98 protein-coding genes, 8 tRNA genes, 2 rRNA genes, 1 pseudogene and 1 riboswitch are annotated in these 96141 nt (G+C 32.4%); of the genes and pseudogenes, 93 read left to right on the top strand and 16 right to left on the bottom strand.

The window, feature by feature from the left end; translation table 11 throughout:
• Positions 1-143 precede the first annotated feature (143 nt).
• The 11 genes from rrf to glmM all read left to right on the top strand — a co-directional run bounded on the left by rrf (position 144) and on the right by glmM (position 5197).
• A 5S ribosomal RNA gene (gene rrf / locus FYJ81_RS11620) occupies positions 144-258 on the top strand.
• Between the two features lie 13 nt (positions 259-271).
• A tRNA-Asn gene (locus FYJ81_RS11615) sits at positions 272-346 on the top strand.
• Positions 347-349: 3 nt separating this feature from the next.
• Positions 350-421 (top strand) — tRNA-Glu (locus tag FYJ81_RS11610).
• A 13-nt stretch (positions 422-434) separates the two neighbouring features.
• Positions 435-510, top strand: a tRNA-Val gene (locus FYJ81_RS11605).
• Positions 511-528: 18 nt separating this feature from the next.
• Positions 529-612, top strand: a tRNA-Tyr gene (locus FYJ81_RS11600).
• Positions 613-616: 4 nt separating this feature from the next.
• A tRNA-Gln gene (locus FYJ81_RS11595) sits at positions 617-691 on the top strand.
• 3 nt (positions 692-694) lie between these two features.
• Positions 695-767 (top strand) — tRNA-Lys (locus tag FYJ81_RS11590).
• Between the two features lie 255 nt (positions 768-1022).
• On the top strand, positions 1023-1928 hold the full coding sequence (rocF, locus tag FYJ81_RS11585; protein WP_107385264.1) for an arginase: 906 nt from the start codon (positions 1023-1025) through the stop codon (positions 1926-1928).
• A gap of 148 nt (positions 1929-2076) precedes the next feature.
• The gene (gene cdaA / locus FYJ81_RS11580; protein WP_019467737.1) at positions 2077-2883 is read left to right on the top strand and encodes a diadenylate cyclase CdaA; all 807 of its coding nucleotides are present in this window, start codon (positions 2077-2079) and stop codon (positions 2881-2883) included.
• Position 2884: 1 nt separating this feature from the next.
• Positions 2885-3817 carry a CdaR family protein gene (locus tag FYJ81_RS11575; protein WP_107385262.1) on the top strand — a complete coding sequence of 311 codons (933 nt, stop codon included), beginning with the start codon at positions 2885-2887 and terminating at the stop codon, positions 3815-3817.
• A 24-nt stretch (positions 3818-3841) separates the two neighbouring features.
• On the top strand, positions 3842-5197 hold the full coding sequence (gene glmM / locus FYJ81_RS11570) for a phosphoglucosamine mutase (RefSeq protein ID WP_107523443.1): 1356 nt from the start codon (positions 3842-3844) through the stop codon (positions 5195-5197).
• Positions 5198-5535: 338 nt separating this feature from the next.
• Here glmM and FYJ81_RS11565 read toward each other — a convergent pair whose 3' ends face one another.
• Genes FYJ81_RS11565 through FYJ81_RS11550 form a run of 4 tightly spaced genes read right to left on the bottom strand, consistent with a single transcriptional unit; the run spans position 5536 to position 10682 of the window.
• The gene (locus FYJ81_RS11565; protein WP_154409671.1) at positions 5536-6639 is read right to left on the bottom strand and encodes a mannitol-1-phosphate 5-dehydrogenase; all 1104 of its coding nucleotides are present in this window, start codon (positions 6637-6639) and stop codon (positions 5536-5538) included.
• The gene (locus FYJ81_RS11560; protein WP_107384901.1) at positions 6639-7073 is read right to left on the bottom strand and encodes a PTS sugar transporter subunit IIA; all 435 of its coding nucleotides are present in this window, start codon (positions 7071-7073) and stop codon (positions 6639-6641) included. The genes FYJ81_RS11565 and FYJ81_RS11560 overlap by 1 nt, the downstream gene beginning before the upstream one ends.
• Before the next feature lie 5 nt (positions 7074-7078).
• Positions 7079-9109 carry a BglG family transcription antiterminator gene (locus FYJ81_RS11555; RefSeq protein WP_154409670.1) on the bottom strand — a complete coding sequence of 677 codons (2031 nt, stop codon included), beginning with the start codon at positions 9107-9109 and terminating at the stop codon, positions 7079-7081.
• Positions 9110-9146: 37 nt separating this feature from the next.
• On the bottom strand, positions 9147-10682 hold the full coding sequence (locus FYJ81_RS11550) for a PTS mannitol transporter subunit IICB (RefSeq protein ID WP_107384899.1): 1536 nt from the start codon (positions 10680-10682) through the stop codon (positions 9147-9149).
• 643 nt (positions 10683-11325) lie between these two features.
• On the opposite strand from FYJ81_RS11550, the gene glmS reads away from it, so the two are divergent.
• The 5 genes from glmS (at position 11326) to FYJ81_RS11525 (ending at position 16469) form a co-directional block, all read left to right on the top strand.
• The gene (gene glmS, locus FYJ81_RS11545) at positions 11326-13131 is read left to right on the top strand and encodes a glutamine--fructose-6-phosphate transaminase (isomerizing) (RefSeq protein WP_107384898.1); all 1806 of its coding nucleotides are present in this window, start codon (positions 11326-11328) and stop codon (positions 13129-13131) included.
• 143 nt (positions 13132-13274) lie between these two features.
• The gene (locus FYJ81_RS11540; RefSeq protein ID WP_107384897.1) at positions 13275-14258 is read left to right on the top strand and encodes a BtrH N-terminal domain-containing protein; all 984 of its coding nucleotides are present in this window, start codon (positions 13275-13277) and stop codon (positions 14256-14258) included.
• Between the two features lie 118 nt (positions 14259-14376).
• Positions 14377-14736 (top strand): DUF2200 domain-containing protein, encoded by a 360-nt coding sequence (locus FYJ81_RS11535; RefSeq protein WP_107384896.1) that lies wholly within the window; start codon positions 14377-14379, stop codon positions 14734-14736.
• Positions 14737-14765: 29 nt separating this feature from the next.
• A complete protein-coding gene (locus FYJ81_RS11530; RefSeq protein ID WP_107384895.1) occupies positions 14766-15566 on the top strand; it encodes an ABC transporter ATP-binding protein in 801 nt (266 codons plus the stop codon).
• Between the two features lie 51 nt (positions 15567-15617).
• The gene (locus tag FYJ81_RS11525) at positions 15618-16469 is read left to right on the top strand and encodes a Cof-type HAD-IIB family hydrolase (RefSeq protein WP_154409669.1); all 852 of its coding nucleotides are present in this window, start codon (positions 15618-15620) and stop codon (positions 16467-16469) included.
• 231 nt (positions 16470-16700) lie between these two features.
• Here the strand turns inward: FYJ81_RS11525 and FYJ81_RS11520 are convergent, their stop codons facing one another.
• Positions 16701-17855, bottom strand: a complete 1155-nt coding sequence (locus FYJ81_RS11520; RefSeq protein ID WP_154409668.1) for a hypothetical protein — start codon at positions 17853-17855, stop codon at positions 16701-16703.
• 131 nt (positions 17856-17986) lie between these two features.
• On the opposite strand from FYJ81_RS11520, the gene FYJ81_RS11515 reads away from it, so the two are divergent.
• On the top strand, positions 17987-18718 hold the full coding sequence (locus FYJ81_RS11515; RefSeq protein ID WP_107384892.1) for a metallophosphoesterase family protein: 732 nt from the start codon (positions 17987-17989) through the stop codon (positions 18716-18718).
• 126 nt (positions 18719-18844) lie between these two features.
• Here the strand turns inward: FYJ81_RS11515 and czrB are convergent, their stop codons facing one another.
• Positions 18845-19798 carry a CDF family zinc efflux transporter CzrB gene (gene czrB / locus FYJ81_RS11510; protein ID WP_107384891.1) on the bottom strand — a complete coding sequence of 318 codons (954 nt, stop codon included), beginning with the start codon at positions 19796-19798 and terminating at the stop codon, positions 18845-18847.
• Between the two features lie 18 nt (positions 19799-19816).
• Positions 19817-20116, bottom strand: coding sequence for an ArsR/SmtB family transcription factor (locus FYJ81_RS11505; protein ID WP_107384890.1), 300 nt, complete (start codon positions 20114-20116; stop codon positions 19817-19819).
• A gap of 149 nt (positions 20117-20265) precedes the next feature.
• Between FYJ81_RS11505 and FYJ81_RS11500 the strand changes: the two genes are divergently transcribed.
• The 9 genes from FYJ81_RS11500 to FYJ81_RS11460 all read left to right on the top strand — a co-directional run bounded on the left by FYJ81_RS11500 (position 20266) and on the right by FYJ81_RS11460 (position 28337).
• Positions 20266-20925, top strand: a complete 660-nt coding sequence (locus FYJ81_RS11500) for an NAD(P)-binding oxidoreductase (protein ID WP_107384889.1) — start codon at positions 20266-20268, stop codon at positions 20923-20925.
• Between the two features lie 131 nt (positions 20926-21056).
• The gene (locus FYJ81_RS11495; RefSeq protein WP_107384888.1) at positions 21057-21755 is read left to right on the top strand and encodes a FadR/GntR family transcriptional regulator; all 699 of its coding nucleotides are present in this window, start codon (positions 21057-21059) and stop codon (positions 21753-21755) included.
• Positions 21756-22310: 555 nt separating this feature from the next.
• Entirely contained in the window at positions 22311-23249 is a 939-nt protein-coding gene (locus FYJ81_RS11490; protein WP_154409667.1) for a type I phosphomannose isomerase catalytic subunit, read from the top strand.
• Positions 23250-23272: 23 nt separating this feature from the next.
• Positions 23273-23503, top strand: coding sequence for a hypothetical protein (locus FYJ81_RS11485; protein WP_019467689.1), 231 nt, complete (start codon positions 23273-23275; stop codon positions 23501-23503).
• A gap of 194 nt (positions 23504-23697) precedes the next feature.
• Entirely contained in the window at positions 23698-24678 is a 981-nt protein-coding gene (locus FYJ81_RS11480) for a YeiH family protein (RefSeq protein WP_107385905.1), read from the top strand.
• 72 nt (positions 24679-24750) lie between these two features.
• Entirely contained in the window at positions 24751-26121 is a 1371-nt protein-coding gene (locus FYJ81_RS11475; RefSeq protein ID WP_107385353.1) for an EVE domain-containing protein, read from the top strand.
• A 316-nt stretch (positions 26122-26437) separates the two neighbouring features.
• A complete protein-coding gene (locus tag FYJ81_RS11470; RefSeq protein WP_107384771.1) occupies positions 26438-26821 on the top strand; it encodes a thiol-disulfide oxidoreductase DCC family protein in 384 nt (127 codons plus the stop codon).
• A gap of 23 nt (positions 26822-26844) precedes the next feature.
• Positions 26845-27708, top strand: a complete 864-nt coding sequence (gene rbsK / locus FYJ81_RS11465; protein WP_154409666.1) for a ribokinase — start codon at positions 26845-26847, stop codon at positions 27706-27708.
• A 179-nt stretch (positions 27709-27887) separates the two neighbouring features.
• Positions 27888-28337, top strand: coding sequence for a Dps family protein (locus FYJ81_RS11460; RefSeq protein ID WP_107384769.1), 450 nt, complete (start codon positions 27888-27890; stop codon positions 28335-28337).
• Between the two features lie 166 nt (positions 28338-28503).
• Here the strand turns inward: FYJ81_RS11460 and deoD are convergent, their stop codons facing one another.
• On the bottom strand, positions 28504-29214 hold the full coding sequence (deoD, locus tag FYJ81_RS11455; protein ID WP_019468267.1) for a purine-nucleoside phosphorylase: 711 nt from the start codon (positions 29212-29214) through the stop codon (positions 28504-28506).
• A gap of 179 nt (positions 29215-29393) precedes the next feature.
• Between deoD and deoC the strand changes: the two genes are divergently transcribed.
• From deoC to FYJ81_RS11435, 4 genes are all read left to right on the top strand, one after another.
• The gene (gene deoC / locus FYJ81_RS11450; protein WP_154409665.1) at positions 29394-30056 is read left to right on the top strand and encodes a deoxyribose-phosphate aldolase; all 663 of its coding nucleotides are present in this window, start codon (positions 29394-29396) and stop codon (positions 30054-30056) included.
• A 68-nt stretch (positions 30057-30124) separates the two neighbouring features.
• Entirely contained in the window at positions 30125-31426 is a 1302-nt protein-coding gene (locus FYJ81_RS11445; protein WP_107384768.1) for a pyrimidine-nucleoside phosphorylase, read from the top strand.
• 11 nt (positions 31427-31437) lie between these two features.
• Positions 31438-32625: a phosphopentomutase gene (deoB, locus tag FYJ81_RS11440; protein ID WP_107384767.1), complete on the top strand. Its 1188-nt coding sequence runs from the start codon at positions 31438-31440 to the stop codon at positions 32623-32625.
• Positions 32626-32660: 35 nt separating this feature from the next.
• On the top strand, positions 32661-32975 hold the full coding sequence (locus FYJ81_RS11435) for a DoxX family protein (protein WP_154409672.1): 315 nt from the start codon (positions 32661-32663) through the stop codon (positions 32973-32975).
• A 418-nt stretch (positions 32976-33393) separates the two neighbouring features.
• Here FYJ81_RS11435 and FYJ81_RS11430 read toward each other — a convergent pair whose 3' ends face one another.
• Positions 33394-33864, bottom strand: coding sequence for an S-ribosylhomocysteine lyase (locus FYJ81_RS11430; protein ID WP_107384765.1), 471 nt, complete (start codon positions 33862-33864; stop codon positions 33394-33396).
• Positions 33865-34118: 254 nt separating this feature from the next.
• Here FYJ81_RS11430 and FYJ81_RS11425 point away from each other — a divergent pair, with 254 nt between their 5' ends.
• From FYJ81_RS11425 to FYJ81_RS11415, 3 genes are all read left to right on the top strand, one after another.
• The gene (locus tag FYJ81_RS11425; protein ID WP_154409664.1) at positions 34119-35303 is read left to right on the top strand and encodes a M20 family metallopeptidase; all 1185 of its coding nucleotides are present in this window, start codon (positions 34119-34121) and stop codon (positions 35301-35303) included.
• A complete protein-coding gene (gene ldmS / locus FYJ81_RS11420) occupies positions 35300-36493 on the top strand; it encodes an L-aspartate--L-methionine ligase LdmS (protein ID WP_107384763.1) in 1194 nt (397 codons plus the stop codon). Before FYJ81_RS11425 ends, ldmS begins: the two co-directional genes overlap by 4 nt.
• A 167-nt stretch (positions 36494-36660) precedes the next feature.
• Complete coding sequence (locus tag FYJ81_RS11415) at positions 36661-37326, top strand: DUF2750 domain-containing protein (RefSeq protein WP_154409663.1); 666 nt, start codon at positions 36661-36663, stop codon at positions 37324-37326.
• A gap of 136 nt (positions 37327-37462) precedes the next feature.
• On the opposite strand, the gene coaW is transcribed toward FYJ81_RS11415, so the two are convergent.
• A complete protein-coding gene (gene coaW, locus FYJ81_RS11410; RefSeq protein ID WP_019468276.1) occupies positions 37463-38263 on the bottom strand; it encodes a type II pantothenate kinase in 801 nt (266 codons plus the stop codon).
• Between the two features lie 92 nt (positions 38264-38355).
• Here coaW and FYJ81_RS11405 point away from each other — a divergent pair, with 92 nt between their 5' ends.
• From FYJ81_RS11405 to FYJ81_RS11390, 4 genes are all read left to right on the top strand, one after another.
• Positions 38356-38721, top strand: a complete 366-nt coding sequence (locus FYJ81_RS11405; protein ID WP_181187764.1) for a VOC family protein — start codon at positions 38356-38358, stop codon at positions 38719-38721.
• A gap of 86 nt (positions 38722-38807) precedes the next feature.
• Entirely contained in the window at positions 38808-39668 is an 861-nt protein-coding gene (locus FYJ81_RS11400) for a GNAT family N-acetyltransferase (protein ID WP_107384760.1), read from the top strand.
• 115 nt (positions 39669-39783) lie between these two features.
• The gene (gene rpoE / locus FYJ81_RS11395) at positions 39784-40326 is read left to right on the top strand and encodes a DNA-directed RNA polymerase subunit delta (RefSeq protein ID WP_107384759.1); all 543 of its coding nucleotides are present in this window, start codon (positions 39784-39786) and stop codon (positions 40324-40326) included.
• A 325-nt stretch (positions 40327-40651) separates the two neighbouring features.
• Positions 40652-42262, top strand: coding sequence for a CTP synthase (locus tag FYJ81_RS11390; RefSeq protein ID WP_107384758.1), 1611 nt, complete (start codon positions 40652-40654; stop codon positions 42260-42262).
• An 82-nt stretch (positions 42263-42344) separates the two neighbouring features.
• On the opposite strand, the gene FYJ81_RS11385 is transcribed toward FYJ81_RS11390, so the two are convergent.
• Positions 42345-42866, bottom strand: coding sequence for a DUF2529 family protein (locus FYJ81_RS11385; protein ID WP_107384757.1), 522 nt, complete (start codon positions 42864-42866; stop codon positions 42345-42347).
• Positions 42867-43086: 220 nt separating this feature from the next.
• Between FYJ81_RS11385 and fdaB the strand changes: the two genes are divergently transcribed.
• From fdaB to fabZ, 27 genes are all read left to right on the top strand, one after another.
• Complete coding sequence (fdaB, locus tag FYJ81_RS11380; protein WP_107384756.1) at positions 43087-43947, top strand: class IIb fructose-bisphosphate aldolase FdaB; 861 nt, start codon at positions 43087-43089, stop codon at positions 43945-43947.
• Between the two features lie 362 nt (positions 43948-44309).
• The gene (locus tag FYJ81_RS11375) at positions 44310-45569 is read left to right on the top strand and encodes a UDP-N-acetylglucosamine 1-carboxyvinyltransferase (RefSeq protein WP_107385295.1); all 1260 of its coding nucleotides are present in this window, start codon (positions 44310-44312) and stop codon (positions 45567-45569) included.
• A gap of 87 nt (positions 45570-45656) precedes the next feature.
• Positions 45657-45977, top strand: a complete 321-nt coding sequence (locus tag FYJ81_RS11370) for a winged helix-turn-helix transcriptional regulator (RefSeq protein ID WP_107385296.1) — start codon at positions 45657-45659, stop codon at positions 45975-45977.
• Between the two features lie 403 nt (positions 45978-46380).
• Complete coding sequence (locus FYJ81_RS11365; RefSeq protein WP_107385297.1) at positions 46381-47811, top strand: aldehyde dehydrogenase family protein; 1431 nt, start codon at positions 46381-46383, stop codon at positions 47809-47811.
• A gap of 841 nt (positions 47812-48652) precedes the next feature.
• Positions 48653-49969, top strand: coding sequence for a transcription termination factor Rho (gene rho, locus FYJ81_RS11360; protein ID WP_107384850.1), 1317 nt, complete (start codon positions 48653-48655; stop codon positions 49967-49969).
• 133 nt (positions 49970-50102) lie between these two features.
• Positions 50103-50360: a type B 50S ribosomal protein L31 gene (locus FYJ81_RS11355; protein WP_019468287.1), complete on the top strand. Its 258-nt coding sequence runs from the start codon at positions 50103-50105 to the stop codon at positions 50358-50360.
• 202 nt (positions 50361-50562) lie between these two features.
• On the top strand, positions 50563-51162 hold the full coding sequence (locus FYJ81_RS11350; RefSeq protein WP_107384849.1) for a thymidine kinase: 600 nt from the start codon (positions 50563-50565) through the stop codon (positions 51160-51162).
• A complete protein-coding gene (gene prfA, locus FYJ81_RS11345; protein WP_019468289.1) occupies positions 51162-52238 on the top strand; it encodes a peptide chain release factor 1 in 1077 nt (358 codons plus the stop codon). The genes FYJ81_RS11350 and prfA overlap by 1 nt, the downstream gene beginning before the upstream one ends.
• Complete coding sequence (gene prmC / locus FYJ81_RS11340) at positions 52222-53061, top strand: peptide chain release factor N(5)-glutamine methyltransferase (RefSeq protein ID WP_107384848.1); 840 nt, start codon at positions 52222-52224, stop codon at positions 53059-53061. Before prfA ends, prmC begins: the two co-directional genes overlap by 17 nt.
• A 95-nt stretch (positions 53062-53156) precedes the next feature.
• On the top strand, positions 53157-54200 hold the full coding sequence (locus FYJ81_RS11335; RefSeq protein ID WP_107384847.1) for an L-threonylcarbamoyladenylate synthase: 1044 nt from the start codon (positions 53157-53159) through the stop codon (positions 54198-54200).
• Complete coding sequence (locus tag FYJ81_RS11330) at positions 54197-54619, top strand: low molecular weight protein arginine phosphatase (RefSeq protein ID WP_107384846.1); 423 nt, start codon at positions 54197-54199, stop codon at positions 54617-54619. The genes FYJ81_RS11335 and FYJ81_RS11330 overlap by 4 nt, the downstream gene beginning before the upstream one ends.
• 143 nt (positions 54620-54762) lie before the next feature.
• On the top strand, positions 54763-55287 hold the full coding sequence (locus FYJ81_RS11325; protein WP_107386305.1) for a TIGR01440 family protein: 525 nt from the start codon (positions 54763-54765) through the stop codon (positions 55285-55287).
• 21 nt (positions 55288-55308) lie between these two features.
• Entirely contained in the window at positions 55309-56547 is a 1239-nt protein-coding gene (glyA, locus tag FYJ81_RS11320) for a serine hydroxymethyltransferase (RefSeq protein ID WP_107386306.1), read from the top strand.
• Positions 56548-56563: 16 nt separating this feature from the next.
• Positions 56564-57193 (top strand): uracil phosphoribosyltransferase, encoded by a 630-nt coding sequence (upp, locus tag FYJ81_RS11315; protein WP_019468295.1) that lies wholly within the window; start codon positions 56564-56566, stop codon positions 57191-57193.
• A gap of 22 nt (positions 57194-57215) precedes the next feature.
• Positions 57216-58346: a non-hydrolyzing UDP-N-acetylglucosamine 2-epimerase gene (wecB, locus tag FYJ81_RS11310; protein ID WP_107384842.1), complete on the top strand. Its 1131-nt coding sequence runs from the start codon at positions 57216-57218 to the stop codon at positions 58344-58346.
• Between the two features lie 154 nt (positions 58347-58500).
• Positions 58501-58851: an ATP synthase subunit I gene (locus FYJ81_RS11305; RefSeq protein ID WP_107384852.1), complete on the top strand. Its 351-nt coding sequence runs from the start codon at positions 58501-58503 to the stop codon at positions 58849-58851.
• 27 nt (positions 58852-58878) lie between these two features.
• On the top strand, positions 58879-59601 hold the full coding sequence (gene atpB, locus FYJ81_RS11300; protein ID WP_154409662.1) for a F0F1 ATP synthase subunit A: 723 nt from the start codon (positions 58879-58881) through the stop codon (positions 59599-59601).
• 38 nt (positions 59602-59639) lie between these two features.
• Positions 59640-59846 (top strand): F0F1 ATP synthase subunit C, encoded by a 207-nt coding sequence (atpE, locus tag FYJ81_RS11295; protein WP_002482721.1) that lies wholly within the window; start codon positions 59640-59642, stop codon positions 59844-59846.
• A gap of 97 nt (positions 59847-59943) precedes the next feature.
• Positions 59944-60471 carry a F0F1 ATP synthase subunit B gene (locus FYJ81_RS11290; RefSeq protein ID WP_107384851.1) on the top strand — a complete coding sequence of 176 codons (528 nt, stop codon included), beginning with the start codon at positions 59944-59946 and terminating at the stop codon, positions 60469-60471.
• Positions 60471-61010 (top strand): F0F1 ATP synthase subunit delta, encoded by a 540-nt coding sequence (locus FYJ81_RS11285; protein WP_154409660.1) that lies wholly within the window; start codon positions 60471-60473, stop codon positions 61008-61010. The genes FYJ81_RS11290 and FYJ81_RS11285 overlap by 1 nt, the downstream gene beginning before the upstream one ends.
• 20 nt (positions 61011-61030) lie before the next feature.
• Positions 61031-62545 (top strand): F0F1 ATP synthase subunit alpha, encoded by a 1515-nt coding sequence (gene atpA / locus FYJ81_RS11280; RefSeq protein WP_107384839.1) that lies wholly within the window; start codon positions 61031-61033, stop codon positions 62543-62545.
• 30 nt (positions 62546-62575) lie between these two features.
• Entirely contained in the window at positions 62576-63442 is an 867-nt protein-coding gene (gene atpG, locus FYJ81_RS11275; RefSeq protein WP_154409659.1) for an ATP synthase F1 subunit gamma, read from the top strand.
• A gap of 21 nt (positions 63443-63463) precedes the next feature.
• Positions 63464-64876 carry a F0F1 ATP synthase subunit beta gene (gene atpD / locus FYJ81_RS11270; protein WP_107384837.1) on the top strand — a complete coding sequence of 471 codons (1413 nt, stop codon included), beginning with the start codon at positions 63464-63466 and terminating at the stop codon, positions 64874-64876.
• An 18-nt stretch (positions 64877-64894) separates the two neighbouring features.
• Entirely contained in the window at positions 64895-65299 is a 405-nt protein-coding gene (locus FYJ81_RS11265; RefSeq protein WP_019468303.1) for a F0F1 ATP synthase subunit epsilon, read from the top strand.
• A 415-nt stretch (positions 65300-65714) separates the two neighbouring features.
• Complete coding sequence (locus tag FYJ81_RS11260; protein ID WP_019468304.1) at positions 65715-65948, top strand: DUF1146 family protein; 234 nt, start codon at positions 65715-65717, stop codon at positions 65946-65948.
• 101 nt (positions 65949-66049) lie between these two features.
• Entirely contained in the window at positions 66050-67315 is a 1266-nt protein-coding gene (gene murA, locus FYJ81_RS11255) for a UDP-N-acetylglucosamine 1-carboxyvinyltransferase (RefSeq protein WP_107385330.1), read from the top strand.
• 58 nt (positions 67316-67373) lie between these two features.
• Positions 67374-67811 carry a 3-hydroxyacyl-ACP dehydratase FabZ gene (gene fabZ, locus FYJ81_RS11250; protein ID WP_046207765.1) on the top strand — a complete coding sequence of 146 codons (438 nt, stop codon included), beginning with the start codon at positions 67374-67376 and terminating at the stop codon, positions 67809-67811.
• A 51-nt stretch (positions 67812-67862) separates the two neighbouring features.
• On the opposite strand, the gene FYJ81_RS11245 is transcribed toward fabZ, so the two are convergent.
• Complete coding sequence (locus FYJ81_RS11245) at positions 67863-68303, bottom strand: YwpF-like family protein (RefSeq protein WP_019468307.1); 441 nt, start codon at positions 68301-68303, stop codon at positions 67863-67865.
• 189 nt (positions 68304-68492) lie between these two features.
• Here FYJ81_RS11245 and FYJ81_RS11240 point away from each other — a divergent pair, with 189 nt between their 5' ends.
• From FYJ81_RS11240 to yidC, 7 genes are all read left to right on the top strand, one after another.
• On the top strand, positions 68493-68912 hold the full coding sequence (locus FYJ81_RS11240) for a single-stranded DNA-binding protein (RefSeq protein ID WP_107386673.1): 420 nt from the start codon (positions 68493-68495) through the stop codon (positions 68910-68912).
• Positions 68913-69356: 444 nt separating this feature from the next.
• On the top strand, positions 69357-70058 hold the full coding sequence (locus FYJ81_RS11235; RefSeq protein WP_107385184.1) for a transglycosylase family protein: 702 nt from the start codon (positions 69357-69359) through the stop codon (positions 70056-70058).
• A gap of 291 nt (positions 70059-70349) precedes the next feature.
• Positions 70350-70447, top strand: a riboswitch (TPP riboswitch).
• A gap of 80 nt (positions 70448-70527) precedes the next feature.
• Positions 70528-71217 carry a thiaminase II gene (gene tenA / locus FYJ81_RS11230; protein WP_107385185.1) on the top strand — a complete coding sequence of 230 codons (690 nt, stop codon included), beginning with the start codon at positions 70528-70530 and terminating at the stop codon, positions 71215-71217.
• Entirely contained in the window at positions 71210-72031 is an 822-nt protein-coding gene (gene thiD, locus FYJ81_RS11225; RefSeq protein WP_154409658.1) for a bifunctional hydroxymethylpyrimidine kinase/phosphomethylpyrimidine kinase, read from the top strand. Before tenA ends, thiD begins: the two co-directional genes overlap by 8 nt.
• A complete protein-coding gene (thiM, locus tag FYJ81_RS11220) occupies positions 72024-72803 on the top strand; it encodes a hydroxyethylthiazole kinase (protein WP_192943025.1) in 780 nt (259 codons plus the stop codon). Before thiD ends, thiM begins: the two co-directional genes overlap by 8 nt.
• 2 nt (positions 72804-72805) lie before the next feature.
• A complete protein-coding gene (thiE, locus tag FYJ81_RS11215) occupies positions 72806-73444 on the top strand; it encodes a thiamine phosphate synthase (protein ID WP_154409657.1) in 639 nt (212 codons plus the stop codon).
• 85 nt (positions 73445-73529) lie between these two features.
• Entirely contained in the window at positions 73530-74399 is an 870-nt protein-coding gene (yidC, locus tag FYJ81_RS11210) for a membrane protein insertase YidC (protein WP_107385189.1), read from the top strand.
• Between the two features lie 151 nt (positions 74400-74550).
• Here the strand turns inward: yidC and FYJ81_RS13195 are convergent.
• The 3 genes and pseudogenes from FYJ81_RS13195 to cls form a co-directional block, all read right to left on the bottom strand.
• Positions 74551-74752, bottom strand: a pseudogene (locus tag FYJ81_RS13195) (IS5/IS1182 family transposase); the annotation flags it as partial.
• Positions 74753-75029: 277 nt separating this feature from the next.
• On the bottom strand, positions 75030-75674 hold the full coding sequence (locus FYJ81_RS11200) for an HD domain-containing protein (protein ID WP_107385191.1): 645 nt from the start codon (positions 75672-75674) through the stop codon (positions 75030-75032).
• 273 nt (positions 75675-75947) lie between these two features.
• On the bottom strand, positions 75948-77432 hold the full coding sequence (gene cls / locus FYJ81_RS11195; protein ID WP_107384550.1) for a cardiolipin synthase: 1485 nt from the start codon (positions 77430-77432) through the stop codon (positions 75948-75950).
• A gap of 141 nt (positions 77433-77573) precedes the next feature.
• Between cls and csoR the strand changes: the two genes are divergently transcribed.
• The 3 genes from csoR to FYJ81_RS11180 all read left to right on the top strand — a co-directional run bounded on the left by csoR (position 77574) and on the right by FYJ81_RS11180 (position 78486).
• Entirely contained in the window at positions 77574-77867 is a 294-nt protein-coding gene (gene csoR / locus FYJ81_RS11190; RefSeq protein ID WP_107384549.1) for a copper-sensing transcriptional repressor CsoR, read from the top strand.
• Positions 77868-77881: 14 nt separating this feature from the next.
• A complete protein-coding gene (gene csoZ, locus FYJ81_RS11185; protein WP_107384548.1) occupies positions 77882-78088 on the top strand; it encodes a putative copper chaperone CsoZ in 207 nt (68 codons plus the stop codon).
• Between the two features lie 257 nt (positions 78089-78345).
• Positions 78346-78486, top strand: a complete 141-nt coding sequence (locus FYJ81_RS11180; RefSeq protein WP_002482742.1) for an Lmo0850 family protein — start codon at positions 78346-78348, stop codon at positions 78484-78486.
• A gap of 436 nt (positions 78487-78922) precedes the next feature.
• On the opposite strand, the gene FYJ81_RS11175 is transcribed toward FYJ81_RS11180, so the two are convergent.
• Positions 78923-80110 (bottom strand): FtsW/RodA/SpoVE family cell cycle protein, encoded by a 1188-nt coding sequence (locus FYJ81_RS11175; protein ID WP_107384547.1) that lies wholly within the window; start codon positions 80108-80110, stop codon positions 78923-78925.
• Between the two features lie 259 nt (positions 80111-80369).
• Between FYJ81_RS11175 and FYJ81_RS11170 the strand changes: the two genes are divergently transcribed.
• The 19 genes from FYJ81_RS11170 to FYJ81_RS11080 form a co-directional block, all read left to right on the top strand.
• Positions 80370-81440 (top strand): D-alanine--D-alanine ligase, encoded by a 1071-nt coding sequence (locus FYJ81_RS11170; RefSeq protein ID WP_107384546.1) that lies wholly within the window; start codon positions 80370-80372, stop codon positions 81438-81440.
• A gap of 12 nt (positions 81441-81452) precedes the next feature.
• The gene (locus tag FYJ81_RS11165) at positions 81453-82808 is read left to right on the top strand and encodes a UDP-N-acetylmuramoyl-tripeptide--D-alanyl-D-alanine ligase (protein ID WP_154409656.1); all 1356 of its coding nucleotides are present in this window, start codon (positions 81453-81455) and stop codon (positions 82806-82808) included.
• A 398-nt stretch (positions 82809-83206) separates the two neighbouring features.
• Positions 83207-84724, top strand: coding sequence for a degradosome RNA helicase CshA (cshA, locus tag FYJ81_RS11160; protein WP_107384544.1), 1518 nt, complete (start codon positions 83207-83209; stop codon positions 84722-84724).
• A gap of 224 nt (positions 84725-84948) precedes the next feature.
• On the top strand, positions 84949-85428 hold the full coding sequence (locus tag FYJ81_RS11155; RefSeq protein ID WP_107384543.1) for a PH domain-containing protein: 480 nt from the start codon (positions 84949-84951) through the stop codon (positions 85426-85428).
• Positions 85421-86926, top strand: a complete 1506-nt coding sequence (locus tag FYJ81_RS11150; protein ID WP_107384542.1) for a PH domain-containing protein — start codon at positions 85421-85423, stop codon at positions 86924-86926. The genes FYJ81_RS11155 and FYJ81_RS11150 overlap by 8 nt, the downstream gene beginning before the upstream one ends.
• Positions 86919-87410, top strand: coding sequence for a PH domain-containing protein (locus FYJ81_RS11145; protein WP_107384541.1), 492 nt, complete (start codon positions 86919-86921; stop codon positions 87408-87410). The genes FYJ81_RS11150 and FYJ81_RS11145 overlap by 8 nt, the downstream gene beginning before the upstream one ends.
• 35 nt (positions 87411-87445) lie before the next feature.
• A complete protein-coding gene (acpS, locus tag FYJ81_RS11140; RefSeq protein ID WP_107384540.1) occupies positions 87446-87796 on the top strand; it encodes a holo-ACP synthase in 351 nt (116 codons plus the stop codon).
• Positions 87797-87901: 105 nt separating this feature from the next.
• Positions 87902-89050 carry an alanine racemase gene (gene alr / locus FYJ81_RS11135; RefSeq protein WP_107386317.1) on the top strand — a complete coding sequence of 383 codons (1149 nt, stop codon included), beginning with the start codon at positions 87902-87904 and terminating at the stop codon, positions 89048-89050.
• An 87-nt stretch (positions 89051-89137) separates the two neighbouring features.
• Positions 89138-89308 (top strand): type II toxin-antitoxin system antitoxin MazE, encoded by a 171-nt coding sequence (mazE, locus tag FYJ81_RS11130; protein WP_019468009.1) that lies wholly within the window; start codon positions 89138-89140, stop codon positions 89306-89308.
• Positions 89305-89667 (top strand): type II toxin-antitoxin system PemK/MazF family toxin, encoded by a 363-nt coding sequence (locus tag FYJ81_RS11125; protein ID WP_019468010.1) that lies wholly within the window; start codon positions 89305-89307, stop codon positions 89665-89667. The genes mazE and FYJ81_RS11125 overlap by 4 nt, the downstream gene beginning before the upstream one ends.
• A 343-nt stretch (positions 89668-90010) precedes the next feature.
• Positions 90011-91012 carry a PP2C family protein-serine/threonine phosphatase gene (locus tag FYJ81_RS11120; RefSeq protein WP_326752399.1) on the top strand — a complete coding sequence of 334 codons (1002 nt, stop codon included), beginning with the start codon at positions 90011-90013 and terminating at the stop codon, positions 91010-91012.
• 68 nt (positions 91013-91080) lie between these two features.
• A complete protein-coding gene (locus FYJ81_RS11115) occupies positions 91081-91407 on the top strand; it encodes an anti-sigma factor antagonist (protein ID WP_019468012.1) in 327 nt (108 codons plus the stop codon).
• Between the two features lies 1 nt (position 91408).
• Positions 91409-91891: an anti-sigma B factor RsbW gene (rsbW, locus tag FYJ81_RS11110; protein WP_019468013.1), complete on the top strand. Its 483-nt coding sequence runs from the start codon at positions 91409-91411 to the stop codon at positions 91889-91891.
• A complete protein-coding gene (sigB, locus tag FYJ81_RS11105) occupies positions 91866-92636 on the top strand; it encodes an RNA polymerase sigma factor SigB (protein ID WP_107384537.1) in 771 nt (256 codons plus the stop codon). The genes rsbW and sigB overlap by 26 nt, the downstream gene beginning before the upstream one ends.
• Before the next feature lie 144 nt (positions 92637-92780).
• On the top strand, positions 92781-94931 hold the full coding sequence (locus FYJ81_RS11100) for a Tex family protein (protein ID WP_107386318.1): 2151 nt from the start codon (positions 92781-92783) through the stop codon (positions 94929-94931).
• A complete protein-coding gene (locus tag FYJ81_RS11095) occupies positions 94924-95376 on the top strand; it encodes a SprT family protein (protein WP_107386319.1) in 453 nt (150 codons plus the stop codon). The genes FYJ81_RS11100 and FYJ81_RS11095 overlap by 8 nt, the downstream gene beginning before the upstream one ends.
• 349 nt (positions 95377-95725) lie before the next feature.
• Positions 95726-95808, top strand: a tRNA-Leu gene (locus tag FYJ81_RS11090).
• 33 nt (positions 95809-95841) lie between these two features.
• Positions 95842-95915: transfer RNA gene (locus tag FYJ81_RS11085), tRNA-Gly, on the top strand.
• Between the two features lie 142 nt (positions 95916-96057).
• A 16S ribosomal RNA gene (locus tag FYJ81_RS11080) occupies positions 96058-96141 on the top strand; the annotation flags it as partial.

Below are 96141 nucleotides of genomic sequence, written 5' to 3'. Positions count from 1 at the left end.
GGTTCGAGGTGGAAGCATAGCGATATGTGGAGCTGACGAATACTAATCGATCGAAGACTTAATCAAATTTAAAAGTTTTGTTGGTTGAACTAAATTTTACTTACTATCTAGTTTTGAATGTATAATAATTATACATGATATTGTCTGGTGACTATAGCAAGGAGGTCACACCTGTTCCCATGCCGAACACAGAAGTTAAGCTCCTTAGCGCCGATGGTAGTCGGACTTACGTTCCGCAAGAGTAGGACGTTGCCAGGCAATATTTCATTATTCCACAGTAGCTCAGTGGTAGAGCTATCGGCTGTTAACCGATCGGTCGTAGGTTCGAGTCCTACCTGTGGAGCCATATGGCCCCGTGGTCAAGCGGTTAAGACACCGCCCTTTCACGGCGGTAACACGGGTTCGAGTCCCGTCGGGGTCATTTTATACATATTGGAGGATTAGCTCAGCTGGGAGAGCATCTGCCTTACAAGCAGGGGGTCGGCGGTTCGAACCCGTCATCCTCCACCATTGCTAATTTAATAATGCGGAGGGGTAGCGAAGTGGCTAAACGCGGCGGACTGTAAATCCGCTCCTTCGGGTTCGGCAGTTCGAATCTGCCCCCCTCCACCATTAATGGGCTATAGCCAAGCGGTAAGGCAACGGACTTTGACTCCGTCACGCGCTGGTTCGAATCCAGCTAGCCCAGCCATTAGAGCCATTAGCTCAGTTGGTAGAGCATCTGACTTTTAATCAGAGGGTCAGAGGTTCGAATCCTCTATGGCTCACTTTTTAAGCATTCCTTTGGGAATGCTTTTTTGTTTTTTTATAAATGAAAAATTTTTTGATATTTAGTATATACATTTTTTTGTTTAAAACTATAAAATTACATTGCTATATTTAGTTATTTTGAATTAAAAATCGTTTTTTTGTTTCTTTATGTAATTTGCTTAAAATCTTACAATTGAGGGCGCTTGTATTAACTTGAAAGTCATATCACTTTAGATTATCCTAATATCAAACGCAAACAAAGGGGTTTTTTTATGGATAAATTAGTAGAGATTATTGGTGCACCTTCGACTTATGGCCAAAAAAAATTAGGGGTAGATTTTGGTCCAGATGCAATTCGATATGCAGGTATTGTAGAACGAATACAAAATATTGGAATTGATGTTAAAGATTCAGGTAACATTAATGTTCCTGCAATGCGTTTAGAGAAGTTTAACTCAGTTCAAAAAGGCTTACGTAATTTAGATGAAATAGTAGAAGTATCTAATCAACTCAGTGAAACAGTAGGGCAAAGTGTTGATAATGGCAATTTTCCACTTATTTTAGGTGGAGACCATTCCATAGCAATAGGCTCTATTTCGGGTATCAGTAAACACTATGAGAATTTAGGTGTCATTTGGTATGATGCTCACGGTGATTTAAATATACCTGAGGAATCACCTTCTGGTAATATACATGGAATGCCACTACGGGTATTAGCCGGAGAAGGTGATTCACGTTTAGTGAATATCTCTAATTTTGCACCTAAAGTTAAACCAGAAAATATCGTGCTTATAGGCATGAGAGATTTAGATAAGGGAGAACGTCAATACATTAAAGAAAATAATATTAAAACATATACAATGGCAGATATTGATAAACTAGGCATTAAACAAGTGATGGAACAAACTTTAGATTATTTGAAATCTAAAACAGATGGCATTCATTTATCATTAGATGTAGATGCTTTAGATCCAGCTGAAACACCAGGAACTGGTACACGAGTGCTGGGAGGCTTAACATATAGGGAAAGTCATTTTGCACTTGAATTATTACATAAGTCAAATTTAATCACTTCAATGGATTTAGTAGAAGTCAATCCATTGATAGATATGAATAATCACACAGCAGAACAGGCAGTTTCTTTAGTAGGTAGTTTCTTTGGTGAAACATTATTATAAAAAACAAGGAATAATATGGCATTATTTCCATATTATTCCTTTTTATATTCCTTTTAATTTTATGATAAAAATTTAATACTTAATATGACAGTTAGTGTTATGATTGGTATAATATATATCATGGGAACAGATAACCGGAGGAGATGTTATGGATTTATCCAACTTTTTTGATGATTGGAGTACAGTCAAAATAATTGCTAGTGTACTCGATTTGCTCATTGTATGGTATGTACTTTATCTTCTCATTACAGTATTTAAAGGTACAAAAGCGATTCAATTACTGAAAGGTATTGTTGTAATTGTAATCGGCCAACAAGTGAGTAAAATGTTAAATTTAACAGCGACATCTCGTTTGTTTGATTTAGTAATACAATGGGGTGTTTTAGCTTTAATTGTTATATTTCAACCGGAGATTAGACGCGCTTTAGAACAACTGGGTAGAGGAAGTCTATTTAAACGCTATTCCACAAGTTTGAATAGTGATGAGGACAAACTTATTTCGTCTGTTTCTAAGGCAGTACAGTATATGGCTAAACGTCGTATTGGTGCATTAATCGTATTTGAAAAAGAAACAGGATTACAAGATTATATTGAAACAGGTATAGCAATGAATTCTGAAATTTCTCAAGAATTATTGACTAATGTGTTTATACCTAATACACCTTTACATGATGGTGCTATGATCATTCAAGCGAACAAAATTGCAAGTGCTGCCAGTTATTTGCCACTATCAGACAGTGCTAAAATAGCTAAAAGTTTAGGAACAAGACATAGAGCAGCTGTAGGTATTTCAGAAGTTTCAGATGCATTTACAGTAGTAGTATCTGAAGAAACTGGATCTATTTCAGTCACATTTGATGGAAAATTGAGAAAAGATATATCAAATGAAGCATTTGAAGAATTATTGGCTGAACATTGGTTTGGCACACACTTTCAAGAGAAAGGTGTGAATTAATATGTTAGAAAGTAAATGGGGCTTAAGATTAATAGCATTAGTTTTAGCACTAGTATTTTTCTTATCTGTCAATAACATGTTTGGTAATATCTTTAATGCTGACCAATTAGGACAAAAATCTACGGAAACACTTCAAGATGTACCAGTGCAAGTTAATTATGATAGTAAATCGTTATATGCTAGCGATGTGCCGAGTAAGGTAGATATTGAAATATCTGGCCCACAATCTCAAGTATTAAAAGCTGAAAACGGTGAAAATATTAAGGCAGTACTTGATCTGAGTGGTGAGAAAGCTGGAAAGCATACCACACAATTCAAAGTCAATGGTTTAAATAAAAACATTGATTATACAGTTAAGCCAAAAGAAACAACAGTTAATCTTGAAGAAAAAGTTACTAAAAAACTTAAGGTAGAACCTGACGTGAGTGATAACGATTTAAATGCTAATTATAAAGTTAGTGATCAAAGTGTATCACCTGAAACAGTTAAAGTGACTGGTGGTAGCAAACAAATTGATAAAATTGCATATTTAAAAGCTACGTTTAAGGATAAAGATAAAATTAGCAAAGATACTACGGATATTGCACGTATCACTGCTTTTGACAGAAACCTTAATAAAATTAAAGTATTAATTGAACCGAATGAAGTTAATTTGAGTGTAAAAGTAGAAGATTATAGCAAGAAAGTAAAAGTTAAAACTAAAGCAATAGGTGCTTTACCTAAAGGTAAAGAAATAGATGATATAAAATTAGATGAAAAAGAAGTGGAAATTTTCGGTAATAGAAACGACATTCAAGATATTGACGAAATTACTGCAGAAATCGATTTAGATGGTGTTACAGAATCAACTGAAAAAAATGTAGAATTTAAATTACCAGATGACGTTTCAAAAATTAATCCAAAAGAAACAACAGCAAAAATTAATATTAAATAGTTTTTTATAAAGGAGATATAAATCATGGCAAAATATTTTGGTACAGACGGCGTAAGGGGCGTTGCAAATAAAGAATTAACGCCAGAACTTGCGTTTAAATTAGGGCGTTTTGGGGGTTACGTGTTAGCCCATAATGAAGGTGAAAAGCACCCTAAAGTACTCGTTGGTAGAGATACTCGTGTTTCTGGTGAAATGCTTGAATCTGCATTAATTGCTGGATTGATTTCAATCGGTGCAGAAGTGATGCGTTTAGGTGTTATATCAACACCTGGCGTAGCGTATTTAACTAAAGAGATGGAAGCTGAACTAGGTGTTATGATTTCTGCATCTCACAATCCTGTTCCAGATAATGGTATTAAATTTTTTGGCTCTGATGGTTTCAAACTTTCTGACGATCAAGAAAGAGAAATTGAACAATTATTAGATCAAGAAAACCCAGAATTACCACGTCCAGTAGGGGATGACATCGTGCATTATTCTGATTATTTTGAAGGTGCACAGAAGTACATAAGTTATTTAAAATCTACTATTGATGTTAACTTAGATGGCATGAAAATCGCTTTAGATGGCGCCCATGGTTCTACTTCATCACTAGCACCGTTTTTATTTGGAGATTTAGAGGCCGATACAGTTACAGTTGGTTGTAATCCTAATGGTTATAATATTAATGATAATGTAGGATCAACACATCCAGAAACGCTGTCTGAAAAAGTAGTTGAGGAAGAATGCGACTTTGGTTTAGCTTTTGATGGCGATGGCGATAGATTAATTGCCGTTGATGAAAATGGGGACATCGTAGACGGAGATCAAATTATGTTCATCATTGGTCAAGCAATGAGCAAGAATCAAGAATTAAATAATAATATGATAGTCTCAACAGTCATGAGTAATCTAGGGTTCTACAAAGCCTTAGAAGATGAAGGCATTCAATCTAATAAAACAAAAGTTGGAGATCGTTACGTAGTTGAAGAAATGCGTAGAGGTAATTATAATTTAGGCGGAGAACAATCTGGTCATATCGTGTTAATGGATTATAACACTACTGGTGATGGTTTATTAACAGGCGTGCATTTAGCAAGCATTATTAAAATGACTGGTAAAAGCTTAAGTCAACTTGCAAAACAAATGAAAAAATATCCTCAATCTTTAGTCAATGTACGTGTGACTGATAAATATCGCGTGGAAGAAAATGTAGATGTTCAGGAAGTCATGACTAGAGTAGAAGTTGATATGAACGGAGAAGGACGTATTTTAGTTAGACCTTCAGGAACAGAACCTTTAGTAAGAGTTATGGTTGAAGCAGCAACTGATGAAGCAGCGCAACGATATGCTCAAACAATTGCTGATGTAGTTAAAGACAAAATGGGTCTAAATGAATAAGCTTTTTATTTATTATAAACTGTCAATACAAGTACTAATGGTAGCGTTAGTACATGTATTGACAGTTTTTTTATTAGTAAAGTATCAAAAACATAGGATAGTTCATAAAATTATATTTTAAATTTATATAAAATAAGTTGTATGCTTAGTAGAATACTATATAAAAAAACTACAAGATTGAGTTACAATCATAACTTATCTCTAACAAGCACAGTCTAAGCTATAAAAAATTAACCATAAAAAAGGCTAATCCGTATTTAAACGGATCAGCCTTTGACTTAGAAATATTGTATTGTTCAATACTGTAACTAAATATATTATCTTTTAATCATTTAATACTATAAGACGTTGTATTCTTTGCTAATTTCAGATGCTAATTGATCATCAATTTTAGCGTAATCTTTTAAGAATGTTTCAACACCATATTCATTAATATAATTGTTTTTTTCTACTGTTTCTTGATCATTCATGTCATCATATTTTAACAGTAATGCAGCTGCCTTAATTAACGCCTGATGTTTCAAATTATTTTGATAAAGATAATTTAATGGTTTAATAATTCTGTCTTGCGGTCCGATTTTACGGATCGTACCTCGACCTACACGAGTCACTTCATCTGAAAGGTGCGGATTTTTAAAGCGTTCAATAATTTTATCAACATATTGTGCTTGTTCAGTTGTTGAAAAATCAAATTGGTTGGTAATGTACTGACTTGTTTCTTTCAAGACTTCTTCTAGATCATGTTTGATCATTTTATCATTAATTGCATCTAAGATCGTCGGTTGATTATTATATCTACCAGCATAAGCTAAGTATGCATGGCCAGTGTTTACCGTCAATAATTTTCTTTCAATATATGGTGTCAAATTTGATACGTATTTAATATGGTTTAATTCTGGACCATACCATGCATCTTTTTCTACAACCCATTCATAGAAAGGTTCCACGATAACATCTAGAATATTTTCGTTTGTTTGCAGAGGGACAATTCTATCAACTGCTGAGTTAACAAAATGAATATGTTCATCTAATGGTCCAGTGATATCTAGAATTGCCTCTTTCAATGTATTCGTGGCCATAATGGCATTTTCACAAGCAACAATATTTACTGGTGTTTCTTTTTCTTTTAAATAAGGCGCAAACGTTTTAGCAATAATCGGTAAAATATTGACACCGATTGCAGTAGTAATTAAATCTGCTTCTAATACGGCTTCTTTTAATTTAGCAGAAGGTTGCCCTGAATTGATTGCGTCTACATTGTGTACGCGAGTTGTTGTGTTTGCTTCGTCTGCTAATATGACGTCATATTCTTGTTTAGAATCTAAAGCATCAATAATTTCAGCATTGACATCTGCAAATGTAACTTTAATATCATTATCAGCTAAAATATAACCAATAAAACCACGACCAATGTTACCTGCACCAAAATGTAATGCTTTCATTATGCGTCAGCCTCCTCAAATACTTGCTTAATTTCTTCAGCTGATGAAGCATTGATAATGCGTTCAACATTTTCTTCTTCACTAAATGTGATGGCAATTTTTGATAATAAATCTAGATGCTCACCATCTTTACCTGCGATACCAACAACAACTTTAACTTCTTCTCCATCCCAATCAACACCTTCAGGAATTTGAATTAAAGTTAAGCCTGATTTTAAAACACTTGTTTTAGCTTCATCTGTACCGTGGGGAATAGCTAATCCATTTCCCATAAATGTTGTTACAACTTGCTCGCGATCTTTCATAGCTTGAATATAGTCTTCTGTAACTGCACCACTTGATACAAGTGCTTGTCCTGCTTTTTCAATTGCTTCGTTTTGATCTTTCACTGTTTGATTAATAAAAATATTGTCATTGCTAAATAATTCACTCATATCATTCACTCCATGTTTAATTGATTTTGTAATGCTTTCAGATAACTTTGTTTAAGTAAATCTGTTAATTGTTCCGGTTGTTTCATAAATTGGTCGATATCATCGAGATACTCACCAATTTTTCCAGATAATTCACTAATAAATTGTGCCATGATATCATCTGGAGGTATGAACATATTTAATAAATATGTTACAGAAACTTTGTCATTTTGATTACTATTAAGCATAAGTGGCTTTTCTAAAATAGTGACTAAGATAAATGGCTTCTTAATTAAATCACTTTTTAAGTGTGGCATAGCAATGGGATAAGGGTCTAAAACAAAACCTTGTTCATCCATGCGTTGCTTAATAAGTTCAGCGAATGACTGCTTATCTTCAATAATTTGATGTTTAAATAATTGTTCAGTTAAATACGTAATCCAATCTTGAGTATGTGCATAATCAAGATAAATTGAATCAATGACTTCTAGTCCTTTACGGATATATTCTAATTGATATTCAGGATTTGCAAAAGTTGTACCAGTGCCATCAAATATTTGTGTTTGTGGTTTGTCTTGTTGCATGTTTAGAAAAGCAGCTACATGATTGATATCTGCATCTGGTAACAATGGATTAACTGTGAGGTAAGGTAAGCTTATATCTAAATTAACCGTTGAAATAATTGCATCATATTGTTGAATATCAATGGAATTAAGATCACCCACAGACGCTTGTGCTGTTTGTTGAATTTCACTAAATGTTTGTTGTAACCGAGTAGCGAGTAAACGGCTTGTACCTATGCCGCTACTACAAACGACAAGTACATTATAAAAAGGTGTCGCTTGTTTTTGAATTGCACCGCCGAAATGTAATACGATAAACGCAATTTCACTTTCTGGAAATTTAAAATTCGGCCACGTTTTTATTAACCCCTGATGCACACTTTCAAATAGCCGTGGATATTTATGTTTAATCATTTCAGTTAAAGGATTATAGGTTTCAATATTAGCATTTAATCGATTGATTGCTGGTATAATATGCAGCTTTAACCCCTCACTGAGTGTTCTCCAGTCTTTAAATGTTTGCTGGGAAACCTCTGAAACCATATGAATAAGTTTTTCGATGCGTTGATCATCTTTGTTATTCTTAAATACTTCAGTAGTTTCTTTGCGTTTGGTTCCGCGTAAATGAATCGTGATGAAGGTTACTTCCGCTTGGTTGAACTGAACACCGTAGATGTGCTCTAAATGTAATGCTAAAGCTGAAGCCACTTGGTGTTCAAAGGTGTCTTTGACACTGTTATAAATATCGTCATTTAAAGCTACATATTCGCCTTTAAGCATTCGATCAATGCTGAGTACAATGTGTACTGTTAAGGTTAAATAGCTTGATTCTGTAAGAGAATAGGGCAGTTGTCCCAAATGATCCATAAGAATTCTCTCAACTTGGAAAATTTTATCTAAATCAACCATTGGTAACTGGGATTGATTAATGGATTGATACACAAAGTGATTTTCTATTACAGAGTAAACGCTCGTACTATTTAAATTATTTACCATTAATTGGCTTAATAATTCTCTTTTTTTTGATTCAGCACCATAAAGGTGGATACCTTCACCACGTTTTTTTTGAAGTGTTAATTGATACTGGTCTAGTTCATCATCTAATTCATCTAGTAATTTAGCTAGTGTTTGAGTAGAAACACCAATTTCATGTGCTAAACTGTATTGTTTGATTGGTTCTTTAGCTTGGATAAGTGCATATAAAATAATTACTTTTTGTTCTTCTTGAGACAAATCAATCGTGACTTGTTGAATTAATTCATTTTTTAATGAATGGACCGCAGATGAATTACCAGATAACTGTAATCCTTTTTTCGTAACGCGTTCCAATTCAATGTTAAAACTTGCTAAAAAGGGTTCAATAGATTTCAATTCTCTATGAATAGTACGAGAGGATACAGCTAAATGTTGAGCAATGTCGTAAATAGTGACATATTGACCGTGATACTTAATTAACATTTCGATAATTTCTTTTTCACGTGTACTCAAAAACATAGCCATACCCTCCAATTTATATCTTTTTAGTGAGTGATTAGTTTTCTTCTTTTTTAAGGTTTTCTAGTAATTCATCATATCTAGGGGAATTTAAGAAATTCTCTACTGAAATATGAATTGCATTTGGAACTTGTTTGATTGCTCTGTCTGTTAATTTTTTCTGAGTAATGACAAGTTGAGCATCGCTAGGTAATTGGTTAATCGCTGTATTTGTTACTTCAACGTCTTGTATGCTAGCTTTTTTGAATTTGTTACGTAACATACTTGCGCCCATAGCACTTGATCCCATGCCTGCATCACAAGCGAAGATAACGTGACTTACTTTACTGTAGTCATGTGCATCTACATTCTCAGTATCATAGTTATCTAGTAAATCATCTTCTGTTTGACTATCGCTATTTTTGTCAGTTGCATCAGTAGCAGTTGTTGAAGTGTTATCATCACTATTCCCTGTTAACTTAGAAGATACACTTGATTTTTTACCTTTTGATGCTTCCATTTTCTCTGTTGCAGCTTCTAAATCTTCTTCTGTTTCTTTTGTGAATTTTAAAATAATTGATGAAACAATAAATGATACGATTGCTGCTAATAATACGCCTATAATCATGTGTAAGAACTCACCTTTAGGTGCGTTTAACATATATACGATAAATGAACCAGGTGAAGCTGGACTCTTGAATCCAAAGTCTAATAATGAATAAGTAGCAACACCAGTCATACCACCTAGTATTACTGCGACGAACAATAACGGTCTCATTAATACATAAGGGAAGTAAATTTCATGTATACCACCTAAGAAGTGGATAATCCCAGCACCATATGAAGTAGCTTTAGCTGTGCCTTTACCAAAAATCATATAAGCAACTAATACACCTAAACCTGGACCAGGGTTTGATTCAATTGTGTATAAAATAGATTGTCCCGCAGATGCAGCTTGATCTGCACCCAGTGGTGTAAATACACCGTGGTTAATAGCGTTGTTTAAAAATACGATTTTAGCAGGTTCTACAATAATACTTACCAATGGAAGTAGATGCGCATGTACCAATGCTTCAACAGCAACGGATAAAATATGCATGATAAATTCCATAATTGGTGCTAATATTTTAAAACCTATGATTGTCATTATAAAACCTAAAATACCAGCGGAGAAATTATTGAATAACATTTCGAAACCTTGTGGGGTTCTTGGTTGAATGAATTCATCAGTTTTTTTCATTAACCAACCAACAAGTGGTCCCATAATCATTGCGCCTAGTAACATCGGTGTTTCTGGTAATGCTACAATCACACCCATTGTTGCTACAGCAGCAATAATACCGCCACGCATCTCGTGAATTAAACGACCACCACTATAAGCAATCAATAATGGTATTAAATAAGTAATCATTGGTCCAGCCAATTCACCTAAATCTTTATTTGGCCACCAACCGCCGTCTATAAATATTGCCGCGATAAAGCCCCAAGCAATGAATGCACCAATATTAGGCATAATCATGCTACTTAAAAACGAACCAAAAGCTTGAACTTTACGACCAATCCCTTTATTATCTTGAGCATCTGTTTGTGACATAATTTGCACCTCTTTTTCTCTGTATTTAACTATTATTGTAGGTGTGTTTACATAAATAAACAACAAATAGTAATCTCAAATTTGTCACAGTGTTTTTGACAAGTTTATGACTATTAATATATGGAAAGTTTTGAATATTAAATAATAAAACAATTTTACAATTATTTTAAGGATGAAGTTAATAAAAAATTTGCATTTGGTTGCAAAAGCATTGTACAATTAGTGGTATTGAAGGAAAGGAGGACAGTTTGACATAAATATATCAATTAAAGCGCCTGTGCAAGTGAAAAGGTTAAATATTTAGCATTTAAGATTTAAAACAGAAATCTTAATAGATATGAAATCGAAGCTTGTAGACGAGGAGGATAGTTATCGAACCATCGGCGGATGCTATCCCGGATGTGGCTCATTCGTAAACTTATTAAGGAAAACATTAGGGCAACCTGGTGCACAAAGTTAATAAGATAGCCAAATTAAATAAAAATTAAGATTAAAGGTGAATGGGATTTCTGTGCCTTTTTTTAAAATTTCTTACGATAAAATGAATGTTAAGAAATTTATTTAAATTGGCCTCATATATTGAACAGGTTCCTGTACGCCGAACGTTCAATACCCTTCACCATTATATTGGAGGAGTATGTATATGTGTGGAATAGTTGGATATATCGGGCATGATAATGCCAAAGAATTATTATTAAAAGGATTAGAAAAATTAGAATATAGAGGATACGATTCTGCTGGTGTTGCTGTTGTTAACGATGATGGCACAAATGTATTTAAATCAAAAGGACGTATTGCGGAGCTAAGAAAAGTTGCAGATAGTAAAGATATAGATGGAAACGTAGGTATTGGTCACACGCGTTGGGCAACACATGGTGTGCCAAATTATGAAAATTCACATCCACACCAATCCGCAACTGAACGTTTTACTTTAGTTCATAATGGTGTAATCGAAAATTATGAAGAGTTAAAAAATGAATATTTATCAGATGTAAAATTTTTATCTGAAACGGATACAGAAGTTATTGTTCAATTAGTTGAATATTTCTCAAATACTGGACTTTCTACAGAAGCAGCATTTACAAAAGTGGTATCGTTATTAGAAGGTTCTTACGCATTAGGCCTTATTGATAGTCATGATCGTGACACTATGTATGTTGCAAAAAACAAATCACCGTTATTGATTGGTGTAGGTGATGATTTTAATGTTATCGCTTCAGATGCGCTTGCAATGTTACAAGTTACAAACCAATACAAAGAAATTCATGATCATGAAATTGTCATTGTTAAACGTGACGAAGTAATTATTAAAGACCAAGAAGGTAAAGTACAAGATAGAGAAGCTTATACTGCACAAATTGATGCTGCTGATGCTGAAAAAGGTGTTTATGATCATTACATGTTGAAAGAAATTCATGAACAACCTGCAGTAATGCGTCGTATTATTCAAGAATATCAAGATGCTGATGGCAATTTAAAAATGGATGCAGATATTATAAAAGATGTAGCCGATGCAGACAGAATTTATATCATTGCGGCAGGTACAAGTTATCATGCAGGTTTAGTTGGTAAAGAATATTTGGAAAAATGGGCAGGCGTTCCTACAGAAGTGCATGTTGCTTCAGAATTTGTATATAATATGCCATTGCTTTCAGAAAAACCATTATTTATTTATATTTCACAATCAGGTGAAACAGCGGATAGTCGTGCTGTATTAGTAGAAACTAAAAAACTAGGGCATAAATCATTAACAATTACAAACGTGCCTGGTTCTACATTATCACGTGAAGCGGATCATACTTTATTATTACATGCTGGTCCTGAAATAGCGGTTGCATCTACAAAAGCATATACAGCACAAATTGCAGTACTTTCAATTTTGTCACAAATTGTAGCGAAAGAACACGGTAAAGAAGCCGATGTTGAGTTACTACGCGAACTTGCAAAAGTGACTACTGCTATTGAAACAATTGTGGATGATGCAGATGTAATGAAACAAATTGCTACAGATTTCTTAGAAACAACAAGAAACGCATTCTTTATTGGTCGTACAATTGACTATAATGTTAGTTTAGAGGGCGCATTGAAGCTTAAAGAAATTTCTTACATTCAAGCAGAAGGTTTTGCAGGTGGCGAACTTAAACACGGTACAATCGCACTTATTGAAGAGGGTACGCCAGTGATTGCTTTAGCAACACAAGAAAATGTAAACCTTTCAATTCGTGGTAATGTGAAAGAAGTGGCAGCACGTGGTGCAAACCCTTGTATAATTTCTATGGATGGATTAAATAAAGATGGTGACACATATGTTATCCCTCATGTCCATGAGTTATTAACACCGTTAGTTGCTGTTGTAGCAATGCAGTTAATTTCATATTATGCTGCACTACACAGAGATTTAGATGTGGATAAACCACGTAACTTAGCTAAATCTGTAACAGTAGAATAAATTAATATATAAGATTGAGCTGAGACATTTTGATGTCTCAGCTTTTATTTGTGGAAATTTTATAGTTTAATGAAGTTATGTTGAACAATTGAGATGATGCATCCAATGAGAATGAAATGATACTTAGAAGGAGAATACAATATATGGATAGTGAACCTAATTATTTAAATGGCGCCCATTGTGAAACTACAGCGACTGGCACATTATTAAAACATATTGGTATAGAGTTATCCGAACCGATGTTATTTGGTATCGGAGAAGGACTTGGATATATTTATTGGGATATGAAAAATATGGATTTCCCATTTCTTGGCGGTCGTATTAAACCAGATTATTTAACAAATAATATCGTAAAAAATTTGAATTTAGAAATTTTCTTAGAAGAAACTACATCCATAAAAAAGGCTTGGCAAAACATCAAAAAGACACTTGATGCTGGTCACCCAGTTGGTTTGAAATTAGACAGTTATTATTTAGATTATTTTTCGGATAAAGTGCATTTTGCAGGGCACTATGTAGCTATGTATGATTATGATGATGCTTATGCCTATTTGATTGATACAAAACAGCAAGGCAACATTGTTAAAACAAAATTAGAACACTTAGCGCAAGCAAGAAATGCTAAAGGGCCTATGTCATCTAAAAACCTCTCTTATACAATAAAACAAAATCATCCCTTACCTGATATGAAAACAATCATATTAAATGCTATACATAATAATGCTCAAGATTATTTAAATCCTCCTATTAAAAATATAGGATATAAAGGGATAAAGAAAACAAGCGACAAAATACAAACATGGTTTGAAAGAAGTTCGAACATTCAATATGATTTATTACTGACTGCTAATTTAATGGAAAATGGTGGGACTGGAGGGGCATTGTTTAGAAAAATGTATCTTTTCTTTCTTGAAGAAGCTCAATTATTAATCAAAGATAGTGCTTTAGAACAATCATATCACTTATTCTCTGAAATAGTTATTATGTGGGAAGAGGTGATAAAGTTAATTAAATGTGCGGGAGAAACTCAAGATAGAGCATATTTAAAGCAAGCTTCTGACATATTAGTTGATTTATCAGTCAAAGAATACGACGCGATGAAACGATTGCTCGAAGTTAAAAAATGATAACGTTTATGATATTTTTTAACGTATAGTAAAAGTGAAATATTTTCAAAAATATAAAAAATTTAATATGCTATGTACAAGCTTACAATTTATAAATAAAGAAAGGTCTTATAAAATAATGGCAAAACCTAAAATTTATACCATGGCTTTTGGAGATGTTTATCCTCATTTAGTGAAAAAAGTCGAAAAAAAAGGTAGAACAAAAAATGAGGTAGATACTGTCATTAAATGGATGACTGACTATAGTCAGTCGCAAATAGATAAAATGATTGAAGATGGCACAGACTATGAAGCATTTATTCAACAAGCACCAAGGTTAAATCCACATAGAACTAAAGTGACTGGTGTTATATGTGGTATTCGTGTTGAAAATATGGAAGACTCAGTAATGAAAGAAATTAGATATTTAGACAAAATGGTTGATGAATTGGCTAAAGGGAAGACATTGGAAAAGATATTTAGACAAAATCAAAAATAAATGACAATTTTAAAAAGGGGGATATATATATGCTAATTGATTTGAACAATATAGCAAGAAGAAAAGATGGAAAAGAAATTGTTCAAGGAGTGAGTTGGCAAATCAATGAGGGAGAAAAATGGATGCTTTATGGTTTAAATGGCGCAGGTAAGACTACACTATTAAATATTTTAAATGCATATGAGCCAAACACATCTGGTGAAATGACTTTATTTGGTATGGAGCCTGGTAAAAAAGGGTATTCTGCTGAAAATGTACGCCAACAAATTGGATTTGTATCTAGTAGTTTAATGGATCGATTTCAGGATGGTGAAATTGTTATAGATGTTGTAATTAGTGGGATATTTAAGTCAATCGGTCTGTTTCAAGATGTACAACAACAATACATAGATTTGGCTAAACAATATTTAAAACAAATGGGAATCGCTCAATTTGAAAATCAATATTATGGTTATCTTTCTACTGGAGAACGTCAAAAAGTGTTGATAGCAAGAGCGTTGATGGGGAACCCTAAACTTTTAATTTTAGATGAACCAGCTTCAGGTTTAGATTTTATTGCAAGAGAAGATTTATTAAGTGCGCTGACACAATTGTATAAGCAAAATCCTAAATTAGCAGTGATTTATGTAACGCATTTTGTAGAAGAAATTACACAAGATATTGATTATGGGTTTTTATTGAAAAATGGGCAACCTTTTAAACAAGGTCAAATATCTGAAATTCTTAATAGTACAACATTGAGCGATTTCTTTAAAAGAAATGTCAACATAGCATGTAACAATGGGCGATACACATTGTTTTTAAAAGATGGAGACATTGCAGAAACATAGATAAAGTGCCATAATTTAATATGATAACATATGATGGAGGATTTTAATTACATGAAAAATGTTAAAGCAATATTTTTAGATATGGATGGTACAATTTTACATAAAGATAATCGTGTAGATAAAGAAACGACAGAGATTATTCAAACATTAAGAAATCATGGTTATAAAGTATTTTTAGCTACTGGTAGAGCACATGATGAGATTCATTACCTTGTACCAGAAAATTTTAAAGTGGATGGTATTATTAGTTCTAACGGTACTAATGGTGTCGTTCACAATGAAACTATTTTTAAACATAGTTTAACATTTGATACGGTAAATGAAATTGTGAAAAGAGCAAAAGCACAAGCAATTTATTATGAAGTTTTTCCTTTTGACGGTAATCGAATTATTCTTAATGAAGGTCAAGCGTGGGCAGAAGCAATGTTTAAACAATCAACACCACCTGAAAACGTAGGATACAGTGAATGGACATCCAGAAGAGAATCTATCGTTGAAAAAGTAAGTTGGAAAACAAGTATCCCTGACACGTCATTTTCAAAAATTTATTTATTTTCGCCAGATTATGATAAGATTACTCAATTTCGAAACCAGTTAATCGATGACCAAACGACACTTCAAATCAGTGTATCTAATTCATCGCGCTTTAACGCAGAAACAATGGCTTTTGGCATTGATAAGGGAACTGGAATTAAAGAAATGATAGACTACTTTGGCATTAAACAAGAAGAAACGTTAGTCATTGGTGACAGTGATAACGACAGAGCGATGTTTGCGTTTGGCAATTATACTGTGGCGATGAAGAATGCTCGACCAGAAATTCAAGCTTTAGCAGATGATGTCACTTCATTCACAAATGAAGAAAATGGTGCTGCATTATACTTGAAAAAGCATTTATTATAATCTGTATGCATAGATGAATTGATTAAAAAGACACTTCTCTCGGTTAATAATGGTTATTAAATGAGATGAAGTGTCTTTTTTGATACTGAAAATTTACTAATTACATTCTGTAACGATAAGAAAATCGTTTGAGTATAAGCATAAAAAATTAAGTAGTATCATAATTACAATTTAAAAAGGACTAATCCACTTATTGCGGATTAGTCCTTTTGCAATTTATATTCCAATATATTATTTATCTTTATTATTCATTTGATCTTTGATGTCTGTAGTTTTTTCTTTTGTGTTATCTGTAAACTGATCGGTATTTTGATTAACTTTATCAGTAGATTTCTCAGTTGTGTGGTTAACTTCATCAGTAGCTTTCTCAGTTGTGTGATTAACTTCATCAGTAGCTTTCTCAGTTGTGTGATTAACACTATTAGTTACTTTAGATGTTTGATCAGATTGCTTAGAAGCTTTTGATTTTTTGACTTCTGATTTATCAATGTTCTCGCCATTTTTATTGTAGTATTGAATAATTGCTAATAAGTTTGTGTAATAAACAATCAATCTAATTATTATAACAATTACTGACACAATATAGATAATAGTCATAGCTAATGTTTGTGAAATACCACCGGTACTAATTGAAACTAACTGACTCACCGGATTTGCTAAGATTATAACAGGTAAATTTAATAGTAATATACCTAGATAAAATTTAAACCAAGTTTTATTTCCGTTTTTAATAGCTTTAAAGCCACGTTTTACAGAAGACCAAGCACCTCTATTAGGTTCTTTAACAAAGGCTAGTGTAAAGTTGATGATTAGGATTGTAAAGAACCAATAGACAAATGACAATATAAATACTTGTAAAGTAGCTGCAATAATTTGGAATGTTAATGACAATCCAAGTGCATGATCAGAACTGCTTAACGGTCCTTGTAATGCAGTGAATAATTGTACAATTCCTAATTGCAATAGCTTACTTATTAAAAGATTAAGTAATAATATAATAATAATACTTAATAATGTGATTAAAGATAATTTTAATGATTTAGCATATTTACCCTTTTTAAATATTGAAAATAAATCTTTGAATTTAACCTTGTCTTTATTAATTGCATTGTCTATAGTGTATATAGTTCCAGCAATAAGTTGATATCCTGCAAATATAAAAACCACTAATGGAATTAATATTGCTAGTATCAATGTAATTAATGCACTTCCAATAGGTTGTTGCATTGCCATTGACATTAAAAATTTATATATTGCTGGTTGAACTGGTATAAAAGTTAGTACAGTCAAAGCAAACAATATGATAAAACTTACAATTGTGAATAGTAAAATTTTAGCATTTTGCGGTTTTGCATTTTGTAATGCTAGTTTATGAAATTTAAACAAATTTTAAGCACTCCTTTTTAGTGATAAGCATATGCTATCAAAAAATTAGAGATTTTAAAATTAATAGGTAACAAAATGGCTATAAAATGTTAAAATGACCAAATGAGAAAATGTTGAAAGGAGATATCATCATGAAATTTGCAATTCTTACTGATGTACATGGCAATTTTGATGCGTTAGATACAGTATTGGATGATATTGATAGAAGAAAAGATATAAATAAAATATATAACTTAGGCGATAATATTGGTGTAGGCCATGAAACAAATAAAGTTCTTGATGAAATATTCGAAAGAGATGATATGGAAATTATTGCAGGTAATCATGATGAAGCGGTGATGTCAATTGTTAACGATACGCCTTATCCTGAAGACTTAAAAGATAAATTTTATGAACACCACCAATGGATTGAAAGTCACTTAGACGAAGATTATTACGATAAATTAAATGCTTTACCTCGTGTTATTGAAAAAACAATGAATCATAAAAAAGTCATGTTCATCCATTACGAAATTCCAAACGATAAATTGAATACGCCGATTGATGGCCAGCCATTTAGTCCTATTGTTGAACCTACTGAAGAAAATATAAAATCACTTTTTGAAGATAAAGAGGCTGATTTAATTATTTTCGGTCATAATCATACAGTTCATTTGTTTGATGATAAATCTAAGGTTTATTTTAATCCTGGTTCTGTTGGATTAAATAACGGCGCATACGCGGTATATGGTATTGTTACTATCGAAGAAAATGAATTTTCATTTGAACGAGTTAAAGTTCCTTATGATAATGAAGAATTTATAAGAGGTTTTAAAGAAAAACAAGTGCCAGCTAAAGAACTGATATTTGATAAGTTTTTATAATGTGTAAAATGTTTCGGATTTGTTATATATTTTAATAGTGATTAAAATCATAAAAGTGACTAGATTGAATGATACTGCTTGTTTCAAGCTTTAAAATCTAGTCACTTTTTACTTTTTTAACTCACGTTATTTTTCTGTATAAATTGCTGAACATAAGGTATTGCTGTCATGATTATGATATTCTGTTTCAAATTGTATCGTCATATGTTGAATATTTAAATGTGTTAAGCGATGTTCAAGTTGGTTTAAAAGTTGTTCGCCTTCTTCGATTGTCATGTCATTAGGTACTACTGCATGGCAACTTAAAGCATTTATTTCATTAGAAATAGTCCATATATGACAATCGTGTACATTTTTTATTTGCACTTCACTTGTAATAGCGTTAATGATTTCATCCATATCGACATCACTTGGTGTACCTTCCATCAAAATATTAATAGATGATTTCGTTATGCCCCAACTACTTTTAATAATAAGTAGGGAGACGATAATGCTTGCAATTGGGTCTGCAATAGTCCAATTAAATGACCAAATAAGAATAGCTGCTACAATTGCTCCGACAGAACCTAATAAGTCTCCAATTACATGGAGAAAAGCGCCACGCATGTTTATATTATGATCTGTATCTCCACCTTTAAACATAAAAGAAGCAACAACGATATTAACAATGAGGCCAATTACACTGATGATAAACATTTCTGTAGATTTTACCGCTATTGGATTAAAGAAACGATCGATTGCTTCTATGATGATAAAAATGCCGATAACAAATAATGTCACACCATTAAATAATGCTGCTAATATTTCGAAGCGTTTGTAGCCAAAAGTCTTAGATTGAGTAGCATGTTTTTCAGAATAAATAAAAGCTAATAATGCTACACCTAATGAAACAGAATCGCTAAACATGTGTAAACCATCTGATAATAATGCTAAGCTATGTGCTAAAAAACCTCCGATGATTTCAACTATCATAAATATACCAATAATTAAAAAGCTAATAAGTAAGATTTTTTTATTATTGGTGTGTACATGACCATGTGTATGGTTGTGTGTGTGATTGTGTTCGTGATGTTGTGACATATAAGTTCACACCTTTCATTATAGTTTATGATTTGCATGATGAATTGCTTGTTTCAATAAATCAGTCACATGTGTATCATCAATTGAATATATCATTGATTGGCCTTCGCGGTTAGATTTGATTAGGTGGGCTTGTTTTAATATGCGTAACTGATGCGACACATTAGATTGCCCCATATTTAAAGTATGCGCAATATGACCTACACTGCTAGAATTTTGTGATAATAAATGCATGATGCGTATACGATTCCTCTCACTTAACGCTTTGAAAATATCAGTTACATGCTCTAAAGTTTCGGTATTTATTGGCGTATTCATAAATTTAACCCTCCTATCATATGAAGATATTAATATATATTCATATATTAATGTTATTGTGCCAATATGTCAATTGAAAATGCATATTTGTTTTAAATTCTTATAAAAGTGGTAGACTTTTAATATGAACTCGATAAGGAGGTACCAATATGAGTATTTTAGTTATTGGCGCAAATGGTGGCGTTGGTCATCACTTAATAGAACAGTTAAAAGAAAAAGAGGTAGATTTTACCGCTGGAGTTAGAAAAGAATCACAAGTTGAACAACTGAAAGAACAGAATATCAAAGCAACTTTAATTGATGTTGAGTCAGATGATGTTCAAACTTTAACTGAAAAATTTAAAGGCTTTGACCGTGTAGTATTTTCCGTTGGTTCAGGAGGTAGTACAGGTGCCGATAAAACAATTATTGTAGACTTAGATGGTGCTGTTAAAGCTATTAAAGCAAGTGAGGTAAATAATGCGAAACAATTTGTGATGGTGTCAACATATGATTCTAGAAGAGAAGCATTTGACGCAAGTGGAGATTTGAAACCATATACAATTGCCAAACATTATGCTGATGAATACTTAAAACAAGCATCAGTACCTTATACGATTGTACATCCAGGTGCTTTATTAAATGATGATGGTACAAACAAAATTGAAGTAGGTGCCTTTTTTGAAGGCAGAGGTTCAATTCCACGAGAAGATGTTGCTTCAGTCCTCAATGAAGTTGTCACAAGTGACGACTATTTAAATACTGAATTCCAAATTATTAGTGGAGATGTAGAAATATCACAAGCTTTAGATAGCTTTAAAAATAAATAATCGATAGTTACAAATGTGGGCCAATTTACAAATTAATGTAATTTGGTCCATTTTTAATTGAAATATCTATTATTTTAATAAATTTTATGATGAAAATTTGATACAATAATAGATATCGTTTGGAGGTAACTATGAAGATTTCAAACACTAAAATTTATGAACAAGTTGCAGATACTTTATTGGAAAGCATCAAATCTGGAAATTATCAAGTTGGAGATAAAATACCATCTATACAAAAACTCAGTAAAGAATATGGTGTGAGTGTGGCTTCGGTAAGAGAAGCTTTAAATGCATTAAGAACGATAGGTGTATTGGAAATAAAACAAGGTTATGGAACATTTGTAAAGCAAATTGAACCGACTTTTTTTGAATTAGGAGATAAATTTAATTCGTTAGTTCAGATAAAAGAATTATTAGAGTTACGAGAGATTGTTGAAAGTGCAACCGTCAAAATGGCTGCATGTCACCGTACAGAAGAGAACTTAGTTGATTTGGAAAAGGCTTTGAATCGAATGGGGGAAGCAATAACAGATGGTACATCAGGAGAAAGAGCTGATTTAGAATTTCATCTATTAATCGCAAAAGCTGGTAACAATTCTTTGTTAGTTGAATTACTTAATAATATATCTGAACTTATGCAAGATTCTATGAAAGAAACAAGAAAAATATTTATTTATAGTAAACAAAAAACAATGAATAAATTATTAGAGGAACATGTAGTCATTTATAATGCAATTGCTAACAAAGATGATGTAGAAGCTGTTAAAGCCATGGAGACACATTTATTAGAAGTTAAAGAAACAATTTTAGCTAACTTCAAAGAAAAATAGATTTTAGAACGTAAGATACTTATAATCTTCAAATTTAGTTTAATGCTTTCCAAGTTCTTAAAGTATATGCACATATAATTAAATTTCAAGGAATAAAAAGCCCAAACTACAATAGTTTGGGCTTTTTTGCAAATTTTATATTTTGAACAGTGATCATCTGGTCAAAATAATCATAATTTATTACCTTATATGTAAAAGAATATGAGTCCTTTGAAGACTCTAGTGTCATTATAATGTTAAAAATGTTGCGAAGGCAAGTCTTTATTTTAAAAAATTTATGACAATTGAATAATTTTATTGTCAAATTTAGTTGAATGGAATGGGGTAGCATTAATTTAACTATACGTCTATTAAACGTATTGATATAATAATTAATGATTTGAATATGACCAAACGTTGAAGTGACAGTTTATAAAGCATTAAGATATGTGATACAATTTCAATAGTTCTGTAAAATTAATTTTAAAATGTAATATAAATAGTATAATTTTATCTTTTTCTAAATTGTATATATCAGATTAAACAATATAAAAACTAAGTTTGGAGGTGTGGTGAATGCCATTATTTTTAAAACCAGTATTACATGAGAAAATTTGGGGTGGCACAAAGTTGAAATCACTCGGTTATGATTTGCCCGCTGAAAATATTGGAGAAGCATGGGGGATTTCAGCACACCCAAATGGAAGATGTGAAGTGTTGAATGGACCATACAAAGGACAAACATTAGATATGGTATGGAAAAATCATCGGGAATTGTTTGGTGATTTTCCGAGTCAAGAGTTTCCGTTAATGACAAAAATTGTAAATGCTAAGGAATCATTATCGATTCATGTGCATCCTGATGACGCCTACGCTTATGAAAACGAAAACGGACAATATGGTAAGTCAGAATGTTGGTATATTATAGATGCTGAAGAGGGCGCAGAAATCATATATGGTGTGAACGTAGATTGTAAAGATACTGCAGTTGATCAAATCGATGAAACAGACTATGAAAATTTATTTAATAAAGTTAAAGTCAAACCAGGTGAATTTTATTTTATACCAGCAGGCACGATTCATTCTATAGGGGCTGGTGTACTTGTGTATGAAACAATGCAATCTTCTGATGTCACATATAGAGTTTATGATTTTGATAGAGAAGAGGCAGCACATGATCGCAGAGGATTGAATCAAGCAAAAGCGAAAGAAGTCATCGAAGTTACTCAAGAAAATATTAATATAGCAACAGACAACGAAATTGTTGAAAATCATAAACGTATCCAACTTGTTTCAAATGATTTTTTTACAATGGTTAAGTGGGAAATATCTGGTACATTAAATTATATGAAACCTAGAGAATTTGTTTTAGTTTCCGTATTAAAAGGTTCTGGACAAGTCATTGTTGATGGTGACATTTATGATGTAACACAAGGTCAAAATTTCATACTAACTTCAGACGATTTAGATACAATTTTTGAAGGGAATTATGAATTAATTATAAGTTATTTATAGATAAAAAAACGGAGTGTTTCAAAATGTATAAGTATTTATATGTATCATTAATTTGCGGTTTATTAGCTGGTGCGGGAATATTTTTAAAAATACCTATTTTTCCTTCATTTTTCTTACCAGTTATCATTGGTGCAATTGGTATCATTGCTGCATTAATTACGATACCTAACAAAGAAATAAATGGATTATTAAAACTTGGTGGTGTACTCATTAATTTAATGCCAATTTTGGGTGCATTGACGATGGTTCAATAGTCAATAAATTTAGTATCTTTACTTTTGAAGTAAAAGGTACTTTTTTTATATGTAAAAAATCATTTGCGTCATTAACTAAATCAAATTTATTTTTAACGGAATGGATATTAGTGATTATAATTAAAAGATTATAAAATATTCTTTAGCGATAAATTATTTATGGTAAAATAGAATTTAAATTGGAGGTGGGCTAAATGTCGAAATCTCGAGGTATACTGATGACATTTATTATTGCACTTATTGCAACGATTATGGGAAGTAAATTTCCAATAATAGGAAGTGCAATATTTGCAATTGTTATAGGTATTCTTTTAAATAATTTTATTGAAATCCCAAAAAAATATCGTGCCGGTATCCAATTTAGTAGTAAAAAAATATTGCATTATAGTATTATTGTTCTTGGTTTTACATTGAGTTTTCAATCTATTGGTTCAATTGGTTGGAAATCTTTACCAATTATAATCATAACTTTATTAGCAGCATTTATAATCGTGTTTATATTGATGAAAATATTTAAAATTAATGAAAATCTTAGTATTTTGATTGGTGTCGGTACTTCTATCTGTGGTGGCTCTGCAATTGCTGCTACAAGCCCAGTCATCAAAGCTAAAGAAAATGAAGTAGCTTTCGCAATTTCAACTATATTTTTATTCAATTTAATAGCAGTTTTTATATTCCCACCACTTGGTCATTTAATGAACATGGGCCAAACTGCTTTTGGCTATTTTGGGGGTACGGCAATTAACGATACATCTAGTGTTATTGCTGCCACATCTAATTACGGAAGTAAGGCTTTAGAAACTGGTGCTATCGTAAAACTGACACGTACATTAATGATTATTCCAGTAGTATTATTTTTTACATATAGAACGATACTTAAAGAAAAATCAAAACAAACAGGCACATCGGTTAAACAAATATTTCCATGGTTTATTGTTTGGTTTGTTGTAGCTTCACTGATTAGTACAATTTTTAATTTTTCACCTACAGTTATTCATATATTCCAACAAATATCATTATTCTTAATAACGATGGCAATGGCAGGTATAGGATTAAATGTAGATTTCAAACAGTTTAAACAGGCTGGTGCAAAGCCGATTTTATTAGGTTTAGTGACTTGGATAGTAGTAATAATAACAAGTTTAATATCAATGAAATTGATTAATTTATTATAATCATTGTTTGAGAACTGATTTTTAAATATAATGAGAAAATAGAATTTTTTATATGAGATAAGGAGTATCTAAATGGCAGAGGAAACAAGTTATTTTTGGTTGAATTGCGGATATAATCGCTGGAATCATAACGAACCATTAGTGGGTCAAACAACATTATTTGAATCAGGTGCACAATTTAATCCGTCACAAGGTTTCCGATCTTTTAAACAAGCTAAAGTAGGAGATAAAGTTGTATTTTATCAAGTACAGATGGATACTGGTTTACTAGGATTTGGTGAAATCACTAGTGTACAAACAGGTGCACAAAATAAAATTCGCGTGCATTTTCAGTTATTAGAACAATTGAAACCATTAACTGCTGATTACTTAAAAAGAAGTGAACAATTAGAATTTCGAATTACTAATATGAAAGAAACATTGTTTAATCAAATTACAAAAGATGAATTTGACTTAATCGTGAGTTTAGGTAAAGGCGAAACGAAAATACCTAGATATTTCTTTATATCAGAGGAACAAGAATTCGAACCCAATTCTTATAATACCTTGTTTACACACACATATAATGGCATTAAACGAAATGGATACCATTTTTATAAACAGCTTGAAATTGGTGATCAACTCGTTTTTTATAATAAATATAGAGAACAATCAGTGATTGGTGTAGGTGAAGTAAGTCAACATTTACATGAAAAATCTCCAATCCCTGGTCGCACAAACAGTACTGCGATAGAAGTTTATTTTGAAAAAGAAATCGAACCTGTAACATTGAGTACTTTAAATAAACACCCCAAATTGAAAAATTTATATTATTTACAAGAAAATGCAAAACAAGCTATTGCGAGCATGTCACGCACACAGTTTGATGCAATTCTTGAAATGAGCGAAAATGATGGCATGAAATCTCAATTTGAAGCGGTTAAAAGTCAAGGTGTTATCGATAAAACAGATGATGAGGATATAAAACCATTTATTCTGTTAGTAGTTGATAAAGGTGAAGGTTTAAAAGCTGCAGAAAACTTGTTACAAAAGACGAATGCTAATCCAGTAATTACAGCAGGTCATCCAGATTTTACAGAAGACATGCTTTATGGTAAGTATTTACCAAATGAGGCTGGTGCTTTGTATTATAGAGAGGGCTTCATTACTAATCTTATGCCAAGAAATGATAAAAGTTATCTAGTCATAGATAATTTTAATCGTATAGACCCAGACATTTTTCAAACATATATTAACGTTTTAGAAGGTTATGAAATGACACTGCCAAGATATAATAGGGACGGTAGCATGGTGAAGTGGTCCAGAAAAAAAGACTCATTTTATCATTTTAATCCGAATTGGCATATCGTTGGTATCACGTACGATAGCATAAATGATATAAAGCAAAAATATACTGAACAATTTTTAAAGTACACAAGAATTGTTAAGGTTAATCAAGATTAAAATTACGAAAAAGCGTCTGGGGCATCATTGATGTGCCCCAGACGCTTATATATTGTCAGAAGATGACTGAACTTCAGCTCAGGTTATCATTTTATACATTTTCAATGCTGGTCATCCTTGCCGGAGTGGGACGACGAAATCTTTTTAATAAAATTAGATTTCTGTCTCATCCTTTTTTGTATATAAATGTAATATTTAGTGATACATAATAAGATAATTCATATCATGATTTATTTTTATCATTTTAGGATATAATATAACTGTGAATAAATAATTTATATTTTATGATAACTAATCATAAAAAGGAGATGAACGTATGCCAATAATTTATTACGATGGTAATTGTGTATACTGTTATAATTACGCAATTTGGCTTATACAAAATGGGTTGTCTAGTCGTTACCAATTTGCAAAACTTCAAGGTGCTACAGCTCAAAATATGTTTGCCAATTATCCTGAAACACAGCAACACGATAGTGTTATTTTGCAAGAAGGAGATCAATTTAAATATAAGTCGGATGCAATAGCATCACTGATTTCATCCTTAACAAATTATAAATGGATTGGTTTATTATTATATTTAACGCCTAAATTTCTGAGAGATTTTGGTTATCAACTTTTTGCAGATAATAGAAATAGAATGTGGAAAACACATTGGCACAAACCTAATGATTATGAACGATCATTTTTTATTGATTGATTGAATAGATGGAGGAAAAGAATATGGGGAACATAATTGTGATTGGTAGCGCATCAATCGATTTAGTGGTGAAAACAGATATTTTACCTAAAGTAGGAGAAACTGTAATGGGAGAATCATTTTTTACAAATCCTGGAGGTAAAGGTGCTAACCAAGCTGTTGCGGCTGCGCGTTTAAGCAATCATGTTTATATGATTGGAGCTGTAGGCGATGATGATAATGGCCAGCAAATACTTTCAAATCTTAACAACAACAATGTAAATACAGCGTATATGGATGTTATTGAAAATGAAGCGTCTGGAACTGCCCATATAACGTTATTTGATGATGATAATCGTATTATTGTAGTGCCGGCAGCAAATAATTATGTAACGACAGATAAAGTAATTCCAAAACTTGAATTTTTTGAAGCTGGCGATATTATTGTAATGCAACATGAAATACCGGCAGAGACCATAAAAGAAGTAGTGGACTTTGCACAAAAACATGAAATGAGAGTAATGTTAAATCCTGCACCATTTCGTGCATTAGACAAAGAAATAATTGAAAAAGTTAATTGGTTGACACCAAATGAATCAGAAAGTGAATTATTATTTGAAAATAAGGTTGATAAAGCTTTAATGATGTATCCTGAAAAATTAATTGTAACTAAAGGCGCTTCGGGGGCATTGTTTTACAGTGATTCTCAACAACTTGTAAAAGGGTATAAAAAACAAGTAGTTGATACTACAGGCGCCGGAGATACATTTAATGGGGCATTAGCAGTTGCACTAATTGAAAATAGGTCATTAGAAGAAGCGGTTAATTTTGCCAATTTAGCTGCTAGTTTTTCAGTTACAGGATTAGGCGCTCAAGGTGCAATGCCATACAGAAAAGAACTAGATTAAAGCGTATGATTCAGGGTATAATGTAAGTAGATAATTAAGCTACATTCTAAATTATAATAATTATAATTTAGAAGAGGGAATCACTTTACAGATTATAATTATTATAATATAATAATTATTGTAATAGAAAATCGATTGTCGCTTAATTAGGACAACAATTAAAAGGAGAGATTTTTGATATGTCAAAAAATAATGAAGAAGTTGTAAAAGTATTAAATCAGCAAGTAGCAAACTGGACAGTTGCATTCACCAAATTACACAATTTTCATTGGTATGTAAAAGGGCCAAATTTCTTCTCACTACACACAAAATTTGAAGAATTATATGATGAAGCAAGTCAATATATAGATGATTTAGCAGAACGTATTTTAGCAGTAGGCGGTAATCCAGTAGGAACATTGAAAGAAAGTTTAGAGTTATCAATTATAGATGAAGCTGGCAAAGGCTATACAGCTGAACAAATGGTTGAAGCATTATCAGTAGATTTTGATAATATTTCTAAACAATTAGGAGAAGCGATTGAAGTAGCTTCTAAAGCTGAAGATGATGTAACAGAAGATATGTTTATCGGTATGCAAACAAATATTGACAAACATAATTGGATGTTAAAATCTTATTTAGGAAAATAAAAATATAGATAAAGCTATAAGAACATAAAAGCTAGATACTTCATACATGAGCATTATAAAATTTTGTGTTCAGTAATTTTAGTAAAATTGTGCAAAAACAGCTTGGGATTATAATTTTTAATCCCAAGCTGTTTTATTTTGTGAGTAAGCTAAACATGTTCAAATATTATTCAGCAATTTCTAACGCAATTTCCATCATTTGAGTAAATGAGTTTTGACGTTCTTCTGCAGTTGTTGCTTCGTCACGTAAAATATGATCACTTACTGTGAAGACACCTAATGCTTTTTTATTAGCATAAGTTGCATTTAAGTATAAAGCAGCTGATTCCATTTCAATACCTAAGATGCCCATACGTTGCCATTTTTCGTTAAATGTTGGATCAGCATTATAAAATGTATCTGAAGAAAGAATATTACCAACATGTGTAGTAGCACCAATTTCGTCTGCTTTTTGTTTCGCTTTTAACATTAAGTCAAAATCAGCTAAAGGTGCATAATGTCCAGGAATATTATATTGCTCTACATAACTAGAGTTCGTAGAAGCACCTTGAGCAATTATGATGTCATATAAGTTAACATTTTCTTGCAAAGCGCCACATGAACCAATTCGTATGATTGTGTCGACATTGAAAAAATTATATAGTTCATATGAATAAATACCAATACTTGGAATACCCATACCAGAACCCATTACAGAAACTTCTTTTCCTTTGTAAGTACCTGTATAACCAAACATGTTTCTAACTTCATTAAATTGTTTTACATCTTCCAAATAATTATCAGCAATATATTTTGCTCTTAAGGGATCGCCAGGCATTAAAACAGTTTTAGCAATTTTAACTCCATTAGGTTGAATATGTGGTGTAGATTTTGTCATAGACTTCTTCTCCTTTAAATTCTTTTATCAAAATAAAGATAACATTTGTTTATTATTTTTGCGAATTTTTGTAATATAGAGGTAAAGCACTTGTTGTGATGTTATTAATTTTTTAGAATAGTAATGACTTTCAAGAATGAGAATAATTTCATACAGATAATATTTTAGGAGGAATTAGAATGAATTATGCAAAATATATAGATCACACTTTACTAAAACCGGAGTCTACAAGAGACCAAGTCGATAAAATTCTTGATGAGGCAATTGAGTACCATTTTAAATCAGTATGTATTAACCCAACGCATGTAAAATACGCAGCAGATAAATTACAAGACACTGACGTGTTAGTATGTACAGTAATTGGTTTCCCATTAGGTGCTACAAATACTGAAGTGAAAGTGTTTGAAGTTGAAGATGCTATTAAAAATGGCGCATCAGAAGTAGATATGGTTATCAATATTGGTGCCTTAAAAGATGAACGTTATGACGAAGTTCAAAAAGATATTGAAGGTGTTGTAGCAGCAGCAAACGGTAAGACAGTGAAAGTAATTATTGAAACTTGCCTTTTAACTGATGATGAAAAAGTAAAAGCTTGTGAGTTAAGCAAAGCAGCAGGCGCAGACTTTGTGAAAACATCAACTGGATTTGGCGGTGGTGGAGCTACACCTGAGGATGTTAAGTTAATGAAAGATACAGTCGGAGATGCTTTAGAAGTTAAGGCTTCAGGTGGTGTCAGAAACTTAGAAGATTTCAACAAAATGCTAGAAGCTGGTGCGACTCGAATTGGCGCTAGTGCAGGTGTACAAATCATCCAAGGATTAGAAAGTAATTCAGATTATTAATCACTATCTTTAAGTTTAAAATGAGACATATAAAGACATAAATGTCTAATAGGGGGAGGCCAACTCAAATGAGAATGGTAGATATTATTGAAAAGAAACGTGATGGTCAAGCTTTAACAAATGAAGAAATAGAATTCTTTATTAATGCTTATACCAGCGGTGAAATACCAGATTATCAAGCGTCGAGTTTAGCGATGGCAATTTTTTTCCAGGATATGAATGACCAAGAAAGAGCAGCACTTACAATGGCAATGGTTAATTCAGGTGACGTGATTGATTTATCAGCGATTAATGGGATTAAAGTTGATAAACATTCTACAGGTGGTGTTGGTGATACAACTACACTAGTATTAGCTCCATTAGTAGCTTCTGTTGGTGTTCCTGTGGCTAAGATGAGTGGTAGAGGATTAGGTCATACTGGCGGCACAATTGATAAATTAGAATCAGTTGAAGGGTTTCACGTTGAAATTAGTGAAGATAAATTTGTTGAACTTGTAAATGAAGCAAAAGTAGCTGTAATAGGACAAACTGGGAATTTAACACCGGCAGACAAAAAGCTTTATGGCTTACGTGATGTGACTGGAACAGTTAATTCAATACCACTGATTGCATCTTCTATTATGAGTAAAAAAATTGCTGCTGGCGCTGATGCTATTGTATTGGATGTAAAAACTGGTAACGGTGCCTTTATGAAAACAATCGAAGATGCTGAAGCACTCGCACATGCGATGGTTAGTATTGGTAATAATGTTGGCCGAAACACGATGGCGATTATTTCAGACATGAGTCAACCATTAGGTAATGCAATAGGTAATGCCTTAGAAGTTAAAGAGGCGATCGAAACATTGAAAGGTCAAGGTCCAAAAGATTTAACTGAGCTAGTTATGACTTTAGGTTCGCAAATGGTAGTTGTTGGCGGTAAAGCTAAAGATTTAGATGAGGCTCAAACATTATTAGAAAAAGCAATTCAAGATGGTTCAGCGCTAGAAAGTTTCCGTACATTTTTAGAAAATCAAGATGGTGATGGTTCTGTCGTTGATGATGTCAATAAACTACCACAAGCACGCTATCAAATTGATTTGCTTTCGCAAAAAACAGGTACTGTAACTGAAATTATAGCCAATGAAATCGGTGTTGCATCTATGATGTTAGGTGCAGGAAGACAAACTAAAGAAGACGATATTGATTTAAGTGTAGGTATTGTCTTGCACAAAAAAGTAGGAGATTCAGTTGATGAAGGCGAAGCTTTATTAACGATTCATAGTAACCGTGAGCAAATTGATGATGTTAAGGAAAAATTAAATCAAAGTATTGCGATTAGTTCACAAGGTGAAGTTCCTACGTTGATTCATAAAATAATTACTGAATAGGAGATGGAATGATGACGATACCATTTAAGAGGGTGCATTTAATTGTCATGGATTCAGTGGGTATAGGCGAAGGACCTGACGCAAAAGCCTTTAATGATGAAGGCAGTCACACTTTGAAGCATACGCTAGAAGATTTTGATAAATCATTACCTAATTTACAAAGCTTAGGTCTAGGTAATATTGCCGCTTTACCTAATATTGAAAAAGTGTCTAAACCTGCCGCGTTTTATACTAAGATGAGTGAAGCTTCTGTAGGCAAGGATACAATGACCGGTCATTGGGAAATTATGGGATTAAATATTATGCAACCTTTTAAAGTTTATCCTGATGGCTTTCCACAAGAACTGATTAGTGAAATTGAAACAATGACAGGTCGTAAAGTAGTTGCAAATAGACCTGCTTCCGGCACACAAATTATTGATGAGTGGGGCGAACATCAGATGAAAACTGGGGACCTGATCGTCTATACATCAGCAGATCCAGTGCTTCAAATTGCGGCACATGAAGATATTATTCCACTTGAAGAATTGTATGATATTTGTGAAAAAGTAAGAGAATTAACAAAAGATCCAAAATATTTAATTGGTCGAATTATTGCGCGACCATATGTCGGTGAACCAGGTGCTTTTACAAGAACTTCTAATCGACATGATTATGCGTTAAAACCATTTGGACGAACAGTGATGAATGAGTTGAAAGATAATCAATTTGATGTGATTGCTTTAGGGAAAATCAATGACATTTACGATGGTGAAGGTGTCACTGAAGCAATTCGAACTAAAAATAATATGGATGGTATGGATAAACTAATAGAAACTGTACAACGTGACTTTAAAGGTTTAAGTTTCTTGAATTTAGTGGATTTTGATGCACTGTATGGACATCGACGTGATAAAGACGGTTACGCTGAGGCGTTAAAAGATTTTGACGAGCGTTTACCAGAACTTATCAAACATCTAAAGGATGATGACTTAGTCATTATTACTGCAGATCACGGCAATGATCCTACAGCACCAGGAACTGATCATACAAGAGAATATATCCCAGTCCTTATGTTTAGTCCTAAAATAAATGATTATCATGAGTTATCTATGGATGATACCTTTAGTTCTATAGGTGCTACTATAGCGGATAATTTTGGCGTTAAATTACCAGAATTTGGTCGAAGCTATTTGAAAGAAATGGGTGTCGATAAGTGAAACGACTATTAAGCCTAATATTAGGTTGCGGCTTCATGACCATCGGTGTCTTACATTTTAAACATGAGTCGCGCTTTAGAAAAATTGTGCCTGATTATTTACCGTTTAGAAAATCGGCTGTTATCATTTCTGGATTTGTTGAAATGATTTTTGGAATACTTTTAATAGTGAATAGACCAAGCCTATGCCTAAAGAAAATGATTAATATATTTTTATTAGCTGTATTACCAGCAAATATTTATATGGCTAGAAAAAAATTGCCACTAGGTGACAAACAACTACCAGAAAGTTTGTTATACAGTAGAATCCCACTACAATTTGTCCTGATAAAAGTTGTGAACAAATTATAAAATAAACAATCAATCGTTGTGTGACTGGTTTATAAATTATAAAACGATAAGTGTTTGAAATGTTACAGTAAAAGCGTAAACGTCAATTTCTATTGAGCTAAATTAGAAATTGGCGTTTACGCTGTTTTATATATCATGGTTACGATAAAAACTTGAAAGTGCTAGAATTATACGAAAATATCATTTTTTACAAATTACAATAATTATAGCGATGTTGAAACATATGAATCATCGGTGGAATAATATAAGTGGGAGATCGCATCTTCATTCCTTACCACAATAGATTTCTGACGAGCATGTATGTTTAAAGTTGGAAACATTAAAAAGGCTGAGACGAATTAATTGTCTCAGCCTTTTATCTTAACCTTTTTTAATAAATTCGATTTTTGATATCTTACTTTATAATGGTAATTAGATATTATTTATCCTCACCATAAATATCATGCCATTGATCTCTTTTATCTAAAAATGTCTGTGCAATTTCTTTTGCACCTTCTAATGAATGGCTAGCAGCCCAACCACATTGTACCTCATTACACGCAGGAACTTCTGTAGCAGATAATACATCTTGAAGTGTTTTTTCAATGATATTTAACACATCGTCATAATCACTGTGATTTATAAAAGATACATAAAATCCAGTTTGACAACCCATTGGACTGATATCAACCACTTTATCTGAATGATTTCTAATATTTTCAGCCATTAAGTGTTCTAATGAATGTAAACCAGGCATTTCCATATGTTCTTTATTGGGCTGTTTGAAACGAATGTCATATTTATGGATAACATCCCCATTAGCACCTTCCATTTTACCTGCAAGTCGAACAAATGGTGCTACTACTTTGGTATGATCTAAATTAAAACTTTCAACGTTCATTTTTGGCATACGATGTCCTCCTAAAATAATAATTATCATAATTGTAACAATACGTAGTGGTATTTACAATTTCTATAAATTTTAGAAAACAGAAGGAATTATCATTTTTTAAAATTTCAGAAAAATAATGACAGAATTAATCAAAACGGATAGAATAAGTAATAATCAAAATGTATTTTGCACGTTTAGTATTGAACATGCATTTTTATAAGTTTAATAATAATACGTGTAAAATGTTGTAGTACAAGGGAGTTGTATTGAAAATGACACATGAACAAAACATATTAGATTATATAGAAAATGAAAAATTATCATACATAGAGATGAGCCACCTCATCCATCAAAGACCTGAATTAGGCAATGAAGAAATATTTGCTTCAAAAACGTTAATTGAAGATTTGGAAAAGCATGATTTTGAAGTTGAAACCAACATTGCTGGTTATGCTACGGGTTTCATTGCGCGTTATGATTCAGACATCGATGGTCCAACCATTGGATTTTTAGCAGAATATGATGCCTTACCAGGTCTAGGACATGCCTGTGGTCATAATATTATAGGTACGGCAAGTACATTTGCTGGTATAGCTTTGAAGCAAGTGATTGAACAAACAGGCGGAAAAGTAGTAATACTTGGTTGTCCAGCCGAAGAGGGCGGTGTCAATGGTAGCGCAAAAGCTGCTTACGTTAAAGAAGGTATTGTAGATGAAATGGATGTTGCTTTAATGGTTCATCCAGGTAATGAAACTTATAAAACTATTAATACATTAGCGGTAGATGTTTTAGATATTAAATTTTATGGTAAAAGTACGCATGCTTCTGAAAATGCTGAAGAAGCAAGAAATGCTTTAGATGCAATGATTGCGTATTTTAATGGTGTAGCTCAGTTAAGACAACATATCAAAAAAAGTCAAAAGGTTCATGGTGTTATATTAGATGGCGGAAAAGCTGCTAATATTATTCCAGACTATACTCATGCGCGTTTTTATACACGTGCAACATCACGTAAAGAATTAGATATATTAACTGATAGAGTAGGGCAAATTGCAAAAGGTGCTGCAATTCAAACAGGTTGCGACTTTGAATTTGGCCCTATACAAAATGGTGTCAATGAATTTATTAAGACGCCTAAATTAGATGATTTATTTGCAAAATATGCGACGAAAATGGGAGAAGCGGTCATAGATGATGATTTTGGTTTTGGTTCGACAGATACGGGTAATGTAAGTCACGTTGTGCCAACGATTCATCCCCATATTAAAATAGGTTCTAGGAATTTAGTGGGGCACACGCATCGTTTTCGTGAAGCAGCAGGAAGTGCTCATGGAGATCAAGCTTTAATAAGAGGTGCTAAAGTCCTTGCATTAATGGGATTGGAATTAATAGAAAATCAAGCAGAATTAAATGAAATAATTGAACAGCACCACTATATAAAGGGGAACAAAAAATGAAAAAACTAAGTACTCAACGCCCTAAATTAACACTTAGTGATTTATACAATGATGATGTCGTATATAGTTCTAGACCATCTTATATATCAAATCCATGGTTAGAACCGGAAGAACATCAATCTAATTTCTTGACTGGTAGAGAATTGATTATTGCTGATCAAATGCCTGTTATTGTTCATAAAGCAAGCGCTACAAAGAAATTAGAAATATTATTGGAAATGATTGGCAAGCCAATGCCCACAAATATTTATACTTTTGACAACCAAGCTTCTTACGAACAAATAATAAGGAAACTCGCTAAACAAGATAATAAACGTATTTATTTTCAATATATTCATAGTGAGTCTATTTTAGAAAAAGAATATTACGCTATGGATAAAGATATCTTTGTTGCTTTAAATAATAAAGCACGTATTCCAGAATGGACTAATCAAAAATATTTACCTGCACGTGAAGTGGTAAAAATAGAAGATTTCGAAGATGCGATTGCAGATTGGGAATTCCCTTTTGTCTTGAAGCCAGGTGATGATTTACCAACTGCAGGTGGTTACGGTGTGATGATTTGTTATGACGAAGCTGATTTAATTAAAGCAAAATCCCGTATTGAACAAGCAAGAGCAGAAACTGACACAATTATTATTGAACAAAAAATTCAAGAAATTGCTAATTATTGTGTGCAATTTGCATGTAAAAAGGACGGGGAAATTCACTATATTGGAACATCAGAGCAAATTACAGACAAATATGGCCATTATAGTGGCAATCAAAATGTACAAGATGTACCTGAATCAGTCATCCAAGCTGGCAAAGAAATTATGGAAATAGGCGTGGCCAAAGGTTATTTTGGAATCGCAGGTTTTGATTTACTATTAGATAAACATGGTGATATATTTGCGATTGATTTGAATTTTAGACAAAATGGATCGACAAGTATGCTTTTATTAGATCCATTAATGCAATCTGGATATCAAAAGTTTTATAGTTATATTGCACCTAACGATAATGAGCATTTCTTTCAGACAATTATAAAATATGTAAACATGGGTTGCTTATTTCCACTATCATATTATGATGGCGATTGGTATAAAAATGAAAACGTGCCTTCGAGATTTGCATGTATTTGGCATGGACAATCACAAGAACATATAGAAAAGTTAGAACAGCAATTTTTAGAAGAATTAAAAATATAATCAGAAATATAGTGAAAATTTCATTTAATTAAGATTTGATAACTTAAGTTTATTGTATAGATATATTAAAATTTTAATATTTATTGTATGACGTTAATTGACTATAGTAATATACTCATTTATATTTTAAATATAGTTAAATATTTTAATGAATTGAAGGTGTAATTATGTCTTATAAAGCAAGTTCATTTTTTCAAGATATTCTAGTAAATGAATATTTTTATATAGCAACAAAGTCAAAACAATTAATTAGACATGAAATTTTAGGAAAGGACGTCATTTGTGTTTGGACACAAAAAGAAACAGCTGAAACTTTCTTAAATAAACATGACACCGATTATGATAAGCTTAAAAAAATCGATATTGATCGTTTTGTAACTTATGAAATGGATGATATGTTTGAACAAGGTGAAGAAGTGTTGATGAATGCGTCATCTCAGACAGATGGTGATTTAGTTAATATTATTGATTTTACAAATGAATTAATGTCAGATTTAGATGAAATTCGTCTCAAAGAATTTATAATAGATGTGGCGAAAGAAGACGTTGTGTTCGGTTTAACAAATAAAAATGAAAAACAATTTATCATGATTAGTGATGAAGAACATCAAAAACCACATATTATGCCGGTGTGGAGTATTAGAAATAGAGCAGAAAAAGTAAGAAATGAAGACTTTGAAGAATGCGATATCATTGAAATAGAAGGTGAAGTCTTCGCAGAATGGTTAGATATTTTAAGAGATGATGATAAAGCAGTAGCAATCGATTTGAAATCAGGTGTTGTAGGCACTGTAGTCTCAGCTCAAAAAGTATTAGATCAATTACCGTTTTAATGTAAATGAATATATGAACTAATGGAAGTAGTTATTTTGAAGAAATAGTCACCATCAAATGAAATAACTGTTTCCATTTTTTACCATGACATAAGTATAGAAACTTCAATTCTTTATACTTATGTCATGGTAATTTTTATTGTAGATGTATTGCACCTAATGCGCCGGAAAAGGCACCGTGTTCAATATAAAATGGTTTGAAACCACGCAATATCGTATAATCTTTAACAACTTCTTTCAGTAAATGATTATTATGGAAAGAAGAACCAATATAAGCTACGTTTTCAGTACCATATTCTCTCGCTACTGTGATAGCCATCGTAGTAATGACTTCCCCCACGACACCAATCAATGAAGCTAATTTGTCAGAATCTGAAAAATCTTTGTCTAAATTATGCAGTACATGCCCAAAATTAGCAGCAGTTAAATCACCTGAAATCGGAGGTTCACTATCTTTATAGATATGTTTTACTTTCAAATCAATAAATTCTCGCTCACCTTTTTGGGCAGTATCTGTTAATTGTTTGTAGTCTTTTAATCCAGTTAATAAATAACCAAGGCCTTGTATCATACCACCACCTGCTCCAACACCGCCAACACGTTGTTGCTTTTCGCCATTTGAATAATGCAGTGATGTTCCGGTACCAACATTAGTAAAAATGTAATTATCTAAATGATGACCTTGTTCTTCTAACAAGAGTTCTAAACCTTTTGCAGCAGCATCAAACTCTACAAAGATACGTGATTCACATTTTAACTTATTTTGAATTGTTCCAGCTTGACCACCTGTTAAGCTAATACTTTCACATGATTGTTGTCCTAACCAATCAATGACTTCATTAATTTCAGTAGTTAATTTTGTTGTATATTGTCGATTGCCATTATCCTCCTGAACAATTTTTATAAGTGTTCCGCCGGCATCAATGCCTATTTTCATCTGTGTACCTCCTAAAAAAATTTACATTATAACTTATATTATAATAAAATGAGGGAAAATCAACTATAGAAAATTTGAAAGGGATGGTTTTAATGAATTTAAGCCCGTTTATTAAAGTAGATGATGTAGAACAGGCTCTTACATTTTATAAAAATGCGTTTGGTGGTAACGAAAAAATATTAAATGAAACAAACGGGAAAACCTTACATGCGGAGCTTCATGTTAATGAAACAGTTGTATTACATATTTCCAGTACATATGGTCGTGAATGGAGCAATGACAATACGAACATTATTTTAACTTTCGATGATTTGGCTACTCAAAAACAAGTGTATGATAAATTAAGTGAAGCAGGAGACCCTCATATGCCTCTGTCTAAAACATTTTTTAATGCGATGCATGGACAAGTGAAAGATCAGTTTGAAGTCAATTGGCTCATGAATTGTTTCTTAGACTAATAAGATAAAATGTTCAAATTTCGATTATATTAATGTAAAAGTGGTATTAATAACTAATAAAAGCTAATCACAATAGGGGATAAAATATGTTTATTAAAGAATCATTTGAAAATATTACAATTCAAGTTTTTGAAGAAAAATATAAATCAGCTTTATATCATTTTAAATTGAGCGAGCGTCAACAGATATATTCTTCTTTGCCCAAAGACGTGCTTGATGATGCGTTAAAGGACGAAGACAGAGTGGCTAACATCGCCTTAAATGATGAAGGCGAAGTAGTCGGTTTCTTTGTATTACATCAATATTATCAACATGAAGGTTACGATACACCTAAACAGGTTATATATGTTCGTTCTTTATCTGTAAATGAAGACTTTCAAGGGTTTGGATATGGTACAAAAATGATGATGTATTTGCCACAATATGTCCAAAAGCTATTTCCAAATTTTAATCATTTATACTTAGTCGTAGACGCAGAAAATAAAGGTGCATGGAATGTATATGAACGTGCAGGTTTTATGCATGCTGCTACGAAAGAAGAAGGGCCTATCGGTAAAGAACGTCTCTATTATTTAGATTTAGATTCTAAACATGTGTCTTCTTTAAAATTAACAGCAAATGGAGATACGTCATCTTATGATGTTTATATCATTGATATGATGAAAGATGATGATAAAGTAGGTTTTATAGCAATTGAGCAACACGGGCAACGTATGAATATCAATTCAATTGAAGTTGATAAATCAGAGAGACATAATGGTATAGCAGAAAGTGCGTTAAGACAATTACCTACATATATTCGAAAGCATTTTGAAGGTATCAAACTTATAACGATTACACTTTATGGGGAAAATAATGAATTAAAACCATTATGTATAAATAGTAATTTTGTTGAAATTGAAACAGCTGAAGATTTTTCTGTATTTGAAAAATATATAAATTATTAATAGTGTTTGCGAAATCAGGGATTGTCATTTATAATTTACTTTTGTTATTATTACTTAAGATGAATAGTACTGATTTGGATAAATGCATAAATGCCTCTGAAAGGAAGAATAAATAATGAGAATTCAAGATTACACTAAAGAAATGGTTGACGAGAAATCATTTATTGATATGGCCTATACATTATTACTTGAAAAAGGCGATACAATGAACTTATATGATATTATTGATGAATTTAAAGCATTAGGTCATTACGAAGACCACGAAATTGAGAATAGAATTGTTCAATTCTATACAGACTTAAATACAGATGGTCGTTTCCTAAATGTTGGAGAAAATATATGGGGCTTACGTGATTGGTATTCAGTAGCTGATATTGAAGAAAAAATAGCACCAACTATCCAAAAATTCGACATTTTAGACGACGACGATGAAGAAGATAAGACATTAAAATTACTTGGTGAAGATGAAGCTGACGACGATGATGACATCCCAGCAGTTACTGATGACCAAGAGACAATCGAAGAACCTGATGAAGAAGAAGTGGACGAAGAAATTCCTGAAAATGAAATCGTTATTGATGAAGATGATGACGAAGATGAAGATTTAGAAGAAGATGAAGAAGAATATGATGAAGAGGACGAAGATAAAGAAAATTAATCAATAATCTATCAATATTCATTTGACTTTTTCTGCGAAAATGATAAAATTTTATTCGGGCTCCTTTAATTAGGACGACGTGTATAAATATTATACGCTCCCCCTTGCAAATGCTGTGAGAGGGAGCGATTTTTTTATTTGAATTACTATACAAATTTTATAAAATTTTAATTTATGACGTTATTTATAGTGAATATAATGATATTTAAAAATTATAAAGCTTTGACGTTTAGATAAATTATAACCATTTCAATGATTAATGAAACATGCCATAAATTTTTGTTGGTATTGTGAGAATGACTGTTTTAATAATAGGAGGCAGAAAATGACAAAGTTTATTTTTGTAACTGGTGGAGTTGTATCTTCATTAGGTAAAGGTATCACAGCAGCATCTTTAGGACGTTTATTAAAAGATAGAGGGTTAAAAGTTACAATACAAAAATTTGATCCATATTTAAATGTTGATCCAGGTACAATGAGTCCATACCAACATGGTGAAGTATTTGTTACTGATGATGGTGCGGAAACAGATTTAGACTTAGGACATTATGAAAGATTTATTGATATTAATTTAAATAAATATTCAAATGTTACAGCTGGTAAAGTCTATTCACATGTTTTGAAAAAAGAACGTCGTGGTGATTATCTTGGTGGTACGGTCCAAGTAATCCCTCATATTACAAATGAAATTAAAGAACGTTTACTATTAGCGGGAGAAAGTACAAATGCTGATGTAGTTATTACTGAAATTGGTGGTACTACTGGTGATATTGAATCATTACCATTTATTGAAGCGATTAGACAAATTCGTAGTGATTTAGGTCGTGAAAATGTCATGTACGTACATTGTACACTTTTACCATTTATAAAAGCTGCCGGTGAAATGAAAACAAAACCAACGCAACACAGTGTTAAAGAACTACGTGGTTTAGGTATTCAACCTGACTTAATCGTAGTACGTACAGAATATGAACTAACACAAGATTTAAAAGATAAAATTGCTTTATTCTGTGATATTAACAAAGAAAGTGTAATTGAATGTCGTGATGCAGATTCACTCTATGAAATCCCTTTACAATTAAGTAAACAGGACATGGATGATATCGTAATTAGACGCTTAGAACTTAACGCTAAATACGATACTCAATTAGATGAATGGCAATATTTATTGGATACAGTCAATAGTTTAGATGGCAAAATAACTATTGGTTTAGTTGGTAAATATGTCAGTCTTCAAGATGCATATTTATCGGTTGTTGAATCATTAAAACATGCAGGTTATCCATTTAAAAAAGATATTGAAGTTAAATGGATAGATTCTAGTGAAGTAACTGATGAAAATGTACATGATATACTTAATGATGTTGATGGCATTTTAGTTCCTGGTGGATTTGGATTCAGAGCAAGTGAAGGAAAAATTTCTGCTATCAAATACGCGAGAGAAAATAATGTACCATATTTCGGTATTTGCTTAGGTATGCAACTTGCTACAGTAGAGTTTGCTAGAAATGTACTTGGCTTTGAAAATGCACACTCTGCAGAACTAGATCCTTCAACACCACATCCGATTATTGACCTATTGCCTGAACAAAAAGATATTGAAGATTTAGGTGGTACGTTAAGATTAGGTCTATATCCATGCCATATAAAAGAAGGAACTTTAGCGCATAAAATTTATGGCGAAGTTGATATAGAAGAAAGACATCGTCACCGTTATGAGTTCAATAATGAATATAGAGATCAATTAGAAGAAAAAGGCATGATATTCTCTGGAACTAGTCCAGATGGTAGATTAATCGAAATGGTAGAAATTCCGGAAAATGATTTCTTTGTCGCATGTCAATTCCATCCAGAATTCCTATCTAGACCTAATAGACCGCAACCTATATTCAAAGCGTTTATAGAAGCATCATTGAAACACCAACAGATTAAGTAAATATAGTTGTAAAAAGGCTGAAACGATAACATACGTTTCAGCCTTTTTTTAAATCAGATTGTCTATTAAATTTGATGAAATGCTAAAGATTTAAATCTCTAACCATTTCAACCATTTGTGTATATATATCATAATAAATATAATTAAATGCAATAGGATGTGGTATAACAATTTTATCGTAATCTTCCGTATAGACAATAGGTCTAGGCGTACTTAAATTAATAAAATGAAATAAATGATCCTGAAAGTTTTCTGTCTTTGGCTTATTACAAATTAAGACAAAATCTACATCGTTTGCAATTAATGCGTTAACGTCTTTTTCTACATCCTCAGTATAATAAGGAGAAAAGAGAAACACTCTATCTGTTGTATCAATATCTTCAAATGTATTGAGTGAGCGTAGCGCTATACTAGACTCTAATTTTTCATTACTGTTTAATATATAACTTTCAAAAAAATTCAAATCTCCATAACCTTTAACAAATACATTACCTTCACCGCCAATTGCTTGAATTAAGCATTGAGCTGCCATTTGAATATCTAAAGCTTGTGCTTCTATTCGATTAAAAACACCATTTAATTGTGTGTTCAAAATTTTAGACATATATGTACCTCCGTTCTATTCACTCAACTTATTGTAAATAATGGTAGTAAATATTGCAATTTTATATAAAAACATGAAAATTAAAGACTGATTTAAAAGTAATAAATTGAAAAAATAAATTAAAAACGCTTACAATTGAATAGAAGAATGCAAATTGTTTGGGATTTTGATATAATTAAATTGTAAAAATATGTGCTTAATGCACTAAGGAGGAACTTTCATGCCTTTAGTTTCAATGAAAGAAATGTTAATCGATGCAAAAGAAAATGGTTATGCGGTTGGTCAATACAACTTAAATAACTTAGAATTTACACAAGCGATATTAGAAGCTTCACAAGAAGAAAATGCTCCAGTTATTTTAGGAGTTTCTGAAGGTGCAGCACGTTATATGGGTGGATTCTATACAGTAGTTAAAATGGTAGAAGGATTAATGCACGATAAAGAAATTACGATTCCAGTTGCAATCCACTTAGATCATGGTTCAAGTTTTGATAAATGTAAAGAAGCTATTGATGCTGGATTCACTTCAGTTATGATTGATGCTTCTCATGAATCATTTGAAGATAACATAGCAATTACATCAAAAGTAGTTGAATACGCTCACGAACATGGTGTATCAGTAGAAGCAGAATTAGGTACAGTTGGTGGACAAGAAGACGATGTTGTTGCTGAAGGTGTTATTTATGCAGATCCTAAAGAGTGTCAAGAGCTTGTTGAAAAAACAGGTATAGATACATTAGCACCAGCATTAGGTTCAGTTCATGGACCGTATAAAGGTGAACCAAAATTAGGATTTAAAGAAATGGAAGAGATTGGTGCTTCAACAGGTTTACCATTAGTATTACATGGTGGAACTGGTATCCCAACTAAAGACATTCAAAAAGCGATTCCGTTTGGAACTGCAAAAATCAATGTTAATACAGAAAACCAAATTGCTTCTGCTAAAGCAGTACGTGAAGCTTTAGACAATGATCAAGAAATGTATGATCCTCGTAAATATTTAGGACCAGCACGTGAAGCAATTAAAACAACAGTAATTAGTAAAATTAAAGAGTTTGGTACATCAAATAGAGCTAAATAATCGGCTTATAATAAAAAGGTTAGTATTATATAACAATCTTGATGATTAAACTGAGAAGGCTGCGACAATTTTTAATGTCGCAGTCTTATTTTTTTATGTTATAATCTATGAGCATTAAAATTAAGTAAATTGAAAAAATTAATATAATTTTTAAACAGAAATAAGACAAGTAGGATTTGAATCCTATTAAATCGGGAATGAATATATCATTATAGTATACATAAAAGTGAAGCAATACATAAATTTAAATTAAAAAGGTTTTGTTTCATTGGTGTGTTTTGCAAACTGTATTTTTTTACTTTATAATGCAAATAATGTAATTAAATTGAAATACTGATTGAAAGGCAAAGGAGATCAAGCGAATGGCTCAAGAAGTAATAAAAATTAGAGGCGGTCAAACACTAAAAGGTGAAGTTAATAATCATGGTGCAAAAAATAGTGCTGTAGCAATTATTCCAGCGACAATATTAGCGGAAGATAAAGTTACAATAGAAGGGTTGCCACAAATCTCAGATGTTGAAACGCTTGTGAGTTTATTAGGTGATTTGAACATTAAGGCAAACTTAGAAGGTATGACCCTTGAAGTTGATCCAAATGAAATTGAAAATGCGCCGTTACCTAATAACAAAGTAGAATCATTACGTGCATCATACTATATGATGGGAGCAATGTTAGGTAGATTTAAAAAATGCGTGATTGGTTTACCAGGCGGTTGTCCATTAGGTCCACGACCAATTGATCAACATATCAAAGGTTTTAAAGCATTAGGTGCGCATATTGATGAATCCAGTGAAACATCTATGAAAATTGAAGCTGATCGTTTAATAGGAGCTAACATATTTTTAGATATTGTTAGTGTGGGTGCTACAATTAACATTATGTTGGCAGCAGTTCGAGCTGAAGGGCAAACTGTAATTGAAAACGCAGCGAAAGAACCTGAAGTTGTTGATGTAGCAAACTTTTTAACAAGTTTAGGTGCTAATATTAAAGGTGCTGGTACGAGTACTATTAAAATAAAAGGTGTTGAGCATCTTCATGGATCACATCATCAGGTGATTCCAGATAGAATCGAAGCAGGAACTTATATGTGTATTGCAGCAGCTTGTGGTGAAGATATTGTAATTAATAATATTATTCCTACTCATGTTGAGCCATTAACTGTTAAGTTGAAAGAGCTTGGTGTAGACATTAATGTCAGCGATGATAGTGCAACAATTAAGAGGAGTGCACCATATGCTAGTGTAGATATCAAAACATTAGTATATCCTGGTTTCGCCACAGATTTACAACAACCTATCACGCCGTTATTATTTATGGCTGATGGCGTATCTTTTGTGACTGAAACAATTTATCCTGCTAGATTCAAGCACGTAGAAGAACTTAAAAAAATGGGTGCTCATATTACATCAGATAATGGTACTGCTACTATCAAACCATCAAAATTAACTGGTGCAGAAGTATACGCGAGTGACTTACGTGCAGGTGCTTGTCTTATTGTAGCTGGTTTATTGGCTGAAGGTGTTACTACAATTTACAATGTAAAGCATATTTATCGTGGTTATACTAACATTGTTAAAACACTAAAATCACTTGGTGCAGACATTTGGACTGAAAAAATATAAAACATGTGGTATAATAATTATACTGAATGAATAAAACATAATTATAGTTTATGCAGTGGGAAATATAATTGATATGAGGTGATGACCATGGAGGTTTGCCCTTATCTAGAAGAGACCTTTAAAATAGTAGGCAGAAGTTGGAACGGTCTTATCATTAATTACTTGTCTAGATGCACAGAAAAATCTGCTCATTTTTCTGATATGAAGCGTGATTTGAAAACAATTACGCCTCGTGCGCTTAGCATAAAATTAACAGATCTAAATGAATGGGGGCTTGTAGAGAAAAAGATTATTTCTACTAGTCCTATGAACATTTTATACCAACTTACAGATAAAGGTGATGCCTTGGCAACGGCATTGGTTCCTATGGAAAAATGGGCCCAAGAATATATTGAGTTAGAAAGCTAAAGATTTTAGCTTTTTAATTTGATATTCTACGTAATATTTATTTACAGATAAATGTTATTTCGAGGTTATTTTTAACATACTTAGGTTAGCTATAAAGAAATCTTTGTTTAAAGATTTCTTTATAGCTTTTTTATTTATTGTTGAGCCATCTTTTTGCAATAATTTAAAATGACTTAGGTGATTGACATATCGTATTATGCTTAATAATTATAATTTTTAGGCTATCACTGTTATTTCATGTCGTCGTATAGATAGTTAATGCTCTTACAACAATGTGCAATTATCATGCGTGAAAGCCTGTAATAACAACGTTTGAAAAGATTTGATATGAGCAGATATGTTTTAAAATTAAAAATCTAGGTTAGAATAAAAATATGAACACAAATTAAGGAGTGAATAATAGATGAGAAACTTCACTAAACAATATATCAACGGACAATGGGTAGAAAGTTCAAGCGGAGAAACACTTGATGTTATCAACCCAGCAACAGAAGAAGTAGCAGGTAAAATTGCTAAAGGTAATAAAGAAGATGTTGATAAAGCGGTAGAAGCGGCAGATAATGTATATTTAGAATTTAGACACAGTTCTGTAGAAGAAAGAAAAGAACTCTTAGATAAAATCGTTCAAGAATATAAAAATAGAAAAGATGATATCGTTGACGCAATAACCGATGAATTAGGAGCTCCTTTAAAAGTATCTGAAAATGTCCATTACCAAATGGGATTAGATCATTTTGAAGCAGCACGAGACGCATTAGATAATTTTGAATTTGAAGAAAGACGCGGTGACGATTTAGTCGTCAAAGAAGCGATTGGTGTTGCAGGATTAATTACACCATGGAATTTTCCAACTAACCAAACTTCATTAAAATTAGCTGCAGCCTTTGCAGCGGGAAGTCCGGTCGTGTTAAAACCATCAGAAGAAACACCATTTGCAGCAATTATTTTAGCAGAAATATTTGATAAAGTTGGCGTACCTAAAGGCGTGTTTAACTTAGTAAATGGCGACGGCCAAGGTGTGGGAAATCCGCTTAGCGAACATCCAAAAGTGAGAATGATGTCCTTTACTGGATCTGGTCCAACTGGTGCGAGTATTATGAAAAAAGCAGCTGAAGATTTCAAAAAAGTATCATTAGAATTAGGGGGTAAATCTCCATATATAATTTTAGATGATGCTGATATCGATGGCGCTGCAAGTGCAGCTACTGGCAAAGTCGTTAATAACACAGGCCAAGTTTGTACTGCAGGAACAAGAACATTAGTACCAGCAAGTATAAAAGAAGAATTCTTAACAGCTGTTAAAGAAAAATTTAGCCAAGTTAAAGTTGGTAATCCTCGTGAAGAAGGTACACAAGTAGGACCAATTATTAGCAAAAAACAATTTGATCAGGTTCAATCATATATTGATAAAGGTGTAGAAGAAGGTGCCGAATTATTATATGGTGGTCCTGGAAAACCTGAAAACTTAGAAAAAGGTTATTTTGCAAGACCAACTATTTTTAATAATGTTGAAAATGATATGACAATTGCACAAGAAGAAATTTTCGGTCCTGTAATGTCTGTAATTACGTATAATGATTTAGACGAAGCTATTGAAATTGCAAATGATACGAAATATGGCTTAGCTGGTTATGTATATGGACAAGATAAAGAAAAACTTCACAAAGTAGCACGTTCAATTGAGGCTGGAACAGTTGAAATTAATGAAGCTGGACGTAAACCAGATTTACCATTCGGTGGTTACAAACAATCAGGTTTAGGACGCGAATGGGGAGATTATGGTATAGAAGAATTCTTAGAAGTTAAATCTATTGCAGGATATTATAATTCATAATCTATTATAAAAACTAAGCGAGATGTTGTAACAAAACAAACTGAGACAAAAATCTCACGCTTAAAAGTGACTAATCCATAGGTCTATGGATTAGTCACTTTTTTAATCTTGCGATTTCGATCGTGCATGCTTGCCTGGGGATATGATTCGATCCTGTAGTCTCTCATTCATATCATTTCCCTGGGCGTCAGCACGTTTCCAAATCGCTATAAGTGATGTGTCATCATACAAAAACATCTCCGTATTATTTAAAGAAGTAACTATTTTATAACAATAGAAAACATGATTTATCATATACAATTAATGGAAAGTTGAATTTTTAAATTCACCAAATAATTCAACTGAACATGAGTATAAATGATGGATTAGTCACTTTTTTAATCTTGCGATTTCGATCGTGCATGCTTGCCTGGGGATATGATTCGAGTTTGTAGTCTCTCATTCATATCATTTCCCCGGGCGTCAGCACGTTTTTAAATCGCTATAAACTAAGACTTAACTTATATTATTCGTTGAAACTGAAATTTTAATTCCTAATATAAGTACATCGCAATATGTAAATAACAACTTCTGTATTGTTTCAATAGCAATTGATAATTACGCTTGAGCTAAAGATATTTATATCTTGGGGCTTATTATATTTAGAAAATTTGAAATATAAAGTAAAGTTTTACAATTTAATATACTGTTTTATTAACTAATTAGCTTTAAAGCAGTATTTATAAATTTCAATTATTGAAATACATTTTGTAATTAAATAAAATATTTGCTATAGTTATAAAAGTAAATAGCGTAGTTCATTATGTTATTTAAAACTTATTTATGAAATGGGTGCAAGATAATGCCTGAAAAAGTACGAACATCACCTCAGTACGAATCGTTCCACGAGTTATATAAAAATTACACTACTAAAGATCTCACTCAAAAAGCAAAATCACTGAAATTAACAAATTATAGTAAATTAAATAAAAAAGAGTTAGTTCTTGCAATTATGGAAGCGCAAATGGAAAAAGATGGAAACTATTATATGGAAGGTATCTTAGATGATATCCAACAAGATGGTTACGGCTTCTTAAGAACTGTCAATTATTCAAAAGGTGAAAAAGATATTTATATATCTGCTAGTCAAATACGTCGTTTTGAAATTAAACGAGGCGATAAAGTAACTGGTAAAGTAAGAAAACCAAAGGATAATGAAAAGTATTATGGTTTGCTACAAGTAGATTTTGTCAATGATGAGAATGCAGAAGAAGTTAAGAAAAGACCACATTTCCAAGCATTAACACCATTATACCCAGAAGAACGCATCAAGTTAGAAACAACAAAAGAAAACTATTCTACGCGTATTATGGATTTAATTACTCCAATCGGTTTAGGACAACGTGGTTTGATTGTTGCCCCGCCTAAAGCTGGGAAAACATCATTATTGAAAGAAATTGCAAATGCCATCGCAATCAATAAACCTGATGCAGAATTATTTGTGCTACTTGTGGGTGAAAGACCAGAAGAGGTTACTGATATAGAGCGTTCTGTTGAATCGGCAGAAGTTGTTCACTCAACATTTGATGAACCTCCACAGCATCATGTCAAAGTAGCAGAATTACTATTAGAACGTGCAAAGCGTTTAGTAGAAATAGGTAAAGATGTCATTATTTTAATGGATTCCATTACAAGACTTGCACGTGCATATAACTTGGTTATCCCGCCAAGTGGACGTACACTTTCAGGTGGTTTAGATCCAGCATCATTACACAAACCTAAGGCGTTCTTTGGTGCAGCAAGAAATATTGAAGCTGGTGGTAGTATGACGATATTAGCTACTGCGTTAGTGGATACTGGTTCTCGTATGGATGATATGATATATGAAGAATTTAAAGGAACAGGAAACATGGAATTACATCTTGATCGTAAACTAGCTGAACGTCGTGTATTTCCAGCTATTGATATTGGTCGAAGTTCTACACGTAAAGAGGAATTGCTAATATCACCAAAAGATTTAGAATCACTTTGGCAACTGCGTAACATGTTTACAGATTCACTTGATTTTACAGAAAGATTTGTAAGAAAATTAAAACGAACAAAAACGAATCAAGAATTCTTTGAACAATTACAGGAAGCTGCCAAGGAGAGTACTAAAACTGGAAAGCCAATTATTTAAAGCGGCTTATCATTTAAAAATGTGATTTAGGGTTGCGTTTTAGTTTTATAACAATTATAATTATCAAGTATTGGGTAAAAAAACTCACAAACAACTCTGTTCCAGATGGTTCAGGGCAAAGGAGCTGAAAAAAATGAAACAAAATATTCATCCTGAATACCACAAAGTTATCTTTTTAGATACAACTACAGATTTTAAATTCTTAAGTGGTTCAACAAAATCTTCATCAGAAACGATGGAATGGGAAGATGGAAATGAATACCCAGTTATTCGTTTAGATATTTCTTCTGATTCACATCCGTTTTACACAGGACGTCAAAAATTCGCTGCTGCGGATGGTCGTGTGGAACGTTTCAACAAGAAATTCGGATTCAAATCAAGCAACGAATAATTGTTGTAATAAGGCATTCTCATTTTATGAGAATGCTTTTTTATTTAACATGGATGATGGAAAGGTAAAACCAAAAGAGTGCCGATGTTTTAGTACATTAATTACATATTAAATTACAAATAACTTAAGAGAAATTGATATTTTAAGATGGAAAATATGATATAATAAACCGATTATGTTTTGAAAAAGGGTGGAACGCATAATGAATGAAACTTATCATTCCGGCTGGATAGAATGTATAACTGGAAGCATGTTTAGTGGTAAATCTGAAGAATTAATTCGTCGCTTAAGACGTGGACTATATGCTAAACAAAAGGTGGTTGTATTTAAACCAGCAATAGATGACCGCTATCATAAAGATAAAATTGTTTCGCATAATGGCAATGCAATTGAGGCAATTAATATCTCAACAGCAGCTGAGATTTATAAACACGATTTATCAAATTTTGATATTATAGCAATCGATGAAGTTCAATTTTTTGAAAACAACATTGTTCATATTGTAGAAGAATTAGCTGAAAAGGGACATAGAGTGATTACTGCAGGTTTAGATATGGATTTCAGAGGTGAACCATTTGAACCGATACCTCATTTATTAGCAGTAAGTGAAGAAGTGACTAAACTACAAGCTGTTTGTGCAGTATGTGGCTCGTCATCAAGCCGTACACAACGGTTAATTGATGGCAATCCAGCAAAAATAGATGACCCTGTGATTCTCGTCGGCGCAAACGAAAGCTATGAACCTAGATGTAGGGCACATCATATCGTTGCACCAAGTAATCATGAGAAGGAGGAAATGTAGTGTTTGATCAATTAGACATTGTAGAAGAAAGATACGAACAATTAAACGAAATGTTAAGTGATCCTGAAGTCGTAAATAACCCAGATAATTTACGAAAATATTCAAAAGAACAGGCTGATTTGCAAAAAACAGTTGAAGTGTATCGCGAATATAAACAAGTTAAAGAAGATGTAACTGAAATAGATGAAATGTTACAGGAAACAAAAGATGAAGAAGAAGTTGAAATGCTCAAAGATGAAAAGCAAGAATTGAGCCAAAAAATTCCAGAATTAGAAGAAGAATTAAAATTCTTGTTAATTCCAAAAGATCCAAATGATGAAAAAGATGTAATTGTTGAAATTCGTGCAGCTGCTGGTGGAGATGAGGCTGCAATATTTGCTGGAGATTTATTTAGAATGTATTCTAGATACGCTGAAGCGCATAGTTATAAGACAGATATAGTAGAAGCTACTGAAAGTGACCATGGCGGATACAAAGAGATTAGTTTCTCTGTTTCAGGCACAGGCGCTTATAGTAAATTGAAATACGAAAATGGCGCACATCGTGTACAACGTGTACCAGCAACAGAGTCAGGTGGACGTATTCACACGTCTACAGCTACAGTTGCCGTATTACCAGAAGTTGAAGATGTTGAGATAGAAATTCGTAATGAAGATATTAAAATAGATACCTATCGTTCTAGTGGGGCAGGTGGGCAACACGTAAATACTACAGATTCAGCCGTTCGAATCACACACTTGCCAACGGGTGTTATTGCTACTTCATCAGAAAAATCTCAAATTCAAAACCGTGAAAAAGCAATGAAAGTGTTAAAGGCACGTTTGTTTGATATGAAATTACAAGAAGAACAACAAAAGTATGCAGCACAGCGTAAATCAGCTGTCGGTTCAGGTGATCGCTCAGAGAGAATTAGAACATACAATTACCCACAAAGTCGTGTAACGGATCATCGTATTGGATTGACATTGCAGAAATTAGAGCAAGTTATGGAAGGTAAGTTAGATGAGATTATTGATGCACTAACTTTAGCTGAACAAACAGATAAATTGAAAGAACTGAATGACGGTGAATTATAGAGAAAGATTGAAGATTGCACAAAGCAAATGTGAAGCAATAGGTATTGAAGTAACAAGAGCTGAATGGTTGATGCTTGATTTATTTCAATGGCAAAAAACAGATTATTTGTTGCATGCTGACGAAATTATGACAGAAGCACACAACGTGTTGTTTGATAATGCGGAAGCAAGGATGTTACAAGGTGAACCTATTCAATATATTGTAGGCACACAATCTTTTTATGGTGAAATATTTAAAGTGAATGAACACTGTTTAATTCCGAGACCTGAAACAGAAGAAGTATTACTGCATTTTTATAATTTGGTGAAGTCTGGAGATAAAGTTGTAGATATAGGCACAGGTAGTGGCAACATACCTATTTTACTTAAAAAAATGAATCAATACTTGGACGTTTTAGCTACAGATTTATATGATGCAGCTTTATCGGTGGCAAAAGACAATGCTCAGTATCATGATGTAGACATTACATTTTTACAAGGTGATGCCTTAAATCCTTTAATAGAGAAAAATATTAAAGTGAATGGATTAATTTCAAATCCACCATATATAGCTGATAGCGAAAAAACTTTAATGGAAGATACAGTATTGAGATATGAACCTACCAGTGCTTTATTTGCTGAAAATAATGGTTTTCAAGTTTATGATAAGATTTTAGAACAATTGCCAGATGTATTATTACCCAATGCAATAGTTGTGTTTGAAATTGGTTATAAACAAGGCCTTACTTTAAAGAAAAAAATTGAAGAAAAATATCCTGCTGTTTGTGTTCAAATAATAAAAGATATTAACAATAATGATAGAATTATTTCTTTCGAATGGTAACTTAAGAAGTTGTGTGCTGAACATGATAAGTCATGAAGGTGCATAACTTCTTATTTTGTTTTAAAATTGAAATTAAGATGAAAGGGTGTGTATAGATGGAAACAAAAATATGGGATTTGAGGAATCATCTGACAGACGATGTTAATATAGATACTTATAATGAAATAAAAAATGTTTTTGAAGCTGGTGGACTCATCGCTATACCAACTGAAACAGTATATGGTTTAGGTGGCGATGCAAGAAATGAACAGACTATAAAAAATATTTATGCAGCAAAAGGTAGACCTTCAGATAACCCTCTAATCGTTCATATACATAATGTTAAACAATTAGATGCATTTACAAAGCATATTACACAAGAAGTTAGGATGCTAATGAATCAATTTTGGCCTGGTCCAATTTCATTTATTTTACCACTGAAAAAAGGTTTTTTATGTGAAAGTGTAAGTGGTGGACTTTCATCCATAGCAGTTAGGATGCCGAGTCACCCGATTGGAAGGAAAATATTAGAGTTTGTAGATATACCGATTGCTGCGCCCAGTGCTAATTTAAGTGGTAGACCTTCTCCAACTAATTTTGAACACGTATATCGTGATTTAAACCAAAGAATTGATGGTATTGTCAATGGTGACCAAAGTGAAGAAGGTCTAGAAAGTACAGTGTTAGATTGTACACAATATCCGTTTAGGATAGCTCGTCCAGGGTCTATTACCAAATCTATGATTGAAAATGTGTTGCCTGGATCTATTTCAACAAAAGAGGATTTGAATCAAGAAAAGCCCATAGCTCCAGGAATGAAATATAAACATTATGCACCAGATACCCCAATAACAATTGTATACGCGGTTCATCAACAACTATCCTCAAGTAAAGATTGGCGTAATGTCGCTTTTATATTTCCAAAAGATAAACTGAAATATATTCCTGAAAATGCAACTTTCATTCCACTGTGTGAAAATGAAAGAGATATTAAAGGTGCAAATCATAATTTGTATCAAATATTGCATGATATAGATCAAAATGAAAATATTAAAGAGGCTTATATATTTGGATTTGAAAATCGTGATGATGCAGTTGCTATCATGAATCGTATGCAAAAGGCAGCAAATTATACCATTGTTAAAGGAGAAACTTTATGAAAATCGTTTTTGTCTGTACTGGAAATACTTGCAGAAGTCCGATGGCAGAAAGTATTGCAAAAGCTAAAATGCCAGATATTGAAGTTGCATCACGTGGCTTGTTTGCAATAGATGGTGCACCTACATCAGAATATACACACGCTATCGTAAAAGAAAAACAATTACCAATACCAGAAAATGCTCAAAAGTTCACTGAAATTGATATGAATGCGGATCTTATTTTGACCATGTCAACAAGCCATAAAGAAGCAATTAAACAAATGTATGGTAAAGGTACACATATATTCACTTTAGGTGAGTATGTATTGCATGGTGATGATGTCGCTGACCCGTTCGGAGGAACTAAATCAGATTATATTGAAATTTATAATGAATTAAATTCATTGATTGAAAAATTAAAAAATAAAATATTAGAGTAAATAAATATGTGAAATTAGTATGAGTAACTCATTAAATACGTTATAATAATAACGTGTAGCAAATTTGCTAGCAATTAAATTTGTCTGATTGGACTTATGTATTTTGGCTTACTTTATATCAAAATAAATAAGGGGTGTTAAACATGGAGGGTTTAAAAGCGTTATTAGATGAATTAAAATCTAAATCTTTCTTTAAAGACGATGAGCTTTGCATTATAGGTTGTTCTACTTCAGAAGTGATTGGCGAACGCATAGGTAGTGTTGGATCAATGGAGGTAGCAAAAGATATATTTGAAGCATTAAAAGAGATTGAAACAGAAACAGGCGTTTCTTTTGTATTTCAAGGCTGTGAACATATCAATAGAGCAATTACTATTGAAAAAGCAAATTTCGATCCCCTAACGATGGAAGAAGTAACCGTTGTACCTGATGTCCATGCTGGAGGTAGTTTAGCTACATATGCATATCAACATATGGCTGACCCTATAGTCGTTGAAACAATTAACGTTCCAAAAGGTATTGATATTGGCCAAACATTAATCGGTATGCATATTAAACATGTAGCGATACCTGAGCGTACAAGCGTGAAGCAAATTGGCGAAGCAATTGTTACAATCGCTTCTTCAAGACCTAAGAAAATTGGTGGCGAAAGAGCAAAATATAACTAATACAGAAACGAGGGTTTACTAATGTCATTTATTAAAGATCAAGATAAAGAAATTTATGAAGTGATTCAAAACGAGTTCAACCGTCAAAATAACAATATAGAGTTAATCGCATCAGAAAACTTTGTGTCGGAAGCAGTTATGGAAGCTCAAGGTTCCGTATTAACTAACAAGTATGCTGAAGGTTATCCAAACAGAAGATATTACGGTGGTTGTGAATACGTAGATGTATCTGAAACATTAGCTATTGAAAGAGCTAAGCAATTGTTTGGTGCAGAACATGTTAACGTTCAACCACATTCTGGTTCACAAGCAAATATGGCTGTTTATCTCGTTGCATTAGAACACGGAGATACTGTATTAGGTATGAATTTAAGTCATGGTGGACACTTAACTCATGGTGCACCAGTAAACTTTAGTGGTCAATTTTATAACTTTGTCGAATATGGTGTCGACAAAGAGAGTGAACAAATAGACTATGACGAAGTTTTAAAAGTAGCAAAAGCGCATCAACCTAAATTAATTGTTGCTGGCGCATCTGCATACTCAAAAACAATAGACTTCAAACGTTTTAGAGAAATTGCTGATGAAGTTGGCGCTAAATTGATGGTGGATATGGCGCATATCGCCGGGTTAGTAGCTGCGGGTCTACACCCAAGCCCAGTAGAATACGCTGATTTTGTAACTACGACAACACATAAAACATTACGCGGCCCTCGTGGTGGTATGATTTTATGTAAAGAAGCATACAAAAAGCAAATTGATAAAACAATCTTCCCAGGTATTCAAGGGGGCCCTTTAGAACATGTTATTGCTGCTAAAGCTGTAGCGTTTGGTGAAGCACTTCAAGATGATTTCAAAACATATCAACAACAAGTGATAAAAAATGCAAAAGCATTAGCTGATACATTAAATAAAGAAGGTTTTAGAGTAGTATCTGGTGGTACTGATAATCATTTAGTATGCGTAGATGTAAAAGGATCAGTCAATATTACTGGTAAAGTAGCAGAAGAAGCCTTGGACTCAATAGGTATTACTTGTAATAAAAATACAATTCCGTTTGATCAAGAAAAACCTTTTGTAACAAGTGGCTTAAGACTTGGTACGCCAGCAGCTACAACACGTGGTTTTGATGAAGCGGCATTTGAAGAAGTAGCCAAAATTATTAGCCTAGTGCTAAAAGATCCTGAAAATGAAACAACATTAAAAGAAGGACAAGAAAGAGTTAAAGCATTAACTACGAAACATCCTTTATATAATTAAATTGGAGGAAGTAATTATGGGCAACGTACATGTTTTTGATCACCCACTTATTCAACACAAATTAAGTTACATTAGAGATGTACATACAGGTACAAAAGAATTTAGAGAACTCGTAGATGAAGTTGGTATGTTGATGGCATACGAAGTAACTAGAAATCTAGAGTTACAAGATGTAGAAATTGAAACACCAGTCACTAAAATGATAGCTAAGAGACTAACAGGTAAAAAATTAGCATTTATTCCCATTTTAAGAGCGGGACTTGGTATGACACAAGGTATCTTAAATTTAGTGCCGGCAGCAAGAATAGGTCATGTTGGGTTATACAGAGATCCCGAAACACTAGAAGCAGTTGAGTATTTTGTAAAACTACCACAAGATATTGAAGAAAGAGAAATTGTAGTAGTTGATCCAATGCTAGCGACTGGTGCTTCCGCAATTGAAGCGATTAATTCACTTAAAAAACGTGGCGCTAAACACATCAGATTTATGTGTCTGATTGCAGCTCCAGAAGGTGTAGAAAAATTACAAGAAGCACATGAAGATGTTGATATTTATATCGCAGCATTAGATGAGAAATTAGATGACCATGCTTATATTACACCTGGTTTAGGTGACGCTGGTGACCGTTTATTCGGTACAAAATAGTTTAACCCAGGAGTGGAGTAGTATGAAAAAAGTTATGACTGTTTTTGGGACACGTCCTGAAGCGATAAAGATGGCACCGCTCGTTTTAGAGTTGGAGAAAGATTCTGAATTACAACCAATCGTTGTAGTGACTGCGCAACACAGAGAAATGTTAGATTCTGTCTTGAAGAGCTTTGACATAACACCTGATTATGATTTGAATATTATGAAACAGGGTCAATCATTGTCTGATATAACTTCTCGCATACTCATTCGATTAGAGGATGTGATAAAGGAAGCGCAACCAGATATGATACTTGTTCACGGAGATACTATGAGTACATTCGCCGGAAGCTTAGCAGCATTATATAATCAAGTCCCAATCGGACATGTCGAAGCTGGTTTACGAACTTGGAATAAATACGCTCCATTTCCTGAAGAAATGAATAGACAAATGGTAGGAGTAATGTCTGATTTAAACTTTGCTCCTACCAATAATGCTGCAAACAATTTGATCGCTGAAAACAAACCAGAAGACACGATCGTAGTGACAGGCAATACTGCGATTGATGCTATGAAAACGACAATTCATAATGGTTATCAATCAGAAATCATAGCTAAGCATAAAAACAAACGTATTATTCTCTTAACTGCGCATAGACGAGAAAATATTGGAGAACCTATGGCACATATTTTCAAAGCAGTACGTGATATTGTCGAAGCATACGAGGATGTTGTTGTCGTATATCCAATACATAAAAACCCTAAAGTACGCGAAATTGCAGATTATTATTTGTCAAACCACACGAGAATCGAGCTTGTAGAACCATTAGAAGTTGTTGATTTTCATAATTTTGCACACCAGTCTTATTTAATTTTAACTGATTCTGGTGGAGTACAAGAAGAAGCGCCTTCATTAGGCAAACCAGTGCTCGTACTAAGGGATGTAACAGAAAGGCCAGAAGGTGTGGCAGCGGGTACATTAAGAATTGTAGGTACAAATACAAAGGACATTTTTGCAGCAACCAAAGAGCTATTAGACAACAAAAATTTATATGAGACGATGAGCACAGCTCAAAATCCATATGGAGATGGCAATGCATCATATAGAATTTGTCAAAATATTAAATATTTTTTCGGTTTAATTGATAAAAAACCTTCTTCTTTCAAATAATTATGTATTTATGTGTCATTTTTGTGACATTCTTGTAAAAAATTGAATTACAATTTGAATAGAATTGACACGTAAAGTATCCTATATTATTATTAAAATTGTATGATTGGAATGGTTTTCATATATGAAAGATAAGGTGAAGCGAGGCACTGAAATGAAACGTTTCAACATCATTTTTAATCAGTACATACAATACTATTTATATTGTATTATTGTACTTGTAATTGTGTTTATTTTCACATACTCTGCATTTATATTAGGTCTTATAATTGGTATGATCGGATCGCTAATCAATACTTTTACTTTTGAATATTATTTGGCGAAAGCAAAAGAAAAGGATAACATACATATTTCAACGGGCAACATTTGGAGATATTTGATAGTGATATTAGCTTGTACGACATGGTATTTTTATAAGGACTATATAAACATTTTTGGAGTAGTTGTTGGTTTAATGATTTCTTATGTTTTAATTGTTTTCAAACCATTTTTACACAAGAAATAAAATTTATAATGAAAGAGGTGAGAAAGCATGGATCATAAAGACCCTCTAGTCAGTTGGAATGTGTTCGGTCTAGACATCGTGTTTAATCTATCATCGATTATGATGATGTTGATTACGGCGTTTATTGTTTTTGTAATAGCTATTATTTGTACACGTAACCTCAAGAAACGTCCAACAGGCAAACAAAACTTTATCGAGTGGGTTTTTGATTTCGTAAGAGGGATTATTGAAAGTAACATGGCTTGGTCAAAAGGTAGTCAGTTCCATTTCTTAGCCGTTACATTAATCTTTTTCATATTTGTTAGTAATATGCTTGGATTACCGTTCCAATTAATTTCGGGACACACCCTGTGGTGGAAATCTCCCACAGCCGATCCAACTGTGACACTAACATTATCAACTCTGATAATACTATTAACACATTATTATGGAGTTAAAATGGTTGGAACTAAAGGATATTTCCAAAATTATACAAAGCCAATATTCCTATTGCCCATCAATGTATTTGAAGAATTCACTTCAACATTGACGCTAGGATTACGACTTTACGGAAATATTTTTGCAGGTGAATTATTGCTAGGATTATTGGCAGGTTTAGTATTCGACTTCCCAGCATGGGGTTGGCTAATCGGATTACCTGGCCTAATTGTATGGCAAGGATTCTCAATTTTTATCGGTACGATTCAGGCATATATATTTGTAATGCTTTCGATGGTATATATGTCACACAAAGTACAAAAGAGTCATTAAATTAAAAAATAAAAAGAACAAATTAGGAGGATTTTTAAATGAATTTAATCGCAGCAGCAATCGCAATCGGCTTATCAGCACTTGGTGCAGGTATTGGTAATGGTCTTATCGTTTCAAGAACAGTAGAAGGTGTCGCCCGTCAACCAGAAGCACGTGGTCAATTAATGGGTATTATGTTCATCGGTATCGGTTTAGTTGAGGCGTTACCAATTATAGGTGTAGTTATCGCTTTCATGTCACTATAAGTAAACTAGTCTTTATGGCGAAGTCTTCTGGGCTCTCGCCGTTCGTTTTTATCAAAATACCTTATGATTATACTGGATGAAAGGAGTGTCTATGAAAGTGACTGCTACGACTAATATGTTCGTTCTAGGTGCGGCTAGTGGCGGCGGTGTACAATGGGGAACAATCATTGTTACGATTGCTACATTTGCCATTTTACTTTTACTATTGAAAAAGTTTGCTTGGGGCCCACTTAAAGAAGTGATGGACAAACGTGAACACGATATTAATAAAGATATCGACGATGCTGAACAAGCTAAATTAAATGCTCAAAAACTAGAAGCACAAAACAAACAAACACTAAAAGAAACACAAGAAGAGGTTCATAAAATTTTAGAAGAGTCTAAAATACAAGCCCGTAAACAGCACGAAGAAATCATTCACGAAGCCAACATTAGAGCCAATGGTATGATTGAAACAGCACAAAATGAAATAAACAGTGAAAAAGAACGTGCACTTGCGGATATTAACAATCAGGTTTCTGAACTTTCAGTACTTATTGCTTCAAAAGTACTTCAAAAAGAAATTTCAGAAAAAGATCAAAAAGAATTAGTTGAAAAGTACATTAAAGAGGCAGGCGATAAATAATGGCTAATGTAGCAAAAAAATATGCAAAAGCGTTATTTGATACTGCTAAAGAAAAAGCGTTACTCGATCAAATGTATGAAGAATTTTCAACAATTGACGAAGCAGTACAACCTGAAGTTGGAAAATTAAAAGAATTAGACACAGATCCGCAAAAAGATGTAACACAACGTCAACGTTTTGTTGCTATTATTTTTGGACATGCAAATCAATATTTACAGAATATGTTTATGGTGCTTGCAAGTAATCGCCACCTTACATATACTCATGAAATATTTTTAGCTTTTGAAACCTTATATAATGAATATCATAATCAAGACTTTGCAGTTATTGAATCAGTTTATAAACTATCTGAGGATGAAATAGAAAGTATTGATTCAATTATAAAATCACGTACAAAACTTTCAAAACTAATGATAACAAATGAAATAAATCCAGATCTTATCGGTGGTATCCGAGTTAAAGTCGGTACGAAAGTGATGGATGCAAGTATTAAAAATGATCTTGCCAAACTTGAAAAGCAATTTATTAGAGTGAAATAAAAATTGAAGGAGTGACATAGATGGCCATTAAAGCTGAAGAAATCAGTGCATTACTTCGCTCACAAATAGAAAATTATGAGTCAGAAATGGCTGTTACTGATGTAGGTACAGTTCTGCAAATTGGTGATGGTATCGCTTTAATCCACGGATTAAATGACGTTATGGCTGGTGAGCTTATTGAATTTAATAACGGCGTTCTAGGTTTAGCACAAAACTTAGAAGAATCCAATGTCGGTGTAGTAATTTTAGGCCCTTACGCGGATATAAAAGAGGGAGACGAAGTAAAACGAACTGGACGTATCATGGAAGTTCCAGTTGGTGAGGAGTTACTTGGTCGTGTCGTTAACCCATTAGGACAAGCAATTGATGGTCAAGGACCAATCAATACTACAAAAACACGTCCTGTAGAGAAGAAAGCAACTGGTGTAATGGATCGTAAATCTGTAGATGAACCATTACAAACAGGTATCAAAGCAATTGATGCACTTGTACCAATTGGTCGTGGGCAGCGTGAATTAATTATCGGTGACCGTCAAACAGGTAAAACAACGGTTGCCATTGATACAATTTTGAACCAAAGAGATCAAGATACAATTTGTATATACGTTGCTATCGGACAAAAAGACTCAACGGTTCGAGCAAATGTTGAAAAATTACGTCAAGAAGGTGCATTAGATTATACAATTGTTGTTTCTGCTTCAGCAGCAGATCCAGCACCTATGCTTTATATCTCGCCATATTCTGGTGTAGCAATGGCTGAAGAATTCATGTTTGCTGGCAAAGATGTTTTAATCGTTTATGATGATTTAACAAAACAAGCTGCAGCTTACCGTGAATTATCACTATTATTACGTAGACCTCCAGGTCGTGAAGCTTATCCTGGTGACGTATTCTACTTACATAGTAGATTATTAGAGAGAGCAGCTAAATTAAATGATGATTTAGGTGGCGGTTCAATCACAGCGTTACCTATTATTGAGACACAAGCAGGCGATATTGCTGCTTATGTTCCTACAAACGTAATTTCTATTACAGATGGACAAATATTCTTGCAATCTGACTTATTCTTCTCTGGTGTTAGACCAGCGATTAATGCAGGACAATCAGTATCACGTGTTGGTGGTTCTGCACAAATTAAAGCGATGAAAAAAGTTGCCGGAACTTTACGTCTAGATTTAGCATCATATCGTGAATTAGAATCATTCGCGCAATTTGGGTCTGATTTAGATGAATTTACTGCTAAAAAATTAGAACGTGGTAAACGTACAGTTGAAATATTAAAACAAGATAAAAACAAACCACTACCTGTAGAAAATCAAGTTTTAATTATTTATGCTTTAACAAAAGGACATTTAGATGATATCCCAGTAGTTGATATTACGCGTTTTGAAGACGAGTTGAATCAATGGGCTAAATCGAATGCATCTGATTTATTAAATGAAATCAAAACGACGGGTGCTTTACCTAATGATGAATCATTTGAATCAGCAATCAATGAATTCAAGAAGAGTTTTAGCAAATCAGAGGAAGCATAATAGTTAATGTAGATAAAAGGTGGTGAGATAATGGCATCTCTTAAAGAAATCGATACACGAATAAAATCAACAAAAAAGATGAAACAGATTACGAAAGCAATGAACATGGTTTCTAGTTCGAAATTGCGTCGTGCTGAAAAAAACACGAATCAATTCAGACCATATATGGCTAAAATTCAAGATGCAATTACAGCCGTTGCTGGTGCGGACAAAAATTCACATCATCCAATGTTACAACAGCGAGAAGTGAAGAAAAGTGGTTATATCGTAATTACTAGTGACCAAGGCCTTGCAGGTGCATACAATGCAAATGTATTGAAACATCTGATGAAAGATATTGAACGAAAACATAGTAGTAGTGATGAATATTCCATCTTAGTTTTAGGTCAAACAGGTGTTGATTTTCTTAAAAATAAAGGATATGAGATTCATGATTCTTTAACAGAAGTTCCTGATCAACCTTCATTTAAAGAGATACAAGCAATTGCTAAAAAAGCGATAGATTTGTATAACGACGAGATTGTGGATGAGGTAAAAATTTATTACAGTCACTTCGTAAGTGTTTTAGAAAACACACCTTCGATGAAAACTGTGCTTCCATTGTCTCCTGAAGATTCAAGCTTAGGACATGGTCAAATGTCTTCATATGAATTTGAACCAGACAAAGAAGCAATATTAAGTGTTATTTTACCTCAATATGTTGAAAGTTTAATATATGGAACGATTTTAGATGCAAAAGCAAGTGAACATGCTACACGTATGACGGCTATGAAAAATGCATCTGATAATGCGACAGATATCATTGATGATTTATCTATCGAGTATAACAGAGCGAGACAAGCAGCAATCACTCAACAAATTACTGAAATCGTTGGTGGCGCAGTTGCACTTGAATAATGATTAAAGGAGGAAAATAGCATGGGATTAGGCCGTGTAACACAAGTTATGGGTCCAGTAATTGATGTTCGCTTTGAGCACAATGAAGTTCCAGAAATTAATAATGCCTTAGTTCTCGATATAGAAAGAGAAGAAGGTAATGTTGAATTAACGTTAGAAGTTGCATTACAACTTGGCGATGACGTAGTACGAACAATCGCAATGGATTCAACTGATGGTGTTAAACGTGGTACAGAAGTTAGAGATAGCGGAAATAGTATTAGCGTACCAGTTGGTAATGAAACATTAGGTAGAGTATTTAATGTATTAGGTGATACGATAGATTTAGATGAAAACATAGATGACTCAGTGCGTCGTGATCCAATTCATAGAGAAGCACCTGCATTTGATCAGTTATCTACTAAAGTTGAAATTTTAGAAACAGGTATCAAAGTCATTGATTTATTAGCACCATATATTAAAGGTGGTAAAGTTGGATTATTCGGTGGTGCCGGTGTTGGTAAAACCGTATTAATTCAAGAATTAATCAATAATATCGCTCAAGAGCACGGCGGTATATCAGTATTTGCTGGTGTAGGTGAACGTACTCGTGAAGGTAATGACCTATATTTTGAAATGAGTGATAGTGGTGTTATTAAAAAGACAGCAATGGTATTTGGACAAATGAACGAACCACCTGGTGCGCGTATGCGAGTAGCACTTTCTGGTTTAACTATGGCTGAATATTTCCGTGATGAACAAGGACAAGATGTTCTATTATTCATAGATAACATCTTTAGATTTACACAAGCTGGTTCAGAAGTTTCTGCGTTATTAGGTCGTATGCCTTCAGCTGTTGGTTACCAGCCAACGTTAGCAACTGAAATGGGACAATTACAAGAACGTATTACTTCTACAACTAAAGGTTCTGTAACATCAATTCAAGCGGTATTCGTACCAGCCGATGATTATACTGACCCAGCACCAGCTGCAGTATTTGCCCACTTAGATTCAACTACAAACTTAGAACGTAAATTAACTGAAATGGGTATTTATCCTGCAGTTGATCCTTTAGCATCTACTTCTAGAGCGCTTGACCCATCAATTGTTGGCCAAGAACATTATGAAGTAGCACGTGAAGTACAATCTACTTTACAAAAATATAGAGAGTTACAAGATATTATAGCTATTTTAGGTATGGATGAACTTTCTGAAGAAGATAAACAAACTGTAGAACGCGCACGTCGTATTCAGTTCTTCTTATCACAAAACTTCCACGTTGCTGAACAATTTACTGGCCAAAAAGGATCTTATGTGTCTGTTCAAAAAACAGTAGAAGGCTTCAAAGCAATATTAAATGGTGATTACGATCATATTCCAGAAGACGCATTCCGTCTAGTTGGAAGTATGGATGAAGTAATTGAAAAAGCTAAAGATATGGGTGTTGAAGTTTAAAATTAGGAGGTATGGATAATGAATACATTAAGCCTAAATATTGTCACTCCTAATGGTTCTGTTTACGACCGAGAAGATGTCACTCTTGCAGTATTACAAACTACTGCTGGAGAAATCGGTGTCATGTATGGACATATTCCAACAGTTGCAGCACTTGAAATTGGCTATGCCAAAATTAATTTTGACGGTGGTTCAGAATATATTGCAGTGAGTGAAGGTTTTGTTGAAGTAAGACAAGATAAATTATCAATCATTGTTCAAACTGCAGAGCCTGCGAATGAAATTGATGTCGCTAGAGCAGAATTAGCAAAATCAAGAGCAGAATCTCATTTAAACAATGAAGAAGATAGCAGTGACATAAATAGAGCCAAACGCGCATTAGATCGTGCTAATAACCGTCTTCGTGTCGCTCAATTACAATAATGAATATAAGATATTCTATTATGTTTATCAAAAAAGTCGACAAAGTATAAAACTTTGTCGACTTTTTTCTATTTTTTGATTAAGACATGTTAAAATCAAAATTTTAGCGTATGATTATCAATGACATATTGATTTAAGTAATAGCTTGTATTTACTATATTAAAATATTTTTATGAAGACTTACATTTACATATGATTTTTCATAATCATTTATAAAGGAAGAAAATAATTGATAAATGACTAAAATAATTAAAAGTATTTAATTTTAATTGTTATGCATATATGTCATATATAATGGGAAAATAATACTAAATTGACGCTTTATTATTTAAATGTCAGTTATCTCATTATTAAGTATCTTTTGCATAGTGTTTCGTGTAAAATATATAAATAGTGTTTAGCAAGGAGAATAATTATGGAATATTTGGGACAGTTTTCAATTGTACATCTCATCTTACATGTCCTTTGTATTTGCATTGCCTATTGGGCATTGAATGCAGTGAGATTGGAACAATTTTTTAAAAAAGGTTTTCCAGTACAAGTTCAAATTTGTATGATATTTTTAGCAATATTAATCGGGACTTCAGTCAGCAATTTTATTGTAGATTTGTTACAATTTTCTACACAAATAAAATATTTGGCACAATAATTCAAATAATTGTATATTACGCATGATTATCGATATAATTTAGTAGTAAGTTTGATTGAAAATTAAAGGCAATTTATAAGTAGTTAAGTGGAGGATTTAAGATGGATAAGATAGAAATTAATGGTGGTAAAAAATTAACTGGTGAAGTGAAAGTTTCAGGTGCAAAAAATGCAGTATTACCAGTATTGACAGCATCACTATTAGCATCAAAAGGCGTGAGCAAGTTAAAAAATGTACCAGCACTTAGTGACGTAGAAACAATTAATAATGTAATATCAACATTAAATGCTGATGTTTCTTATAATAAAGAGCAAGAAGAAGTTACAGTAGATGCAACAAAACAATTAAATGAAGAAGCACCATATGAATATGTAAGTAAGATGAGAGCAAGTATTCTTGTTATGGGCCCATTATTGGCACGATTAGGTCATGCCAAAGTGGCTTTACCTGGTGGTTGCGCTATTGGTTCTAGACCGATTGAACAGCATATTAAAGGTTTTGAAGAGCTTGGTGCAGAAATCCATATGGATGGTGGTTTTATATACGCAAACACAACTAATGGATTGAAAGGTACAACGATTCACTTAGATTTTCCTAGCGTAGGTGCGACACAAAATATTATAATGGCAGCTTCTTTAGCTGATGGTAAAACTGTTTTAGAAAACGTCGCACGAGAACCAGAAATCGTTGATTTGGCTAATTATATCAATGAAATGGGTGGAAATGTATTAGGAGCCGGTACGGACACGATCACGATTGAAGGCGTTGAAGCTTTATATGGCGTTGAGCATTCAATTATACCTGATAGAATAGAAGCAGGTACATTATTAATTGCCGGTGCAATTACAAGAGGAAATGTTTTAGTAAACGGTGCAATCAAAGAACATATGACGAGCTTAGTTTATAAACTAGAAGAAATGGGAGTTAATCTAGAATATTTTGATGATGCAATTCGTGTAAGTGCCGAAAACGAATTGAAACCAATAGATATCAAAACTCTTCCGCATCCTGGTTTCCCTACAGATATGCAATCACAAATGATGGCGTTATTATTAACTGCAAAAGGGCACAAAGTAGTAACTGAAACTGTGTTTGAAAATAGATTTATGCATGTCGGTGAATTTAAAAGAATGAATGCTAAAATTACTGTAGAAGGTAGAAGTGCAAAAATTGAAGGTAAAAGTGAACTTCAAGGTGCTCAAGTTAAAGCAACAGATTTACGTGCTGCAGCAGCACTAATTTTAGCAGGCCTAGTGGCTGAAGGTACAACATATGTTACTGAATTAAAACACTTAGACAGAGGATATGTTGATTTACATGGTAAATTGAAAGCATTAGGTGCTGATATCAAAAGAACACAAGATTAATGTTATAATATATTAATAAATTGGAAATAGATAGAAGTATAGTTGGAGGAAGCAAATTATGGAAACAATTTTTGACTACAACCAAATAAAAGAGATTATTCCACATAGGCAACCATTTTTATTAATTGATCGTGTCGTAGAATACGATGAAGGTCAACGATGTGTGGCCATTAAGCAAGTTTCAGGTAATGAACCATTCTTTCAAGGTCATTTTCCAGAATATGCTGTAATGCCTGGTGTATTAATTACTGAAGCTTTAGCCCAAACAGGTGCAGTTGCTATGTTAAATAGTGAAGCAAATAAAGGTAAACTTGCACTATTTGCTGGTATCGATAAATGTCGTTTTAAAAAACAAGTAACCCCAGGAGATACTTTGCGCTTAGAAGTTGAAATAACGAAGCTCAGAGGTCCTATAGGTAAGGGTAGTGCTAAAGCAACAGTTGATGGACAATTAGCATGTAGTTGTGAGTTAACATTTGCTTTGCAAGATAAATAGTATATAAAAATAGTGTTACAGACTGTTTTCAACAGAATGTAACACTATTTTTTATTTATCAATTTTTTCATCTTTAAGTCTTGGTTTAGATTGCATCAATCTATTAAATGATTTCTTCAAGTCGTCGCCAGTTAAACCTTCATCTATTAATTGTTCTAATAAACTTTCAGCGTAAACTTGTCTCAATGTGTAAATATGACATTCACAAACAACAGAAATTGTATCTTCTAATTGAATGATATGTTTAATGGTCGCATCAAACAAAGCTGGATCGTTAGCAGGTCTAGTGATAACGACACGTATGTCTAGTAATGTCTCGTTTTCCATATATGCTTTCATAGTTTCATAGTGATAATCTGATATGACGATTTCAAGCAACCAGCCAGTGCCACTGTTTTCCTTATTGATAATGACACCATCTTCTAATTCGTACTCAGTCACGCCACCATTCTCTGATACGATTTGAAATCGAACGGCTTTAAATGTTTTCATCGTCTCACATCCATTTAATTAATTTAAACTCTACAAAAAATGCATTTATATTATTATTATAACGTAATTTTCTATGAGAAAGGTGAAAAAAGTAGAAATAAGTATTCGATTACTATTTTAAATTTTAAAAAATGTGTTTTGACGGAATCATGTGAATTTTTTATGATTAGCTTATAAAGGAGGTGACATATGATTAACAGTATTGTCATTGTAGGGAGACTAACAAAAGACCCTAAAATTTATGATAAGGAGGGAAATAAACTAGCTACATTTTGCGTAGCTGTTTCAAGAAATTATAAAGATAAAAATCAAAAAGATATTTGTGATTATTTATTCTGTAAAGCATTCGGAAAAATTGCTAATAATGTCGAAAAATATATCAATCAAGGCTCATTAGTTGGTATAACTGGACAAATGCAATCGAGAAAATTTGAAAAAGAAGGACAGATGCATTTTGTATCAGAAGTTTTTATTGAAACTATTAAATTTATGTCCCCACGCTCTAAAAATGAAGATGAAGCACTTTTTGACCCACTTCCAATAGTCCCAAATCAAGAACTTATTAATAAATTTCATTTAGAGGAAAACGATATTTATGAAATTGTATAAAGTTTCAGGCATTTCCAACTCCCCATTAATTTAACCCATCAAATCTAATATACATTTAATCCTACTATTGAATTATACTTCTATCAGGCTATTCCTATTAACTCAAAAATGATTCAATAGGAATAGCTAATATACATACTTATATAGCAAACATATCCATTATAAAAAAGCCAAAATTCATACTAATATAATACAGAATAATCAGATAAATTACAATATCATTACACAACATACTTTTTATTATTACTAGTATAAACTTTCATAGCAGTTTTTAAAGTGAAAAGTTATGCTTTTATACTATTTTGAAAATGTAATACCCGTGTAAAGAAAAGGTGTACTTTTTTATTTGGCTGTAACCTGCTACTGTTTTTTAGATGTTATAGTTGTACTTGCAAATTAATCATAACGAAAAAATTATTTACCTTATAGGAGGAATTTTTAAAAATGAAAAAAACAGTATTAGCTTCAACATTAGCAGTAGGCTTAGGCGTAACAGGATTCGCAGCAGGAAACTCAGCAGACGCAGCTGAACAAGGTGTTGACAAAGCAGAATTAGCAAACTTAGCACAATCTAATCCAGAACAATTAAATGCATCACCTGTACAAGAGGGTGCATATAACTATAATTTTAATTTCAATGGTACAAACTATAATTTTGAATCAGATGGCCAAACATGGTCATGGAGTTTTGGTGGAGGTTCTAGTGAAGATGTTTCATCAGAACAAACAACTTCTGTTGAACAACCTCAACAAACACAAACTGAACAACCAGCACAAGAAGCACAAACTGAGCAACCAGCTCAACAAGCTGCTCCACAAACTGAACAAACACAACAACCACAACAAGAAGCAACTACAAAAGCTTCAACTCAATCATCAAGTTCAAATGAAGCTTCAAATAGTTCATCAGGTGTGAATGCACACTTACAACAAATCGCGCAACGTGAATCAGGTGGCGATATTCATGCTACAAATCCATCATCAGGTGCTTCAGGTAAGTTCCAATTCTTACAAAGTACATGGGATTCAGTAGCTCCAGCTGAATATCAAGGTCAACCAGCAGCTAACGCACCAGAATCAGTTCAAGATGCTGCAGCTCAAAAATTATATGACGAAGTTGGCGCTTCACAATGGGTTACTGCATAATATAACAATAATGTAATATATTATTATACAAAGCTAAGACAATTTAATTGTCTTAGCTTTTTTTATTATATAGGAAATAGTGCAGGTAAACTTAGAGACTAACTCATTTTTTCTATCTTAAATATCGGAAGTATATAAGTGGTAATATAATCATATTTCTGTATAAATGTTTGGAGAAAATTCATACCATGAATACTCTTTTGTTAAATATTTTTTAAATGGTCATAGTTGATATAACTCATTTTATTGCAATAGGTGGTATACTTTGATATGTTTTATATAAATACATTATAAAACTACTAGGGGAGCCTTATGGCTGAGATGAGAAATTCAGACCCTTATAACCTGATTTGGTTAAGACCAACGTAGGAAAGTAGCGTTCATTAATATTTGGAAAATTGCTCTAATATATTTATTAATAAACTACATTCCTACGGGGATGTAGTTTTTTTAATTAGGAGGGCTAAATTTGTTGTTTTCACAGGAATTAAAAGAAGCTTCAAAACCAATTATTGAGGATATTTATAATGATTCGTTTATTCAAGAAATGTTACACGGTACGATTTCTAACGAAGCTTTGAAATTTTACTTAAGAGCAGATGCTTCGTATTTAAAAGAATTTGCAAATATATATGCATTGCTAATACCAAAAATGAATAGATTGGAAGAAGTCCAATTTTTAGTAGAACAAATTCAATTTATAGTTGATGGTGAAGTAGAAGCACATGAAATATTAGCGGCATACGTACAAGAAAACTATGATGAAATCGTCCAAGAAAAAGTTTGGCCACCAAGTGGAGACCATTATATCAAACATATGTATTTCAATGCTTATTCAAAAGAAAATGCAGCATATACAATTGCAGCAATGGCACCATGTCCGTATGTGTATCAGGTGATTGCTAAAGAAGCATTGAAAGATAATGAATTAAATAAAGACTCAATTTTATCAAAATGGTTTGAATTTTATAGCACAGAAATGGATGAATTAGTAAATATCTTCGATGGTTTAATGGACCGGTTAACTCAAAATATTTCTGTTGAAGAAAAAGAGGCAATAAAATCTTGTTTCTTACAAAGTACGATACATGAACGAAATTTCTTTAATATGGCTTATATACAAGAAAATTGGTTATATGGAGGTCAAACAAATGAATAAACCTAAAATAGCATTAACGATTGCAGGAACAGACCCTACAGGTGGCGCAGGTGTCATGGCAGATTTGAAATCATTTCATGCATGTGGTGTATATGGTATGGCAGCAATAACTAGTATTATGGCACAAAATACAAAAGGCGTACAGCACATTCATAATCTAGATTCAACATGGTTAGAAGAGGAAATGGAAAGTGTATTTTCCGATGAACTGCCACATGCTTTGAAAACTGGTATGATTGCATCAAAAGAAATGATGGAGATTATTCAAACATATTTAAAAAAATATGATGATATTCCTTATGTAATTGATCCGGTTATGTTAGCGAAAAGTGGTGATTCACTAATGGATGATGATGCCAAAGCTAACTTACAAAATATTTTATTGCCTTATGCTACAATAGCGACACCTAATTTACCAGAAGCTGAGGAAATTACTGGCATTACTATTAATGATCAACAATCTATTTATCAAGCTGGCAATATATTTATCAATGAAATTGGTAGCAAAGGTGTAGTTATAAAAGGTGGGCATTCAAATGATGAAAATAAATCTATAGATTATTTATTTACGCAAGATGATGTGTATACTTTTGAAGAACCAAGATATGATACCAAACATACACATGGTACTGGATGTACTTTTTCAGCCGTTATTACCGCAGAGTTAGCTAAAGGGAAATCTACGTTTGATGCAGTTCAAAAAGCAAAAAAATTTATTTCTCTTAGTATTAAACATACACCTGAAATTGGTTTTGGTAGAGGACCAGTAAACCATTTTGCATATATGAAGGAAGTTGGTTTAGATGATGAATAATTTGGAAAAATTAAGAGCGGATCAACCGCTTGTAATATGTTATACGAACGATGTAGTGAAAAATTTTACTGCGAATGGTTTGTTAAGTCTTGGTGCTAGTCCAGCAATGAGTGAGGCACCTGAAGAAGCATATGATATGCTGACAGCTGCAAAAGCATTGTTAATAAATATCGGTACGTTAACAAAAGAAAGAGAACAAGATATTTTTAAAATCGCAAAAACAGCGAATCAACTTGGCAAACCGATTATATTTGATCCTGTTGCTGTAGGTGCTTCACAATATCGCAAAGATTTTTGTAAAAGATTTCTGAATGAAATAAAAGTTACTGTTATTAAAGGTAATGCTTCTGAAATTTTAACGTTAATTAACAGTGATACAAAAATGAAAGGAACTGATAGTGATAATAGTTTAGATTCAGTATCGATTGCAAATGAAGCATATGAACATTTTAATACGTCGATTGTTATCACTGGCAAAGAGGATGTCATTGCTCAAAATGAACGCATATTTAAACTATCTAACGGATCTTCATTGTTGGCAAAAATAACTGGTGCTGGTTGTTTATTAGGAGCTATAGTTGCAAGTTTTGTTGAATTAGAAGATCCATCTATAAATGCATTAATAGAAGCGGTATCTATATATAATATCGCTGCTGAACAAGCTGAACAAATTTCAGCAGGACCTGGTACTTTTAAAGTGGAGTTATTAAATGCATTATACAACATTACTTTTGAAACATATCTACAATATCATAATAAGCAAGAGGTGTAACTATGTTTAATAAAGAGTATTTAAAGCTATATTTTATTTGTGGAACGCAAGATATACCAAAGAACAAATCAATCATAGATGTTGTGACTGAAGCTTTAGAATCTGGGATTACAATGTTTCAATTTCGAGAAAAAGGAGAGGGCTCATTAACTGGAAATGCCAAAATAGAGCTTGCACAAAAGTTATTCTCTTTATGTAAAAGTTACAGTGTTCCTTTTATTGTTAATGATGATGTAGACTTAGCAAATGTTATAGATGCAGATGGAATACATGTAGGACAAAATGATGCAAATGTTGATGTATTCGCTAGTGCATTTACCGATAAAATAATAGGACTTAGTGTAAGTGATTTAGAAGAATATCAAGCATCTGACTTATCCAACGTTGATTATATCGGTGTTGGACCGATGTATCATACTGGATCGAAATCAGATGCTAAAGCTCCAGTAGGGCCGGAAATGATTCAAACATTAAGAACTAAAGTTCAAGGTTTTCCAATCGTTGCAATTGGAGGTATTCATACAAAAAATGCTGAAATAATTATGAATCATGGTGCAGATGGATTATCAATCATTTCAGCCATCGTGAAAAGTTCAAATATCCCAGAAACTGTACAACAATTTTTACAAACTGTTGAATAATGCGGAAAATTTCTTTTTTGTTTTCTACTTTCCTTTGAGTATGATAAAATAAATTTTATGTGAATATATCATTAGAGGTGGAAAAATGAAAAAGAAAGCGCTACTACCTTTATTATTAGGTGTAATGGTCTTATTAGCAGGCTGTGACTATTCTAAACCTGAAAATAGAGATGGATTTTTCTTTAATACGTTTGTAGAACCGATGGACAAATTAATTCATTGGTTGGGAACAAGTTTTAACAATGATTATGGTTTAGCAATAGTAGTACTTGTATTGGCAATACGTGTTGTATTATTGCCTTTCATGTTATCAAACTATAAAAATAGTCATATGATGCGAGAAAAGATGAAGGTTGCAAAACCAGATATCGATGCAGTTCAAGAAAAAGTTAAGCGTTCAAGAACGCAAGAAGAAAAAATGGCTGCAAACCAAGAAATGATGGAAGTATATAAAAAATACGATATGAATCCAATGAAGAGCATGTTAGGTTGTTTACCAATCTTAATTCAAATGCCAATCATTATGGGCTTATTCTTCGTATTAAAATACCCTTCAAGTGGTGGATTTACTGAACACCCAAATTTCTTATGGTTCAATTTGTCACAACCTGATATTTGGATTACAATTATCGCTGGTATTTTATACTTCTTACAAGCATATGTATCAAGTAAGAGTATGCCGAATGAACAACGTCAAATGGGATATATGATGATGATTATTTCTCCAATTATGATTGTTTGGATTTCTTTAAGTTCTGCGTCTGCATTAGGTCTTTATTGGTCAGTCAGTGCGGCATTCTTGATTGTACAAACTCAAGTTGCCAACATGTATTATTCTAACCTTGCTAAAAAGGAAGTTGCTCCAATGATTGAAGCAATGAAGAATAATGATTCTGATAAACCTAGCAAAGGCAAGAATACACAAGTAGCTCCTAAGAAATCTAAAAAGAAATAGTGCGTCATATCATTAATTAAAATGACAAACCTGGTACATAATAAATAGCAGGTATAAAGCATAAGAAGCGTCTGAGACATAAAGTTCTTGGATAAGTAAAAAAGGCAATTTCTATTGAAATAATATAGAAATTGCCTTTTTCATTTTATATTTGATTTTGTGACAACCACATCATTCGGATACGATTATAAAGTAGTTTTTCTATTTTACTACCAGAGCATACGGATTGTGAGTAAATATATAGAATGATTTTTAATATCATTTTGATATGATGTAACACTACAATGATGTTTGCATTCATCAAGTACATTTTTAGGGATTGTTTCAAAGATTTCATTAACATGTCGTGATAAATACATATAAATACGACGTATTTTGGCGGAACGCTTGAGGGAATAGGACAAGCTGAAGACTACTGGCTGAATCTGTTCCCTCAGATAGCAAGCCAACAATACGGAGTATGGAATAAAAAGAAGCACTTAGATGAATTAAAAAAATCATCTGAGTGCTATTTTTCTGGAATTTATGTCCCAATATTTTCTGTTTATTTTAAATAAATGTAATTTAATTTCGATAGTTAATAAACCATCAAATTTTAAAAGTCAATCTGTAACTACCATTATTAAAATTTTAAAAATACCATTCTTTAAAAAAAGTATCTACATAATTTTTCATATATTCATGGCGTTGTTGTGCCAAATTTTTTGCAGTTTTAGTATGCATAAGAGATTTAAGTTTAAATAATTTTTCATAAAAGTGTTTAATTGCAGAAGGCTCCCAATCAAAATATGGTTGATTAGATTCATCTATGTTATAGGATTGATGCTCAATCCACATAGGTTCACCGAAATAACCTGCAAATTGAAACGTGCGTGCTATACCAATTGCACCAATAGCATCTAAACGATCTGCATCACGAACTATTTGTCCTTCAATTGACAATTGAATATGATCATTCTTACCATTTTTATAACTTATATGTTCAATGATATGTAATATATTTTGTTGTAACGTATAATCAAGTTCCAAATGATTAAGAAATTGTACTAATTTTATTTTTGCTTCTTTGGTATTGGTAAGTTTTTCGTCTATGGTGTCATGTAAAATACTTGCTAATTGAATGGTGAGTAAATGACCTTGTTGTTCATTCATAGCAATATATTTTGCTAATCTTGTAACACGTTTTACATGTGCAACATCATGTCCAGTTGTATCATCACAGTGAAAAGATGTCATATAGTCTTGTGCTTTAGAGATTATGTCATTATCTGTCATATAAAATTGCCTCCATTTTGAGAAAATTAAATTAGTAAATAAAATTTGAGGTTAAAATATTTTTGAAAAATATTTTAATATGTTCAAGTAGTGAGAAAAAATCAATATTTTTAAGATTTTCTAAGATAAAACGCCGTATAGCTAAATAAGAATGACTCAAAAGTATGTATATACTTTAAAAATTCATATATAAAGAAACATATTTTAGACACGTACAATTACTAAGATTAAAAATGTCCGAGACATATGATAAGCCTCGGACTACTAATTATTCTATAAAATAGGGGATAATAATCTTGAGATGCCTTCTTTAAATTTGACCCATAAACTTCTCTGTTCATATAATGCTTTCGTTAGTCTATAAGAAACGTTTAAATCATTTTCAAAAGCCACTCTTAAAGCTTTAGCTATATGTGTGTCATAGATAAATGCATTTATCTCAAAGTTTAATGTGAAGCTACGGTGATCCATATTTGTTGTACCAACACTGGCAACTTCATCGTCAATCACAAGAGTTTTAGAATGTAAGAACCCGTTATTGTAGTGGAAAATATTCACACCAGCATCTAATAAAGAAGCAACGTTATTGTATGTTGCCCAATAAACAAAAGGATGGTCCGGTTTATTGGGTATCATGATATTAACATTCACGCCACCTAATGACGCAATTTTAACAGCGTCTAGAAATGCTTGGTCGGGTATAAAATATGGCGATTGTATATAAATAGAATGCTTTGCAGAAGCAATCATTTTTAAATAACCGTATTTTATCTGTTCCCACGTTTCATCAGGACCACTTGAAGCAATTTGTACACCGGTTGTGCCACCTGAATCTACATCTGGGAAATAGCGTTCTTCATATTTTAAGTTATCACGTGTTGAGTGTGAGTTCCAGTCTAGCATAAAGCGTAGTTGTAAAGCGTTAACAGCATCACCAACAATACGGAGATGTGTATCTCTCCAATAGCCAAACTTTTTCTTAAGTCCCAAATATTCGTCACCGACGTTAAAACCACCTACGTAACCGATATGTCCATCGATAACAACAATTTTTCTATGATTACGGTTGTTCATTCTCAAATTGATTAATGGTAATTTAGAAGGGAAGAATGCTTCTACGAGTCCACCTTTTTTTCTAAAAGCTTTAAAGTCTTTAATTGATAAACCTCTAGAGCCCATATCATCATAAAGCATTTTCACTTCGACACCTTCATTAAGCTTATGTTCTAATGCTGTCAATATTCGTTTTCCTAATTGATCATTACGGAAAATATAGTATTGAATATGTATATAATCTTTGGCATTATATATATCTTCAATGAGTGAATCAAATTTTTCTTTTCCATCTACAAAAATGGTTATATCATTATCAGTAGTTAAGAAAGCCGCATTATTATACAATAACATTTGCACCATATCTTTAAATTTCACGATCTGATGATTGCCTTTAGAAAAGTCGTCATTTTTCAAGGCTTCTAGTTGTTCATTTACAATCATTTCAATGCCGACTTTATCTTCTTCATCTAAACTAAAGATATGTTCTCGTTGGATTTGGCGACCAAAAAGTAAATATACGATAAAACCTAAAATAGGTATAAGACCCAAAACCAATATCCATGCCCAAACAGAACCTGCAGATCGTCGCTCCATAAAGATAATTGTAAATGCAAAGATTAGGTTTAATATAAATGCGCCAATCAGAATGACATTAATGATGACGTTCGTATGGTTGTACGTTATAGCAAAAATATCTATCATATTAAACCTCCAAATTGCTATTCAATTAATTTACAATTGATAAATTCTTAATCATTGTAACATGGTACCACGTTTTTATCACTTGACTAATACCTGACAGGGGTATATTATAAAAACTATATTAAGAGGAGGCGTTGAACCATGGCCGAATTGCAAAAAGCGCATCATTCTGAACAAATTAAATCAAATTTAAAATCTCGTTTGAACCGCATTGAAGGACAAGTGAGAGCAATCAATCGTATGGTAGATGAAGATGTATATTGTGATGATGTACTTACACAAATAAGAGCAACAAGATCAGCACTTAACAGTGTTGCTACGAAACTGTTGGATCATCATATGAAAAGTTGTATCATGGATAAAGTAAATCAAGGTGAACAACAAGAAGCGATGGATGAGTTATTAGTGACTTTTCAAAAGTTAATGAAAGACTAGATCAGGTGACGTTAATGGAATCACAAATTATTTATTTAAGTAAAATAAACCATAAACAAGATAAGCTTCAAATAGAAAATAAATTATCACAAATCATCGGTGTGAACCATGTCTTAGTTGATATTGAAAAAGCTCAAGTGTTTATAGAATTTGAAACACCAGCGAGTTTAAACAATTTAGAAAAAGACATATATGATTTAGGATTTGAAATTTTATATTAAGTTTGCCAATGCTATTGAAATGTTATCTTACGCATATCATGTCATATAAGATTGGTATGAAATTATCAATAAACTCGCACTAACTTATATTCTATTTTTGAATTTTAATAGTTAAAATAATTATTAAGTGAAAATTTTAAAACTACGTAATAAAACAAAAATTATTTTATAAAAATAAAGAAAATTTCAATAACATGTAGTAATTTGTAAATAAATAGGGTAAAATAGAATAGAAGCTAGAAGTTAGGAGTGATGATATGAGTAAAGATAACGAAAAGATTCAAAATGTAGTTAAACTATTATCATCATTAGGGGTAAACATAAAGAAAACTAAATCAAGATTAGAAGTCATGCATACTTTACCAACGACTGTGAAAGCCGCTAACGAATTGAAATAGTGAGTTACCCGTACTAAGAATAAAGCATATATGCAAAATTTAAGAGGCTGAGACAAATTTATTGTCTCAGCCTCTTATTGTTATATTGACAGCCAGTCTTAAATGGTTGGACAGAAGCAATCATTTTAAATAAATTAGATTGCTTCATAGCTCATTTAGTGCGTGTGATTGAATGGTAAGTTCAAATTCATAAATAAAAGCGTTGGAAACATCTTGATCTATCTTTTATCAATTGATTTATTCAACAAAATAAACACCACCACTGTTTAATTTATATATATTATAATATTTTTCGTATAATATTGGCAGTGATTTGAGCCGACTCCTGCGGAATCGCACTAGCCGAAGACTACAGGCTAAGGCAGTGCCCGCGGAAAGCGTGTACAAAAAACTGCCGACAAAGTCGGAGACTTTGTCGACAGTTTGAGATAAGTATTTATTTGTTTTGTGTTGTATATTGTCTAGATTGGTGGTAATAAATTGATAATATAACACCTATACCACACATTAAACTCCATAATGAGCTACCACCATAACTAATAAATGGTAATGGTATACCAGTAATTGGTAATAGTTGAATAGTCATACCAATATTTTCTAAGATATGGAATAGTATCATAGTCGTAAATCCAATGATGAAAATTTTACTAAATGGTAATTCTATTTTAGTAGCAAGTCGTACTAGATGAAAAATAAACGCTAGAAAAATCAATATCAAAATGACAGATCCTATAAAACCAAATTCTTCCCCGATAACCGAGAAAATAAAATCAGTGTGATTTTCTGGAATATAAACTTCACCTTGATTGAATCCCTTTCCAAATAATTGACCAGATCCAATCGCTTTAAGTGACTCAGTTAAATGAAATCCATCCCCACTACTATAAGTATAAGGATCGAGCCAAGAATTGATACGGCTTAATTGATAAGGTTGAATGCCGAAACTATTTTCTAAAATAGAAGGTTTATAAATTATTGATAATATTACTGTCGACGCGATAACGACTGCACCTATTAATAAAGGGGCTAGTATTTTCCACGTTATTCCACTGATTATCATAACCCCGATAATAATCGCAAAAATAACTAGTGTCGTACCTAAATCATTTTGCAATAATATAAGTACCATTGGTATAAAGGCTATACCGATAATTTTAAAGAATAATTTAAAATCAGTTTCTAAAGATTTGTTAAAAGTAAATTGATTATGTTTTGTTACAATTTTAGCTAATGCTAAAATCATAACTATTTTCATAAATTCAGATGGTTGGACACTGATTGGACCAAATGTATACCAACTTTTTGCTCCATTAATAATCGGTGTGATGGGAGTTTCTGGAATAATCAGTAATAATAACAATGAGAAACAAAGTATAATATAAAGTAAATATGTATATTTCATAAGTTTTTTAGGTGAAATTAACATTATTAACAGTGCGATGATTGCTCCAAAAACATAATATAATATCTGACGTATACTAAAGTTAGCGCTATATTGGCCTCCACCCATAGCAGAACTAATTAATGTAATACTAATGATAGCGAATAATGCGATGAAGCCAACTAAAATCCAGTCTATTTTTCGGATCCAATGATTATTTTTTGATTGACGTGAAGTATTCATTTCTTACTCCTTTGGAAAACTATTATTTCAATAATATGTAGTATATATAGATTTTACCGAACTTTATACGATTTTGCTAGAAGTAGGGTATGTAAAACTTAAATAATTATTATGCGAGTATTTAAAGTTTTCACTTTAAATACTTAAAAAACTTCAATATACTAATAAAAAACAATGATTTTACTACTACATAACAAATGCAAAATGCTAATAAATCGTGATATGATGTAGTTTAAGAATTCTATATGGAGGCTAAAATATGGCTAAAGAAAATGTTTGTATCGTATATGGAGGTAAAAGTGCTGAACATGATGTTTCAATATTAACAGCACAAAATGTCTTAAATGCGATTGATAAAGAAAAATATCAAGTGGACATTATTTACATAACAAACGATGGTGATTGGAAAAAGAAAGAAAATATCGTAGATCCTATAGATGACATAGATACGTTACGATTAGCAGAAGTTCCTGCTGGAGAAATTTCCAAATTATTGAATGAAGGAAGCCTAGGCACAGCATATAGTGCAGTTTTCCCATTATTACATGGACCGAATGGTGAAGATGGGACAATTCAAGGTTTATTTGAAGTATTAGATATACCATATGTTGGTAATGGTGTGTTAGCAGCCTCAAGTTCAATGGATAAGCTTGTGATGAAACAACTATTTGCACATAGAGGATTACCTCAGTTACCCTATGTAAGTTTCTTAAGAAGCGAATATCAAAAATATGAAAACAATATTCTTAAATTAGTACATGATAAGTTAGAATACCCTGTATTTGTGAAACCTGCGAATTTAGGCTCAAGCGTAGGTATTAGTAAGTGTAACGATGAGGAAGAATTAAAAAGAGGTATAGAAGAAGCATTTCAATTCGATCGTAAATTAGTGATTGAGCAAGGCATCGATGCTAGAGAAATTGAAGTTGCTGTCTTAGGTAATGATTATCCTGAAACGACATGGCCTGGCGAGGTAGTTAAAGATGTTGCCTTTTATGATTATAAAGCTAAATATAAAGATGGGAAAATCAAATTAGATATTCCAGCTGACTTAAATGATGAAGTGAAAATGACTTTAAGAAATATGGCTGTAGAAGCTTTTAAAGCAACAGATTGTTCAGGATTATTACGTGCAGATTTCTTTGTAACTGAAGATAATCAAATTTTTATTAATGAAACAAATGCAATGCCTGGTTTCACTGCTTATAGTATGTATCCAAGTTTGTGGGAAAATATGGGTGTCAGCTATGCAGAACTCATAAGTAAATTAATTGAATTAGCAAAAGAAAAACACGAAGATAAAAAGAAAAATAAATACAAAATTGACTGAGGCGGTTAAATCATGATTGAAGTAACTTTAGAACAAATCCAAGAATGGATTCCTTGTGAGATTAATAATGATTATTTAGATTACACAATTAAAGGTGTTTCTATAGACTCAAGAAAAATTGACGAACAAAATTTATTTATTTCATTTAAAGGAGAACACGTAGATGGACATAAATTTGTGAATCAAGCATTGAAAGATGGTGCTGGTGCAGCATTTTATCAGAAAGACAGCGTATTAGATCCTCAAATTTCCGGTCCGATTATTTGGGTAGATGATACATTGGAAGCATTGCAGCAATTAGCCAAAGCATATTTGGCGTTTGTTAATCCGCATGTGATTGCTGTTACTGGGTCTAACGGTAAAACAACGACTAAAGATATGATTGAAAGTGTATTGAAGCCTCAATTCAAAGTGAAAAAAACGCAAGGAAATTATAACAATGAAATCGGTATGCCATTAACCATTTTGCAATTAGATCAAGACACAGAAATTTCTATTTTAGAAATGGGTATGTCAGGTTTTCATGAAATTGAAGCATTATCACAATTAGTTAATCCAGATATTGCAATCATTACTAATATTGGTGAATCACATATGCAAGATTTAGGATCGCGTGAAGGTATAGCGAAAGCTAAATCCGAAATTACAATTGGCCTTAAACCTCATGGCTTATTTATTTATGATGGTGATGAACCATTATTAAAGCCGCATGTTGATAAATTAGTGGATTTAGATTTAATCAGTATAGGTAAAAAAGAAAATAATGATTTGGTCTGTCAAATTGACAATATAGATGATACAGGTATTGTTTTTAATATTAATGGAGCTGAAAATTATGAATTACCTATCTTAGGTGAACATAATATGAAAAATGCGACTATAGCTATTGCTGTTGGTAAAAGATTGAATCTGAGTTACGAAACGATATATCAAAATATTCAAGATGTTCAACTCACAGGTATGAGAATGGAGCAACATCATACTGATTCAGGTATACTTGTTATTAATGATGCATATAATGCTAGTCCAACTAGCATGAAAGCGGCAATTGATACACTCAGTAGTATGGAAGGCCGAAAAATACTTGTATTGGGTGATGTCTTAGAATTGGGTCCTGACAGCCAAATAATGCATGAAGCGGTTGGAGATTATTTAGTTAATAAACAAATCGATGCGTTATATACTTATGGAAAAGAAGCGGCCCACATTCATCATACAGGTAAAACATTTGTAAAGTCCGCGGAACACTATACAGATAAAACAGCATTGATTAAGTCATTAAAAGCAAATATTGAACCACAAGATAAAATATTAATAAAAGGTTCAAGAGGGATGCAATTAGAAGAAGTTGTAGAAGCACTAATTTAAAATTATAGACACCATATTTTTCATCACTTTTAATAATGAAAATAGTGGTGTTTTATTTTTTGTTTGTTTAAAAAATAGTATGTAGCAATATTTAATAACTTGAATCAGTATATTTAAGTTACTAAATATTTGAAAATTGCTAATAATTATCAAGATAAATTAATCTACAAATTTTTTTCGAAAGAAAAAAATAAATACCGAAAAATAAAATTAAACGCTTACAACCTATATATCACAGTATTTTATCAGTATAATGTGATTATAAATGTGGAAATTTAGACCATTATAATAAATTTGGTTTATTGCGATTATAGACTTGAGGTGGTACTATAAAGAAGTTGAAGAAACTTAGATGAACATATATGTAGAGAAATACAGATAAATAAAGGAGAATTATATTGCAAAATTTTAAAGAATTAGGGATCTCAGATAAAACGGTAGAAACCCTAGTATCAATGGGGTTCGATGAGGCCACTCCTATACAAAAAGAGAGTATCCCTCTTGCCTTAGAAGGTAAGGATGTTCTTGGTCAAGCGCAAACAGGTACAGGAAAAACAGGCGCTTTTGGTATTCCACTTATTGAGAAAGTGGCAGGACAAGATGGAGTTCAATCATTAATATTAGCACCAACAAGAGAATTGGCGATGCAAGTTGCTGAATCACTTAGAACGTTTGCGACAGGTCAAAATGTACAAATAGTAACTGTATTTGGTGGCATGCCAATAGATCGTCAAATTAAATCACTTAAAAAGGGACCACAAATTGTTGTAGGTACACCTGGACGTGTTATCGATCATTTAAATCGTCGTACATTGAAAACAAACGATATTCATACATTAATATTAGATGAAGCTGATGAAATGATGAATATGGGCTTTATTGATGATATGAAATTTATTATGGATAAAATACCAGCATCACAACGTCAAACAATGCTGTTTTCAGCTACAATGCCAAAAGCTATTCAAACATTAGTGCAACAATTTATGAAATCACCAGAAATTGTTAAAACTATGAATAATGAGATGTCAGATCCTCAAATAGATGAATATTACACAATTGTAAAAGAATTAGAAAAATTTGATACATTTACAAATTTCTTAGATGTACATCAACCAGAGTTAGCAATTGTTTTTGGTCGTACTAAGCGTCGTGTTGACGAACTAACAAGTGCGTTAATTTCAAAAGGTTATAAAGCTGAAGGTTTACATGGTGATATCACACAGGCTAAACGTTTAGAAGTATTGAAAAAATTTAAAAACGATCAATTGGATATCTTAGTTGCTACAGATGTTGCAGCAAGAGGCCTTGATATATCTGGCGTGAGTCATGTTTACAACTTTGATATACCTCAAGATACAGAAAGTTATACACACAGAATTGGCCGTACAGGTCGTGCTGGTAAAAAAGGTGTAGCAATCACTTTTGTTAACCCAATTGAAATGGATTATATCCGTCAAATTGAACAAGCAAACAAACGACAAATGACAGCATTGAGACCACCTCATCGTAAAGAAGTGCTTAAAGCACGTGAAGACGACATTAAAGGTAAAGTTCAAAACTGGATGTCAAGAGATAGCGAACCAAGACTAGAGCGTATTGCAACAGAATTACTTGAAGAATATAATGATGTGAATTTAGTAGCAGCATTACTACAAGAGTTAGTTGAATCAAACGATGAAGTTGATGTTCAATTAACATTTGAAAAACCATTATCTCGAGGCAAAGGTCGTCAAGGTAAAGGTGGACCAAAACGTGGCGGTGGAAACCATAAACGTGGTGGCGGCAAATTCGATAGCAGAAATCGTCGTCCAAATAAAGGCGGCTTCAACAATAAAAAGAAAAATGATAGATCATCAGATAGAAACAACAAAAAATCAATGAAGGGTCGCACATTCGCCGACCATAAAAAATAAAATACTTTATCATATATGAATTTTAGGTTTAGTCACTCCAATTTATTGGGGTGACTTTTTTATATATTAAATTAACCCAGACGCGTTAAAAACGATTAGAAAATGTATATAACTATAAAAACAATTAGAAACTATTTGAATGATCATCTAGTTCTAAGACTATAATGAAGCAAGCATATCGCTATGTTATAATGAATTGAAAAATTTTATTAAGGAGTGTAATTATGACTAACGACCAACAATTTAGGCGAAGCCCTAAGCAAGCAATGAGATATTATTACATACTTGAAGTTATTGAATTAATTGTTAGTTTAATATTTATGGTGGCATTAGTGTTTTTATGGAGTCATTATAATTGGTGGCATTTTTTAATTTACATATTTATTGCAATAATACTATTTGATGTTATCTATATGCTATTAAGACCTTGGTTGAAGTATAAATACACATTTTATTGTGTAAAAGACCACTATATTGAAATAAAAAAGGGATTATTTTTTAAAAAGTATGAAATTGTTAAATTTGAGCGTACACAATTTTTAAAAAGAAAAAGCAATCCATTATTAAGACAATTACATATATCAAAGCTAACTTTGATGACAGCTGGACATTCACTCGATTTCCCATTGATGTTAACAAAGGAAATTGAAGTATTTGAACATAACATTTTAGAATACTTACGAGGAGCTGATTACGATGTATAGTCCTCAAAAATTACATCCAATTTCTTATATTACTGGAATAATAGAAGCGATTAAACAAAATATTATTTTAATTATCATTTTTTTAGTTTTTAATTTACGTAACTTTGATTTTACTGATTATAAATCATATATTTATCCAGGAATTGTTACTATTATTTTTTTAATCTCGTTTGTATTACAAATATTAAAGGTTTATAACACTAGGTACTGGATTGAAAATGATCATTTTATCTTGGCTACAGGTATTTTTAGCAAAGAAAAAAAAGAGTTAAATATACGGAGAATTCAAACGCTAGATACCTCACAAGGTATTATTAATCAAATTGTTGGTGGGGTAATACTTCAAATTAAAACACCAAGTGATGGTATAGAGTTAGATACTGTATCAAAAAAGCAAAGTGATTTTATCCAGCAAACCTTAAAAGAAAAACAACAAAGCTTAACTCAAAATAGCGAAATCAGTGACACTGATAGTTCGTTTGCAGAGCAGGATACTGAAAAAGAGCAAAATATGCAGTCACCCGCTATTAATATCTATAAATTAAATTTTAAAGAACTTTTATTTATGGCTTTAACGAGTGGTGTAATTGGTGTAGCTTTTGCAACACTTTCACCAATTATGTTTGCACTTAATGACATTATACCTTGGGACAAAATTACAGATACATTTTCTGAAATCTTTCAAGCTACGTTTATGATTATTTTAATGATTGTTGTATTGGTCATTGTAGCAAGTTATATTTTTGGAACTGTCATTGAGATAATAAGAAATTTCAATTATACGGTTACGCAGCAAGGTACACAATTAAATATTCAATATGGTTTGTTTAATGTTAAAAGCATTACTGTACCCACTGACCGAGTGCAAGCAATCGTAGAACGTCAATCATTTTTAAGGAAGTTATTCGGCTATACTTCAATTCATTTCGTTATTACCAGTGACATGGACAGTCTAGATAAAGATGATGTTACACTAGGTGGTAATGTTATGATCTTGCCATTTATTAAGAGAAAAAAAGCATTTGAACTTATAAAGCAACTTATTCCAGACATGAAGTTCACTAAACCGAAACTAGGCATGCCTTGGAGAGGGTTTCATAGATATTTTTGGAGAGAGTCACTTGTATTACTTATCGGTGCAGCGATTGCTACTTATTATTGGTCTGTCTGGTCGTTTGTCATTGCAGGGTGCTTAATTTTATTAATGATTCTTCACAGCTTTATCGTTATTAAGTATTCAGGCTTAAACTTAAATCGTGATGAATTAGTTGTACGGAATGTAACCATGTTTGGCTTTAAAAGCACATACTTTAAACACAATAAATTATTAGGGATGCAAATGTCAGAAAATCCTTTTCTAATTCGTAGTAGTCTATCGAACTTTAAGTTTATAATTGCTAAAGCTGCTGGTAGCGCAGAAATAGGATTGAAATATAGTGAGGTTACTAATGTGGAGAAACTAAAGTCGTGGTATTTGAGAGGTGATTTTGATGAATGAATATAGTTATATGGATAAATCTGGTAAAACAGTAATGCGTATTAGTTCTATAATTACAGTAATCCTATTAATATTAATTTTATCAATTGTTACAATAATTGATAAAATATGGCTACATTTCATAAGCTCTAAAGTATTGTTTTGGTTATGGACGATAAATATCACACTTGCATTAATTGTTATAATTGTTGGTGGGATTATAGCACCAATTTATAGATATAAAATATTTAGATATAAGCTAGAAAACCAAGAAATAACGGTTAGAAATGGTTTGTGGTTTGTTAATGTAGTGAACATCCCTTTGTTTCGTATTCAAAATGTAGATACACGTGAAGGTATCTTAATGCGAAAATATAATTTAGCGAGTTTAACCTTGTCTACAGCTGGTGGGAATACTGAAATAAAGTTAATTGACAAAAATAAAGCAAATGCTTTAAAGCAAGAAATAAAAAATGGTAATCATTCTATGCAACAAAGTTTATAATATAAATACTTGTCATAGAAAGTTAGGAGCAGCTAATGATATATGGTATTGGCATTGATTTAATTGAAATTGATAGAATAAAAAAACTTTACCACAGACAAGACAAATTAGTAGAACGTGTTTTGTCAAAAAATGAGCAAAATTGCTTTCACCAGTTTAAAAGCGAAGCTCGTAAAATAGAATTTTTAGCGGGAAGGTTTACCTGTAAAGAAGCTTTTAGCAAAGCGCTTGGTACCGGACTCGGAAAAAAGATTGCATTAAATGAAATTGACTGTTTTAATGATGAACTTGGTAAACCATGTATAAATTATGATGGTTTTACAGTTCATGTAAGTATTACACACACAGAACATTACGCGATGAGTCAAGTCATTATAGAAAAATAAAACTATTTTAATATAAAGATTTGGCTATCTCTATTTAATTGTTATAAACTTAACTTAATGTATGTCAAAGCGTAATTTTATTTTTTGAAATGGAGGTCTCGTTTCATGACTGATAAGTATTATAGATCCACCTATTTAAACGTAGATTTAAATGCAATTGTGGCAAATTTTCAGGTTTTTCAAAAATTACATCCAAATAAAACGGTGATACCAATCGTAAAAGCAAATGCTTATGGGCTTGGTAGTGTGAAAATAGCGCGTCATCTAATGGATCATGGGGCTGATTTTTTTGGCGTAGCAACTTTAGATGAAGCGATAGAATTAAGAATGCACGGTATAGATGCCAAAATTTTAATACTGGGAGTTATACCTACATATAATATAAATAAAGCTATACAACACCGTGTAGCCATTACTGTTCCATCAAAAGCATGGTTAGTTGAAGCATTAGAAGAAATTCCAGTAGATAACGACAAAGATTTATGGTTGCACGTAAAAATAGATACTGGTATGGGAAGATTAGGTATTAAAGATACAAATGAGTACAAAGAAGTTATTGAGCTGATTAATAATCATGAGCATTTAGTATTTGAAGGCGTGTTTACACATTTTGCATGTGCAGATGAACCTGGAGAATCGATGAATCAGCAACAAAGTTTATTTGAATCAATTGTAAAAGAAGATGAAAAACCACAATATATACATTCACAAAATTCTGCAGGTGCATTGATGAAAGATAGCCAATTCTGTAATACAGTACGGGTGGGTATATCATTATATGGTTACTATCCCTCAGGATATGTCAAAGACAGTGTGAAAATACATTTAAAACCAAGCGCACAATGGATTAGTGAAATTGTACAAACAAAAGTCTTACAACATGGAGAATCTGTAAGTTATGGCAGTATTTATACAGCAACAGAACCTACAAAAATAGGTATCATTCCCGTTGGATATGCAGATGGTTTTCCAAGAATGATGACCGGATTTTCTGTCAATGTTAATGGCAGACAATGTGAAATTATTGGAAAAGTTTGCATGGATCAAATAATTATTAAAATTCCAGAAGAAATTCAAACAGGAGATAAAGTGATATTGTTGGATCATCATTCAGACAGTCAACAATCTGTGGAAGCGCTGGCATATCAACAACATACAATCAATTATGAAGTTTTATGTCGTTTAAACAGAAGGTTACCACGTATATATTATGGTACCCAAGACCTAGAAATCCTCAATGAATTACTAAAATAGTATAGTCACTGTATTTAAAATTTGTTATTATATATCTAACAAGAAATCTCAATATATTCTATTTTAGTCACATGGAGGTCTTTATTCATGGCAAGTTTTAATCAAAACAGAAATCATAGTATTGAACAACTTTTAAAAGAAGGCTATTCTCAAATGGCTGACTTGAATCTCTCCCTTGCGGCGGAAGCATTTCCATTTGAATGTGAAGCTTGCGATTGCAATGAAGTCTACATTATATCTAAGAATAACAATGAATGATGAGAAGAGGAGACGTTTATTTAGCTGATTTGTCACCAGTACAGGGTTCTGAACAAGGGGGAATAAGACCCGTAGTCATTATACAAAATGATACTGGTAACAAGTATAGTCCTACCGTAATTGTAGCTGCAATTACAGGTAGGATTAATAAGGCTAAAATACCCACACATGTAGAAATAGAAAAAAGCAAGTATAAACTCGACAAAGATTCTGTTATATTGTTAGAGCAAATACGGACTTTAGATAAAAATAGATTAAAAGAAAAGCTGACATATTTATCTGAAGAAAAAATGCAAGAAGTTAATAATGCTATAGATATTAGTCTAGGTTTACATAATATTAGAAATCATAGAACATAATTTTTAAAAGCGAGCGTAATAAAATAACGAATGATAGACATCAATTCCTTATACATGCAACAAACACTTAATCGCAAGATAATTTGAAATAGAACAGAGAAAACATATCATGTGTTTGTAATCAAATATTTTTGAATAGGATGTTTAAGTTGAAAAGCTTTAGGTTATCCTAAAGCTTTTTTCGATATCAACGTAAATCATATATTTAAAAATATTTTGTTTTGCTAGAAATAAAAACTGTATTGCTTGTTTAATCATTTAATACACATACATATAACAGAATATATTCATGTTAAAACCGATGTATGCGATTTATATTTGCATTTTGAGGAGGAAATACTGAGTGAAAGAGTTCAAAAATCAATATAAAGCGCTAATTGACGAAAGTCTACACACAGTAAATGAGACAGATTTATTAAAAAAGTGTGAAGGCTTTACTGAAGAAGTGAAAAGAAAAGACTTACTACCTGAAGACATCGTTGAAATTCATAAAAATTATGTTCAAGTCTTAGAGTTAGATAATGAACAAATTACTCAAACATTCAATGTGCTTAAAGAGGTAGTAAAAGGATTTGGCTATAATTATAGAGATTATCAAGATCTTGTAAATCGATTACAATATCATGATAAAGAAATCGACTTAGCATCTCGTTTACAACAAACTATGCTTAAGACTGATATTCCTCAATTTGATAGTATACAAATCGGTGTAATTTCTGTAGCGGCGCAAAAGGTGAGCGGTGATTACTTTAATTTAATAGATCATAAAGATGGTACAATGAGCTTTGCGGTAGCAGATGTTATAGGTAAAGGTATACCTGCTGCTTTAGCTATGAGTATGATCAAATTTGGTATGGATTCATATGGACATTCACAATTGCCAAGCGATGGGCTTAAAAGATTGAATCGCGTAGTAGAAAAAAATGTGAATCAAAATATGTTCGTAACGATGTTTTATGGATTATATGAAGAGTTAAATCACTTGTTATATTGTAGTTCTGCTGGCCATGAACCGGGGTATATTTATAGAGCTGAAACTGAAACATTCGAAGAAATTAAAGTGAGAGGTCGTGTTTTAGGTGTCAGCCAACAAACAAAATACAATCAGCAAGAAATACCAGTTCATTTAGATGACTTAGTCATCATTTTTACAGATGGTGTCACTGAAGTTAGAAATGAAGCAGGCGACTTTTTAGATAAAAGCTATCTACTCGACATGATAAAAAAGTATAAACATATGCATCCACAAGATATCGTTCAACTTTTATATGAGGCAATTTTAAAAATACAGAATCCAGAAAAAAGAGATGATTTAACAATATTGATTATAAAAAGAGTGAATTAGAGAAGATTAATGATTAAAATAAAAGGGTATAACGGTTATTAATGAGACTATGCTTAGGAGTGTAATTTATGAATCTAAATATTGAAACAATATCACATGATACACATTATGAAGTCAAAGTTGGCGGAGAATTAGATGTTTATACTGTTCCAGAGCTTGAAGAGGTACTCGTGCCGATGAGACAAGAGGGAACGCATGACATATATGTAAATTTGGAAAATGTAAGTTATATGGATTCAACTGGTTTAGGGCTATTTGTAGGAACATTAAAAGCTTTAAATCAAAATGATAAAGAATTATATATATTAGGTGCTTCAGATCGAATAAGTCGACTATTTGATATCACAGGTTTAAAAGATTTGATGCATGTTAATGAAGGAACGGAGGTCGAATAACATGCAACTTAAACAAGATTATATAGAAATGCGTTTACCAGCATCAGCAGAGTATGTAAGCTTAATACGTTTGACATTATCAGGTGTATTTTCTCGTGCTGGAGCTTCATATGACGATATAGAAGATGCCAAAATAGCAGTGAGTGAAGCAGTAACAAATGCAGTAAAACATGCATATAAAAACGATGCTACAGATATAGGTATGATTAACCTTTGTTTTGAAATTTTCGATGATAAAATTAAAATAGTTATTTCCGATCAAGGTGAAAGTTTTGATTATGAAGAAACTAAAGCAAAATTAGGACCATACAAAGATAATGAAAATATAGATTTCCTTAGAGAAGGAGGTCTTGGTTTATTTTTAATTGAATCTTTAATGGATGAAGTTACAGTAGATAAAAACTCTGGTGTAACCATTAGTATGATTAAGTATATAAAAAAAGAGCAGGTGCGAAATAATGGCGAGAGAGTCGAAATCAGTTAATGACGTATCACCTGAACAAATCAACCAGTGGATAATGGAGCATCAAAATAATGAGAATACAGATGCACAAGATAAACTTGTTAAACATTATAAAAAGTTGATTGAATCATTGGCATATAAATATTCAAAAGGTCAATCTCATCACGAAGATCTCGTTCAGGTTGGTATGGTTGGTTTAATTGGCGCAATTAACCGATTCGACCTATCTTTTGATAGAAAGTTCGAAGCTTTTTTAGTACCAACTGTAATTGGTGAGATTAAGCGTTATCTACGTGATAAAACGTGGAGTGTGCACGTTCCAAGACGAATTAAAGAAATCGGACCCCGTATTAAGAAAGTTACTGATGAGTTAACAAATGAGTTAGAGCGTTCACCTTCTATTGCTGAAATTGCTGATAGGTTAGAAGTCAATGAAGAAGATGTGCTCGAAGCTATGGAAATGGGGCAAAGTTACAATGCTTTAAGTGTAGACCATTCCATAGAAGCGGATAAAGATGGCTCGACTGTTACACTATTAGATATTATGGGGCAACAAGATGATAATTATGATTTAACAGAAAAGCGTATGATATTAGAAAAAATACTTCCAATTTTGTCTGAGCGTGAAAGAGAAATTATACAGTGCACATTTATTGAAGGTTTGAGTCAAAAAGAAACAGGTGAAAGAATAGGTTTAAGTCAAATGCATGTATCTCGTTTACAACGAACGGCTATAAAAAAACTGCAAGAAGCAGCAAATCAATAAAATACATGCTAAAAGCAGAATTCATTCAATGAATTCTGCTTTTTTATACTTCGTTTACTTTTATAAAAAGAATCAATATTACGTAATATGTTAGAATATATTAGTAATAGTAATTAATTTTTTTATTTATGAGTGGAGGATACTATGGATAGTAATTTAATACAATCTATAAAAGAAAAATATAAATTTTCAAGTAAACAAATAAATGCAGTATTAACTTTGCTTGAAGAAAAAAATACGGTACCATTTATTGCGCGTTATCGTAAAGAACAGACTGGCGGTTTGGATGAAGTAGAAATAAAGCAAATTAATGATGAGTACCAATATATGGTCAATCTTCAAAAAAGAAAAGAAGAAGTTATACATAATATAGAAGAACAAGGTCTATTGACTACAGAATTAAAAACTGACATTTTAAAGCAAACTAAGCTACAAAGAGTTGAAGATTTATATAGACCTTATAAACAGAAAAAGAAAACAAGAGCTACGGAAGCTAAGAGAAAAGGTTTAGAACCTCTTGCAAAATGGCTTAAAAGCTCTAGTTTAGACATGACAATAGAAGAAAAAGCAACACAATTTTTAAATGAAGAAATAGAAAATGTAGAACAAGCAATACAAGGTGCACAAGACATTATCGCTGAAAAAATTTCAGATGAACCAAAATATAGAACTAAAATTCTTAAAGATACTTTTCAACACGGGAAAATCGTTACACAAAAGAAAAAGAATGCTGAAGATGAACAAGAAATTTTTTCAATGTATTACGATTATTCAGAACCAATAAAGAAAATTGCTAACCATAGAACATTAGCAATTAATCGTGGAGAAAAAGAAAAAATATTAACCGTCAAAGTAGAAATGGATATTCAGGGAATTGAAAATTTTATTCGTAAGTATGAAGTAATATATCATCACGATGGTTCGAATATCATTGAAAATGCGATTTCTGATAGTTTAAAACGATTAATTATGCCTTCGATCGAAAGGGAAATTAGAGGGGATTTAACGGAAAAAGCTGAAAATCATGCTATTGATGTATTTAGTGAGAATTTAAGAAATCTTTTATTACAACCACCAATGAAAGGTAAACAAATTCTAGGAGTGGATCCTGCTTTTAGAACAGGGTGTAAATTGGCTGTAATAAATCCTTTTGGAACTTTTATTGCTAAGGGAGTTATATATCCACATCCACCAGTAAATAAAAAAGAAGACGCGGAAAAAACATTTGTTCAATTTGTAAATAATTATGACGTTGATTTAATTGCTATAGGCAATGGTACTGCTAGTAGAGAAACAGAACAATTTGTAGCTTCAATGATTCAGAAACATAAATTAAAAACACAATTTATTATTGTTAACGAAGCTGGAGCTTCCGTTTATTCAGCTTCAGAAGTCGCTCGTTCAGAGTTCCCAGATTTTCAAGTAGAAGAACGTAGTGCTGTTTCGATTGGAAGAAGAGTGCAAGATCCATTAAGTGAACTTGTGAAAATCGACCCAAAATCAATTGGAGTTGGTCAATATCAACATGATGTTAATCAAAAAGCATTGGAAGGCGCGTTAACGTTTGTTGTTGAAACAGCTGTTAACCAAGTGGGGGTAGATGTAAATACGGCTTCACGTTCATTACTGCAATATGTCTCTGGTTTGTCTTCTACTATAGCTCAAAACATAATTTTATATCGTGAAGAAAATGGACCTATTAAACATAATAAGGATATTGCCAAAGTTAAAAGATTAGGTGCTAAAACATTTGAACAAAGTATTGGTTTTCTAAGAATTATAAATGGCAATGAACCTTTAGATAATACATCAATTCATCCAGAAAGCTATCATGCAACCTATCAATTGTTAAATGAAATCGGTTTTGGTGCAGAAGATTTAGGAAATGATGATTTGAAAGCGGCATTAAATCATGTGGATTTGACTAACATGGCTGCAAAACTAAACATTGGAAAACCAACGCTTGAAGATATTATCAAATCATTAATTGCACCTAATAGAGATCCTCGTGATGAATTTGAGACACCAATTTTAAAATCAGATGTCTTATCAATAGAAGATTTATCAAAAGATATGAAATTAAGTGGTACTGTAAGAAATGTCGTTGACTTTGGAGCATTTGTGGATATAGGTGTTAAACAAGATGGACTTGTACACATTTCAAAATTATCTAAGAAATTTGTTAAAAATCCTATGGATGTTGTCAGCGTTGGAGATATTGTCGATGTTTGGATATTAGACATCGATGACAAGAAAGGGAAAGTTTCATTAACTATGATTGATCCTTATGGATAATGAAAAGCTACAAAAATTGACAGAGTATATTTCTATCACAGTTTTTGAAAGGCCTTTTAAACACAGCGCTTATTTTAATAAACGACTTAGAACAACAGGTGGCCGTTATATACTAAACACACACAATATAGAAATAAATGAAAAACAATATGATGCTTTTGGAGAAAATGCCGTTATTGATATTATTAAACATGAATTATGTCATTACCATCTTCATATTCAAGGAAAGGGATATAAGCATAGAGATAAAGATTTCAAGGTGTTAAGTGCACAGACAGGTTCTCCGAGATTTTGTTCAGCAATTGAAAGTTATGAAGATAGGGTTAGATACATCTATAAATGTTCAAACTGTGGTGCGAAATATACTAGAATAAGAAAAGTAAATATAAATAAGATGTTTTGTGGACGTTGTAAAGGTAAACTGATAGAAAAAAAACGTGTTTAAAATCGTGAATTTAATTAAAAAGAGAGTTGATACTTTTCAACTCTCTTTTATTATGAATCACTTATCATTTGATATTTTTAAATGAAAGTAACCAAATTTATATGAACATTGTGTATTTAAGTGGACAAAACACCTTAAAATGAATATTTACTCTAATTTATTATTTGTATGTGTTGACGTTGTATAATTTATGTTATATGATATTAAACGTTGCGAAAATAATATGAAATTAAATGAAGGAGTTATTAAGTTTGTTAAAGAAATTTTAAAAACTTATTGACAAAACATTTCAAACATATTACAATGAAATACGTTAACTTGATAAACGAAAGTTTTTAGCGTCAACCGAGCGGCCGTGGCGGAATGGCAGACGCGCTAGGTTGAGGGCCTAGTGGGATTTATCCCGTGGAGGTTCAAGTCCTCTCGGCCGCATCAAAATACTTTACATATCATTTATAAAAATATGCGGGTGTAGTTTAATGGCAAAACCTCAGCCTTCCAAGCTGATGTTGTGGGTTCGATTCCCATCACCCGCTCCATTGAGAAATTTTAAAATGAACATTGAAAACTGAATTGCAATATGTCAACGTTAATTCCGATTTCAACATTAAATGTTGAATCAAAACAACGTGTTATTAATAACACAAATTAGTATTTTATGAGCTAATCAAACATCATATTTTTATGGAGAGTTTGATCCTGGCTCAGGATGAACGCTGGCGGCGTGCCTAATACATGCAAGTCGAGCGAACAGATAAGGAGCTT

Origin of the sequence: Staphylococcus sp. McC-251-APC-3A2, from assembly GCF_009695665.1 — a bacterium.
Lineage (GTDB): Bacteria > Bacillota > Bacilli > Staphylococcales > Staphylococcaceae > Staphylococcus > Staphylococcus cohnii.
Note: the sequence above shows the minus strand (reverse complement) of the source record. Positions and strands in the feature narration are given on the sequence as shown.

What these genes read in the sequence shown, in the direction of transcription:
- rocF (WP_107385264.1), top strand. Translation starts at nt 1,023, where the DNA reads ATGGATAAATTAGTAGAGATTATTGGTGCACCTTCGACTTATGGCCAA.
- cdaA (WP_019467737.1), top strand. Translation starts at nt 2,077, where the DNA reads ATGGATTTATCCAACTTTTTTGATGATTGGAGTACAGTCAAAATAATT.
- FYJ81_RS11575 (WP_107385262.1), top strand. Translation starts at nt 2,885, where the DNA reads ATGTTAGAAAGTAAATGGGGCTTAAGATTAATAGCATTAGTTTTAGCA.
- glmM (WP_107523443.1), top strand. Translation starts at nt 3,842, where the DNA reads ATGGCAAAATATTTTGGTACAGACGGCGTAAGGGGCGTTGCAAATAAA.
- FYJ81_RS11565 (WP_154409671.1), bottom strand. Translation starts at nt 6,639, where the DNA reads ATGAAAGCATTACATTTTGGTGCAGGTAACATTGGTCGTGGTTTTATT.
- FYJ81_RS11560 (WP_107384901.1), bottom strand. Translation starts at nt 7,073, where the DNA reads ATGAGTGAATTATTTAGCAATGACAATATTTTTATTAATCAAACAGTG.
- FYJ81_RS11555 (WP_154409670.1), bottom strand. Translation starts at nt 9,109, where the DNA reads ATGTTTTTGAGTACACGTGAAAAAGAAATTATCGAAATGTTAATTAAG.
- FYJ81_RS11550 (WP_107384899.1), bottom strand. Translation starts at nt 10,682, where the DNA reads ATGTCACAAACAGATGCTCAAGATAATAAAGGGATTGGTCGTAAAGTT.
- glmS (WP_107384898.1), top strand. Translation starts at nt 11,326, where the DNA reads ATGTGTGGAATAGTTGGATATATCGGGCATGATAATGCCAAAGAATTA.
- FYJ81_RS11540 (WP_107384897.1), top strand. Translation starts at nt 13,275, where the DNA reads ATGGATAGTGAACCTAATTATTTAAATGGCGCCCATTGTGAAACTACA.
- FYJ81_RS11535 (WP_107384896.1), top strand. Translation starts at nt 14,377, where the DNA reads ATGGCAAAACCTAAAATTTATACCATGGCTTTTGGAGATGTTTATCCT.
- FYJ81_RS11530 (WP_107384895.1), top strand. Translation starts at nt 14,766, where the DNA reads ATGCTAATTGATTTGAACAATATAGCAAGAAGAAAAGATGGAAAAGAA.
- FYJ81_RS11525 (WP_154409669.1), top strand. Translation starts at nt 15,618, where the DNA reads ATGAAAAATGTTAAAGCAATATTTTTAGATATGGATGGTACAATTTTA.
- FYJ81_RS11515 (WP_107384892.1), top strand. Translation starts at nt 17,987, where the DNA reads ATGAAATTTGCAATTCTTACTGATGTACATGGCAATTTTGATGCGTTA.
- czrB (WP_107384891.1), bottom strand. Translation starts at nt 19,798, where the DNA reads ATGTCACAACATCACGAACACAATCACACACACAACCATACACATGGT.
- FYJ81_RS11505 (WP_107384890.1), bottom strand. Translation starts at nt 20,116, where the DNA reads ATGAATACGCCAATAAATACCGAAACTTTAGAGCATGTAACTGATATT.
- FYJ81_RS11500 (WP_107384889.1), top strand. Translation starts at nt 20,266, where the DNA reads ATGAGTATTTTAGTTATTGGCGCAAATGGTGGCGTTGGTCATCACTTA.
- FYJ81_RS11495 (WP_107384888.1), top strand. Translation starts at nt 21,057, where the DNA reads ATGAAGATTTCAAACACTAAAATTTATGAACAAGTTGCAGATACTTTA.
- FYJ81_RS11490 (WP_154409667.1), top strand. Translation starts at nt 22,311, where the DNA reads ATGCCATTATTTTTAAAACCAGTATTACATGAGAAAATTTGGGGTGGC.
- FYJ81_RS11485 (WP_019467689.1), top strand. Translation starts at nt 23,273, where the DNA reads ATGTATAAGTATTTATATGTATCATTAATTTGCGGTTTATTAGCTGGT.
- FYJ81_RS11480 (WP_107385905.1), top strand. Translation starts at nt 23,698, where the DNA reads ATGTCGAAATCTCGAGGTATACTGATGACATTTATTATTGCACTTATT.
- FYJ81_RS11475 (WP_107385353.1), top strand. Translation starts at nt 24,751, where the DNA reads ATGGCAGAGGAAACAAGTTATTTTTGGTTGAATTGCGGATATAATCGC.
- FYJ81_RS11470 (WP_107384771.1), top strand. Translation starts at nt 26,438, where the DNA reads ATGCCAATAATTTATTACGATGGTAATTGTGTATACTGTTATAATTAC.
- rbsK (WP_154409666.1), top strand. Translation starts at nt 26,845, where the DNA reads ATGGGGAACATAATTGTGATTGGTAGCGCATCAATCGATTTAGTGGTG.
- FYJ81_RS11460 (WP_107384769.1), top strand. Translation starts at nt 27,888, where the DNA reads ATGTCAAAAAATAATGAAGAAGTTGTAAAAGTATTAAATCAGCAAGTA.
- deoD (WP_019468267.1), bottom strand. Translation starts at nt 29,214, where the DNA reads ATGACAAAATCTACACCACATATTCAACCTAATGGAGTTAAAATTGCT.
- deoC (WP_154409665.1), top strand. Translation starts at nt 29,394, where the DNA reads ATGAATTATGCAAAATATATAGATCACACTTTACTAAAACCGGAGTCT.
- FYJ81_RS11445 (WP_107384768.1), top strand. Translation starts at nt 30,125, where the DNA reads ATGAGAATGGTAGATATTATTGAAAAGAAACGTGATGGTCAAGCTTTA.
- deoB (WP_107384767.1), top strand. Translation starts at nt 31,438, where the DNA reads ATGACGATACCATTTAAGAGGGTGCATTTAATTGTCATGGATTCAGTG.
- FYJ81_RS11435 (WP_154409672.1), top strand. Translation starts at nt 32,661, where the DNA reads ATGACCATCGGTGTCTTACATTTTAAACATGAGTCGCGCTTTAGAAAA.
- FYJ81_RS11430 (WP_107384765.1), bottom strand. Translation starts at nt 33,864, where the DNA reads ATGCCAAAAATGAACGTTGAAAGTTTTAATTTAGATCATACCAAAGTA.
- FYJ81_RS11425 (WP_154409664.1), top strand. Translation starts at nt 34,119, where the DNA reads ATGACACATGAACAAAACATATTAGATTATATAGAAAATGAAAAATTA.
- ldmS (WP_107384763.1), top strand. Translation starts at nt 35,300, where the DNA reads ATGAAAAAACTAAGTACTCAACGCCCTAAATTAACACTTAGTGATTTA.
- FYJ81_RS11415 (WP_154409663.1), top strand. Translation starts at nt 36,661, where the DNA reads ATGTCTTATAAAGCAAGTTCATTTTTTCAAGATATTCTAGTAAATGAA.
- coaW (WP_019468276.1), bottom strand. Translation starts at nt 38,263, where the DNA reads ATGAAAATAGGCATTGATGCCGGCGGAACACTTATAAAAATTGTTCAG.
- FYJ81_RS11405 (WP_181187764.1), top strand. Translation starts at nt 38,356, where the DNA reads ATGAATTTAAGCCCGTTTATTAAAGTAGATGATGTAGAACAGGCTCTT.
- FYJ81_RS11400 (WP_107384760.1), top strand. Translation starts at nt 38,808, where the DNA reads ATGTTTATTAAAGAATCATTTGAAAATATTACAATTCAAGTTTTTGAA.
- rpoE (WP_107384759.1), top strand. Translation starts at nt 39,784, where the DNA reads ATGAGAATTCAAGATTACACTAAAGAAATGGTTGACGAGAAATCATTT.
- FYJ81_RS11390 (WP_107384758.1), top strand. Translation starts at nt 40,652, where the DNA reads ATGACAAAGTTTATTTTTGTAACTGGTGGAGTTGTATCTTCATTAGGT.
- FYJ81_RS11385 (WP_107384757.1), bottom strand. Translation starts at nt 42,866, where the DNA reads ATGTCTAAAATTTTGAACACACAATTAAATGGTGTTTTTAATCGAATA.
- fdaB (WP_107384756.1), top strand. Translation starts at nt 43,087, where the DNA reads ATGCCTTTAGTTTCAATGAAAGAAATGTTAATCGATGCAAAAGAAAAT.
- FYJ81_RS11375 (WP_107385295.1), top strand. Translation starts at nt 44,310, where the DNA reads ATGGCTCAAGAAGTAATAAAAATTAGAGGCGGTCAAACACTAAAAGGT.
- FYJ81_RS11370 (WP_107385296.1), top strand. Translation starts at nt 45,657, where the DNA reads ATGGAGGTTTGCCCTTATCTAGAAGAGACCTTTAAAATAGTAGGCAGA.
- FYJ81_RS11365 (WP_107385297.1), top strand. Translation starts at nt 46,381, where the DNA reads ATGAGAAACTTCACTAAACAATATATCAACGGACAATGGGTAGAAAGT.
- rho (WP_107384850.1), top strand. Translation starts at nt 48,653, where the DNA reads ATGCCTGAAAAAGTACGAACATCACCTCAGTACGAATCGTTCCACGAG.
- FYJ81_RS11355 (WP_019468287.1), top strand. Translation starts at nt 50,103, where the DNA reads ATGAAACAAAATATTCATCCTGAATACCACAAAGTTATCTTTTTAGAT.
- FYJ81_RS11350 (WP_107384849.1), top strand. Translation starts at nt 50,563, where the DNA reads ATGAATGAAACTTATCATTCCGGCTGGATAGAATGTATAACTGGAAGC.
- prmC (WP_107384848.1), top strand. Translation starts at nt 52,222, where the DNA reads ATGACGGTGAATTATAGAGAAAGATTGAAGATTGCACAAAGCAAATGT.
- FYJ81_RS11335 (WP_107384847.1), top strand. Translation starts at nt 53,157, where the DNA reads ATGGAAACAAAAATATGGGATTTGAGGAATCATCTGACAGACGATGTT.
- FYJ81_RS11330 (WP_107384846.1), top strand. Translation starts at nt 54,197, where the DNA reads ATGAAAATCGTTTTTGTCTGTACTGGAAATACTTGCAGAAGTCCGATG.
- FYJ81_RS11325 (WP_107386305.1), top strand. Translation starts at nt 54,763, where the DNA reads ATGGAGGGTTTAAAAGCGTTATTAGATGAATTAAAATCTAAATCTTTC.
- glyA (WP_107386306.1), top strand. Translation starts at nt 55,309, where the DNA reads ATGTCATTTATTAAAGATCAAGATAAAGAAATTTATGAAGTGATTCAA.
- upp (WP_019468295.1), top strand. Translation starts at nt 56,564, where the DNA reads ATGGGCAACGTACATGTTTTTGATCACCCACTTATTCAACACAAATTA.
- wecB (WP_107384842.1), top strand. Translation starts at nt 57,216, where the DNA reads ATGAAAAAAGTTATGACTGTTTTTGGGACACGTCCTGAAGCGATAAAG.
- FYJ81_RS11305 (WP_107384852.1), top strand. Translation starts at nt 58,501, where the DNA reads ATGAAACGTTTCAACATCATTTTTAATCAGTACATACAATACTATTTA.
- atpB (WP_154409662.1), top strand. Translation starts at nt 58,879, where the DNA reads ATGGATCATAAAGACCCTCTAGTCAGTTGGAATGTGTTCGGTCTAGAC.
- atpE (WP_002482721.1), top strand. Translation starts at nt 59,640, where the DNA reads ATGAATTTAATCGCAGCAGCAATCGCAATCGGCTTATCAGCACTTGGT.
- FYJ81_RS11285 (WP_154409660.1), top strand. Translation starts at nt 60,471, where the DNA reads ATGGCTAATGTAGCAAAAAAATATGCAAAAGCGTTATTTGATACTGCT.
- atpA (WP_107384839.1), top strand. Translation starts at nt 61,031, where the DNA reads ATGGCCATTAAAGCTGAAGAAATCAGTGCATTACTTCGCTCACAAATA.
- atpG (WP_154409659.1), top strand. Translation starts at nt 62,576, where the DNA reads ATGGCATCTCTTAAAGAAATCGATACACGAATAAAATCAACAAAAAAG.
- atpD (WP_107384837.1), top strand. Translation starts at nt 63,464, where the DNA reads ATGGGATTAGGCCGTGTAACACAAGTTATGGGTCCAGTAATTGATGTT.
- FYJ81_RS11265 (WP_019468303.1), top strand. Translation starts at nt 64,895, where the DNA reads ATGAATACATTAAGCCTAAATATTGTCACTCCTAATGGTTCTGTTTAC.
- FYJ81_RS11260 (WP_019468304.1), top strand. Translation starts at nt 65,715, where the DNA reads ATGGAATATTTGGGACAGTTTTCAATTGTACATCTCATCTTACATGTC.
- murA (WP_107385330.1), top strand. Translation starts at nt 66,050, where the DNA reads ATGGATAAGATAGAAATTAATGGTGGTAAAAAATTAACTGGTGAAGTG.
- fabZ (WP_046207765.1), top strand. Translation starts at nt 67,374, where the DNA reads ATGGAAACAATTTTTGACTACAACCAAATAAAAGAGATTATTCCACAT.
- FYJ81_RS11245 (WP_019468307.1), bottom strand. Translation starts at nt 68,303, where the DNA reads ATGAAAACATTTAAAGCCGTTCGATTTCAAATCGTATCAGAGAATGGT.
- FYJ81_RS11240 (WP_107386673.1), top strand. Translation starts at nt 68,493, where the DNA reads ATGATTAACAGTATTGTCATTGTAGGGAGACTAACAAAAGACCCTAAA.
- FYJ81_RS11235 (WP_107385184.1), top strand. Translation starts at nt 69,357, where the DNA reads ATGAAAAAAACAGTATTAGCTTCAACATTAGCAGTAGGCTTAGGCGTA.
- thiD (WP_154409658.1), top strand. Translation starts at nt 71,210, where the DNA reads ATGAATAAACCTAAAATAGCATTAACGATTGCAGGAACAGACCCTACA.
- thiM (WP_192943025.1), top strand. Translation starts at nt 72,024, where the DNA reads ATGAATAATTTGGAAAAATTAAGAGCGGATCAACCGCTTGTAATATGT.
- thiE (WP_154409657.1), top strand. Translation starts at nt 72,806, where the DNA reads ATGTTTAATAAAGAGTATTTAAAGCTATATTTTATTTGTGGAACGCAA.
- yidC (WP_107385189.1), top strand. Translation starts at nt 73,530, where the DNA reads ATGAAAAAGAAAGCGCTACTACCTTTATTATTAGGTGTAATGGTCTTA.
- FYJ81_RS11200 (WP_107385191.1), bottom strand. Translation starts at nt 75,674, where the DNA reads ATGACAGATAATGACATAATCTCTAAAGCACAAGACTATATGACATCT.
- cls (WP_107384550.1), bottom strand. Translation starts at nt 77,432, where the DNA reads ATGATAGATATTTTTGCTATAACGTACAACCATACGAACGTCATCATT.
- csoR (WP_107384549.1), top strand. Translation starts at nt 77,574, where the DNA reads ATGGCCGAATTGCAAAAAGCGCATCATTCTGAACAAATTAAATCAAAT.
- csoZ (WP_107384548.1), top strand. Translation starts at nt 77,882, where the DNA reads ATGGAATCACAAATTATTTATTTAAGTAAAATAAACCATAAACAAGAT.
- FYJ81_RS11180 (WP_002482742.1), top strand. Translation starts at nt 78,346, where the DNA reads ATGAGTAAAGATAACGAAAAGATTCAAAATGTAGTTAAACTATTATCA.
- FYJ81_RS11175 (WP_107384547.1), bottom strand. Translation starts at nt 80,110, where the DNA reads ATGAATACTTCACGTCAATCAAAAAATAATCATTGGATCCGAAAAATA.
- FYJ81_RS11170 (WP_107384546.1), top strand. Translation starts at nt 80,370, where the DNA reads ATGGCTAAAGAAAATGTTTGTATCGTATATGGAGGTAAAAGTGCTGAA.
- FYJ81_RS11165 (WP_154409656.1), top strand. Translation starts at nt 81,453, where the DNA reads ATGATTGAAGTAACTTTAGAACAAATCCAAGAATGGATTCCTTGTGAG.
- FYJ81_RS11155 (WP_107384543.1), top strand. Translation starts at nt 84,949, where the DNA reads ATGACTAACGACCAACAATTTAGGCGAAGCCCTAAGCAAGCAATGAGA.
- FYJ81_RS11150 (WP_107384542.1), top strand. Translation starts at nt 85,421, where the DNA reads ATGTATAGTCCTCAAAAATTACATCCAATTTCTTATATTACTGGAATA.
- FYJ81_RS11145 (WP_107384541.1), top strand. Translation starts at nt 86,919, where the DNA reads ATGAATGAATATAGTTATATGGATAAATCTGGTAAAACAGTAATGCGT.
- acpS (WP_107384540.1), top strand. Translation starts at nt 87,446, where the DNA reads ATGATATATGGTATTGGCATTGATTTAATTGAAATTGATAGAATAAAA.
- alr (WP_107386317.1), top strand. Translation starts at nt 87,902, where the DNA reads ATGACTGATAAGTATTATAGATCCACCTATTTAAACGTAGATTTAAAT.
- mazE (WP_019468009.1), top strand. Translation starts at nt 89,138, where the DNA reads ATGGCAAGTTTTAATCAAAACAGAAATCATAGTATTGAACAACTTTTA.
- FYJ81_RS11125 (WP_019468010.1), top strand. Translation starts at nt 89,305, where the DNA reads ATGATGAGAAGAGGAGACGTTTATTTAGCTGATTTGTCACCAGTACAG.
- FYJ81_RS11115 (WP_019468012.1), top strand. Translation starts at nt 91,081, where the DNA reads ATGAATCTAAATATTGAAACAATATCACATGATACACATTATGAAGTC.
- rsbW (WP_019468013.1), top strand. Translation starts at nt 91,409, where the DNA reads ATGCAACTTAAACAAGATTATATAGAAATGCGTTTACCAGCATCAGCA.
- sigB (WP_107384537.1), top strand. Translation starts at nt 91,866, where the DNA reads ATGGCGAGAGAGTCGAAATCAGTTAATGACGTATCACCTGAACAAATC.
- FYJ81_RS11100 (WP_107386318.1), top strand. Translation starts at nt 92,781, where the DNA reads ATGGATAGTAATTTAATACAATCTATAAAAGAAAAATATAAATTTTCA.
- FYJ81_RS11095 (WP_107386319.1), top strand. Translation starts at nt 94,924, where the DNA reads ATGGATAATGAAAAGCTACAAAAATTGACAGAGTATATTTCTATCACA.